This window comes from Streptococcus sp. HMSC056C01, from assembly GCF_001811305.1.
Taxonomy (GTDB): Bacteria; Bacillota; Bacilli; order Lactobacillales; family Streptococcaceae; genus Streptococcus.
This window is the reverse complement of the sequence record NZ_KV804182.1, coordinates 106,470-196,105: the sequence shown is the minus strand read 5'-3', so window position 1 is coordinate 196,105 and position 89,636 is coordinate 106,470. Positions and strand designations below refer to the sequence as shown.

The window sequence follows — 89,636 nt, the reverse complement described above, 5'->3', positions numbered from 1 at the left end:
CTTGGTATTATCTAAAAGACTCAGGTTCAATGGCAACAGGCTGGATTAAAGATAATGGTAAGTGGTACTATCTGGCTTCATCTGGTAATATGCTTAGCAATACACGCACGCCAGATGGCTATTATGTAGATGCCAGTGGCGCTTGGAAATAAATGTTAAACAGAGAAAGTCTACTGAGGAGGTAGATTTTCTTTTTTTCATTTTCACAATTATGAAAATCTGGAAAAAGGACATTATTTTTGGTAAGATAAGGGTATGGATTTTGAAAAAATTGAACAAGCATATACCTATTTACTAGAAAATGTCCAAATCATCCAAAATGATTTGACGACAAATTTTTACGATGCCTTGATTGAGCAAAATGGGATCTATCTGGATGGTCAGACAAATCTGGAAGATGTCAAGAAAAATAATCAAGCATTAAAACGATTGGCTCTTCGAAAAGAAGAGTGGTTACGAACCTACCAATTCTTGTTAATGAAGGCAGCGCAAACAGAACCTCTACAAGCAAATCACCAGTTTACACCAGACGCCATTGGTCACTTGATGATTTTTCTGATGGAGCAACTGTGGCCTGCTGAAAATCTAAGTTTATTAGAGTTGGGTTCTGGGATGGGAATTCTGGGTGCTAGCTTCTTAACGTCCATGAACAAAAAGGTAGATTACCTTGGGATTGAACTAGATGACCTCTTGATTGATCTAGCTGCAAGCATGGCTGAAGTTATGGATCTTCAAATGGGCTTTGTCCAAGGAGATGCAGTACGTCCACAAGTATTAAAAGAAAGTGCTATTATTGTGAGCGACCTCCCGATTGGCTACTACCCAGACGATCAGATCGCTTCACGTTACCAAGTGGCAGCAAAAGATGAACATACTTACGCTCATCATCTATTAATGGAGCAATCTCTCAAGTATCTGAAGACGGGAGGCTATGCTATTTTCCTTGCTCCAACAGATCTTTTGACGAGTCCTCAGAGTGAACTTTTGAAATCATGGCTCACTGACCAGGCTCAACTAGTGGCAATTATTGCTTTACCAGAGGATCTATTCGCTCAAGGAGCCCAGTCTAAGACCATTTTTGTTTTGCAAAAGAAGGTGGGAGAAGGGACAGAGCCATTCGTTTATCCACTTACTAGTCTTCGGGATCCTGAAATTTTGTTGGAATTTAAGGAAAATTTTCAAAATTGGTGTCAAGAACATGAAATCTAGTATAAATTTTGATATAATAGTTGAAAACGCTTAAAAAAGGGGAAACATTATGACAAAAACCATTGCAATTAACGCTGGAAGCTCTAGCTTGAAATGGCAACTTTACCAAATGCCAGAAGAAAAAGTGCTTGCAAAAGGGTTGATTGAGCGAATTGGATTGAAAGATTCTATTTCTACAGTTAAGTTCGATGGTCGCTCAGAACAACAAGTCCTTGACATTGACAACCATACTTTGGCAGTTAAGATTTTGCTTGATGACTTGATTCGTTTTGATATTATTAAATCTTATGATGAAATTACTGGTGTTGGACACCGTGTCGTTGCAGGTGGAGAGTACTTCAAAGAGTCTACAGTCGTGGAAGGTGATGTAATTGAAAAAGTTGAAGAGTTAGGTCTTCTTGCTCCATTGCACAATCCTGCGAATGCTGCGGGTATTCGTGCCTTCAAAGAATTGTTGCCAGATATTACGAGTGTCGTTGTTTTTGATACTTCCTTCCATACAACAATGCCAGAGAAAGCTTATCGCTATCCTCTACCAACAAAATATTACACAGAAAACAAGGTTCGTAAGTACGGAGCCCATGGAACTAGCCATCAGTATGTCGCTCAAGAAGCAGCCAAGGTTTTGGGGCGTCCACTTGAAGAGTTGAAGTTAATCACCTGTCACATCGGTAATGGTGCTTCTATTACAGCTGTTAAGGGTGGGAAATCTGTTGATACCTCAATGGGATTCACTCCACTTGGTGGTGTAATGATGGGGACTCGTACAGGGGATATTGACCCAGCCATCATTCCTTATTTAATGCAATATACAGAGGACTTTAACAAACCTGAGGACATCAGTCGTATCCTCAATCGTGAGTCAGGATTGATGGGGGTTTCTGGTAAATCTAGTGATATGCGTGACGTGATTGCTGCTATGGATGCAGGAGATCATGATGCTACTTTGGCTTATGAAATGTATGTTGACCGTATCCAAAAACATATTGGTCAATACCTTGCAGTCCTAAATGGAGCAGATGCTATTATTTTCACAGCAGGTATCGGTGAAAATTCTACTAATGTACGTGAAGATGTTATTTCAGGGATTTCTTGGTTCGGTTGCGATGTAGATCCAGAGAAAAATGTCTTTGGTGCAACCGGAGATATTTCGACAGATGCAGCAAGTGTACGTGTACTGGTAATTCCAACGGATGAAGAATTGGTCATTGCGCGTGACGTTGAACGTTTGAAAAAATAACAGATTAAAAAAATCGACCTTTCTTATTGAAGGTCGATTTTTTTGATCTAGGAAAACTACCATTTAGTCAGTGAAACTTCGCCACTATTGAGCCAAATCTTTTCACCCTTTGCTAATTCTATCTGCAGTTGTCCTTGGTCAGAGATGTCACAGGCTTTTCCTGTGAATATTTCTTGATCCTTCTTGAAGGAAATCTCTTTTCCTAAAACGATTGAGCGATTTTTATAGAGATAGAGGAGTTCATCGGCTTCTGTTTCGTAGAAACATTTCCAAATTTCAGCAATCAATTCATTGCGAGTAATGGGAGTATGTTGAGAAAATAAGCTTCCAGCTTTAGTTTGTAGATTCTTGGGAAATTCAGCGATAGAAAAGTTGATCCCGACCCCAATGATAACATCTGTAACGAGTCCAGTTTCGACAGAGGTAATGGCTTCTGTTAGAATACCAGCAATTTTTTTCTGGTTCAGATAAATGTCATTGACCCACTTGATATCCACGTCGATTAAACTAAGGTTTTTGATAGCCTTGTAGATAGCTCCAGCTGTTAGAAGTGTATAGGCTGGAAGATTCTGATAAGGGAGATTAGGCTGTAGGTGAAGGGACATGTAAATCCCCCCCTTATCTGGAGAATAATAGGGACGTTGAAAACGACCGCGTCCCATGGTTTGGCTAGTGGAAAGGTAGAGTTTATCCCCTTTGGCACCAGCTTCCATAGCCTCTTTAGCATCAGTTTGGGTAGATTTTGTTGAGGGTTTAAACTGGACAGTAATGGGACTATTCGCTTCGATTTCCTGAGGCAAGATAAGGTCTCCGTCCAGAAGTTTATACCCACGGTTTTTGACACTGTCAATCTCCAGTCCCTCTTGCTGGAGACGTTGGATAGCTTTCCATACGGAAGTTCGAGATAGATTTAATCTCTCAGCTATTTTTTCTCCGCTTAGATAATCAGTCTCAGTAATTAGTATTTTATAGACTTCTTGGTAGGATTTCATGCTAGACCCTTTCTGGAATAATTAGATTTATTGTACCATATTTTTAAAAAAGGGATAGCGATTTTCAAGTAATCTTAGCTAACTATAAAATTTTACCCAGTTTTAGTTAGGAGTATAGAGGTAAAGAGGTTTTCAAATCGCTTGAAAAATGGTAAAATGTTTTAATAGCTTATTTATCTGAATGTGATATTCAGAAGGAAAGGATCTGTTGTGAAATCAATAGGTGTCATTGAAAAGTTAAAAAGTTTATCGAAACAAGAAGGACTTCTTTTAGGAGTTATTCTGAGTATTTTTCTCCCTTTTTATCTTTTTGTTATTATTTTTATCTCTTACTTACTTTGGTTAGTATATACTGGGGAGATGAAGGGGATCTTGAAACGTTTGTCTCAACACCCTGTTTTGCTCTTTTTTATTGCCTATAGCACTGCAATTTCTCTTCTAGCACAAAATGTGATGGGAGTAGTTGCCTCAGTTGCAATGTTTCTGTTTGCAATCTTCTTTTACTATTACCAATCTCAATTGACTCCTAAATTTTTCAGGTTGACGATTGAAGGAGTTTTAGCCTCGAGTGTCTTGGCAGCAGTCTTTGCAGCCTTGGAACATTTCCAAATTGTAAAGAAATTTGATTATACTTTCCTCTCACCAAGAATGCAGGTTTGGCATCAAAATCGAGCGGAAGTTGCCTTCTTTAATCCCAATTACTATGGAATTATCTGTTGTTTCTGTATCATGATTGGTTTTTATCTGATTAGCACAACTAAGTTAAGGTGGTTACGAATCTTTTCTATGATTGCCATCTTTGCTAATTTATTCGGTTTAAACTTTACGCAGAATCGTACAGCTTTTCCAGCCATTATCTTTGGAGCGATTATTTATCTCTTCACAACCATTAAGAACTGGCGTGCTTTCTGGCTTAGTATAGGAGTTTTTGGGGTTGGTTTAGCCTTTCTATTTTCTAGTGATTTAGGTGTTCGAATGGGAACCTTAGATTCATCTATGGAAGAGCGTGTTTCTATCTGGAATGCTGGAATGGCCTTGTTTAAGCAAAATCCATTCTGGGGTGAAGGACCGCTAACCTACATGCACTCTTTCCCTCGTATTGGAGCACCTTATCATGAACATGCTCATAGTATTTATATAGATACGATTTTGAGTTATGGAGTTGTTGGTACCGTTCTCTTGGGGATTGCTTCTGCCACTCCGGTACGAATGTTGATTGATATGAGTCAAGTACCTAGTAAGCGTCCTATCCTTGGACTTTACCTCTCTTTCTTGACAGTAGTAGCTGTGCACGGAATTTTTGATTTGGCTCTCTTTTGGCTTCAATCATCCTTTATTTTCCTTTTAGTGATGTGTAGTTTACCACTAAAACATAGTATGATTGATGAATTAGTTGATTAAGAAAAAGATAGTAGAAACTAACATTTTCTACTATCTTTTTTTCATTCAATTATTGAATAGCTTGAACCAAGTCTTCAGCTTGTTGTTTTAGTGAAGTAGCAACACTGTCTTCAAGGACTAATTTGCCATCTACCCAAGCAGAATCATTGATACGAGCTGCAGTGAATTCACCTACAACTTGTGTACGGATGAATGGCAAGAGGTCTTTGTAGATTGCAAAGAGTTGTTCATGACCTGCATTGGCTACAGATGATACTGTTACAATCTTATCTTGAAGAGCAGATGCTCCGCGTGTATCAGACAAGTCAAGAGCGCGTGAAAGCCAGTCAAGCAAGTTTTTAACTGTTCCAGGAATTGAGAAGTTGTAGACTGGAGAGAAAATCCAGATAGCATCAGCAGCCAGAACAGCTTCACGAGCTGCTGCTACAGCTGGAAGAGTTGGAACTTCAAGTTCTTGGTTAAAAAGTGGGATTGCTGAGTAGTCAAGGTAGCTAACCTCAGCTTTACCTGCAAGAGCTTTTTCGGCTTCTAGCGCCATTTGGTGGTTGAAGGAACCTTCACGAAGTGAACCAACGATAAATAATACTTTTTTAGACATAGGGAGTCTCCTTTATATTTTAATCAGAGCTTTCTCTGTTGTTGCAAGCAATGTTACAACAAAAGGAAATTATTTGCAAGAAATTTGCCCAGAAAATAAAATCGATGATAGTCAAGATTATTTTTAGGAGTAGAGATTAGGAAAAGTCTGTGAAATCAATGATTCAAGCGTCATATATTCCTGTCATAAGAGAAGTTCCGAGACAAATCCCCCTCCTTTATTCACTTGTAATTCACTTGGATAGATGGTAAAATAGACGAGTGAAAATGAGACAGAAAAAAGAAAAAAATTTCTTATTATTTCAGTACGGTATTGGTATGACCCTGCTGGCTCTAGTTGTGACCTCTTCCTTTCTCTATTTGGTGTGGCTTAGCATGAAGCCTTATCAGACAGCGAAGGTAGAAGGGGAAAAACTTACCAAGCAGTATGCGAATCTAGAAACGGTCAGTCAGGTTGATTTCTTCAATGGTTTAGAGAGCTATTATAGTGTCCTTGGCCAAGACAAGAATCAAAAGCCAGTAGCTGTTTTAATTGAGAAAAATAGTCAAAAAATCTATGTGTATCAACTAGAAAGTGGCACTTCACAAGAAAAAGCAGAAGCAGTTGTCAGAGAAAAAGGAGCAACTGAGATTGACACGATTACCTTTGGACGGTATGCTGATAAACCCGTCTGGGAAATCAAGTCTGGTGGAGACTACTATCTAGTGGATTTTGAAACTGGTGCCCTAATCGAAAAGGAGAAGCTATGAAATTATCTAAACGTGTCTTAGAAATGGAAGAAAGCGTCACTCTGGCTAGTGATGCAAGAGCAAAGAAATTAAAGGCTGAAGGAAAAGATGTTCTTTTCTTAACTTTAGGTCAGCCCGATTTTCATACTCCTGAAAATATTCAAGATGCTGCTGTTGAGGCTATTCGAGATGGACGTGCTTCTTTCTATACGGTAGCTTCAGGTTTGCCTGAATTAAAAGCAGCGGTCAATACCTATTTTGAACGTTATTATGGTTATTCTGTAGCGGCTAATGAGGTCACATTTGCTACCGGTGCCAAGTTCTCCCTTTATACTTTCTTTATGGCTGTGATTAATCCTGGAGATGAGGTTATCATTCCAACACCTTACTGGGTTAGCTATGGGGATCAAGTGAAAATGGCTGAAGGTGTTCCAGTATTTGTCCAAGCTAAGGAAGACAATCACTTTAAAGTAACCGTGGAGCAATTAGAAGCAGCTCGCACAGATAAGACCAAGGTCTTGGTTCTGAACTCCCCATCTAATCCTACCGGTATGATCTATTCTCGTGAGGAACTCTTGGCTATCGGAAATTGGGCTGTTGAAAATGACATTCTCATCCTAGCAGATGATATTTATGGTCGTTTGGTCTATAACGGAAATGAATTTGTCCCAATCTCTAGTCTGTCAGAAGCCATTCGCAAGCAAACCATCGTCATCAATGGTGTATCTAAAGCTTATGCCATGACAGGTTGGCGGGTGGGTTATGCAGTAGGTGATCCAGAAATCATCGCTGCTATGAGCAAACTAACAGGTCAAACGACTTCTAACCTGACTGCTGTATCTCAATACGCAACAATTGAAGCGCTAACTGGTCCACAAGACTCTGTAGAAACCATGCGTCAGGCTTTCGAGGAACGTTTAAACACCATCTATCCACTCTTGTGTCAAGTCCCTGGCTTTGAAGTGGTCAAACCGCAAGGTGCTTTCTACCTCTTCCCAAATGTTAAAAAAGCCATGGAAATGAAGGGTTATACCGACGTAACAGCCTTTACAACGGCTATTCTTGAGGAAGTTGGTCTGGCCCTGATTACAGGAGCAGGATTTGGAGCACCAGAGAATGTCCGTCTCAGCTATGCGACAGACTTGGAAACTCTTAAAGAAGCTATTCGTCGTTTGCACCTATTTATGGAAAAATAAGAAGTTAAACCTCCGTCCTCTTTGCGGAGGTTTTTGTAGCTAAAAACTTATGAATTTCTATCAAACTAGCTAGCTATCAGGCATTATTTGTGGTACAATAGTGGGTAATAATGTCTTTAGACAAGTTAAACGAAAAAAGGAAGATAAATGATGACAAAACGTGTAACAATTATCGAAGTAAAAGATTACGTTGGTCAAGAAGTCACTATCGGTGCTTGGGTTGCCAACAAATCTGGAAAAGGGAAAATTGCCTTCTTGCAATTGCGTGACGGAACTGCCTTCTTCCAAGGCGTGGCTTTCAAACCCAACTTTATCGAAAAATTTGGAGAAGAAGTAGGTCTTGAAAAATTTGACACCATCAAACGCCTAAGCCAAGAAACATCTGTTTTTGTGACAGGGATTGTCAAAGAAGACGAACGTTCTAAATTTGGTTACGAGTTGGATATTACAGACATCGAAGTGATCGGTGAATCTCAAGATTACCCAATCACTCCAAAAGAACATGGAACAGACTTCTTGATGGACAACCGTCACTTGTGGCTTCGTTCTCGTAAGCAAGTTGCTGTCATGCAAATCCGTAATGCTATCATCTATGCAACTTATGAGTTCTTCGACAAGAACGGCTTTATGAAGTTTGATAGCCCAATTCTTTCAGGAAATGCAGCAGAAGATTCTACAGAACTTTTTGAAACTGACTACTTTGGAACACCAGCCTACTTGAGCCAATCTGGTCAGCTTTATCTTGAAGCTGGGGCTATGGCTCTTGGTCGTGTCTTTGACTTTGGTCCAGTATTCCGTGCTGAAAAATCTAAAACTCGTCGTCACTTGACTGAATTCTGGATGATGGATGCGGAGTACTCATACTTGACACACGATGAGTCACTTGACTTGCAAGAAGCTTATGTAAAAGCATTGCTTCAAGGTGTTCTTGATCGTGCTCCTCAAGCCTTGGAAACATTGGAACGTGACACTGAGCTTTTGAAACGCTACATTGCAGAGCCATTCAAACGCATCACTTACGATCAAGCCATTGACCTCTTGCAAGAGCATGAGAATGATGAAGACGCTGACTACGAACATCTTGAGCATGGTGATGACTTTGGTTCACCACATGAAACTTGGATTTCAAACCACTTTGGTGTGCCAACTTTTGTCATGAACTATCCAGCAGCCATTAAGGCCTTCTACATGAAACCAGTTCTTGGAAATCCAGAGCGCGTGCTTTGTGCAGACTTGCTTGCACCAGAAGGTTACGGAGAAATCATTGGTGGTTCAATGCGTGAGGAAGACTACGATGCCCTTGTCGCTAAGATGGAAGAACTTGGTATGGATCGTACAGAGTATGAATTCTATCTTGACCTTCGTAAATACGGTACAGTACCACACGGTGGATTTGGTATTGGTATCGAGCGTATGGTAACTTTTGCAGCTGGAACTAAACACATCCGTGAAGCCATTCCATTCCCACGTATGTTGCACCGTATCAAACCTTAATAGCCATAAAAACGCCGTCTGGCGTTTTTATACTCTTCGAAAATCAAATTCAAACTACGTCAGCTTCGCCTTGCCGTACTCAAGTACAACCTGCGGCTAGCTTCCTAGTTTGCTCTTTGATTTTCATTGAGTATTACTTTAAATGAAAGAGGTGGAGAAAATGTAGGCAAATCTAGGTAAGTCTTTTATAAAAACTCATATTATATATTGAAAGAGAGAAAACGATGTTTAAAAGAACTTACAAACGCAATATTCCACTCCTAGCAGGTCTGGAATTCACTTCTTATTTTGGAATCACCAGTTTTTGGATTTTATTTTTCATTCAAAATGGTCTTTCCTTACTTCAAATCGGTCTATTAGAAAGTATCTTTCACGGTACAAGTCTCTTGTGTGAAATCCCGTCTGGTATGTTGGCCGATCGATTTAGCTACAAGACCAATCTCTATTTGGCTCGCTTGGCCAGTATTGTGTCCTCTATCTTGATTTTGTTTGGTCAGGGGAATTTTTGGATTTATGCTTTTGCTATGATGGTCAACGCTTGGTCTTATAATTTTGACTCGGGAACCAGCACCGCTTTCTTATATGATTCAACAGTTGAAGCAGGTCAAAAGGACCGCTATCTTCAGATTTCTAGTTTTTTGTCTGGTGTGGCAGAAGTCACCCGAACCCTAGGTACAGTTGTGGCAGGCTTCTTTATTCACGGAGCATTGGCTTGGACCTATCTGATTGCTATTGGATTATCTTTTCTTTCTATAATCTTGATTTATTTGATGAAAGAACCAATGGCTAAGAGAGAAAAAAATGAAGCCTTAACCTTTAAAACGATTGTCCTGCAAGTTCGAAAAGAATGGCATGAAAAACCAGTACTCTTTTACTGGATGATGACTTATCAGCTAGTCGGAACACTCATGTGTATGTTTTACTTTTATTATCAGCAGAAAATAAGTGACTTAGCAGGATGGCAGGTTTCACTGGTCATGCTGATTGGTAGTGGCTTAAATCTTATAGCAGTTTATGTAGCTAGTCAAATTGGTAAAAAATGGAATAGCAATCGAGTTTTTCCGACTCTTGTTGCACTAACGGGCTTGGCCTTACTATTGGTGTTTTCTGGAACTCCCTTTGCTCTTCTTCTCGTATATCTTTTGACCGATACACTCTATGCAGTTTATCAGCCGATCTATTTCAATGACTTACAAGGCTATTTACCGTCCAGTGTTAGAGCAACTATGCTTAGTATCAATTCCATGCTCTTTAGTCTTTCCATGATTGTCATATTTCCACTGACAGGCTGGATGATTGATCGTTGTGGTCTTGTAGCGGTCTTTTTAGTTCTAGGTCTTATCTTGCTTTTCATTTATCCTATATTAATAATCAGTTTGACAAGGATGGGCAAGCTATTAGATAAGAACTTAAAAACTGAGTAAAGCACGAAAACCTATTTGCCCAAAGGGTCATCCTGTGGTACAATAGCAAGAGGAAAAGGAGAAGAGTATGATCGATGTAGAAGAAATTCTAAGTAAGATGAATCCCAATCAAAAGATCAACTATGACCGAGTCATGCAAAAGATGGTTCAAGTTTGGGAAAAAAATGAAGAAAGACCAACTATTCTCATGCACGTCTGTTGTGCTCCCTGTAGCACCTATACTTTAGAGTATTTGACCAAATATGCAGATGTAACTATTTATTTTGCTAATTCAAATATCCATCCTAAAGCTGAGTATCACAAGCGTGCCTATGTGACAAAAAAGTTTGTCAGTGATTTCAATGAACGAACTGGCAACAAGGTTCAATATCTAGAAGCACCCTATGAACCCAACGAATACCGTCAGCTGGTCAGAGGTTTGGAAGAAGAACCTGAAGGTGGCGATCGTTGCAAGGTTTGTTTTGACTATCGTCTGGATAAGACAGCTCAAGTAGCTATGGATTTGGGCTTTGATTACTTCGGCTCAGCCCTAACCATCAGTCCCCATAAAAATTCACAAACCATCAATAGTATCGGGATCGACGTGCAGAAAATCTACACAACTCATTATCTTCCGAGCGACTTTAAGAAAAATCAAGGCTATAAACGCTCTGTAGAAATGTGTGAAGAGTACGACATTTATCGTCAATGCTACTGTGGCTGTGTCTATGCCGCTCAAGCACAGAATATTGACTTGGTACAGGTCAAGAAGGATGCAACTGCCTTTATGGTAGATAAGGATATCGAAAAAGACTATTCGCATATCAAGTTCACTGTTACGAAGTTAGATATTTAGACGAAAACCTGCCCAATGTGGCAGGTTTTTTGCTAGGAAAAGGTGATGGAGAGAAGTCGATGGACCGATCTATGAATTCCTAGTCCATGACTCGAGAGACTTCAATAAATCAGTTGAGACTTAAAACTTGTGGATGAAAAATGAAGTTTTGCTTAAAGGAGCTTTTTGGGATTTAGAAGGCTGATAAACAGTTCAATTAGTCGCTACTCAAAGGCTTGTTGAAAATCAAAAAACGAGGTCAGGATTTTAATCCTGACCTCTGACAACTTTACCGATTCTTTAGTTCTACGTAGCGTTTGTACCAAATGTTGACATAGGCTTCTGAGAAAGGACCTCGCTCATTGTTAATCCAATCAACAAGAATCTTAACATGCTCTTTCAGAATATAGTCTAGATCAGAAGAATACTTCATTTTTCGCTTGTGTCGTTCATACTCCTCAACGTCCAAGAGGCGTTTTTCACCATCTGTAAAAACTTTAACATCCAAATCATAGTCAATGTATTTTAAAGCTTCTTCATCCAGATAGTAAGGACTTGCCATATTGCAGTAGTAGGAGATACCATTTTCACGAATCATAGCGATAATATTAAACCAATATTTCTTGTGAAAGTAAACAATAGCCGGTTCTCGAGTCACCCAACGACGACCGTCACTTTCGGTAACAAGTGTGTGGTCGTTGACGCCGATAATAGCGTTCTCTGTTGTTTTTAGTACCATGGTGTCTCGCCAAGTACGGTGGAGACTCCCATCATGCTTATAACTTTGAATTGTAATAAAGTCGCCTTCTTTTGGAAGTTTCATAACTAACCAACTTTCTACAATTTATAAGTTTATCGTTTACTATTGTATCACATTTTTGTTTAAAGTTCTTAGTTTTTTCATGAAAAAATTAAAGATATTCTCTGAGAGCGCTGGCTATATCCGAAAAATCATAACCTTTTCTAGCTAAAACTTGGGTCAAACGTTGTTTCAGTTCGTATCCTTCATACTTTCGTGAGTATTTTGGGTATTGCTTATCTAACTCTTTAAAAATAAGTTCCTGAACGGTTTCTTCTTCGACCTGGCTATCCAATTGGTCAAAGGCTGTTTTGGCTTCTGTGTAGGAAAATCCTTTATTGGTTAGGCTTTGGATAATCTTATCCTGTAGGGCGCGGGCAGGTAATTTCCCCTGGTATTTTTTCAGTAGTTTTTCAGCTGTCCGTTCTGCGACTTCCGTCATATCAAATTCTTGTAAGACTTCTTGGATAATGGATTTGGTAACGCCTTTTTGAGAAATCTTCTGCATCAGCATATAGCTTCCCTTATCTCCTGAAAGCTGATTGGAATTGATGATGGCATAAGCATATTGCCGGTCATTGATCCAATTATCATCTTTTAAAGACTGGATAACTTTGGGGATGATTTTCCCATCAATTTCATGCTTGGTTAGATAATCTCGAACTTCTTTTTCAGTGCGGGCCTTGAAGGATAAGTGGTAAAGAGCTAGATTTTTACTGTAGGAAAATTGCGCAAAGGATTTAATCTCAGTTAGTTCTTCAGCTGAGATCTCTTTCCCTTTTGTCAACATAAAGCGCACAATGGTATCCTCTGTAATGTAGCAGGTTTGGTCGCTATCAAGCTCAAGTAGAAAGAGTCTTTTTTTCTTTTCAAGTTTTGTGATTTTCATGGTTTACCTCTTATCCAAATGCTTCGAAGGCAGCAACGAGTCGAAGTTTGTTGCTATCAACCAGCTCTCTCCCGTAATAGTTGAGAAATAGTTCAGCATATTTGGGATCTTTTAAGTTGTAATTGAGGGACCAAACTGCCCAAAAGAGATCGATATGCCGGTCACTAAAATCAGCCAAACCAAGATCAATAAAACAAGAGAAGTGGTCAGCATCTTTTAGAATAAAGTTTGGTAGACAGGCATCACCGTGAATAAAGGCATCTGTTTCTAAAAGGTGCCCTTGTTCTTGGATGAGTTGGAAGGCCTCTTCGCGACTGTTAATCTGGAATTGGGGGAGGAGCGCCTTGGCATAGAACTCACCTTTTTCATAGTTTTTAAAGGCTCTTTCTTTATAGGCTTTTAAATGATTTTCTGATGGAAAATTTTGTGGGTTTAAGTTGTGAAGCTTTTTAAGAGCCTCTGCCATGGTTCGGCAGATTTTTTCTGGCTGGTCTAAAAAAGCGAGAGCATCATGACCAATAGCCTCTTTAGTCAGGAGGTAGTCTTTATCTGTAGATAGATAGTGGATGACTGGAGTTCCTATTCCTTCTTGTTCAAACCAACTTGCAATGCTAGCTTCTCGCTCTAATCTTCCCTTTTGATCAATTTTTAAATAGTAATCTGAATCAAGATAGAGAACTCTTGCGCCTGAATGAGAAGAGCTGTCAGATAGGTTGGCCCCCTCTATATAAGTTCGTAATTGCTCAGGAAAATCCAATGAGGAAAAAGATATCTTTGTATTCATGGTTTTATTGTAACATATTCTTAACCATTGAGAAACTACGTGGTATAATAGACTTATGAATCTAAAAGTCAAACAAAAAATTCCATTAAAAATCAAGCGCATGGGGATTAACGGGGAAGGAATTGGTTTTTTCCAGAAAACCCTCGTTTTTGTTCCAGGTGCCCTCAAGGGAGAAGATATCTATTGTCAGGTGACTTCGGTTAAGCGTAACTACGTTGAGGCTAAACTGCTTGAGGTCAATAAAAAATCTAAGTTTCGAGTGGTTCCAGACTGTACCATTTATAATGAGTGTGGAGGCTGTCAAATCATGCACCTGCACTATGACAAACAGCTGGAGTTCAAGACGGATCTCCTCCATCAAGCTCTGAAGAAATTTGCACCTGCTGGCTATGAAAACTATGAAATCAGACCAACCATTGGCATGCAGGAGCCTAAGTATTATCGGGCTAAACTGCAATTCCAAACTCGAAAGTTCAAAGGCCAAGTCAAGGCAGGTTTGTATGCTCAGAATTCTCACTACTTGGTTGAGCTAAAAGACTGTCTGGTTCAAGACAAGGAGACGCAGATTATTGCCAATCGCATTTCTGAACTCTTGACCTATCATCAAATTCCGATTACAGATGAACGGAAAATTCTTGGAGTTCGGACCATCATGGTTCGTCGAGCACGGAAAACTGGGCAAGTTCAGATTATCATTGTGACCAATCGCCAATTGAATTTGACTCAATTTGTGAAAGACCTAGTCAAGGATTATCCTGAAGTAGTGACTGTCGCAGTCAATACCAATACTGCCAAAACTTCTGAGATTTATGGGGACAAGACAGAGATTATTTGGGGTCAAGATAGTATACGCGAAGGTGTTCTAGATTATGAATTCTCTCTTTCACCTCGAGCTTTCTATCAGCTTAATCCTGAACAGACTGAAATTCTCTATAGTGAAGCGGTTAAGGCCTTGGATGTGACTGAGAATGACCATCTGATTGATGCCTATTGTGGTGTTGGGACCATTGGTTTTGCTTTTGCTAAAAAAGTCAAAAGTTTGAGAGGGATGGATATTATCCCAGAAGCTATTGAGGATGCCAAAGAAAATGCTAAGCGTATGGGTTATACCAATACTCACTATGAAGCAGGGACTGCAGAAGAAATTATTCCTCGTTGGTACAAGGAAGGCTATCGTGCAGATGCTTTGATAGTAGACCCGCCGCGTACAGGTTTAGATGATAAGCTCTTGGATACCATTGTCAAATACGCTCCTGAAAAGATGGTTTATGTATCCTGTAATGTGTCTACCTTGGCGCGTGATTTAGTCCGATTGCTAGAGGTTTATGACCTGCATTATATCCAGTCCGTTGACATGTTTCCACACACGGCTAGAACAGAAGCAGTGGTCAAATTAACGAGGCGCAAGCCAGCTTTCAAATAGAAATGGCGACTGGAAAGTTTTTGAAAAGAAGACTTCTAGTTACAGAGTAAGATTTGCAAGCTATCTATAAATATGATAAAATAAGTAGAAAATAAAATGAAAAAAGAGGTATGTGAAATGTCACGTAAACCATTTATTGCTGGTAACTGGAAAATGAACAAAAACCCAGAAGAAGCAAAAGCATTCGTTGAAGCTGTAGCATCAAAACTTCCTTCATCAGACCTTGTTGAAGCAGGTATCGCAGCTCCTGCAGTTGATTTGACTACTGTACTTGCTGCTGCTAAAGGTTCAAACCTTAAAGTTGCTGCTCAAAACTGCTACTTTGAAAATGCTGGTGCTTTCACTGGTGAAACTAGCCCACAAGTTTTGAAAGAAATCGGTACTGACTACGTTGTTATCGGTCACTCAGAACGTCGTGACTACTTCCACGAAACAGACGAAGACATCAACAAAAAAGCAAAAGCAATCTTTGCTAACGGCATGCTTCCAATCATCTGTTGTGGTGAGTCACTTGAAACTTACGAAGCTGGTAAAGCAGCAGAATTCGTAGGTGCTCAAGTTTCAGCTGCTCTTGCTGGATTGACTGCAGAACAAGTAGCTTCATCAGTTATCGCTTATGAGCCAATCTGGGCTATCGGTACTGGTAAATCAGCTTCACAAGACGACGCACAAAAAATGTGTAAAGTTGTTCGTGACGTTGTAGCTGCTGACTTCGGTCAAGAAGTAGCTGACAAAGTACGTGTTCAATACGGTGGTTCAGTTAAACCTGAAAACGTTGCTGAATACATGGCTTGTCCAGACGTTGACGGAGCTCTTGTTGGTGGTGCATCCCTTGATCCAGAAAGCTTCTTGGCATTGCTTGACTTTGTAAAATAGTCTTTAAATATCTGAGACAGACAGTTCCCTCTCTCGAGGTTTTGGCTGCCTGTCTTCTTTTTAGTAAAATGGCGTGCGAAAGCACGCTCTTTTCTGCATTTTAGAAGAAAAAGAAAGGAGAATTATGCTTTATATTTGGTCTTATCTCAAACGCTATCCCAAGTGGTTAGTGTTAGACTTTCTCGGGGCAATTTTCTTTGTCATTGTCAATCTAGGTTTACCAACAGTTTTAGCCCGCATGATTGACCAGGGAATCAACCAAGGTGATCAGGATAAACTCTATTTTTGGGCCGTAATCATGTTGGTTATTATCGTCTTGGGAACATTTGGACGGGTTGTTCTGGCTTATGCTGCTAGTAAACTGACCACGAATATGGTTAAGGACATGCGGGATGATGTCTATGCTAAGCTGCAAGAGTACTCTCATCATGAGTACGAGCAAATTGGTGTGTCTTCACTAGTCACTCGTATTACTAGTGATGCCTTTGTCCTCATGCAGTTTGCGGAACAAACGCTTAAGTTGGGTGTTATCACTCCTATGATGATGTTATCAAGTATTCTCATGATTTTCTTGACGAGTCCTTCACTGGCCTGGATTGTCGCTTTTTCCGTTCCTTTTCTAGCTGTAGTAGTCATTTATGTGGCGGTCAAAACCCGTCCTTTATCTGAAAAACAACAGAAAACACTGGATAAGATTAACCAGTATGTCCGTGAAAATTTGATGGGACTACGAGTGATTCGTGCCTTTGCTCGTGAAGACTTCCAAGAAAACCGTTTTGAAGAGAAAAATGCAATCTATGCAGACAATTCCAATCGCTTGTTCAAATTGACTGGTTTGACGGAACCACTTTTTGTGCAAATCATTATTGCCATGATTGTAGCTATCGTTTGGTTTGCTCTAGACCCTCTCAAACAAGGAAGTTTGCAGATTGGGGATTTGGTAGCCTTCATCGAGTATAGTTTCCACGCCCTCTTGTCCTTCCTCTTCTTGTCAAACCTTTTTACCATGTATCCTAGAACGGCCGTATCCAGTGAACGTTTGAAGGAAATCATGGACATGCCCATTTCCATTGATCCAAATGAGGACGGAATTCAAGAAACAGAAACACATGGTTACTTAGAATTTGATAATGTGACCTTTGCCTATCCTGGGGAAACAGAAAGCCCTGTCTTACATAACATTTCCTTTACTGCTAAACCGGGAGAAACCATTGCTTTTATCGGTTCGACTGGGTCAGGTAAGTCTACTCTGGTTCAATTGATTCCTCGATTCTACGATGTTACGCTAGGGAAAATTAAGGTTGATGGTGTTGATGTACGGGATTACCGTCTCAAATCACTCCGTCAGAAGATTGGATTTATTCCACAAAAGGCCTTGCTTTTTACTGGGACTATCGCAGACAATCTCCGTTACGGGAAAGAGGATGCCAGTCATGAGGACTTGCACCAAGCAGCTGATGTAGCCCAAGCCAAAGACTTTATCGAAAGTCGAGAAGAAGGTTTCGCAACGCATCTGGCCGAAGGGGGAAGCAATCTATCAGGTGGTCAGAAACAACGTTTGTCGATTGCACGAGCAGTTATCAAGGGTCCAGATATCTATATCTTTGACGATTCTTTCTCAGCCTTGGACTACCGTACAGATGCTATCTTACGCCGTCGTCTCAAGGAAGTGACTCAAGATGCAACGGTTTTGATTGTCGCTCAACGTGTTGGAACTATCATGGATGCTGACCAGATCATTGTCCTTGATAAGGGTGAAATCGTTGGTCGTGGCCGTCATGAAGAATTGATGGAGACCAATGACATCTATCGAGAAATTGCTGAGTCGCAGCTGAAAAATGCGTCTCTGACAGAAGAATAGGAGGTAAAGGATGAAACAACAATCTAGTCTAGCTCGTCTATGGAGCTATTTAAAAGCCTACCGTTTTTCTGTTTTCTTTGCAGTCTTTTTGAAGATAGTCAGCGTTATTATGAGTGTTATCGAGCCTTTCGTATTAGGGCTTGCCATCACAGAATTAACCAGTAATCTTCTTGATATGGCAAATGGTGTTGCAGGAGCGGGTATCAATACCAGCTATATCGCAGTAATTCTAGTAATCTATCTCTTGCGTGGGCTTCTTTACGAGTTGGGGTCTTACTACTCAAATTACTTTATGACCAATGCGGTGCAGTCCATGATACAGGATTTGCGAAATGAAATGAGCGAAAAAATCAACCGCATCCCTGTGTCCTACTTTGACAAGCACCAGTTTGGAGATTTGTTAGGTCGTTTTACCAGTGATGTTGAAACTGTTTCAAACGCTCTACAACAATCTTTCTTACAGATTATCAATGCAGTCTTTACCATTCTTTTTGTTATGGGAATGGTCCTCTATTTAAATATTCAGTTAGCTATCATTGTTATCTTGTCGATTCCGATAACTTATTTTGGGGCTAAAACAATTCTGAATCGTTCGCAGCCATACTTTAAACAGCAGGCAGCCATTCTAGGACGTATGAATGGATTTGTACAGGAAAACTTGACAGGTTTCAATGTCCTCAAACTTTTTGGTCGTGAAGAGAACTCTCAAGAGAGGTTTGAGAAGATTACGGATGAATTGCAACAGGTCGGATTTAAGGCTAGCTTTATTTCAGGATTGATGATGCCAGCCCTTCATATCGTGTCTGATTTAACATACTTAATTGTAGCTGTCTTAGGTGGATTGCAGGTTATTGCAGGGCGCTTGACGATTGGTAATATGCAAGCTTTCGTTCAGTATGTGTGGCAAGTTAGCCAGCCGATCCAAAATATCACTCAATTAACTGGACAAATGCAAAGTGCTAAGTCTTCGCTTGATCGTGTCTTCGAAGTTCTAGATGAAAAGGAAGAAGTCCAAACTGCTGAAGTGAAAGAACTTGCACCATTGACAGGTCAAGTTAGTTTCAAAAATGTCGATTTCCAATATGTAGAAAACAAACCATTGATTCGCAATTTTAACTTAGATGTTGAACCTGGAGAGATGGTAGCTATCGTTGGACCTACTGGAGCGGGGAAAACAACCTTGATTAACCTTCTCATGCGTTTTTACGATGTGACAGCTGGTGCCATTTTAGTGGATGGGCAAGATATTCGTGACCTGTCTCGTCAGGACTATCGTCGCCAGTTTGGTATGGTCTTACAGGATGCCTGGCTCTATGAAGGCAGTATCAAGGAAAATCTTCGCTTTGGAAATCTTGAGGCAACAGATGAAGAAATCGTTGAAGCTGCTAAGGCGGCCAATGTTGACCACTTTATCCGCACCCTTCCTGGTGGCTACAACATGGAAATGAACCAAGAGTCAAGTAATATTTCTCTTGGGCAAAAACAGTTGCTAACTATCGCGCGTGCACTCTTAGCGGATCCAAAAATTCTAATCCTTGATGAAGCAACCTCATCAGTCGATACACGCTTAGAGCTTTTGATTCAAAAAGCTATGAAGCGTTTGATGAAGGGAAGAACAAGCTTTGTCATTGCCCATCGACTTTCGACTATTCAGGAAGCTGACAAAATTTTGGTGCTGAAAGGTGGACAGATAATCGAACAGGGAAATCATGAGAGTCTTTTAGCTGCAAAAGGTTTCTATTATGACCTTTATCAAAGTCAATTTTCTGGTAAAGACGCAGAAAATCACTAAAAATTTAACTTTTTCCTATTCTTAAATTATCAGTCTATTACAACTTTTTTAATATGGGTTAATTTTCTTGCTTTTGTCTACTAGGTGTAGTATACTGAGATAGTAATCAATAAATATGGTTGCAAAAATAATATTATGAGGTGAGAAAAATGGTAGAATTGAAAAAAGATGCATTAAAAGACGTAGCAACATTATCTAAACCAGCGGCAGAAGCGCTAGTAAATACAAAGGAAGTTTTGAATCAAGCTGTGGCTGACTTGTATGTAGCCCATATTGCTCTACATCAAGTACACTGGTACATGCGTGGACGTGGTTTTATGGTATGGCATCCTAAGATGGATGAATACATGGATAGCCTTGATGGTTACCTTGATGAAATCAGCGAACGCTTGATCACTCTTGGTGGCAAACCTTACTCTACTTTGACAGAATTCCTTCAACACAGTGAAATCGAAGAAGAAGTTGGAGAGTTCCGTAACGTAGAAGAAAGCTTGGAACGTGTCCTTGAAATTTATCGTTACTTCATCACTCTTTTCCAAAAAGCTTTGGATGTAACAGATGAAGAAGGTGATGATGTTACTAATGATATCTTCGTTGGTGCTAAGGCTGACCTTGAAAAAACAGTCTGGATGCTTGCGGCAGAATTAGGACAAGCACCTGGTTTGTAAAAAGCATTAGGTAAATAAAAAATCCGTAGATCATTTGCTACGGATTTTTTCTCTCTCTGAAGGCATTCCAAAACAGTCTTTTTTAGAGATTTTTGATAAAATAGAACTATCAATAAAAAGGATGAAAGCATGACAAAGAAAATCGTAGCCATTTGGGCTCAAGATGAAAAGGGTGTGATCGGAAAAGAGGATCGCTTGCCATGGCATTTGCCAGCAGAGTTAAAACATTTCAAAGAAACAACCTTGAATCATGCCATTTTAATGGGACGTGTAACCTTTGATGGAATGGGACGACGTTTGTTACCAGGCCGTGAAACCCTAATTTTAACACGAAATACACAGGAGTCTATTGAGGGTGTTCTGGTTTTCCAAAATGTTGAGGATGTTTTAGACTGGTACCATAACCAGGATAAAAATCTCTATATCATTGGGGGTAAGCAGATTTTTCAGCTTTTTGAACCTTATCTCGATGAAATTATTGTGACACAAATCCATGCTCAAGTTGAAGGGGATACTTTTTTTCCGGAAGATTTTGACTTGACTGTTTTTGAGACTGTTGCAAGCAAATCTTATACTAGAGATGAGAAAAATGCCTATGATTTTACCATCGAATATAGAAAGAGAAAGGAAGTCTAATGGAGCGTAGTATTTTTGGATTTTTTACAGCTCTTTTGTGTGCTGTCTGTTTTGTAGCTGGAACACACGCTTTTCGTAAAAAGCGCTTTGGACTTGCTACTCTACTTTGGCTTAATGCCTTTACAAACTTGGTGAATAGCATTCATGCTTTTTATATGACCTTATTTTAGAGAGAATGAATAATTAGAACGGAAGGGAATCATGCCTACAAATAGGAAAAATGATATGATGGTTTATTGCTCATTTTGTGGCAAAAGCCAAGAAGAAGTTAAAAAAATAATCGCTGGGAACAACGCCTTTATCTGTAATGAGTGTGTGGAGTTAGCCCAGGAAATCATTCGTGAGGAGTTGGCAGAGGAAGTCCTAGCAGACTTGTCTGAAGTACCAAAACCAATCGAACTCCTAAACATCTTGAACCACTATGTGATTGGTCAAGATCGTGCTAAACGTGCCTTGGCAGTAGCTGTATATAACCACTACAAACGCATCAATTTCCATGACACTCGTGAAGAGTCAGAAGATGTGGATTTGCAAAAATCAAATATTTTGATGATTGGTCCAACAGGTTCAGGTAAGACTTTTCTTGCTCAAACACTTGCTAGAAGTTTGAATGTACCTTTTGCCATTGCAGATGCAACAGCTCTTACTGAGGCTGGTTATGTAGGTGAGGACGTGGAAAATATCCTCCTCAAACTTTTGCAAGCTGCTGACTTTAACATCGAACGTGCAGAACGTGGAATTATCTACGTAGACGAAATCGACAAGATTGCCAAGAAGAGCGAGAATGTTTCTATCACACGTGATGTATCTGGTGAAGGGGTGCAACAAGCCCTTCTCAAGATTATCGAAGGAACTGTAGCCAGCGTACCACCTCAAGGTGGACGCAAACATCCACAACAAGAAATGATTCAAGTGGACACTAAAAATATCCTCTTTATCGTGGGTGGTGCCTTCGATGGCATCGAAGAGATTGTCAAACAGCGTCTAGGTGAAAAAGTGATTGGTTTCGGACAAAACAACAAGGCCATTGATGAAAATAGTTCTTACATGCAAGAAATCATCGCAGAAGATATTCAAAAATTCGGTATTATTCCTGAGTTGATTGGACGCTTGCCTGTCTTTGCAGCCTTGGAGCAGTTGACTGTAGATGATTTGGTTCGCATCTTGAAGGAACCAAGAAATGCTTTGGTTAAACAATACCAGACCTTGCTTTCTTATGATGATGTGGAGCTTGAATTTGACGACGAAGCTCTCCAAGAAATTGCTAACAAAGCCATCGAACGTAAGACTGGTGCGCGTGGTCTTCGCTCAATCATCGAAGAAACTATGCTAGACGTAATGTTTGAAGTTCCAAGTCAAGAAAATGTGAAAACAGTTCGTATCACAAAAGAAGCAGTTGACGGAACGGCTAAGCCAATTCTAGAGACAGCCTAGAGGTGACTATGGAAATCAATACACACAATGCTGAGATTTTGCTGAGTGCAGCCAACAAGTCCCACTATCCGCAAGATGAACTTCCTGAGATTGCTCTTGCAGGGCGCTCAAATGTTGGTAAATCAAGTTTTATCAATACCATGCTCAATCGTAAAAATCTAGCTCGTACCTCTGGAAAACCAGGAAAAACACAACTACTCAATTTCTTTAATATTGATGACAAGATGCGTTTTGTGGATGTGCCTGGCTATGGTTATGCCCGTGTTTCCAAAAAGGAACGCGAAAAATGGGGACGTATGATTGAGGAGTACTTGACCACTCGAGAAAATCTTCGAGCGGTTGTTAGTCTCGTTGACCTTCGCCATGATCCGACGGCAGATGATGTGCAGATGTACGAATTTCTTAAATATTACGAAATTCCTGTCATCATTGTGGCGACTAAGGCAGACAAGATTCCGCGTGGTAAATGGAACAAGCACGAATCAGCTATTAAAAAGAAATTAAACTTTGATCCAAGTGATGATTTTATCCTCTTTTCGTCCGTAACAAAAGCAGGAATGGATCAAGCTTGGGATGCTATTTTAGAAAAATTGTGAGGAATACATATGGCAAAAACAATTCATACAGATAAAGCTCCAAAAGCAATCGGACCTTACGTTCAAGGAAAAATCGTTGGCAACCTTTTGTTCGCTAGCGGTCAAGTTCCACTATCTCCTGAAACTGGAGAAATCGTAGGTGAAACGATTCAAGAACAGACAGAACAAGTCTTGAAAAATATTGGAGCTATTTTAGCAGAGGCAGGAACAGACTTTGACCATGTTGTTAAAACAACTTGCTTCTTGAGTGATATGAACGACTTTGTACCTTTTAACGAGGTTTACCAAACAGCCTTTAACAAGGAATTTCCAGCTCGTTCAGCTGTGGAAGTAGCTCGTCTTCCTCGCGATGTAAAAGTCGAAATTGAAGTCATCGCAGAGATTGGATAAGCGAGTTGAAGTTTGGTTCTTCCAAACTTCTTTTGATATAAGGAGACAATGATGACAAAGAAACAACTTCACCTGGTGATTGTGACAGGGATGAGTGGTGCAGGAAAAACGGTAGCCATTCAATCCTTTGAGGATTTAGGATATTTTACCATTGATAATATGCCGCCTGCCCTCTTACCAAAATTTTTGCAGTTGGTTGAGACCAAGGATGACGACCACAAGTTAGCCCTAGTTATTGATATGCGTAGCCGTTCTTTCTTCTCAGAGATTCAGGCTGTCTTGGATGAATTGGAAAATCAAGATGATTTGGACTTTAAAATCCTCTTTTTGGATGCAGCAGATAAGGAATTGGTGGCACGCTATAAGGAAACTAGAAGAAGTCACCCTCTGGCAGCAGATGGTCGTATCTTGGACGGGATCAAGTTGGAACGCGAACTTTTGGCACCCTTGAAAAATATGAGTCAAAACGTAGTAGACACAACAGAGTTAACTCCCCGTGAACTTCGTAAGACGATTGCAGAGCAATTTTCAGATCAAGAACAGGCTCAGTCCTTCCGTATTGAGGTTATGTCTTTCGGGTTTAAATACGGCATTCCAATTGATGCGGATTTGGTCTTTGATGTCCGTTTCCTCCCAAATCCCTACTATCTACCAGAACTTCGCAATCAGACAGGTGAAGACCAGGCCGTTTATGACTATGTTATGAATCATGAGGAATCTGAAGATTTTTACCGCCATTTGTTGGCCTTGATCGAACCAATCCTACCTGGCTATAAAAAAGAGGGCAAATCAGTTTTAACCATTGCTGTAGGTTGTACAGGTGGACAACACCGAAGTGTTGCATTTGCCAAACGCTTAGCCAATGATTTGTCTAAGAATTGGTCTGTAAATGAAAGTCATCGTGATAAAGACCGAAGAAAGGAAACGGTAAACCGTTCATGAGAAAACCAAAAATTACGGTGATTGGTGGTGGAACCGGTATCCCTGTTATTTTAAAAAGTTTACGGGAAAGAGATGTTGACATTGCAGCCATTGTAACTGTTGCTGATGACGGAGGTTCTTCAGGTGAACTGCGTAAAAATATGCAGCAGTTGACACCACCTGGAGATTTACGCAATGTGCTTGTTGCCATGTCAGATATGCCAAAGTTCTATGAGAAGGTTTTTCAATACCGCTTTTCGGAGGATGCAGGTGCCTTTGCTGGACATCCGCTGGGGAATATTCTCATAGCAGGGCTTTCTGAAATGCAGGGTTCAACCTATAATGCTATGCAACTACTGAGTAAATTTTTCCATACGACAGGTAAGATTTATCCATCTAGTGATCATCCCTTGACCCTGCATGCAGTCTTTAAAGATGGTTCAGAAGTAGCTGGGGAAAGTCACATTGCAGACCATCCAGGCATGATTGACCATGTTTATGTTACCAATACCCTGAATGATGAAAAACCGCAGGCTAGCCGTCGAGTTGTCAATACAATTCTTGAGAGTGATATGATTGTCTTAGGGCCTGGCTCACTCTTTACCTCCATTTTGCCGAATATTGTCATTGAAGAGATTGGACAAGCCCTTCTTGAAACCAAAGCAGAGGTGGCTTATGTTTGCAATATCATGACCCAACGTGGTGAGACTGAGCATTTTACAGATAGTGATCATGTGGAAGTCTTGCATCGTCATCTTGGTCGTCCCTTTATTGATACAGTACTTGTTAATATTGAAAAGGTTCCAAGAGACTATATGGACACCAACCGTTTTGATGAGTATCTAGTTCAGGTTGAGCATGATTTCGATGGTTTGTATCAACAAGTTCCCCGTGTCATTTCATCCAACTTCCTACGTTTGGAAAATGGTGGTGCCTTCCATGATGGGGATTTAATCGTTGATGAATTAATGCGCATCATACAGGTGAGAAAATGAGTTTCACAGTAGCAGTAAAAGAAGAAATCCTAGGTCAACACCACCTGAGTCGCTATGAGTTATCAGCCATTATCAAGATGTCTGGAAGCGTAGGTTTGTCTAGTTCTGGCTTGACCTTATCCGTTGTTACAGAGAGTGCCAAGCTTGCCCGCCATCTCTATGAATCGTTCTTGCACTTTTATGGTATCAAGTCGGAGATTCGTCATCATCAGAGAAGCAATCTTCGTAAAAATCGGGTCTATACTGTGTTTACAGATGAACAAGTCCAAGAACTTTTAGCGGATTTGCGTTTGGCTGATTCTTTCTTTGGTCTGGAGACGGGAATTGATCCGGATATTTTAGAAGATGAAGAAGCAGGTCGTGCCTATCTTTGTGGTGCATTTTTAGCAAATGGGAGCATTCGAGATCCCGAGTCAGGCAAGTATCAGCTGGAAATTAGTTCAGTTTATCTGGACCATGCCCAAGGGATTGCTTCGCTCTTGCAGCAGTTCTTGTTAGATGCCAAGGTGATTGAACGAAAAAAAGGTGCAGTGACCTATCTCCAGCGAGCAGAAGATATTATGGATTTCCTGATTTTAGTAGGAGCTATGCAGGCGCGAGATACTTTTGAAGGTGTCAAGATTCTCCGAGAAACTCGAAATGATCTCAATCGTGCCAATAATGCAGAGACAGCAAATATTGCTCGTACGGTTTCAGCGAGTATGAAAACCATTAATAATATCAGTAAAATCAAAGATAGAATTGGATTGGATAATCTGCCAGCAGATTTGCAGGAAGTTGCCCGTCTGCGTATTCAGCATCCAGACTATTCTATTCAAAAGTTGGCAGATAGTCTGACAAATCCCCTAACCAAAAGTGGTGTCAATCATCGCCTGAGAAAGATCAACAAAATTGCGGATGAATTGTAAAACCACGAATCGTATGATTCGTGGTTCTTTTCTTATAGACTTGTAGAGTGTTTTGGTTGTACTTTTTGTTCGGGGTCGATATAGTTGATGGCATTATTAACAGCAGTTGGTGCTTCACCTAGACCAGTCGCAATCAAGTCAATCTTGCCTTCGTAGTAGCAGCAGTCACCGATAGCATAAATTCCAGCTTGGCTTGACTCTTGCTTGCTATTGACGATAATCTTGTGGCGGTTCAGTTCTAATCCCCATTTTTTAAGATTACCTACAGAAGATTTGAAGCCATAGTTGACGAAGAGGTGGTCGAGTTCAATGGTTTCAGTCTCATCGGATTTGACTTTTGTGATTTCAAGTTTTTCTAAAGTTTTTCCATCTCCATGAAGTTGACTCGGCACAAATGGTGTTTTGATAGTCACAGAAGACTCTTGCAAGGCTTGGACGCTATGCTCAAGTGCACGGAAGTTATCGCGACGGTGAACAAGTGTAGTTGGAGCAATCTTTTCAAAAGCTAAAGCCCAGTCAACGGCAGAGTCACCACCGCCCAGAATGGTTACCTTCTGACCAGCGTATTGTTGAATGTTAGAAACGTGGTAGTGGATATTGTCATAGCCTTCAACACCTTCTAATTCAAGTGGACGTGGTTTAAAAGCACCGCCTCCCATAGCAATAATAACGGTTTTAGAAGTATGATTTCCCTTATTAGTTGTAATCTTAAAAACATCATCCTCTTTTTCAATCTCAAGAACAGTTTCATTGAGGTGAACAGGTGTCTCAAACCCTTCAAGTTGTTCCAAAAGGCGGTTAGTCAATTCTTCCCCTGTGAGGTTTGGAAAACCTGGAACATCGAGAATTTGTTTTTCAGGATATAGGATGGCAGGTTGACCACCTAGTTGAGGAAGAGAATCGATGATTTGTACTTTGGCTTGACGAAGGTGAGCATAAAAGGCTGCGAAAAGACCGACAGGTCCACCTCCTACAATGGTAATATCATATAGTTCAGACATGGTTTCTCCTTAATTCATTTCTATCATTTTATTCTATCATATTTTCTACCAATTTAAAATGAAGTAGGGGGAAGAAAATTTTCATATAAAATGATATAATGAAGAGTAGCTTTTTTATGGAGAGGAGGCCTAGAATGAATTTTCAACAATTATCTAATCTTCAATACTGGTCTAGTTTATTTTCCAGTCCTTGGAGTATTCTGATAAATGTGATTGATATTCTTATTGTTGCCTATATCTTATACCAATTTACAAAATCAATTGCAGGAACCAAGATTATGATCCTGGTTCGAGGTGTTTTAGTGTTTATCTTAGCTCAGATAGCAGCAAATACCCTAGGCTTAACAACTATTTCCTGGTTGATCAATCAATTGATTACTTACGGTGTTATCGCAGCGGTTGTTATTTTCTCTCCAGAAATTCGGACAGGTTTAGAGCGATTAGGACGTGCGACTGATTTCTTTTCAAGTACACCAATGAGTTCAGAAGAACAGATGATTCAGGCCTTTGTTAAAGCGGTAGAATATATGAGCCCGCGAAAAATTGGAGCACTTGTATCAGTTCAGCGTGTCAGAACTTTGCAGGAATATATTTCCACGGGGATTCCTTTAGATGCTAAGATTTCTGCAGAACTCTTAATCAATATCTTCATTCCAAACACACCTTTACATGATGGTGCAGTCATTATAAAAGGTGAACGAATAGCTGTAACATCTGCTTATCTTCCACTTACTGAAGACACTGGTATTTCTAAGGAGTTTGGAACGCGGCACCGTGCAGCCATTGGTTTATCTGAGGTTTCTGATGCTCTCACTTTTGTGGTATCAGAGGAAACTGGAGGTATTTCCATTACCTATAATGGTGTCTTTAAGCATGATTTAACGATGGAAGAATTTGAGGAAGAGCTACGTCGTATACTGATTCCGGAAAATTCACAAGAGCCAAGCTTAACAGAGCGTATATTAGGAGGCTGGAAGAATGAAAAAAAATAGTTTATATATCATCTCCTCACTCCTCTTTGCTTGCGTTTTATTTATTTACGCTACCTCTATTAATTATCAAAATAATAATAATGCAAGACCGGCTCGAACAGAAACCTATACCAATACGGTCGTAAATGTACCAATTGATATTCAGTATGATAGTGAGCAGTATTTTATTAGTGGTTTTAGTTCAGAAGTAACGGTATTTTTAACTGGATCCAATCGAGTGACCTTGGCTAGTGAGATGCAAGAAAGCACTCGTAAATTTAAGGTTACTGCAGATTTAACACAGGCGACAGAAGGAACCGTTGAAGTTCCCTTGACCATTGAGAATCTACCAAGTGGTTTAACAGCCCTAGCAACACCGCAGAAAATCACCGTTAAAATTGGGAAGAAAGCAACACGGGATAATTTACCAGTCACTCCACAGATTGACTCTGGTAAGGTTGATGAACGAATTCTTATCGATAGTGTGACTGTTTCAGATGAACGCGTTTCGGTTACTAGTGATGTTGATACCTTGTCTAAGATTGATAAGATTGTGGCTGTTTTACCAACTAGTGAAAAAATTACAGGAAATTATACGGGTTCAGTTCCTCTACAAGCTATTGATAAGAATGGAACAGTTTTACCAACGGTGATTACACCGTATGAAACAAGCATGAAGATAACAACGAAACAAGCTAGATCAGCAAGTAGTTCTAGCTCATCAACGACAAGCTCATCTTCGGGCAGTTCGTCTTCAACTGGTTCTGAAACCAAGCCAGACTCTTCAAAAAAAGATTAATAAAACAATAGAAAAGGATAAAAAAATGGGTAAATATTTTGGAACGGACGGAGTCCGTGGAGAAGCAAACGTAGAACTTACGCCAGAATTAGCTTTTAAATTGGGACGTTTTGGAGGTTATGTTCTTAGTCAACATACGACTGAAGCTCCGAAAGTGTTTGTAGGACGTGACACTCGTATCTCAGGTCAAATGCTGGAAGCAGCTTTGATTGCTGGCCTCCTTTCAGTCGGAATTCACGTTTACAAACTAGGCGTTCTTGCAACACCAGCAGTAGCTTATCTTGTTAAAACAGAAGGTGCGAGCGCAGGTGTCATGATTTCAGCTAGTCACAACCCAGCCCTTGATAACGGAATTAAATTCTTTGGTGGTGACGGCTTTAAACTTGACGATGACAAGGAAGCAGAAATCGAAGCCTTGCTAGATGCCAGTGAAGATACTCTTCCACGTCCAAGTGCTGAAGGTTTAGGTACTGTTGTTGATTATCCAGAAGGCTTGCGTAAGTATGAAGGCTACCTTGTTTCAACTGGAACTCCTCTTGAAGGGATGAAGGTTGCCTTGGACACAGCAAATGGTGCAGCAGCAACAAGTGCTCGTCAAATTTTTGCTGATCTAGGTGCTCAATTAACAGTTATCGGTGAAACACCAGATGGCCTTAACATCAACTTGAACGTTGGTTCAACTCATCCAGAAGCCTTGCAAGAACTTGTAAAAGAAAGCGGGTCAGCTATCGGTTTGGCCTTTGATGGTGATAGCGACCGTTTGATTGCTGTTGATGAAAATGGAGAAATCGTTGATGGTGACAAGATTATGTACATCATTGGGAAATACCTCTCTGAAAAAGGTCAATTGGCTCAAAACACGATCGTAACAACCGTTATGTCTAACCTTGGTTTCCATAAAGCCTTGGACCGTGAAGGAATCAATAAAGCAGTCACTGCTGTTGGAGACCGCTATGTAGTTGAAGAAATGAGAAAGTCTGGCTATAACCTTGGAGGTGAGCAGTCTGGTCACGTTATCTTGATGGACTACAATACAACTGGTGATGGTCAGTTATCAGCTGTGCAATTGACGAAGATCATGCAAGAAACAGGTAAGAGCTTGTCTCAGTTGGCAGCAGAAGTGACTATTTACCCACAAAAATTAGTCAATATTCGAGTTGAGAATAGCATGAAAGAAAAGGCAATGGAAGTTCCTGCTATCAAAGCCATTATCGAGAAGATGGAAGAAGAAATGGCAGGGAATGGCCGCATCCTCGTTCGTCCAAGTGGAACGGAGCCACTCTTGCGTGTCATGGCTGAAGCCCCAACCACTGAGGAAGTTGACTACTATGTAGATACTATTGCCCAAGTTGTTAAAACTGAGATTGGTATTTAGTAAATCTAGCAGAAAATAAAAAAATATGGTACAATGGCAACTATATTGTAATTGTACAAATGGAGATGAAAATGAATTTAAAACGTGAACAAGAATTTGTCAGCCAGTATCACTTTGATGCGCGTAACTTTGAATGGGAAAATGAAAATGGAGCACCTGAAACTAAGGTTGATGTAAACTTCCAGTTGCTTCAGCATGATCAAGATAATCAAGTTACTTCTTTGGTAGTTGTTTTGAGCTTTATGATTGTCTTTGATAGATTTGTCATTAGTGGAACGATTTCTCAAGTCAATCATGTTGAAGGTCGTATTGTCGACCAACCAAGTGATTTCAACCAAGAAGAAGTTGAGACACTAGCTCGTCCATGTTTGGATATGCTTAATCGTTTGACTTATGAAGTAACAGAAATTGCCCTTGATTTACCGGGAATTAATTTGGAGTTTTAAGAAATGAAGTTAGCGGTCATAACAGACTCATCTGCTTTTCTACAAGCGGAAACCTTGCGGAAAGAAGATTTATTTGTGCTAGACATTCCTGTGAATATCGATGGACAGGAGTATGTTGAAGGTGTAAATCTAACCGCTCAAGAATTTTATGAAAAAATGGCTTCAGCAAGCGAATTGCCAAAAACGAGCCAACCAAGTATTGCCAAGTTGGATGAAATTTTATCATCATTAAAAGCTAAAGGCTATACACATGCCTTAGGTCTTTTCCTATCTTCTGGAATATCAGGATTTTACCAAAATATCCAGTATATGAAGGATGAATATGAAGGGTTAACCATTGCCTTTCCTGATACCCGTATTACAAGCGCTCCCCTAGGCTATATGGTTGAGAGTGTCTTAAAATGGGCAGAGCAAGGAGATAGCTTTGAGTCTATCTTAGATAAAGTAACTGAACAGATTGAAAATACCTCAGCCTTTATCATGGTGGATGATCTTGACCATCTAGTTAAGGGGGGACGACTCTCTAATGGCGCGGCTATTTTGGGGAATCTCCTAAGTATCAAGCCAATCCTATATTTCAATGGCCAGGGTGTGATAGAAGTATATGAAAAGGTTCGTACAGAGAAAAAGGCTACAAAACGCTTGGTTGAAATTGTTAAAGAAGCAACAGCTAATGGGAATTACCAGATTACTGTCATTCACGGGAATGCTCCTCAAAAAGCAGCAGATTTGCGCCAGCTTTTAATCGATGGTGGAGTGGCTACAGATGTTTCAATTGCAACCTTCGGTAGTGTTATTGGGACTCACCTGGGAGAAGGAAGTATTGCTCTGGGCTATACACCAATAATCTAGACTATTTTTCATGGACAGCTAAGGTCCTTTGTATCTTAAACAGGAGTAGAGATTGAGATGAGTATTCGAGTAATTATCGCAGGTTTTAAAGGGAGAATGGGCCAATCTGCTTGTCAGATGGTTTTGTCTGATCCTGAACTTGAACTGGTAGCGGTTTTAGATCCTTTTGAGTCTGCATCTGACTGGCAGGGAATTCCAGTATTCAATGATAAGAATGACTTGGCAGGTTTTGAGGCAGATGTTTGGGTGGACTTTACAACACCATCAGTTGCCTATGAGAATACCCGTTTTGCGCTTGAAAATGGTTTTGCTCCTGTCGTTGGAACAACAGGTTTCACTAGTCAAGAGATTGAAGAACTAAAAGAATTTTCTCGTTCTAAAAACTTGGGTGGCTTGATTGCTCCTAACTTTGCCTTGGGTGCTGTCTTACTCATGCAATTTGCGACACAAGCTGCAAAATACTTCCCAAATGTAGAGATTATTGAGCTTCACCATGACAAGAAAAAAGATGCCCCTAGTGGAACAGCTATCAAAACAGCTGAGTTGATGGCAGAGGTTCGTGAGTCTATCCAACAAGGTGCGAGTGATGAGGAAGAACTCATTGCAGGTGCACGTGGTGCTAACTTTGATGGTATGCGAATTCACTCAGTCCGTTTGCCAGGTTTGGTAGCTCATCAGGAAGTTATATTTGGAAATCAAGGAGAAGGATTGACCCTACGTCATGACTCCTATGATCGTAGCTCCTTCATGACAGGGGTGAATTTGGGAATCAAAGAAGTTGTCAAGCGTCATGAGCTTGTCTATGGATTAGAACACTTATTATGAGATTAACACAAATGCCTTCTGAATTTCAGAAGGCTTTACCAGTATTAGAAAAAATTAAAGAAGCAGGCTTTGAAGCCTATTTTGTTGGAGGCTCTGTTAGGGATGCCCTACTCAATCGTCCCATCCATGATGTGGATATTGCGACTTCATCTTATCCAGAAGAGACCAAGCAGATTTTCCCTCGTACAGCTGACATTGGCATTGAGCACGGAACAGTTTTGGTTTTAGACGGAGATGAAGAATACGAAGTAACTACTTTTCGAACAGAAGATGTCTATGTAGACTACCGTAGACCAAGTTCAGTTTCTTTTGTTCGTTCGCTAGAAGAGGACCTCAAACGACGTGATTTCACAGTTAATGCCTTTGCCTTAGATGAGACAGGGGAAATCATTGATTTGTTTGATGGTTTGAGAGATCTAGAAAATCAAGTTTTACGAGCAGTTGGTGTAGCTAGTGAGCGTTTCAACGAAGATGCCCTACGCATTATGCGCGGATTTCGTTTTCAAGCCAGTCTTGGTTTTGAACTCGAGCAAGAAACATTTGAAGCGATGAAAACCTTAACGCCACTCTTAGAGAAAATCTCTGTGGAGCGTACTTTTGTTGAATTTGATAAACTTCTTCTGGCTCCTCATTGGCGAGTAGGTCTGTCTTCTATGATTGCAAGTAAAGCTTATGATTATCTTCCAGATATGGCTGGTAGTCAGGACAAACTCCAATCTTTGTTTGACTTAGAGGCTGATTTTACCTTTGAATCTTCTGAGCAAGCCTGGGCAGCACTTTTATGGGTTTTAGAAGTGGAAGATGCTCAACAATTTTTGAAACATTGGAAAACTTCGCGTCAATTTGCCAAGCAAGTTCAAGATTTGCTAACAATCTTAGAACTTCGTGAAGAAGGAGAACTAAGCAAGCGCGATTGTTACCGCTTTGATCTAGATTTGCTTTTACAGGCTGAAAATCTTCGTCAGGCTCAAGGAAAAGAAGTCAATCCACAGGCCATTACAGAGACTTACCACAGCCTAACCATCCATGATAAGAAAGAAATTCAAATCAATGGTGGGATTTTGATCAAGGAATACGGTTATCAACCAGGACCAGAAATGGGAGAAATTTTAGCAGAGATTGAGTATGCTATTGTGGATGGAGATTTGGAAAATAACCTGGAAGCTATCCATGCTTACTTGAGGGAGAAAAAATGAGTGATTTTATTGTTGAAAAACTAAGTAAATCCGTTGGGGACAAGACCGTCTTTAAGGATATTTCCTTTATCATTCATGACTTGGACAGAATCGGTCTTATCGGCGTCAATGGAACTGGAAAAACGACTCTTTTAGATGTTCTTTCAGGAGTTTCAGGTTTTGATGGTGACGTAAGCCCTTTTTCGGCAAAAAATGATTACAAGATTGGCTACTTGACTCAGGACCCAGATTTTGATGATAGTAAGACTGTCTTGGATACTGTTCTATCGAGTGATTTGAAAGAAATCCAGTTGATCCGTGAGTATGAATTGCTCATGCTCAACTACAGTGAGGACAAGCAGGCACGTTTGGAAAGGGTTATGGCGGAGATGGATTCTCTCCAAGCTTGGGAAATTGAGAGTCAGGTCAAGACCGTTCTCAGTAAGTTGGGTATTCAGGATTTATCAACTCCCGTTGGAGCCCTGTCAGGTGGTTTGCGAAGACGGGTTCAGTTGGCCCAAGTCCTTCTGGGTAACCATGATCTTTTGCTTCTTGATGAGCCTACCAACCACTTGGATATTGCCACCATTGAGTGGCTGACCCTCTTCTTGAAAAATTCCAAGAAAACAGTGTTATTTATCACCCACGACCGTTACTTCCTAGATGCTCTTTCAACGAGAATTTTCGAGTTGGACAGAGCTGGTTTGACAGAATATCAAGGAAATTACCAAGACTATGTTCGTCTCAAGGCGGAACAGGATGAGCGCGACGCAGCTCTTCTTCACAAAAAGGAACAGCTTTACAAGCAAGAATTGGCCTGGATGAGACGACAACCACAGGCTCGTGCAACCAAGCAACAGGCACGCATCAATCGATTCCATGACTTGAAAAAGGAGGTTTCTGATACTAGTGTTGAAACAGACTTGAGCATGAATTTTGAAACTAGCCGTATCGGTAAAAAGGTCATCGAGTTTAAGGATGTTTCCTTTGCCTATGATGACAAACAGATTCTGCAACATTTTAACCTTTTGGTTCAAGCAAAAGACCGTATCGGAATCGTTGGGGACAATGGTGTTGGTAAGTCAACTCTTCTCAATCTCATTGCGGGAAGTCTTGAGCCAACGGAAGGAGAGGTTATCATCGGTGAGACGGTTCGCATCGCCTATTTCTCTCAACAAATCGAAGGCTTGGATGAAAGTAAGCGGGTTATCAATTACCTGCAAGAAGTGGCAGAAGAGGTTAAGACTAGTGGTGGCTCTACGACCTCTATCGCAGAGTTATTAGAACAATTTCTTTTCCCGCGTTCAACGCACGGTACCTTGATTGAGAAACTGTCTGGTGGAGAGAAGAAACGCCTTTACCTCCTTAAACTACTCCTCGAAAAACCCAATGTGCTCCTCTTGGATGAGCCAACTAATGACCTAGACATTGCAACCTTAACTGTTCTAGAAAATTTCTTACAAGGTTTTGCAGGTCCAGTCTTGACCGTTAGTCACGACCGTTATTTCCTTGATAAGGTAGCAACTAAGATTCTTGCTTTTGAGAATGGTAGCATTCGTCCTTTCTTTGGGCATTATACCGACTACCTAGATGAAAAAGCCTTCGAAGCAGAAGCAACAAGTCAAGTTCAAAAGGCTGACAAGGAAAAAGTTGTCAAAGTCCGTGAAGAAAAGAAACGCATGACCTACCAAGAAAAGCAGGAGTGGGCAAGTATTGAAAGTGATATCGAAGCCTTGGAAAATCGTATCACTGTTATTGAAGAGGAAATGCAGGCCAATGGCTCTGACTTTGGGAAGCTAGCTACTCTTCAAAAAGAGTTAGATGAGAAGAATGAAGCCTTGCTTGAAAAATATGAACGCTATGAATATTTAAGTGAGTTGGCTTAATGGAAGAGAAAATCATCAAATGGAGCAGTAAGAAAATCATCTGGACTATTCTTCTCTGCTTAGTTGAGTTAGCTTTTCTTCTGTGGATCCTATCCTTTATGATGACCTATCCCAAGGAGACGCCTGTGGGATTGGTGGCATTAAGACTCTTTCTCTTATTCTTAATCATCATTGTTGGATGGATTTTGTATGAACGTTTGCGACTTCTTTTTTCAGATAAAGAGTATTTGAAATGTACGTCTCAAGTTTTTTTCTATAAGCCACATCCTAAAAAAGATTGGCAGTTTTATTCCTGGGGGCAGGTAGAAAATTTTGCTCTCACGATAATTAAGGGTAGTAGAAATGCAAGGGATTTTTATATTATTGAAGTTCATTTTTATGACAAAGACCTTGTAAAAACGAAATCTCTATAGAATCGTCTACGAAGTAGATTTACGACTGCTAAATATTCTAACGTTTTAAAAATCCCAATCTATTTGCTAGATGTCGGTTTACCAAGCAGAGTATTTGAAACCATGTCCTACTTTGAGCGAGAGTGGCGCATCCAACAAAATCGTCAACGCAATCAAAACTCTAAAAACAAAAAGAAGGCAAGATTTCATTAAACGAGCAATAGTTACAGATCTGATTAAAAGCCTTGGACTCAGTTTCCAGGTTTTCTTTCTATTTCTCTTTTCTAAGATTTATGGTATAATAGGGAGTAAAAACTTAAAAAGAAAGAAATGCTATGAACTTAAAAGATTACATTGCAAGTATTGAAAATTATCCACAAGAAGGAATTACATTCCGTGATATCAGCCCTTTGATGGCTAACGGCAATGCCTACAGCTACGCTGTTCGTGAAATCGTCCAATACGCTACTGACAAAAAGATTGATATGATCGTAGGACCAGAAGCTCGTGGATTTATCGTTGGATGTCCAGTCGCTTTTGAGTTGGGAATTGGTTTTGCGCCTGTTCGTAAACCTGGCAAGTTGCCACGTGAAGTCATTTCAGCTGACTACGAAAAAGAATATGGCGTTGATACTTTAACTATGCACGCAGATGCTATCAAACCAGGACAACGTGTTCTTATCGTAGATGACCTCTTGGCAACAGGTGGTACTGTTAAAGCAACCATCGAAATGATTGAAAAATTAGGTGGTGTCGTAGCTGGTTGTGCCTTCTTGATTGAGCTTGACGAGCTAAAAGGTCGTGAGGCAATCGGAGATTACGATTATAAAGTTTTGATGCATTATTAATGAAAAACAGTCCCTAGGGCTGTTTTCTCTTCATCGGATATAAAAAAAGGCTATATCTAGTTAGAGAAAAACTATAATTGAAAACTGTATCTTCTTACAGTATAATAAAGGGAAGCAATGTCATCAGCTGGATTATTCCATTCGATGACAGTCAGGTTACTTGAGTCCAGTATGATACAGTAAGGAGATTTCTATGCCGATTCGAATTGATAAAAAATTACCAGCAGTTGAGATTTTACGAACGGAAAATATTTTCGTCATGGATGACCAGAGGGCGGCTCATCAGGATATTCGACCACTGAAAATTCTGATTTTAAACTTGATGCCACTGAAAATGGTTACAGAAACTCAGCTTTTACGCCATTTAGCCAATACTCCTTTGCAGTTAGATATTGAATTTTTATATATGGAAAGTCATCAGTCGAAAACAACTCGTTCTGAGCATATGAAGACTTTTTATAAGACCTTCTCAGAAGTCAAAGATGATTATTTCGATGGCTTGATTATCACAGGAGCTCCAGTTGAACATCTCCCTTTTGAAGAAGTGGACTATTGGGAGGAATTTACTAAGGTTATCGATTGGTCTAAGACTCATGTCTTTTCAACCCTGCATATTTGTTGGGGGGCACAGGCAGGTCTATACTATCGCTATGGCGTAGATAAATACCAGATGGAGCAGAAGCTTTCGGGGATTTATCCTCAGGATGTTTTAAAAGAAGGTCACCTTCTTTTGAGAGGTTTTGATGATTTATATGTATCCCCTCATTCTCGCCATACAGAAGTCCACAAAGAAGACATTCTGAATAAAACAAATCTAGAGATTTTAGCATCAGGAAAAGAGGTGGGAATCTCTATCCTTGCGAGTCGAGATTTGAGAGAAGTATATAGCTTTGGGCATTTAGAGTATGATCGTGATACGCTCGCGAAAGAATATTTTAGAGATCTAGATGCTGGTTTAGATCCCCATATACCAGAAAATTATTTCAAAAATGATGACATCCATGAGCTTCCTTGTATGCGTTGGAGTTCATCTGCAGCTCTCTTCTTTAGTAACTGGGTAAATTATGCAGTTTACCAAGAAACGCCGTTTGAGTGGAAGAGTACGGAGGAAGATGTGTCTCATTTTGGATATTTATAAGAGGAATTATGACATATTTAGATGCTTTTAAATCAGGGAACTTGGTGCTACCAAGTGCTCTGCTCTTAAACTACAATCAACTTTTCTCATCAAGCGATGATTTCTTAGTTTGGCAATTCTTTTACCTACAAAATACAACAGCCCTAGGGGAATTGTCCCCAAGCCAAATTGCTGAGAAAATTGGAAAGCAAGTCTTTGAAGTTAATCAAGCTATTTCGCGCTTGACAGAAAAAGGCTTACTTCAATACCGAACCATTGAACTCAATGGTGAGATAGAAGTGATTTTTGATGCGACTTTAGCTTTAGAGCGCTTAGACCAACTTTTTGAAAAGCAAGAACCAAATCAAGTGGTACCTGCTAAAAATGATTTGAAAGACTTGGTGGAAACCTTCCAACAAGAGCTAGGTCGTCTCTTAAGTCCTTTTGAAATCGAAGATTTAGAAAAGAGTTTGAAAGAAGACAGAACCAGTGCGGACCTGATCAAAGAAGCCCTACGTGAGGCTGTTTTGAATGGAAAACCAAATTGGAAGTACATCCAAGCTATCCTAAGAAACTGGCGTCATGAAGGTATTAAGAGTGTAGTCCAGGTAGAGGCTAAGCGTCAGGAGAGAGAAGCGACTAATCCTCAAAATGTTCAAGTTTCTGCAGATTTTCAAAATGCTATGGATCTTTGGAAAGACTAATTTTAAGTATTGATAATAGAAAAAAATGCCTACATGCTAGAAAGAAAATCTAGCTTGTGGGCATTTTTTGTGTGTTTTATACTCAATGAAAATCAAAGAGCAAACTAGGAAGCTAGCCGCAGGCTGCTCAAAACACTGTTTTGAGGTTGCAGATGGAAGCTGACGTGGTTTGAAGAGATTTTCGAAGAGTATTAATTGATTAGTTAGCCAGTCCCCATACACTAAGAGAGCGTTCTGTAACTGGGAAAACTCCATAACCTTCAGCATTAATCGTTACTTGGTCAGGATGGTTACCAAGCAAATCAACAAAGGTTTGGTCAGCCCATTCTTGACCGACGAACATGGTCTTGCAGTTTTCTTGGGCATTAGAAATCACGATGGCAAGTGGTGATTGATTTTCAGCTCCTGAACGGACCCAACCGATACAATTAGGGTCATCAAAGTAGTCCGTTTGCTCTCCATAAGCCAACTCTTTTCGAATAGCTAGCAAACGGTCAAGAACATCTTTGAAATCTTGCTGAGCATATTGACCAGAAATACCGTAGTAGTCTCCATAAAAGACACATGGGAGCCCCTGCTCTCGCAAAAGAATGAGGGCGTAGGCTGCTGGTTTAAACCATTCTTCAACAGTGGATTCAAGAGCCTGGCCACGTTGAGTATCATGATTATCGACAAAGGTTACAGCTCGGTCTGGATTGAATTGAACCAGACTATCATCAAAGATGGTTGTTAAATCATAGTCTTCTCCAGCCTTGCTTGCTTCAAAGAGATTTTGGTGAAGGCGAACATCGACAAGATCAAAGCGCTCTTCAATCTTTTCAAGGTAGTCCAGATTTGCTTCCTTGTCTGGATTCCAGAATTCTCCAAAGACATAGAAATCTTGGCCATATTTTTCTTTAATATCGCGAATGAAGTTGCGCATAAAGAAAGAGTCTATGTGTTTAACTGCATCCAAACGGAAACCAGCTACACCAGTCGTTTCCATAAACCAATCTGCCCAATCGTAGATATTTTGTATGACTTCTGGATGCTTGAAATCTAGGTCTGCATACATGAGATAGTCATAGTTACCATTTTCGTTATCAACTAATTCCTCGTTAGCCCAGCCTTTGTTGTCTCCCTGTATCAGATAGATCCCAGATTTATGGCGTTTGGCATCGTAGTCAGTTCCAGTGAAATGGTACCAGTGCCAGTGGAAGTCATTGTAGGTGTTTTGTCGTCCGTCAAAGGTAAAACCGGTCCAGCCATTGATGGTAAAAGGTTCTCCTAGTTCCACAGTTCGATCTTCTGGATCCACCTCGATAACTTGGAAAGATTCTAAATGGTCAGCGGCTGCCTTATGATTTAAGACGATATCAGCCATAGGTTGAATTCCATGAGATTTTAAAGTTTGGATGGCATGAAGATAGTCTTCTTTAAAGCCATACTTGGTACGTACAGTACCCTTCTGATTAAATTCTCCAAGGTCAAACAAGTCATAGACGCCATAACCAACATCCTTTTCATTTGTTGCTTTAAAAGCAGGGGGCATCCAAATGTGACTAATGCCTAAGTTGGCTAGATGTTCAGCGTCGTCAGCTAGGCGTGTCCAGTGATTTCCATCGTGGGGGAGATACCACTCAAAATATTGCATTAGGGTTTGATTTTTCATAGTTGATCCTCTTACTTACAGTGATGAGAATTATTGTAGCATAAAGCCAAAGAATATGCAAACGTTTGCGTTGTAATTAAACTCTTTAAATTTTATGTCTATTTTTCAACTAGAAGTGTTGAAATATATAAAATAAAAATAGTAGGATTAATGGGAGGAAACATTCTCTCAGATAGGGCAAGATGATGGATGAATCAATAGTTTCTATTTTGTGAATTGTCACAAAATTTGTTATAATAGTGTTTATGAATAAAGTATTCGTCAGTAGACGTGTTGAAAAAAAACTAAACCAAGGTCTAGTACTTTTGGAGGAAATTGATTTTCCAGAACTATCTGAAACTGATCAAGAAGTTGAGTTATTGAGTCAAAACAAGCAGTTTTTGGGCAAGGCTTATTTATCTCGTCAAAATAAGGGGATTGGTTGGTTTGTAACGAACCAGAAGCTTTCTTTTAACCAAAAATTCTTTGAAAGTTTGTTTGAAAAAGCCAAACAAAAACGTTTTGCTTACTATCAAGATGAGTTGACAACTGCCTTTCGTTTGTTTAATCAAGAAGGCGATGATTTTGGTGGAATGACTTTGGATCTCTATGGAGATTATGTTGTTTTTTCTTGGTATAACTCCTATATCTATGGACTTCGCCAACAGATTTTAGCGGCTTTTGCTCAGGTTTTCCCTGAAGTCTTAGGTGCCTATGAAAAGATTCGTTTTAAAGGTCTAGACTATGAGTCTGCCCATATCTATGGTCAAGAAGCACCAGAAAATTTTACAGTTCTTGAGAATGGAGTCTTGTACCAAGTCTTTATGAATGATGGTCTTATGACAGGGATTTTCTTGGATCAGCATGAAGTTCGTGGTAGCTTTGTTGATGGTTTAGCCATGGGCAAGTCCTTGCTAAATATGTTTTCCTATACAGCAGCCTTCTCAGTTGCTGCAGCCACGGGAGGAGCTAGTGAAACAACCTCTGTAGACCTAGCCAAACGTTCAAGAGAACTGTCAGAAGCTCATTTTCATGCCAATGGACTCAGTCTTGACAGTCATCGTTTCATCGTCATGGATGTCTTTGAATACTTTAAATACGCTAAACGTAAGGGCTTGTCTTATGATGTGATCGTTCTGGATCCACCTAGCTTTGCCCGTAATAAAAAGCAAACTTTCTCTGTAGCTAAGGACTATCACAAGTTGATTTCCCAGAGTTTAGAGATTTTAAATCCGGGAGGTATGATCATTGCTAGCACCAATGCTGCCAATGTTTCCCGTCAAAAATTTATAGAACAAATCGACAAAGGATTCGCAGGAAGAAAATATCAGGTTCTTCAAAAGTATGGACTTCCAGCAGACTTTGTCTACAATGAAAAAGATGAAAGTAGTAATTACCTCAAGGTGATTAGCATGAAGGTAACTAAATGAAATTAGTCGTTTCAGTAATGCCAAAGAGTTTAGAAGAGGCGCAAGGAATCGATGCCATGCGGTATATTGATGCTGATATCATTGAGTGGCGTGCCGATTTCCTACCAAAGGAAGCTATTTTACAGGTAGCTCCAGCTATTTTTGAAAAATTTGCAGGTCGCGAACTCCTCTTTACCCTACGAACTCGTGCTGAGGGAGGAGAGATAGATTTGGATTCGGCAGAGTATGTACAAATTATCAAAGATGTAGCTCAACTCTATCAACCAGAATATATTGATTTTGAGTATTTTTCTCACAAGGATGTTTTTGAAGAGATGCTTGATTTTCCAAATCTAGTCTTGAGTTATCATAACTTTCAAGAAACTCCAGAGAATATGATGGAAATCTTATCCGAGCTAACCAGTCTAACTCCGAAAGTGGTTAAAGTATCGGTTATGGCTCAAACAGAACAAGATGTATTGGACCTTATGAACTTTACACGTGGCTTTAAAACATTGAACCCAGAACAAGAATATGTGACGATTTCTATGGGGAAAGTGGGTAAGGTTTCTCGTATCACTTCAGATGTGACGGGTTCTAGCTGGTCTTTCGCAAGTCTGGACGAAGCCAGTGCTCCAGGACAGATTTCACTTTCTAGCATGAAAAAAATTCGGGAGATACTAAATGAAGATTGATGGCTACACACGTTTAGCAGCTGTAGTCGCCAATCCTATCAAACATTCCATTTCTCCCTTCATTCACAATCAAGCTTTTGAAGCAACTCATACCAATGGTGTCTATGTAGCTTGGGAAGTAGAAGCGACTGACTTGGCAGAAACAGTTACCAACATTCGTCGTTACCAGATGTTTGGGATCAATCTTTCCATGCCTTACAAGGAGCAGGTGATTTCTTATCTGGACCAGTTGAGCGAAGAAGCTCGGTTGATTGGTGCTGTCAATACAGTGGTGAATCGAGAGGGAACTTTAATCGGATATAACACAGATGGCAAGGGATTCTTTAAGAGCTTGCCTTCTTTTAAAATATCTGGGAAAAGAATGGTATTGTTAGGAGCAGGCGGTGCAGCCAAGGCAATTTTGGCGCAGGCAATCTTGGATGGAGTCAGTCAAGTTTCTGTCTTTGTACGTTCGGCTTCAATAGAAAAAACAAGACCTTACTTAGAAAAACTACAAAATGAAACAGGATTTAAGGTAGATTTATTTGCTTTAGAAGATGTTTCTGAACTGCAAGCAAGGATAATTGATTCGGATTTACTGGTAAATGCGACTAGTGTTGGCATGGATGGAGTATCTCTGCCAATCCCAGCAAGTGTCGTTTTACCAGAGAAGCTTTTGGTAGCTGATGTGATTTATCAACCCTTTGAGACACCATTTTTAAAATGGGCAAGAAATCAGGGCAATCATGCTGTTAATGGCCTGGGCATGTTGCTTTACCAAGCAGCTGAAGCTTTTCAGCTATGGACCGGAAAGGAAATGCCAACCAATCAAATCTGGGAATTACTAAAACAAAAGTATCAAAAATGAAAAAAGGAGAACTGCTATGAAAATCAAAATAGACCTTCCCCACCATCCTTATGATATTCAGATTGAAAAAGGATGCCTGTCTCAAGCAGGAAAATGGTTGAGGGAACTTTGGCAACCGCAAAAAGTCGTTATCATTACCGATAACCATGTGGCTTCTCTCTATGCAGAAAAAGTAAAATTGAGCTTAGAGGATGCTGGTTTTCAAGTGGCAGTTTTTGACTTTCTAGAGGGGGAAGAGCGAAAAAATCTAACCACGGTTCAAAAGGCTTATGAATTTCTAGTTAAGCAAGACTTGACTCGCAGTGACGGAATTGTAGCTTTAGGTGGTGGTGTAGTTGGTGATTTGGCTGGCTTTGTAGCCTCAACCTATATGCGAGGTATTCACTTTGTTCAAATTCCGACTAGCTTGACAGCTCAAGTTGACTCTTCAATCGGGGGTAAGACAGGAGTGAATACTCCTTTTGCCAAGAATATGGTGGGAACTTTTGCCCAGCCAGATGGTGTTTTGATTGACCCAAACGTTCTTGAAACCTTAGGGAAGAGAGAATTGATTGAAGGAATGGGTGAAGTCATCAAGTATGGCTTAATTGAAGATCCAGAACTCTGGGACTTATTATCTGAAATGGATGGTTCTGTAGAGAGTATTTTGGAGCATTCAGAAAGTTTGATTGAGCATTCTTGCCAGGTCAAGCGCAAGATGGTAGTTGAGGATGAATTGGACAATGGCATTCGTCTGTATCTCAACTTTGGTCATACAATCGGTCATGCTATTGAAGCAACTGCTGGTTATGGACGTGTCATGCATGGTGAGGCAGTAGCGATGGGAATGGTTCAGGTTTCTAAGGTAGCAGAACAAAAAGGCCTTATGCCAGCTGGAATCACTCAGTCTATCCGAGAAATATGTCAGAAATTTGGCCTTCCTGTGAATTATGAAAACTGGGACCTTGATAAGCTTTATCAGGCTTTGACTCACGATAAAAAAGCGCGTGGCAACACTATGAAATTAGTCTTGGTACCAGAACTTGGTTCAGCAAGGATTCACCCAGTTTCTCTCGAAGAAATGAAAGATTACTTAGTGAAATAAGGAGAATGTATGAGATATTTAACAGCAGGAGAATCACATGGTCCTCGTCTGACAGCAATTATTGAAGGAATCCCAGCAGGTCTTCCTTTAACTGCAGAAGATATCAATGAGGATCTCAAACGTCGCCAGGGTGGATACGGACGTGGTGGTCGTATGAAGATTGAAAGTGACCAAGTTGTCTTTACTTCTGGTGTTCGCCACGGGAAGACGACAGGGGCTCCCATTACCATGGATGTCATTAACAAAGACCATCAAAAATGGCTAGATATCATGTCTGCTGAGGATATTGAGGATAAACTTAAAAGTAAACGAAAAATCACACATCCTCGCCCAGGTCACGCTGACTTGGTAGGAGGTATCAAATACCGCTTTGATGATTTGCGAAATTCTCTGGAACGTTCATCTGCCCGTGAAACGACCATGAGAGTGGCAGTTGGAGCTGTTGCCAAGCGTCTTTTAGCTGAGCTTGATATCGAAATTGCTAATCATGTTGTTGTTTTTGGTGGCAAGGAAATTGATGTTCCAGAAAACTTGACAGTCGCGGAGATTAAGAAACTGGCTGCTCAGTCAGAAGTTTCTATCGTTAACCAAGAACGTGAGCAGGAGATCAAGGACTATATTGATCAGATTAAACGTGATGGAGATACCATTGGTGGTGTTGTCGAAACAGTTGTCGGTGGTGTTCCGGTTGGTCTGGGTTCCTATGTCCAATGGGATAGAAAGCTAGATGCAATATTAGCTCAAGCAGTTGTTTCAATCAACGCCTTTAAGGGTGTGGAGTTTGGACTTGGTTTTAAAGCAGGTTATCTCAAGGGCAGCCAAGTCATGGATGAAATTCTCTGGTCACAAGCAGATGGCTATACTCGTCGTACTAATAATCTCGGAGGTTTCGAAGGTGGTATGACCAATGGCCAACCGATTCTTGTCCGTGGGGTTATGAAACCAATTCCGACTCTCTATAAGCCATTAATGAGTGTCGATATTGAAACCCATGAGCCTTATAAGGCAACGGTGGAGAGAAGTGATCCAACCGCTCTTCCAGCAGCAGGTGTTGTTATGGAAGCAGTCGTAGCAACAGTCTTGGCTCAAGAAATCTTAGAGAAATTTTCATCTGATAATCTAGAAGAATTAAAAGAAGCTGTTGCTAAACATCGGGAGTATACAAAGAATTATTAAGGAGTTCTTATGGCAAAAACCATCTATATCGCAGGCCTTGGTTTGATTGGTGCTTCCATGGCACTCGGAATCAAGCGGGATCATCCTGATTATGAAATTTTAGGATACAATCGTAGTCAAGCGTCTAGAGATATTGCTTTGGAGCGAGGAATGATTGATCGTGCGACAGATGATTTTGCTAGTTTTGCTCCACTTGCAGATGTTATTATCCTCAGCTTACCAATCAAGCAAACCATTGCCTTTATTAAGGAATTGGCCAACTTGGACTTGAAAGAAGGTGTCATTATTTCCGATGCTGGATCGACCAAGTCAGCTATCGTGGCTACAGCTGAGAAGTGTTTTGCTGATAAGTCTGTTCGCTTTGTTGGAGCTCATCCCATGGCAGGGAGTCATAAGACAGGAGCGGCTTCTGCCGATGTTAATCTTTTTGAAAATGCCTACTATATCTTCACGCCATCTAGTCTGACAACTTCGGATACGCTCGAAGAAATGAGAGACTTGCTGTCAGGTCTTCATGCTCGTTTCATTGAAATCGATGCTGAAGAGCATGACCGAGTGACTTCTCAGATTAGCCATTTTCCGCATATCTTAGCATCAGGCCTGATGGAACAAACTGCAAGTTATGCTGAAGAGCATGAAATGGCGCGACGCTTTGCGGCAGGTGGTTTTCGTGATATGACTCGGATTGCTGAAAGCGAGCCAGGTATGTGGACTTCTATCCTCTTATCCAATCGGGATACCATTATTGAACGCATCGAGGACTTCAAGGGCCGTTTGGACGAGATTGGACAAGCTATCAGTAAGGGTGATGAAAACCAAATCTGGAACTTTTTCAATCAAGCGCGTGAACAACGTCAAGCTATGGAAATTCATAAACGTGGCGGAGTAGATAGCTCATTTGACCTCTATGTAGATGTTCCCGATGAAGAAGATGTTATCTTGCGCATCTTGGAATTGCTAAGAGGAACTTCCTTGGTCAATATCCATATCAATGAGGAAAACCGTGAAGATATTCACGGGATTCTGCAAATTTCCTTTAAGAATGCTCAGGATTTAAAACGTGCTGAGCAAGTCATTACAGAAAATACGAATTACACAGTCGTTATTAAATAAGGAGGACAATTATGTCAAATATTTATGATAGTGCAAACGAACTTAGTCGTGGACTACGTGAGTTGCCTGAATACAAGGCGGTTAAAGAAGCTAGAGATGCTATTCAAGCCGATGCAGAAGCTAGCAAGATTTTTGCGGATTATGTTGCTTTTCAGCATGAAATCCAAGTGATGGCCCAAACTGGTCAAATGCCAGACGCTTCTTTCCAAGAAAAAATGGAAAGCTTTGGCAAGTTGATTCAGGGCAACGCTCTCTTGTCAGCCTTCTTTGCCAAACAGCAACAACTTTCTATTTATCTATCTGATATTGAAAAAATTGTTTTTGAACCAATTTCAGAACTTTTAAAATAAGAATTTACCTCATAAAGTCAGGAATTTTTAAGAAATTTCTGACTTTTTATGATAAAATAAGAAAAAGTATTGTCAGTATGAGGTCTAGTATGAAGTTAAAAACAAACATTAACCATTTGAATGGTAGTATTCGAGTACCAGGTGATAAGTCCATCAGTCATCGCTCGATCATTTTTGGGAGCTTGGCTGAGGGTGAGACTAAGGTTTATGATATCTTACGTGGTGAAGATGTTTTGTCAACCATGCAAGTTTTTCGTGACCTTGGTGTTGAGATTGAGGACAAAGACGGTGTCGTTACCATTCAAGGTGTTGGTATGGATGGATTGAAAGCCCCTCAGAATGCTCTCGATATGGGGAATTCTGGTACCTCTATTCGTTTGATTTCAGGCGTCCTTGCTGGTGCAGATTTTGAAGTGGAGATGTTTGGAGATGACAGTCTTTCTAAACGTCCGATGGACCGTGTGACCCTTCCATTGAAAAAAATGGGAGTTAGTATTTCAGGTCAAACAGAGCGAGACTTGCCACCCTTGCACTTAAAAGGTACAAAAAACTTAAAACCTATTCATTATGAATTGCCGATTGCCTCTGCTCAAGTTAAATCAGCCTTGATTTTTGCGGCTTTGCAGGCTCAAGGTCAGTCTGTCATCATTGAGAAGGAGTGCACTCGTAATCATACAGAAGATATGTTGCGTCAATTTGGTGGAGACTTAAGTGTCGATGGTAAGAAAATCACTGTTCAGGGACCACAAAAACTAAGTGGGCAAACGGTTGTCGTACCTGGAGACATTTCCAGTGCAGCCTTTTGGTTGGTGGCAGGTTTGATTGTTCCTAATTCTCGTGTGGTACTTAAGAATGTCGGTATTAATGAAACTCGTACAGGGATTATTGATGTTATCCGTGCTATGGGTGGCAAATTAGAGATTACTGATATTGATCCAATTGCTAAGTCTGCAACCTTGACTGTTGAAACTTCAGATTTGAAGGGAACAGAAATTGGTGGAGCTTTGATTCCACGTTTAATTGATGAATTACCAATTATTGCTCTCCTAGCTACCCAAGCTCAAGGGCAAACGGTCATCAAAGATGCAGAAGAACTCAAGGTTAAAGAAACTGACCGTATTCAAGTTGTCGCAGATGCTTTAAATAGCATGGGAGCAGCTATTACTCCTACAGCAGACGGCATGATTATCGAAGGAAAATCTACCCTCCATGGTGCCAGAATCAATACCTTTGGTGACCACCGTATCGGCATGATGACAGCCATTGCAGCTCTTTTAGTTGCAGATGGAGAGGTCGAATTGGATCGTGCAGAAGCCATTAATACTAGCTACCCAAGCTTCTTTGATGATTTGGAGACTTTGATTCATGGCTAAGGTTTTACTAGGTTTTATGGGTGCAGGAAAATCAACTATTGCTAGAGGATTAGATCCTGACTTTGTAGACATGGATGCCTTGCTTGAAGACCGACTGGGGATGCCAATTGCTCGTTTCTTTGAAGAAAAAGGAGAAGCAGCCTTCCGTCAGATAGAAGAAGAAGTTTTGGCTGACCTACTAAAAACGGACCAAGTCGTGTCTACTGGTGGTGGAGTGGTCATTTCTCAGAAAAATCGTGACTTACTCAAGCAAAATCCAGACAACATCTATCTTAAAGCAGATTTTGAGACCCTTTACCAGCGAATTGCAGATGATAAGGACAATCAACGCCCGCTATTTCTAAAAAATAGTAAGGAAGATTTGGCAGGAATTTTTAATGAAAGACAGGCTTGGTATGAGGAAGTGGCTAGTAAAGTTATCGATGTGTCCAAGCTAAGCCCAGAGGAAATTATAGAGGAACTAAGATGAAAATTGCCTATCTAGGTCCCAAAGGATCTTTTTCGCACCATGTGGTGCAGACGGCTTTTCCTCATGAGGAACTGGAGCCATTTTCAAATATTACAGACGTTATCAAGGCATATGAACAGGGATTGGTAGACTATTCAGTAGTGCCGGTTGAAAATTCCATTGAAGGTAGTGTCCATGAGACTCTGGACTATCTTTTCCACCAGGCTCGCATTCAAGCTGTGGCAGAGATTGTTCAGCCAATCCATCAACAGCTGATGGCAGTATCAGGACAGTCTAAAATAGAGAAAATCTTTTCTCATCCGCAGGCATTAGCCCAAGGGAAGAAATTTATCGATGAACATTTTCCAGACGCTCAATTAGAGGTAACGGCAAGTACAGCTTATGCTGCTCGGTACGTTTCCGAACATCCAGATCAACCATTTGCAGCTATTGCTCCAAAAAGCTCTGCTGAGGAATATGGATTAGAACTGGTCGCTCAAGATATTCAAGAAATGGAAGCCAACTTTACTCGCTTTTGGGTTTTGGGGCCTAACTTACCACAAATCCCTTTGGAAGCAAGTTCTGAAAAGATGAGCCTGGCCTTGACCTTGCCGGATAATCTACCAGGTGCATTATACAAAGCACTTTCTACCTTTGCATGGCGTGGGATTGACTTGACTAAAATTGAGAGTCGTCCCCTAAAAACAGCCTTGGGAGAATACTTTTTTATCATTGATGTCGCTTATACTGATAAAGAACTGGTCCACTTTGCTCAAAAAGAACTGGAAACGATTGGAATCCAGTATAAAGTACTAGGTGCTTATCCTATCTATACCATACAGGATAAAGGAAAGGAGAAGGAATGACTAGAGAGAATCCTTTGACACACCATGAAAAACTGAGATATGACTATCTTTTGAAAAATATTCATTATTTAAATGAAAAAGAAAAGAGAGAATTTGACTTTTTACATGCTAAGTTAGAAGGTCAAAAAGGTTCAGCGGAAGTTTTCAATCCAGAAGCCAAGGAACAACTTCTTTCAGATTCTGGTATCGACCTGCCAACCTATGCTAATCGTAGTCGCTCTAGCCGCCGTAGTGGTGGAGCTCAACTGGAAACGAAGGTTCCAAAAACTAAGAAGCTGAAGAAAAAAAGAGGTTTTCGTTTTAAACGCTTATTTGCTTGGTTAGGGATGTTATTCCTTTGTGTAGCAGTTGGAATGATCGTCATGTTCTTAAAGGGCTTCCAATCGGCGAATCCTAATAGCTCAAATGGGACCAAAGATGCCAAAGCTGCTCAGGTTGAAGTCTTCAATGGACAAGATACGCGTGATGGGGTTAATATTCTTATTTTAGGAACAGACGGCCGTATTGGACAGAATAGTGCAGAAACACGGACAGATTCCATTATGGTTCTGAATGTAAGTGGCAAAGATAAAAAATTGAAGCTCGTTAGCTTTATGCGTGATAACTTGGTCTATATTGATGGATATAGCCAAGTCATCAATGGTCAAAAACAGACCGACCATAAATTAAACTTAGCCTACGAATTAGGGGAACAAGAAGGTAAACAAGGAGCTGAAATGGTCCGCAAGGTCCTCAAGGATAATTTTGATCTAGACATCAAATATTATGCCCTTGTCGATTTCCAAGCCTTTGCGACAGCCATTGATACGCTTTTCCCTGATGGTGTGACCATTGATGCTCAGTTTTCAACTCTAAACGGGGTTCCAGTTACAGAAGCGACTGTAGGAGATGACTTGCACGCAACGGAAACTGAGTCACCGACTCAAACCATTCGAGCTGGGAAACAACAGATGAATGGTTCGACTCTTCTCAACTATGCACGTTTCCGTGATGATGATGAAGGGGACTATGGGCGTACTCGTAGACAGCAACAAGTCATGACTGCTGTTTTACAACAAATTAAAGATCCGACAAAACTTTTCACTGGTTCGGAAGCACTAGGAAAAGTATTCGCCATGACCTCTACAAACCTTCCATATACTTTCTTATTGACCAATGGCTTATCAGTCCTTGAAGGTGCGCAGAATGGTATTGAAAGATTGACAGTTCCAGAACTTGGAGACTGGGTAGATGACTTTGACGTATACGGCGGTCAATCCCTTCGAGTGGACCAAAAAGCTTACCAAAATAAATTGGCCCAAATGGGATTTAGATAAAATGTAAAATGAATCAGAGCTTGAGGTACATATGAAAAAATGTATCTTAGGCTTTGATTTTTCACATGGTCAGATGGATTTATAAACTATTTTTATGGTATAATAGAATGATGTATTCTATAGAAGAGGAAGAGAATAAGATGAGTGATTTAAAGGCAATTCAAGCTCGTAGCCTAGAGATGGCTGAATATTTTGTCGCCTTTTGTAAAGAACACGATTTACTCTGTTATTTGTGTGGTGGAGGAGCTATTGGAGCTCTACGAAATAAAGGTTTTATTCCTTGGGATGATGATTTAGACTTCTTTATGCCCCGCAAGGATTATGAAAAATTAGCAGAGTTATGGCCTCGTTATGCGGATGAGCGTTACTTCTTATCAAAAAGTGATAGAGACTTTGTTGATCGCAACCTCTTTATCACTATTCGAGACAAGGCAACAACTTGCATCAAGCCTTACCAACAGGACTTGGATCTTCCACATGGCTTAGCCTTGGATGTTCTTCCCTTGGATTACTATCCTAAAAACCCAGCAGAACGTAAGAAACAGGTACGTTGGGCTTTGATTTATTCTCTCTTTTGTGCCCAAACCATTCCAGAAAATCATGGAGCTCTCATGAAATGGGGGAGCACGATTTTATTAGGATTAACTCCTAAAGCCCTTCGTTATCGTATCTGGAAAAAGGCTGAGAAAGAAATGACTAAGTATGGTCCAGTTGAAAGTGATGGCATCACAGAGTTATGTTCAGGTCCGGGCTACATGAAGAAGAAGTATCCAATTCATGCCTTTGAAGATAGCATTTTCTTACCATTCGAAGGAACAGAAATGCCTATTCCAGTTGGTTACGATGCCTATCTAAGCACAGCTTTTGGTGATTACATGACACCACCACCAGCTGACAAGCAAGTGCCTCACCACGATGCCCTTATAGCAGATATGGATAAGAGTTACACTGAATATAAGGGAGAATATGGGGCATGATGAAAGAAAAAATTAGCGTTATTGTTCCAGTTTATAATGTAGAAGCTTATTTGGAACGATGTGTAGAGTCGATTTTAAAACAGACTTATACCAATTTTGAATTGCTTCTTATTAATGATGGTTCGACAGACCAGAGTGGTGACTTGTGTGATCAGTTGGCATCTAAAAATGAAAATATCAAAGTTTTTCATATTAAGAATGCTGGAGTTTCAAATGCTAGAAATGTAGGTATTCAACATTCAAGAGGAGAATGGATTACTTTTATTGATAGTGATGATTTTATTACACCAGATTATTTGGAAACTTTAATAAGTGTAGTTGATAGTGACGATTCTATCGGCTTTAGTATAGCGCGTCTCCACCATATAAAAAATGGTCAAATTACAGAATTACCAGTTTTTTCAGGAAAGAAAGAAAAGTGGTCGACAGAGGAGACAATGAGAGAATTATTGATAACAACCCGGACTTCTTTTTTCCCTGTTGCAAAATTGTTTAAAAGGGAGATTATTTCAGGTTTTATATTCAATACAGACTATCATTTGGCTGAGGATGCATTGTTTTTAACAGAAGTTTTACTAAAAACCAAATGTACAAGCGTATTTATTGATAAACCAATCTACTATTATGATCATCGTCAGGGAAGTGCGACAACTTCTGTCAACAATCATGTATTTGATACCATAGAGGTCTATAAGATTATTATTTCTGAAGTTTTTCAAAGATTTCCAAAACTCAGAACTGAATTAGTGAATAGAGAATGTTGGTCCTATATCACAGTGTATGATAAAATAATTTTTACAGATTCAAGCCAATATCGAACAGAAAAAGTTAAGTTGAGAAAGTGGATTATTAATCATTTATCTGAGATATTAAAAGACCCTTATTTTACTCATTTTCGAAAAATAGCCGTTTTGTCGCTCCTTGTTTCTCCATGGATCTATAGACAAATTGTCGGCTTGAATTAATAATGTCATTTAAAGGAGTTGAAGATGAATTTTTCAAAAACGAATGAATGCTTTGAAAAATCAAAATTTTGGATTTCATATCTGTTTGTTTTTATTTCGATTTTAAGCATGAGTTCACTAGTCTATAAAGTAACAAATCCTGTTTACAAGGGATTATCAGCAGTTGTTGTTCTTTGTATTTGTTTAACCTTATTGTTAAATTGGAAACGAATAGAAATCGATAAGAAATTCCTAGGTTTATTTGGGCTTTTGACGGGGAGTCATCTAGTAGCAACACTGGTTAATCGTTCAGGCCACTTACTTGGAAATATGGTTGAAATCTTCTTTATGATAACTTACATTTTACTATTTACCATGGTGAATTTAGAGTATCTAAAGAAGTTAATTCGCTTGATTGCAGGAACGGTTCAAATTGTTTCTTTTTTCTCAGCCATATTTGCTTTTGTTCTTTTAATATTTAGAGTCTTAATATTATTTAAAATTGGAGAACAATCCTATTATTATGGTGTTATGAATGGACGCTTGTGGGGAATTGTTAATCCAAATGCAAGTGCTATTTTTTCTTATATCAGCATTGTTTTTGCTTTGTACCTTATTCATAAAGGAAGTAAATACTCAGTTTATCTAAAGATAAATAATCTGATTCAGTTAATCTATTTTGCAACCATGCAGAGTAGAGGAGCACTCTTATCAGTCATTTTGATGCTTGGAATTTATTGTCTTTTTATTTCTAGAGGAAAATTACTCAAAAAATGGCTTACTTTTCTAGTAGCTAGTATCTTACTCACAGGTAGTAATATTGGTATTAGTTATGTAACTTCTATATACATTTCAGCAGCCAAGGCAACTGTAATTGACTTAAATAAAGGCAAATCATATTCAGAGACAGATTCGGACGTAGCCAAGAAAAACGGGGAACTTCACCTAATCGAGACGACACCAAGTGGTCGTACTTATATCTGGAAAAATGCTATTAAAATGGGAAGTGCAAAACCGTTATTTGGCTATGGTGTTCGAAATGTTACCGATTACTATAAAGAGTACTTTAGTAAATTTGAAATTCAGAATTCGCTGATTGGTGGGAACTTCCACAATATATTTGTAACAATTTTTGTAAGTTCAGGATTATTAGGTTTACTTTCTTTCATCATTTTAATAAGTTATATCGCTGGAAGATTTGTTACTTATTTAATTGTGTCTAAGAAGAATAGCGAAAAATTTATTATGATTCTATTTTTTGGTATTTTATTTGGACAATTGTTTGAAAGTCAGATCATGTATTCTACAAACTTTATCAATATTATTTTCTGGTTAGTGATTGGTTATGGTTTAACAGTCTGTTCGAAAGAAAAAAATATCCGTTATGAGGAAGTGACAGATATTTCTGAAATCCAACAGATGGAATTAGGAATCATGGAGTATATTCATGAAGTTTGTCAGAAAATTGGTGTTAAGTATTTCTTAGCTTATGGTAGCTTAATTGGCGCAGTTCGTCATCAAGGTTTTATTCCATGGGATGATGATATGGATATTTGTATGCTTCGAGATGATTATGAAAAATTACAAGATTATTTGATTGCCCATCCAGATGAACGATACGAAGTCATGTCTTATAAAAATAATATCAATTATGTTTATCCTTTCATGAAGGTTCAAGATAATCGAACCTACCTACTTGAGGAAGATGTGCGAATTGATTCAAATATGGGTATCTATGTAGATATTTTCCCTGTAGATGGTTATGAAGATGATCAGGCGTTTAAGGATAAAATGACTAAAATCATCAAGAAACGCCAGTTAAGTTGTTATACTTTCAAAGGAATTACGAATACTAAAAGTGTAGTAAATTCAATTATCCGCTATATTTCTGTTATTATCTTTTATTTCACAAACACAAATAAGTACGTTTCTCAAATCGATGAATTGGCAAAATCTAGAAAAGTAGAAGATTATGAACAAGTAGACTATCTTATCTATAAAGATATGAATAAACCTGTTTGGAAACGAGAATGGTTAGAAGATGTTGAAATTGGTAATTTTGAAGGGAAAGAATTTTTGATACCAAAACACTACCATGAAATTCTTACTTCCGATTATGGAAACTATATGCAGTTGCCACCAGTGGAGCAACAGGTTTCCCATCATGACTTCAAACTGTGGAAAATTGTAGAGAATGGATAATATTTTTTCATCTTAGGAAAGAGTAAAAAATAGGAGTGACAAAGATGTCTGAGAAAATTTTAAGTCTAGAAGAGATCAAGCAAGTAGAACTTGATATTCTAGAGTATTTACATAAAATCTGTGAAAAACATGATATTAAATATTTTATCGATTTTGGAACCTTGCTTGGGGCTGTACGTCATAAAGGCTTTATTCCTTGGGATGATGATACAGACATTTCTTTAGCTAGAGATGAATTTGAAAAGTTATACGCAGTTCTAAAAAACGATAACCACCCATACTATAAGCTGATTTCTTTTAGAGAAACGAAGGGTTATCCATATAGTTATATGCGTGTTTACGATATTCGAACACGGAGAGATTCGAATCTTTTAGATCCAAGTGTTGTGCTTGGAACTTGCGTAGATGTCTTCCCGTACGATGGTCTTGTTACGGACGAACAAGATCGTAAGAAAATGAAACTATATAAACAACTAATTCGTCTATCGTCTTTGAACTTTAAAGGAATTAAATACGAAAACGGAGGGATTAAAAATCTTCCTCGTTATATCGCGTCAGCAATATTCAGATTTACATCTCCTCAATTCTGGAATCAAAAGCTAGAACAACTTGCCTTAAAATACAGTGTTGAAAATTCTACAGACTTGGTTTGTTCAACTTATGATTCATACTATCCAGCTGGCATTAAAGCAGAATGGCTGTATGATACAATTGATATGCCATATGAAAATCTAATCCTAAAAGTACCAAGAAGATATCATGAGATTCTTGTCTATGAATTTGGGGAAGATTATATGACTCCGCCTCCTGCTGACAAACAGATACCAGGAAATGAGAAGAATTATTGGATTGATTAGCGAAAGAGTATATAAAAAATAGAAAGTTGAATGCCTTATGAAAACTATTAAAAAATCAATATTACTTAGTGCCTTGATCTTATCGGCATCAATAATTCAAGCACAAACAGTAAATGCAGATACAATCTCAGCAGGTTCAGGGAATCGTATCCACTTTATCAATACAAAAGCTAACTCTGGAAGTGATGCTATTTTACTAGAAAGTAATGGTCATTATGCTTTGATTGATATGGGAGAGGATTATGACTTTCCGGATGGAACGGATACACGTTATCCAAATCGATGGGGAATTTCTATTAACAATTATCAAGTTTTGGAAGATCGGTTGATTCGCCATCTTGATCAATTAGGTGTCAAGAAATTAGATTTTATATTAGGAACTCATGTTCATAGCGACCATATTGGTGGAGCAGATGAAATTCTTAATCGCTATCAAGTCGATAAATTCTATTTGAAAAAATATTCGGATCAACGAATTACAAGCACTTGGGGATTGTGGGATAACCTTTTCAATTATGATAATGCTCTTCGTGCTGCACAGAATAAGGGAGTTACACTTATTCAAGACATAAAAGATGAAGATAGCAAGTTCAAATTTGGGGATATGGATATTCAACTTTATAATTATAAAAATGAATATGATGCTGATGGAAACCTAAAAAGAGTTCTTGATGATAATTCCAATTCAATTGTTGCAGTAGTGACTGTAGCAGGAAAAAGAATTTATCTTGGTGGCGATTTGGATAATGCTGAGGGAGCTGAAGATAAATTAGGGCCTGTTATTGGAAAAGTGGATATGATGAAATGGAATCACCATTACGATGCCAAGGTTTCTAATACAATTGGTTTCATTGAACACCTTTCTCCTAGTATGATTATCCAAACAACTGGAGGAGATATTAACCTCGCTTCAACGAGAGACTATCTAAAAAATAAAAATATTCAAGTGATTCATGCATCAAGTAAAACTCAGGATGCAACTGTATTTGATATTAGTGATAAAGGCTTTACAAATGTCTCAGGAGATTTTCCGAATATTCCTACTGTTGAAGAGAAATGGTATAAAGAAGATGGTTACTGGAAGTATCGTTTAAAAGATGGTCAGATGGCTATTGGTTGGCATGATATTGCTGGTGCTACATATTTCTTTAACGGAAAAGGTCAAATGCAGAGTGGTCGTTGGCTCCGTATCACTGACGAATGGAATGGAGAACCAAAATTTAATGATTACTACCTAAACAATGATGGTAAAATGCAGACGGGTGGTTGGTTCTATCATGATAATACTTGGTACTATATCCAGTCAAACGGTGCAAGACGTTACAATGAACTAGCTGAAATTGGTGGTCAAAAATACCTCTTTGATAAGGATGGTAAAATGCTAACTGGCTTACAAGTCTTCAATGGTAAGAAGATGCTCTTTGCAAGTAGTGGTGCTCTTCAAACAGAAGGAACTGCATCTAGTTGGCAAAAAATAGATGGAAACTGGTACTACTTTGATGAAGAGGGAACTCGAATCGTTGGAAAAAAAGAAATCAATGGAGCTACCTATTATTTCAATCAAGAAGGGATGATGCAAACCGGTTGGATCTTTACTGAAGGTCATTGGAACTATTTTGCAAGTTCTGGAGCTATGAAAACAGGTTGGGTTAAGGATAAGGGTACATGGTATTATCTGGATAAAGACGGTGTCATGCTAACGGGTCTTCAAGAGATTGATGGCACTCGTTATTACCTCAATGCAAGTGGAGCTATGCAGACCGGTTGGAAATGGTTAGACAATCATTATTACTACTTCACAACTAGTGGATCTATGAAGACAGGTTGGCTTAAAGATAAAGAACTCTGGTACTATCTAGATAAAGACGGCATCATGTTAACAGGTCTTCAAGAGATTGATGGAACCCGATATTACCTTAATACAAGTGGAGCCATGCAAATTGGTTGGAAATGGTTAGACAATCATTATTACTACTTCGCAACTAGCGGAGCTATGAAGACAGGTTGGTTCAAAGATAAAGGGCTTTGGTACTATCTCAAACCTGAGGACGGTGTCATGGCAACAGGTCTTCTAAATGTTGATGGCACTCGTTATTATCTCAATGCAAGTGGAGCTATGGAGACAGGATGGCAATTGCTAGATAACCAGTATTACTACTTTACAGAAAGTGGAGCCATGAAGACAGGTTGGTTCAAAGACAAAGGACTTTGGTACTATCTCAAACCTGAGGATGGTGTCATGGCAACAGGTCTTCTAGATGTCGATGGCACTCGTTATTATCTCAATGCAAGCGGAGCTATGCAGACTGGCTGGAAACAACTGAATGGCAACTGGTACTATTTCCAAGCAGATGGTTCCTTATTGAGAAATGGAACAACACCTGATGGTTACAAGGTCAATCAAGATGGCATTTGGAGCTTGAATCCTGATAAAGTAGAAGTTCAGGAAAGTCAAGAAAAGCCTAAGAAGGATTCTGATAAGCTAGTAGAGAAGGAAGAAAAATCGGCAGAAGTCAATGAAAAAGATGAAGCTGCTGAAACAAAACCGACTTTGAAGGCAGATAAAGAATGATCTTAGTTGCTTTGCTAGAAAGCTGATTAGGTGCTACGTTCAGACCTGTCAGATACTTTTCTTTTAAAATAGTATTTATATACATCTCAGAGAATCAATCAATGTTTTTAGAATGAGAATATTGGTCAGCTTTGGGGTGTTTTTTGATTCTTTAAACCCTAACTTGTTGAAAGAACCCCTTCGTCTTCAAATAGAAATATTTTGATAAGAAATTTTAAAAAACACCGATTAGATAAATAAGAAAAATTATGGTATAATAAAACGATACAAAAAAGGAGTATATATGGACATTTCAGAAATTCGTCAAAAAATTGACGCCAATCGTGAAAAATTAGCTTCTTTTAGGGGGTCTCTTTGACCTCGAAGGGTTAGAAGAAGAAATTGCCATTTTGGAAAACAAAATGACAGAACCTGATTTTTGGAACGATAATATTGCGGCCCAAAAAACGTCGCAAGAATTAAATGAATTAAAAAATACCTACAATACCTTCCATACCATGGAAGAGTTGCAGGATGAGGTTGCAATCTTGCTAGACTTTTTAGCAGAGGATGAGTCTGTTAAGGATGAGTTGGTGGAGAAGCTAGCTGAGCTAGATCAGATGATGACTAGCTACGAGATGACCTTGCTCTTATCAGAGCCTTATGATCATAATAATGCTATTTTAGAGATTCACCCAGGATCTGGTGGAACAGAAGCTCAAGACTGGGGCGATATGCTCCTTCGTATGTACACTCGTTATGGTAACGCTAAAGGCTTTAAGGTTGAAGTCTTGGACTATCAAGCTGGTGATGAAGCAGGAATTAAGTCGGTGACCTTGTCTTTTGAAGGGCCAAATGCTTATGGACTTCTCAAGTCAGAAATGGGAGTTCACCGTTTGGTACGTATCTCACCATTTGACTCAGCTAAGCGTCGTCACACCTCGTTTACTTCTGTAGAAGTTATGCCAGAGTTGGATGATACTATTGAAGTTGACATCCGAGAAGATGATATCAAGATGGATACTTTCCGCTCGGGTGGAGCAGGTGGACAAAACGTCAACAAGGTTTCAACAGGTGTCCGTTTGACCCACATTCCGACAGGGATTGTCGTTGCATCAACCGTTGACCGTACTCAGTACGGAAACCGTGACCGTGCGATGAAGATGCTCCAGGCAAAACTCTATCAAATGGAGCAGGAAAAGAAAGCTGCTGAGGTAGATGCCCTTAAGGGGGATAAGAAAGAAATCACATGGGGAAGTCAGATTCGCTCCTATGTATTCACCCCTTATACCATGGTGAAGGATCACCGTACCAGTTTTGAAGTTGCGCAGGTAGATAAGGTCATGGATGGAGACTTAGATGGTTTCATCGATGCCTATCTAAAATGGCGTATTAGTTAAAAGAAAGGAAGTCACATGTCGATCATTGAAATGAGAGATGTTGTCAAAAAGTATGACAACGGGACAACAGCCCTACGTGGCGTCTCTGTGAACATTGAACCAGGAGAGTTTGCCTATATCGTAGGTCCTTCAGGTGCAGGTAAGTCAACCTTTATCCGTGCCTTGTATCGTGAGGTTAAAGTTGAAAAAGGAAGTTTGCAGGTTGCAGGTTTTAACCTCGTGAAGATTAAAAAGAAAGATATTCCGCTCCTTCGTCGTAATGTTGGAGTTGTCTTTCAGGATTACAAACTTTTGCCAAAGAAAACCGTTTATGAGAACATTGCTTACGCAATGGAGGTTGTCGGTGAAAGCCGTCGCAATATCAAAAAACGTGTTATGGAAGTTTTGGATCTTGTTGGTTTAAAACACAAGGTTCGTTCATTCCCTAATGAATTGTCAGGTGGTGAGCAGCAACGTATCGCCATTGCTCGCGCTATCGTAAACAATCCTAAAGTTTTGATTGCAGATGAACCAACAGGTAACTTGGACCCAGATAATTCATGGGAAATCATGAACCTTTTGGAGCGCATCAATCTTCAAGGGACAACTGTTTTGATGGCCACTCACAACAGCCAAATCGTAAATACCTTGCGCCACCGTGTCATTGCCATCGAGAATGGTCGTGTGGTTCGTGACGAAGCGAAAGGAGAGTACGGATACGATGATTAGTAGATTTTTCCGCCACCTATTCGAAGCTTTAAAGAGTTTAAAGCGTAATGGGTGGATGACCATTGCTGCTGTCAGTTCAGTAATGATTACCTTGACCTTGGTTGCTATTTTTGCCTCAGTTATCTTTAATACTGCAAAATTGGCAACGGATATCGAAAACAACGTTCGCGTCATGGTTTATGTCCGTAAAGACGTTGAAGACAATAGTGAAACCATTGTCAAAGAGGGCCAAACAGTTACAAACAATGATTACCACAAGGTTTATGATGCCCTCAAGGCTATGCCAGCTGTTAAAAATGTAACTTTCTCAAGTAAAGAAGAGCAGTACCAAAAGCTGACTGAAACCATGGGTGACGAGTGGAAGGTTTTTGAAGGAGATGCCAATCCTCTTCATGATGCCTACATCGTAGATACCAATTCACCAAGTGATGTGAAACCAGTCGCTGAAGAAGCTAAGAAAATCGAAGGAGTTTCGGAAGTTCAAGACGGTGGTGCCAATACGGAACGCCTCTTCAAGTTGGCTTCCTTCATCCGTGTTTGGGGATTGTTCATTGCAGGACTCTTGATTTTCATCGCGGTCTTCTTGATCTCAAATACCATTCGTATCACTATCATTTCACGTAGTCGTGAAATCCAAATCATGCGTTTGGTTGGTGCTAAAAACAGCTACATCCGTGGCCCATTCTTGCTAGAAGGAGCCTTTATTGGTTTGTTGGGAGCAGCTCTTCCATCAGTTCTGGTTTACTTTATCTATAACCGAGTATTCCAATCTGTCAACCCATCCTTGGTTGGACAAAACCTATCCTTGATTACCCCAGATACCTTTATTCCATTGATGATTGGTCTTTTGTTCCTCATCGGAATCTGTATCGGTTCACTTGGTTCAGGAATCTCAATGCGTCGATTCTTGAAAATCTAAGTAAGATAGTTTACTAAAATCTATAAAAGTAGGATTCAACAGGCTTCACCGAGTCTGATGGTCCTACTTTTTATGTTGAACTTATAAAGCAGTTGCTTGCCAATTTTTGGGAAACAGTGTATGATAGGAAAGGACCTTTTTGCTAAAAGAGTGATAGGGACTAGAAGAAAGGAATCTTTTTTCTCTAGAGTAATATCTAGCTCTTTTGACTTAACATAAATAATGAATGAGGATAAGATGAAACAATTTTTGGAAAAAGTGAGTATACTTTCCCTGTCGTTAGTATTGATCACATCATTTTCTATATCAAGTGCCCTACCAGCCATGTTTGACTATTATCAGGGCTATTCGACTGGTCAGGTCGAGCTCTTGGTCAGCCTTCCATCCTTTGGGATTATGGCCATGCTCCTCTTAAATGGAGTTTTAGAACGGATTTTTCCTGAACGTCTCCAGCTGACCTTGGGACTTTTGATTTTGTCAATCAGCGGAACAGCTCCCTTCTGGTATCAGGGGTACTACTTTGTCTTTGCTACTCGTCTCCTTTTTGGAATTGGTGTGGGGATGCTAAACGCCAAGGCCATCTCGATCATCAGTGAACGGTACCATGGCAAAACTCGTATCCAGATGCTTGGTTTTCGTGGCTCAGCTGAGGTGGTGGGAGCCTCTATCTTGACCTTGGCAGTCGGTCAACTTTTGGCCTTTGGGTGGACCGCAACCTTCCTAGCCTATGCAGCAGGTCTAGTAGTTCTTGTACTCTTCCTTCTCTTTGTCCCTTATAACAAAGAAGAAGTTCATGAGTCCAAGCAAAAGACAGAAGAAGTAGTAAGATTGACTCGCTCTATGAAACAGTTGATTTTCTTTCTAGCCATCGGGGCTGCAGTCATTGTATGTACCAATACAGCCATTACCTTCCGTATTCCTAGTCTCATGATTGAGGCAGGCTTTGGAGATGCTCAATTGTCAAGCCTGGTACTCAGTGCCATGCAGTTGATTGGAATTCTGGCGGGAATTAGCTTTTCTTTCCTCATCTCTGCCTTTAAGGAAAAATTGTTATTGGTTGCGGGTGTAACCTTTGGTATCGGGCAAATCATCATTGCTCTCTCACCTTCTCTCTGGGTAGTCGTTGCAGGTTCGGTCTTAGGAGGATTTGCTTACAGTATCGCTCTTACGACAGTCTTTCAATTGATATCTGAAAGAATCCCAGCAAAACTTCTCAACAAAGCAACTTCCTATGCTGTTTTGGGATGTAGTTTTGGTGCCTCGTTAACACCTTTTGTTCTTTCAGGAATTGGCTTAGTAACAACGAATGGTCGAATGACCTTTATCATTCTAGGAGTATGGATGATTGCGACATCAGTCCTTGTTTCTCTCCTACTGAAAAAAGAAGCTTAACAAAAAGAGGCTGGGCAAAAAGTTTTTATAATCAGAAAACGCATACTATCAGGTGTTGAAAAGCCTTGATATTATGCGTTTTATTTTTTTCATTTTCTGATAATACTCTTCGAAAATCTCTTCAAACCACGTCAGCTTCACCTTGGATTACATATGTGACTGACTTCGTCAGTCTTATCTACAACCTCAAAGCAGTGCTTTGAGCAACCTGCGGCTAGCTTTCTAGTTTGCTCTTTGATTTTCATTGAGTATAAAATTGAGTTTTTGATCAACCTTTTTTTAGTGGTCAGGCGAACATTTGCCAAAAGTAATCAATGATGTAGGTCAATCCATAAGTGTAAACAACCAGGGTAAAGGGCTTGGTCAAGATGATGATGGTCATGTAGCGCTTGAAGCTCATCTTGGTCAGAGCAGCCAGCATACAGAGAAAGTCCGCTGGACTAACTGGCCAAATCATCATAAAAATAAAGAAACGGTCAAAACGATTGCCCTTATCCAACCAGCCAATGTACTTATCATAGGTGCGCTTACTGACGACAGACTGAACAAAGGGGGCTCCGTAGAGACGCACCAAGTAAAAGATAATGGCGCAACCAATAACAATACCAATATAGTTGTAAATCGTCCCCACGATATGCCCGTAGATAAAGACACCGGCAACGGATGTCAGAGCACCAGGAATGATAGGAACAACCGTCTGCAAAATCTGTAAAAAGATAAAGAGTGGTGGCCCCCAGATACCGGCCTGTTGGATAAAGGCAGATAGGGTTTCCTTAGAATGCAAGACTCCAGCCTGATAGGCCCAGATACAGAAAATCAAAGTACCAACTCCACCGATGATGGAAGAAATATTAATTGCTTGCTGTAGAAGGGGAGAAACAGCTTTCATTTCTTTATCGTGTGACATGTAAACTCCTCTTGTGTAGTATGATTCTACTATACCATATTTTAAGGAGAAAGACTATATGGGAAACTTCGTGTGACTTAGTCTCAAGTATGGTAAAATGGGAATAAGAAAATGACAGCTTAGAATGAGGAAAATCATGTTAGGATTGAAGTTTAATGGTACTTGGCGCAACTATCAAAAGCAGGTTTTGGATAAGTTCCAAGAATACCAGGCAGATGGCCATGTCCACCTTGTGGCAGCACCAGGTTCAGGGAAAACAACCATAGGAATCGAGTTGATTGCCCGCTTTGATAAGCCTGCCCTCGTTTTGGTACCGACGGTGACCATCCGGGAACAATGGGTGGATAGGATTCGCCAGGCCTTTTTAGAGGATGAGGACCAAGTCACAAATCTCGTGTCCCAAAATCTCAAGGACATGAAGCGAATTACCATCGCCACCTACCAAGCTTTTCACAGCGCTATGCAACAGGTACAATCTCAAGAGGATAATGGCGAGATTGAGGACTATGTCGGATTTGACCTAATTGCCAGCCTCAAGGAAAGGGGCGTTGAAACCCTCTGTCTGGACGAATGCCATCATTTGAGAAATGAATGGTGGAAAAGCTTAGAAGACTTCCGTAAAAGCTACCAGCAACTGAAAGTCATCTCTCTCACTGCGACACCGCCTTATGACAGTGAACCAGAACTCTGGGAACGCTATCTCCAGATGTGTGGCGAGATTGACCAAGAAATCACAGTGCCAGAACTAGTCAAGGAAGATACTCTTTGCCCTCATCAGGACTTTGTCTATATCTGTTTTCCGACTAAGGAAGAGGACAAGCGCTTAGAAGAGTTTGAAGACACCAAGTGGCAGTATGTCAGACAACTAGTCCTTGATCCTGACTTCCAAGAGCTGATTCGGAGTTCCAAGGTCCTCAAAGGGGAAATCTCTGCGGATATGCTCCTTGAAGATCCCAAGTATCTCTCAGCGCTCCTCATTTATCTACAAGCTCAAAAACAGGAAATTCCCAAGCATCTACAAGATTTACTAGGAGCTGAAGGCTTGCCTGCCCTCAATTATTATTGGCTAGAAGTTCTCTTGCAAGGCCTTCTCTATCAGACTCCTGACTGGTATGAGGATCCGCAGGAGACAAAGAAAAAGATAGAAGCAGAACTGAAATCAAGAGGATTGATTGAAAAACGTCAGGTTTTCTTGGTCAAATCCAAGGCCAATGACCAAATCCTCAACCAATCATTGGGGAAATTATCTGGAATTGCTGATATCTTTGCGACCGAGTATGCTAGCCTCGGAAAAGACTTGAGACAACTAGTCCTAGCAGACTATATTCGTAAGGACTTTGCTAACTATCTAGGGGATGATCAGGCACCCATCACTCAATTAGGTGTCCTACCTTACTTTGAAATAATTCGCAGAAGTGCACAAAAGCAAAGTTTTTCTGTCCCTATAGCAGTCCTTTCTGGTAGTGTCGTTATCATACCTGCCAGTGTCAAGGCTGAACTCGAAGCACTCATCCCAAACACTAGCTTGACCTTCTCTGCTATCGGAAAACTTGACCAAGGGACCTATCTCCGAGTAGGTTTTCCATCCATCTTTAAGGGGATGGTCGCAGCAGTGACCGAGCTCTTCCAACGTGGTTCTATCCAGGTCTTGGTCGGAACCAAGTCTCTCTTGGGAGAAGGATGGGATGCACCTTGCGTCAACTCTCTCATCCTCGGAAGTTTTGTCGGAAGCTTTATGCTCAGCAATCAGATGCGAGGGCGTGCCATTCGTGTCTGGTCAGGCCATCCAGAAAAGACCAGCAATATCTGGCACCTAGTAGCCATCAAACCTTACAAAAATCCAGTCTTTTCTAAGGAGGATCAAGAAGAACAAGACCTCAATCCATATCAGGACCTACAAACCCTTGCCCGTCGTATGGACCATTTCCTCGGTTTGTCCTATAAGGAAGATACCATCGAAACAGGTCTGGATCGCTTGAACTTTCCTGAGTTTCCATTTAAAAAAAAGAAACTCAAAGACTATAACGAGAAGATCATGGAACTATCCAAAGATCGTGCCTCGCTTCGTAAAAAATGGCAGGAATCTCTCATTGTTGTTGATAAGATTGAGATTGTCAACGAAGTGGCGACCGACAGCAAACGAATCCCTCTGCTTGCCTTGGCGGATGCTGAAAAGTGGCTTCGCTATGCTCTGATGGTATTTGCCATTAGTCTCCTGGCTTATGTCGTTCGACTAACCTTATTTGCCTTGCCATGGTTGACAGCTCTTTGTGGCCTCTTCCTAGCCATCACAGCATTTCGCTACTACAGTTACAAGAGTCCTTATAAACGCTTGCGCCAGATCGGTGAAGCTATTCGTAAGGTCATGGTGACTGCAGGGCATTTGTCTGATGACCAGTCGCGCGTGCAGGTCGATGAGGACAAGGATAGCTTTAACGTCTTTGCCTATCTAAAAGGTGGCAGTATGCGAGACAAGGAACTTTTTTCCAAGGCCTTGGGAGAATTCTTTGCACCAGTGGACAATCAACGCTACCTCTTAGTCGCTCAAAAAGCACCAGCAGGTCAGTCCAAGTATTTCGTAGTGCCTAGCCTCTTTGAAAAACGCAAGGAAGATGCCCAGCTCTTCCTAGATGCCGTCGCACCACAGCTAGGTGAGTACCATCTAGTTTACACCCGTAATGAAGCGGGCAGAAAAGTCTTACTCGAAGCCCGACTCAAATCCCTAGCCAACAAAAATGACCGTATCATCACCAAGAAGAAGGTCAAAAGTGCTTTGAAGTAGGGGGGGAAGAAGTTATTTCCACTTGGAATATGATATAATAATAGGGAGAATGCAGTCCCTGAAGGAGAAATATAGATGCAGGTAAAACCAGAACTGGAAATAGAAAAACAACTGATAAACCAGCTGGTAACTGGTGAAAGCCAATGGACTTATAGAGAAGACCTAAAAACAGAAGAACAACTATGGGACAATTTCTTTGAGAAACTAGCCCAAAACAACGTTGCTCTGCTAGCAGACCATCCCTTGACTGAGCAGGAAAAACGCCAGATTCAGAACCAACTCAACTTTGTCAGCTACTATGATGCTGCCAAGTGGTTGGTCGGAGAAAATGGCATTGCCAAAGTTGAGATTCAAAGAGAAGATGCAAGTCTAGGCACCATCCGTTTGTCAGTCATTTGGCGTGACAATATCGCAGCAGGAAAGTCTAGCTACGAAGTTGTCAATCAAGTTCAGAGAGAAAAAGTAAATCCTCTGGACCAAGACCGTAGATTGGATGTTACTCTCCTCATCAACGGTTTACCCATGATTCAAATCGAGCTCAAGAGTTCCCAAGCAGCATTTATCGATGCCTTTCATCAGATTAAAAAATATGACCGTGAAGGCAAGTTCCGTGGCATCTACTCTAGCTTGCAGATGTTTGTCGTGACCAACAAGGTCGATACTCGCTATATCGCTGCAGCTCGTGAAAATAAACTCAACAAGCAATTTCTAACCAAGTGGGTGGATAAGGACAATCATCCTGTGACAAATCTGACCAGCTTTGCGCATGAGGTCCTTTCTATCCCTCGTGCCCATCAGATGGTTATGCAGTATTCTGTCATTGATGATAGCAAGAAATCACTCATCCTTTTGCGCCCCTATCAGATCCATGCCATCGAAGCGGTGCAGGAAGCCTCTCGCCAGCAAGCATCAGGCTATGTTTGGCATACAACAGGTTCAGGGAAGACCTTGACCTCTTATAAGGTAGCTCGCAATCTCCTTCAAATTCCATCTATCCAAAAGACGATTTTTGTCGTTGACCGCAGGGATTTGGACCAACAAACCACATCATCCTTCCTCTCATATGCGACCAATGATGTCATCGATATCGATGAGACGGATAATACACATGATCTGGTCAAGCGCTTAGGAAGTAATGATAAGCGTGTCGTGGTGACAACCATCCAGAAAATCACCACCATGATGCGCAAGTTTGACCAAGGTCTTTACCAACGAGATGCGGACAAAATCAAGGGTCTCCGAGTAGCCTTTGTCGTGGATGAATGCCACCGTGCCGTGACACCACAAACACAAAAAGACATTAAAGCCTTTTTCCCTCAGTCCCTCTGGTATGGTTTTACAGGAACGCCCATCTTTAAGGAAAATAAACGCCAGCAGGTCGGTGACCTAGCTCAAACCACCCAGCAACAGTATGGAGACCGTCTCCATGAGTATACAGTCAAGGAAGCCATCCATGACGGTGCTGTCTTAGGCTTTAAGGTAGACTATCGCAATACCCTCATCACAGACCAGTCTGAAAATGACATACCTGATAGCGTCTATGAGAATGAAGAGCACATGCTGGAAGTCTTGGATGCTATTATCAATAAATCGCGCCAACAACTGGGCTTCCAAAAAGGAGTGGGCAATACCTACAATGCCATCCTAACCGTCAAGTCCATCCCTCAAGCCCAAGCCTACTATGACCTTCTCAAAAAAGTCAAGGCTGGACAGACACGAGTCAAGGTATCTGAGAGAGTCAAGATGGTCCTTCCGGATTTTCCAAAGGCGACCATTACCTACTCCGTTACGGAGAATGAAGAAGACTCAAGAACCAACCAAGACCACATGAAGCAGGTCCTAGAGGACTATAACCAAGAGTTTGATACTCACTTTACCATGGCGGATCTTCGTGGCTTTAATACCGATGTCAATAACCGTCTAGCCCGAAAACAGGATAAGTATCTCTATCGCAATGAACAGTTGGACTTGGTTATCGTAGTCAATCGTCTCCTAACTGGATTTGATGCCCCTTGTCTATCGACTCTTTTTATCGACAGAAAGCCCATGAAACCGCAGGATCTGATTCAGGCCTTTAGTCGAACCAATCGTATCTTTGATTCTAGTAAGAACTATGGCCATATCATCACCTTCCAAAAGCCTCTAGCCTTCAAGGAAGCAGTTGATAATGCCCTCAAGCTCTACTCAAATGGTGGTGAAAATGATGTCTTAGCTCCTAGCTGGGAAGAGGAAAAGAGAAACTTTTTGAGAAGTTGTAGAGATTTCCAAAATCTTATTGCTAATGAATCACTAGAAGGCTTCCCGCTGGAACAAATGTTGATTCCTCAGTTGAGAAAAATCGCCAAGGCCTACCAAGTCTTTGATAAGTATCTAGCTTCTATTCGAGTTTACAAGGAGTATGATGAAGCTGAGATTTACCAAGAGGCTGGCTTAGATGATGAATTGCTCGAAGCCTATCTCGGTCTCTATAAAAATATCCTTGCTGAACTAAAAGGTCGTGACGAAGAAGGGACTGGTGGAGAAGGGACTGGAGGTGACGATGATGGACCTTTTGATATCCACTATGAACTAGAGTCTATCCAAGTAGATGAGATTAACTACGCCTATATTCTGACCTTGATTCAAAGCCTGCTCGAGCAAGAGCAGAGTCCGGAAAAGAGTCTCAGTGCGCAAGACAGAGAAGCAGTGGATACCTATATCCAAAGTCTGGAGAAGTCCAATCCAAATCTTGCCCAGATCATCTCAGAGCTTTGGCAAGAAGTACAGGCAAATCCTGACCGTTACAGAGGTCAATCCATCGCCAATATCCTTGACCAGATGATTGAAGCAGTCATCCAGCAACATATCCAAGACTTTAGTAAGACTTGGTATGTGGGTGAAGATGAACTCCGCTACTATGTCAATCACTACCGTAAGGGAGCGAAAAAACAACTAGGAGAAAGTCAACTGACCAAGAGTCAGCGCTACAAGGACTATAAAGTTGAGGTGTCAGATGCCCTCAACCCACTCTTATATAAAAAACAAATCAAAGAAGCCTATACCCAAGGTGATTGAGCCGTTGAGGGTGGGGAGGTAGAGGAGATAATTATGAGTAAATTTCCAAAAGAAGAACTATTCTCTGATTTTTTTACAGATGATATGCTAAAAGAGTTAGGTGTGGAGTCAAAAAAAGAGTTGAAATATTGCATGGGTTCATTTGTTATGGATAACTCAATTAATAAGGAATATTTTTCTAACATAGACTTTGGACATCCGAAAAATTTTGATACTAATGACAATCTGCCAACTGGGGGAAATGGTATTATATCTTTAAAAACGATAAGAGAAGTTAGAGGAAGAGGTCCAAAAGGGACGTCGCCATTCAAAAAAACAGGATTTGACGCTGGCCATATTTTAGGTAGACAGCTTTTTAAGGGTACTCGTTTTAATACTAGTAAGAAGAATAAAAAAAATATATATAAGCAAACTAAATGGTCAAATCAGGGTAATCATAATACGGCCAAATGGGGCCATAATCAAACCTACATCGAGAACTATATTGTATATCAAATTAAAAATAAAACCCCAGATGCAGTGGTAAAATACAGAGCTAACTTAATATACTGTAATTCTGAGGAGAAAATACCAAGAGGTATCCATATAAGAAGTAGTTGTGAGCAAAATGAAGAGTTAAATTTCAATGTCTTTATTCCAAATGTTGAGATAGAAGGACGCATAGATTATAAAGATGATAATTTAGTGATTGTAAAATAATTGGAGATTAATGTAAATGAAAGTTCAATATTTTAATGTTTTTTTGAGTAGAAATGGTGAGAAGACAGATTATGATTTGTCTAAATTAATTGATATAATTCGAGTATCTTCTCCTATAGAAAGAACTGTAAAATTAGGAAGTCAGCATACGATGTTTATGAATAATAGTAGAATTCCATTACATCAGGTAACAACTGGATCATCATTAGAAGGGTACGAATACCTTCCTAGAAATAGAACAGTTTGGATTGGTAAATATCGTAGTGAAAAACCATATGAGGGAAAAATAGGTGAAGAAGAAATTAAACAAATTGATGGAGACCTTTTCGAACCTAGTGTTTGTTTAGTTATTCCCACCTCACATCTCTTTTTGATGGAAAGAAAATTTTTGGGTCCTTCAATCAATCAAATTGGAGAGTACTTATCAAGTTTTATAAAGAGTAAAGTTCCTAATGTTAAATATTCGGTGAAATTCGAGCCTTTGAAAACAGATAGTTTAAAACCTTTGATAGAAGCTTCTGAGAGTATCAAATCAATCGTGATTCAAATTAAAAATGAAGGTTTTCAATTGTCAAATTTGTTTCCAAATATCAACGATAGCAATAAAACGCTATTAGAAAAATTATTTGGTAATATGATTGAAGTTTCTGAAGAATTAGATATAAATACTACTACAGTAGCATTTAAAAAAAGTTGGTATAAGAGAGAAATGGACATAGAACGTATTTATAGAATATTGAATTTATTAAACCCAGAAGATGATAACTTAATATCAGCTAAAGTTGAATTTTTAAATCCAGAAACACATGAACCTGCTGAAATAGATTTTAAAAAAGAAGGGTTTTATATTCAGGAAAAGACATCTTCAAAGACTGATGATTTTGAAAAATTAGCTAATTTAATGACATCGCATTATTATGACGATCAGAATCGTATTAAGGATGTTCATTATCTTTCATTTGGTTCTTTGTTGTCTGTTGATGAGAGTGAATTTGATATCGTAACTGAAAATAGCATATAAAAATCCAAAACTAGAAAGGAGATGTTGTCATGCTTAAATTTATTGATAAATATTTTTGGTGGAGTTTATCGACTATAATTGTGTTAATTGTTGCAGTGTCTCTTTTTTTAGGAAATTATTTAGAGTTATATGATTGGTTTTACAAAAATGCCTATACAAATAATGCGAATTTAGTGACCATCTCAACAGTTTTTATTGGTATTTATTTTTCTTTATACGGTTTTTTATTAAGTTCAAATACAAATTCCCTTATATCAAAACTTAAGTTAAAAGAGTATAAGAGACTAGTCTCAATAGTTAATAGAGGATTTATATCTAGTTTTATTATCGTTATATTTTCTTTTTTTAATGAAAATATCTATAATTGGGTGGGTGAAATTTATATATTATTCCTGTTTTTTATTTTTCTCTTGCTTATTGGATCTGCAATTCAAATAGCTATTTATTTTACATTACTTTTTAGATATGACTTAAATAAAAAATATAATAGTTTTGAGGAAGATATACAAAATGAAATTTTAGATGACGAATTGCGTAAAAAGCTAAAACAATTTTTAGATAGAGAGTTATAAGAGTTGAGGAAAAGAATGATACCTAAAATTATTTTTAATAGAGAAAAGAAAGATTGGGTTAAAAGACCTTTATTATCTAATATAGAAAAAATCATAGATTACAGGGGTAGAACACCTAAAAAATTAGGTTTAAGTTGGAGTGATACAGGTTATCTAGCTTTATCGGCACTAAATGTAAAGAATGGCTATATTGATTTCAATGTTGATGCCAATTATGGAAATCAAGAATTGTATGACCGATGGATGGGCGATAAACATCTTCATAAAGGCCAGGTTGTTTTTACTACTGAAGCACCAATGGGAAATGTTGCACAGATTCCTAATGATGATTTGTATATTCTAAGTCAACGTACGATTGCCTTTGAAGTTAAGCATGATTTAATTAGAGAAGATTTTTTAGCTACTTTATTGCGTAGCCCAAAAATATTTAACGAATTAACTTCTTTGTCAAGTGGAGGAACTGCTAAAGGAGTTAGTCAAAAATCCTTATCAAATCTCAAGGTTTGTGTACCCGCATCATTAGAAGAACAATCCGCCATCGGCTCTCTTTTCCGCACCCTCGACGACCTTCTGGCTAGCTACAAGGACAATCTTGCCAACTACCAATCGCTCAAGGTGACCATGCTTTCCAAGATGTTTCCCAAAGCTGGACAGTCTGTTCCTGAGATTCGTTTGGAGGGATTTGAAGGTGAGTGGAAAATAAAACGTGCAGATGAGATTTTTAAATCAGTATCGGAGAAAAATAGAGCATTATTACCTGTGCTGTCTGCTTCTCAAATTGATGGTATGGTTTTGAGAGATGAAATAGGTATTGATATTAAGTATGATGAAGCTACTCTCAATAATTATAAGGTTGTCAAACCAGGTCAGTTTGTAATTCATTTACGTTCTTTTCAAGGAGGTTTTGCTTTATCTAAATTAGAAGGAATAACTTCACCTGCATATACAATTATAGATTTTATTGATAAAGAAAATCACTTATCAGGTTTTTGGAACTCGATTTTAACTTCGAAAGAGTTTATAAAACGGTTAGAGACAGTTACCTATGGAATTCGAGATGGGAAAAGTATTAGTTTTAAAGACTTTTCTAGCTTGAAATTTGTATTTCCAAATCTTGAAGAACAACAAGCTATCGGCTCTTATTTCTCTAATCTCGATAACCTCATCGCTGCTCACCAAGAAAAAATTTCTCAGCTAGAAACACTGAAAAAGAAACTCTTGCAGGAAATGTTTATATAGGAGATTAATTTTGGGTAATGAAGATTTATTAAATACAGTAAATTCACTAACTAATACATATTATGCCGCCTTAGGTTTTGTTGCAACTGTAATATTAGGAATTCTGGCATTTGTATTTTGGGATAGAGTAAATTTTAAAAAATCTCTTGAAAAAGAATTTAAAACTATTTTAAAAGAAGAACTTAAGAATCAAAAGTTTGAAATAGATTATTACTATTTGAAGTATTTGCCATTCATTAAAAAATTAGAAACACGCTATAAGGGTATGGGGATTAAAAAAGGTGGAATGATACGACCTTTTCTGAAATATTGTGATGAACCATTGAATGAGATGATAGCCTTGTATAATCGTTGTGTAAATACGTCTTTTCAACCATTTTTCGAAAGTTATTCAAGAGATTATTACGATATCTGTTACAAGATAATAGAAGACACAAGAGAATTTGCAACTTATAGATTAGATACGTTAACAGAAATGGAGCTAAACGCTATAGTAAAAGTGAATAGGTATATTCCACAATTGAATTATATATTTACAAAATATGATTATTTAGAGTTTAAAGCAATTGTATTGGATAAAGCTAATTAAACTATTTTTATGTATTGTTGAAATGATTAAGGATAGAAAGAAACATTATGGAAACAACACAAACGTCCCAGTCGCTCTACCAAGCCCTGTGGAACTCAGCGGATGTTCTCCGCTCTAAGATGGATGCTAATGACTACAAGTCCTATCTCTTGGGCATGGTCTTTTATAAGTATCTGTCAGACAAGATGCTCTTTTTCGTGGCTGAGACCATGGAAGAAGGGACAGATAGTCTTGAGGATGCCCTCGAGGTCTATCGCAACTACTACGAGGATGCGGAGACCCACGAGGATCTGGTCTCTGTCATGAATGACGAACTCAACTATATCATTAAGCCAGACCTGACCTTTACGGCTCTGGTATCGCGTGTCAATGAAGGAACTTTCCAGCTGGAAGACTTGGCTCAAGGTTTTCGTGATATCGAGCAGAGTGACGACCTCTATGAAAATCTCTTTGAAGATATCGACCTCTACTCTAAAAAGCTAGGGGCAACTCCGCAAAAGCAAAACCAAACAGTAGCAGCAGTTATGAAAGAGTTGGCTGTGCTAGATGTAGCTGGTCATGCTGGCGATATGCTGGGGGATGCCTATGAGTATCTGATCGGTCAGTTTGCGACTGACTCGGGCAAGAAAGCTGGTGAGTTCTATACGCCTCAGCCTGTTGCCAAGCTCATGACTCAGATTGCCTTTTTGGGTCGTGAAGACCAGCTAGGTTTTACCATCTATGATGCGACTATGGGGTCTGGCTCTCTCTTGCTCAATGCCAAGAAATACTCTCATAAACCGCAGACAGTCGTCTACTTTGGTCAGGAGCTCAATACCTCGACCTATAACCTAGCTCGGATGAACATGATTCTACACGGGGTTCCGGTTGAGAATCAATTTCTACACAATGCCGATACACTGGATGAAGACTGGCCGACTCAAGAACCGACCAACTTTGACGGTGTTCTCATGAACCCACCATACTCTGCCAAGTGGTCTGCAAGCTCTGGATTCCTGAATGACCCTCGTTTCTCTCCTTTTGGGAAACTGGCGCCTCAGTCCAAGGCTGACTTTGCCTTTCTCTTGCATGGATATTACCACCTCAAGCAGGATAATGGGGTTATGGCTATCGTCCTTCCTCACGGTGTTCTCTTCCGTGGCAATGCGGAGGGAACCATTCGTAAGGCCTTGTTAGAAGAAGGGGCTATTGATACGGTTATCGGTCTACCAGCCAATATCTTCTTTAATACCAGCATTCCGACCACGGTTATCATTCTCAAAAAGAACCGTACCAATCGTGATGTCTACTTTATCGATGCTTCTAAGGAGTTTGATAAAGGCAAAAACCAAAATATCATGACGGATGCCCATATCGAGAAGATTCTGGAAGCTTACAAGTCACGTGAGGAGATTGATAAGTTTGCCTACCTAGCAAGCTATGAAGAAATCGTCGAAAATGACTATAACCTCAACATCCCTCGTTACGTAGATACCTTTGAGGAAGAAGAAGTAGAGCCATTGACAGACATCGTCAGCAAGATTAACGAGACAAATCAAGCAATAGAAAGCCAAACAGCTTCTCTACTTGAAATGCTCAACCAACTCCACGGAACCACACCAGAAGCTGATGCTGAACTCAAAGAGTTTTTGAAAAACTTTAAAGGGTGATAGGCTTAATTGATTCGCTCATTATTAATTTACAACTTTGTTTCCGTATTTCCTGGAAACTAGTAAAAAGTTAGGAGAAATATGGAAAACAACAACCAACGTGCCCTTTGTCAGCAACTCTGGGCGGAAAATAAATACCTTGTTTTGAGCCATTCCAGCAATATTTACAAGGACATTCGCCAGTATCTCAAGCAAGAAGTGGTGGAGCTGAGTCAGGTTCAAGAGATGATTGATCGTGCCTGCCAGATTCCAGAACATAGAGGTCAGGTTTGCAATGCCTTTCAGCATATTTGGGGCTATTTCAAGAAGAAAGCAACGGAGACTGAACGCAAGGATTATATGTTTTTACTGGAGCGTTATCGTTTTGGTCAAGCTTCTAAGGAAGATTTGATTGCTAGGACTCGAGACTTGCTTGAGCGTTACCCAAATGCTTATCTGCAAGATTCTACCCTGCTGAAAGGAGACTCCCATGAGACTTTGGCATGAGGATTTGATACCACAACTTCCCCGACCTCAGCTCTTGGGACAACATCGAGAGTGCTGCGCCCTTCGTGGCAATGGCTGGGGCAAAAAGCATGCGACGGTTGACTATGTCTTTACCCACTCGCCCTATCGTCTCTATGCCTATCATCGTTTGATCATGGAGGAGATGGCTGACCGTGGCTACAATGTCAGTCCAGAGTGGCTGGACAAGAACTACCGAGGTAAGACCTGTCCTTCCTATGAAAACTTAGCAGAGGAAAAGCTGAATAGTCCTATCTATAGCGAGCATGACGCTGCCTACTATGAGGAGTGTCTGGCTAATCTCCGTGACAAGGGGGTAGAGCTGGAGTAATAGCAAGGATTTGCTCCAATTCAAAACTCTTTTCGTAATTTTTTCGAATAATAAAGATGAGACCTTTAGAATGATTCTAAGGTCTTCTTTTATAAGTATTTGGATTTACTTTTAATAACTTTTAAGTTATAATTAAATTGAAAAGAGGTTGTTTGGTGCATACGATTTACTTCTATAAGGACAAAAATGGAAACGAGCCAGTCTTAGATTATATGAGAGAATTGGTCAGTCGTAAAAGTAAAGATAGTCGTATTAAACTGAATAAACTAAACGACTATATTGAGTTGCTTAGTCAGCATGGGACTAAAGCTGGTGAACCCTATATGAAACATTTAGAAGATGAGATATGGGAATTAAGACCTCTTAGGGATAGGATTTTATTTGTAGCTTGGGTTGATGGGAGTTTTGTTCTTTTACATCATTTTGTCAAAAAGACTCAGAAAACTCCTAGGAGAGAAATTGAAAAAGCCAAGCGTGAACTGAAGGACTTAAAAGAAAGAGGGTTAAGTGATGAAAAATAGTGCCATTGGAAGTAACTGGAAGGATGTCCGGTCTCAACTCTTCACCAAGGAGGAAATCCTTGAAAGTGATATGCGGGTGGCAATCATGAGTGAATTGATTGAGGCTAGACGTGAGCAAGGAATTAGTCAGAAAAAGCTAGAAGAACTCAGTGGAGTAAGTCAGCCTGTCATAGCTAGAATGGAAACAGGTAAGACTAGCCCTCAGTTAGATACCGTCTTAAAAGTTTTAGCCAGTTTAGGAAAGACACTAGCAGTCGTCCCACTTGAACAGGAAAAAGGTTGATAGGGATGAAATGACTTGGTTTGCTAAAATCATTCACTGGATAATTTTACCTCCCGTCCGCACTTTTCAGGGAAATATCAGAATTACAAAAGAAAAATCAACCTATAGTCTTTTCTAATAGCAAGCCATAGTCAGTTCTCGGTTCACTAATATTTTGTTCTAAACGTAGATATTTAAAAACTCTATTAATCATTGTCTATCAAAGGATTTGGGGAATCTTCTCCAAATCTTTTTTTGTGTTTTAAATTGTGGTATAGTTTGAAACTATATCAAAGCCTAATTTTTTACAATTATACAGACAGTTTCTTTTCTGTTAAGATAGTTTCAACAACAATTTTTGGAGGACAAAACATGTCAACTACAATTATCGGATTCCCTCGTTTGGGTGAATTCCGCGAATTAAAATTTACAACTGAAAAATACTTTAGAAAAGAAATCTCAGAAGAAGAACTTTTGGCTGCTGCTAAAGAATTGCGTGCAAAACACTGGAACATCGTCAAAGAAAAAGGCATCACTGAAATCCCATCAAATGACTTTTCTCACTATGACAACTTCCTTGATGCTGCCTTCCTTTTCAACGTAGTTCCTGCATCAGTACAAAACTTAGAATTATCTGATCTTGAACGCTACTTTGCTTTGGGACGTGGTTACCAAGGAGAAAAAGGGGATGTTCGTGCCCTTCCGATGAAAAAATGGTTCAATACTAACTACCACTATATCGTTCCAAAATTTGAAAAAGACACTCAAGTAAAATTGGCTGGACACAAGATCTTTGATGAGTTCCAAGAAGCTAAAGAACTTGGTCTCAACACTCGTCCTGTCCTTGTAGGTCCATTCACTTTCCTTCAATTGTCAGACTTTGAAGAAGGCGTAAAAGCAGAAGACTTCGTAGATAGTTTAGTGTCTGCATACCAAGAAGTTTTTGCAAAATTGGCTGAACTTGGTGCGACTCGTATCCAATTGGACGAAGCTGCTCTTGTAAAAGACTTGACTGCTGAAGAAAAAGCCCTCTTCTTGAACCTCTACAACAAGCTTTTGGCTGACAAGAAAGGTCTTGAAGTTTTGCTTCAAACATACTTCGGTGACGTTCGTGACGTATACGCTGACCTTGTCAAATTGCCAGTAGATGCTATCGGTCTTGACTTCGTTGAAGGTAAGAAAACTCTTGAACTCGTTAAAGGTGGCTTCCCAGCTGACAAGACTCTTTATGCAGGTATTGTCAATGGTAAGAACATCTGGCGCAACAACTACGAAAAGAGCTTGGCTGTTCTTGAGCAAATCCCTGCTGAAAACATTGTTTTGACAAGCTCATGTTCACTTCTTCATGTGCCATTTACAACTGCTAACGAAGAATTTGAACCAGCTATCTTGAACCACTTTGCATTTGCAGTTGAAAAATTGGATGAAATCCGTGACTTGGATGCTATCCGCAACGGTCAAGGAGCAGAAGCTCTTGCAGCAAACAAAGAACTCTTTGCGACTGAACGTGTTGGTGAAAATGCTGAACTTCGTGCGCGTATCGCTGGATTGACTGACGCAGACTACACTCGTTTGCCAGCCTTCACAGAACGTGAAGCTATCCAAGAAGAAGCATTCAAACTTCCAGCTCTTCCAACAACAACAATCGGTTCATTCCCTCAAACTAAGGAAGTTCGTGCGAAACGTTTGGCCTTCCGTAAGGGTGAATTGTCACAAGAAGAATACGATGCCTTCCTTGCTGAAACGATCGATGAATGGATCAAATGGCAAGAAGAAGTTGGATTTGACGTGCTTGTACACGGTGAATTCGAGCGTAATGACATGGTTGAGTACTTCGGTCAAAACTTGTCAGGTTACCTCTTCTCTAAGAACGGTTGGGTACAATCATACGGTATGCGTGGGGTTAAACCACCAATCATCTGGGGTGATGTGACTCGTCTCAACCCTATCACTGTGAAATGGTCTAGCTATGCACAAAGCCGTACTGACAAACCTGTTAAAGGTATGTTGACTGGACCTGTTACTATCCTTAACTGGTCATTCCCACGTGAAGACATCTCTATCAAGGATTCTACTCTTCAAATCGCTCTTGCTATCAAGGATGAAGTTCTTGACCTTGAAGCCGCAGGCGTGAAAATCATCCAAATCGACGAGGCTGCTCTTCGCGAAAAATTGCCACTCCGTCGTAGCGACTGGTACGAAGACTACCTTGACTGGGCTATTCCAGCCTTCCGTTTGGTACACTCAACAGTAGCGCCAGACACACAAATCCACACTCACATGTGTTACTCAGAATTTACAGATATCATCCCAGCTATCGACAACTTGGATGCAGACGTTATCTCATTTGAAGCTAGCCGTTCAAACCTTGAAATCTTGGACGAACTCAAAGCGAAAAACTTCCAAACAGAAGTTGGACCTGGGGTTTACGATATCCACTCACCTCGTGTGCCTAACGAAGGCGAAATCGACCACACAATCGAAGCAATCCTTGCGAAAGTACCAAGCAGAAAAGTTTGGATCAACCCTGACTGTGGTTTGAAAACACGTGGTATTCCAGAAACGAAAGAAAGCTTGATCCGCCTTGTAGAAGCTGCGAAAGCTGCGCGTGAGAAATTGTAAGAAAAGACAGTTCTCCATACATGGTTGATCAGTAAGAAATCAACTAGAAAAGGTTCATACATATGTCACGTCAAACACCGTCCCTCTCATTTGAAGTTTTCCCTCCAAACCCAGCAGTAGGCAATGACAAAATTATTGCGGCCCTGAAAGATATGCAGGACTTGGCGCCACACTTTATCAGTGTGACTGCCAGCAATAATAAATTTAATATCAAAGAGACGACGGTTCGTTTGGCAGACTATATCCAAAATGACTTGGAGATTCCGACCATTGCTCACTTGCCAGCTATCTATCTAACTAAGGATAAGGTGGCTGAGACTATTGCAGATTTGGATAAGGTTGGGGTTCAGAAAATCTTGGCTCTTCGTGGAGATATCATTCCTGATGTGGAGCCACAAAAAGATTTCCATTACGCGACAGATTTGATCGAATTTATCAAGGAACAGTCGCCACATTTTGAAATTATTGGAGCTTGTTACCCAGAAGGACATCCTGATTCGCCAAACCAAATCTCAGATATTCAAAATCTCAAGAAAAAAGTAGATGCAGGCTGTTCAAGTCTTGTCACTCAGCTTTTCTTTGACAATGAGCGTTTCTACGATTTCCAAGACAAGTGTACCTTGGCTGGGATTGATGTGCCCATTCATGCAGGGATCATGCCAATCCTCAACCGTAACCAAGCGCTTCGTCTCTTGAAGACTTGTGAGAATATTCATCTTCCACGTAAGTTTAAGGCTATCTTGGACAAGTATGAGAATGACCCTGAGTCACTCAGAGCAGCAGGACTTGCCTATGCCGTAGACCAAATCGTGGACTTGGTAACGCAAGACGTAGCAGGTGTGCATCTTTACACTATGAACAATGCAGAAACTGCCCAATATATCCACCAAGCAACCCATGCCTTGTTCAATCACCAGTCTTTAGGATAATAAAAAGCAAACCATTCTTCTTTTCATGGAGGAATGGTTCCTTTTTAATAGAAAAGGCCGCACTTTTTAAGAAAAATATGATAAAATAGACTCTGTACGTACTTGATACAAAGATGAGGGTATTAAATAATACAATGAATTCAAACTGCAAGGTTTAGCGACACGAGCGAATCAAATAGATGATATTTGACGAGAGAGTTAGTAAAGCATTTAGCTAATCGCATGATAGCGATTAGCGTTAAAGGCTTAGATGCTATAGCATCAATCCTTTCTAATGATTTGTATCTTGATCTTTGTAGGCAAGGCGTATAATATTATCAATCCAAAGGGGATTAAAATGACAAAACAAGTGTTTCAAACGACTTTTGCGGGTCGTGAGTTGATCGTAGAGACTGGTCAGGTTGCTAAGCAAGCAAATGGCTCTGTTGTCGTGCGTTATGGTGAGTCAACTGTCTTGACTGCTGCTGTTATGTCTAAGAAGATGGCAACTGGGGATTTCTTCCCGCTTCAAGTCAACTACGAAGAAAAAATGTATGCAGCTGGGAAGTTTCCTGGTGGCTTCATGAAACGTGAAGGACGTCCTTCAACAGATGCGACTTTGACAGCGCGTTTGATTGACCGTCCAATTCGTCCGATGTTTGCGGAAGGTTTCCGTAATGAAGTGCAAGTGATCAATACGGTTCTTTCTTACGATGAAAATGCATCTGCACCAATGGCAGCTATGTTTGGTTCATCATTGGCCTTGTCTATCTCAGATATTCCGTTTGACGGGCCAATCGCTGGAGTACAAGTAGGTTATGTTGATGGCCAAATCATCATCAACCCAAGTCAAGAACAAGCAGAGCAATCGCTTCTTGAATTGACAGTAGCAGGTACGAAGCACGCTATCAACATGGTAGAGTCTGGTGCCAAAGAATTGTCAGAAGAAATCATGTTGGAAGCTCTTCTGAAAGGGCACGAAGCTGTCAAAGAATTGATTGCCTTCCAGGAAGAAATCGTTGCGGCAGTCGGTAAGGAAAAAGCAGAAGTAGAATTGCTTCATGTAGATGCTGACTTGCAAGCTGAAATCATCGCAGCCTACAACAGTGACCTTCAAAAAGCGGTCCAAGTTGAAGAAAAATTGGCGCGTGAAGCTGCAACTCAAGCAGTAAAAGACCAAGTAACAGCAGTTTACGAAGAAAAATATGCAGCCCACGAAGAATTTGACCGTATCATGCGTGATGTAGCTGAAATCTTGGAACAAATGGAACACGCAGAAGTGCGCCGTTTGATCACAGAAGACAAGGTCCGTCCTGATGGTCGTAAGGTCGACGAAATCCGTCCTTTGGATGCGGTTGTTGATTTCCTTCCTCGCGTACACGGTTCAGGTCTCTTCACTCGTGGACAAACGCAAGCTCTTTCTATCTTGACTTTGGCGCCAATGGGTGAAACGCAAATCATCGATGGTTTGGATCCAGAGTACAAGAAACGCTTTATGCACCACTATAACTTCCCACAATACTCTGTAGGGGAAACTGGACGTTACGGTGCTCCAGGTCGCCGTGAAATTGGTCACGGTGCTCTTGGTGAGCGTGCCCTTGCTCAAGTATTGCCAAGTTTGGAAGAATTCCCATATGCGATTCGTCTAGTAGCAGAAGTCTTGGAATCAAACGGTTCTTCTTCTCAAGCCTCTATCTGTGCGGGAACACTTGCCCTTATGGCTGGTGGTGTGCCAATCAAGGCGCCAGTAGCTGGTATTGCAATGGGTCTTATCTCAGATGGAAACAACTACACAGTTTTGACAGATATCCAAGGTTTGGAAGACCACTTTGGAGACATGGACTTCAAGGTTGCAGGAACTCGTGACGGGATTACAGCCCTTCAAATGGATATCAAGATCCAAGGGATTACTGCGGAAATCTTGACGGAAGCTCTTGCCCAAGCCAAGAAAGCTCGTTTTGAAATCCTTGACGTGATTGAAGCAACGATTCCAGAAGTTCGTCCAGAATTGGCTCCAACTGCTCCGAAAATTGATACCATCAAGATTGATGTGGACAAGATTAAGATTGTCATCGGTAAGGGTGGAGAAACCATCGATAAGATCATCGCTGAAACAGGCGTTAAGATTGATATTGACGAAGAAGGGAACGTATCGATCTACTCGAGCGACCAAGCAGCTATTAACCGCGCTAAAGAAATCATTGCTGGTTTGGTTCGTGAAGCGAAAGTGGATGAAGTTTACCATGCCAAAGTTGTGCGTATTGAGAAATTCGGTGCCTTTGTCAACCTCTTTGACAAGACAGATGCCCTCGTTCATATATCTGAAATGGCTTGGACTCGTACTAATCGTGTCGAAGACTTGGTAGCCATTGGTGATGAAGTGGATGTTAAGATTATCAAGATTGACGAAAAAGGTCGTGTAGATGCTTCAATGAAAGCACTCTTGCCACGTCCACCGAAACCTGAACATTCAGAAGAAAAAGGTGAAAAGGGTCATCGTCATGGCGATCGTCCTCGTCACCACCACAAGGACAACAAACCTAAGAAAGAAACTACAGAAACACCAAAAGACTCAGAATAAGAAAAGGAGAATTGTATGGGATGGTGGCGTGAAACCATTGATATCGTAAAAGAAAATGATCCAGCGGCTCGCACCACTTTGGAGGTTCTTTTGACTTATCCTGGTGTGAAAGCCTTGGCTGCCCACCGTCTCTCTCATTTTCTATGGAACCATGGTTTTAAGCTCTTAGCTCGTATGCACAGCCAGTTTTGGCGTTTTTGGACGCAGATTGAGATTCACCCAGGAGCTCAGATCGAATCAGGTGTCTTTATCGACCACGGTTCTGGCCTTGTGATTGGGGAGACGGCTATCGTTGAAAAAGGCGTTCTTCTCTACCATGGGGTAACCCTTGGTGGGACAGGGAAGGATATTGGCAAACGACATCCGACCGTGCGTAAGGGAGCTCTCATATCTGCACATGCCCAAGTTATCGGGCCTGTAGAAATCGGTGAAAATGCCAAGGTCGGTGCTGCAGCGGTCGTTGTAGCAGACGTTCCTAGCGACGTGACGGTTGTGGGTATTCCTGCCAAGATTGTCCGAGTGCATGGTCAAAAGGATGAACCAACCATTCATGAAGTTGAAGGAAAACGGGAATACTACGTCAATAAACTCGAGCAAGCGAGAGATGCCAGTCATAGATCGTCCGAGCTGTAGAGGATATCTATATGATTCAAGCAAGAAATAAGTTAAGCCAAGAGGAGTTATCTGAGGCGAAAAAACTAATTAACTGTTGCCAAGCCTATGATGGAACTTATCGTGATCCTTATCTTTCTAACATGCTTAATTTTGATCTAAGCATGCCCGCATTTTTCCTTTTTTACGAAAAAGGCGAACTTGTTGGTTTGTTAACTGTCTATGCTGATGACCAAGATGTGGAAGTGACGATACTGGTTCATCCCAATCATCGCCGTCAGGGAATTGCGCGTGCTTTGTTTACGAGTTTTGAGAAAGAAACGGCTGCTTTTTCTATTCGTTCAGTTACTTTTCAGACAGAACGTATTTTTCTAGAGCGTCATCCTGATTTTGTCAGTAACTGGGGATTGGTCGAGGATGAAGAGACAGAAACCTGGTTAGGACGTGATCGAACTGCTTATGCATTAGATTCCCGTTCGGATGTCGATGTGCTCTTGGCAGAACCTTCTTATCTTGAAGCCATTGCCCAGCTCCACCACCAAACCTTTTCAGATGAAGTGGAAGCATCGGAAGTGAGCCACAGATACATTTCGGAGGCCTTGAAGGATCCTGATAGTCTGCTTTACATATTACTCAAAGAAGGTCAAGTGATTGGCGTTTGTACGATCGATGTGTCTGGAAAATGCAATTACCTTTATGGACTTGCGATTGCTGAAGTCAATCGTGGAAAAGGTTATGGAAGCTACTTAGCAAAATCCCTTGTCAACCAACTCATTGAGCAAAATGATAAGGAATTTCAGATTGCAGTAGAGGGCAGCAACGTAGGTGCCAAACGCTTATATGAAAAGATTGGCTTTGTCAAACAAACCCAAGTGGTTTATCTGAATGCGAAAGAGTAATAAATGCTATTAGAAGAATTTGAAAATGTACCTGCTGTTATCGAGCCAACTGATCGAAGCCTCCGTAGTGGTGGAGAAATCTGTGATACCATTATCTTGTCTTTTAATGGAGAAATCCTTGAACGAGTTAAGCAGATAGATGGTGTCTACGAAGGTGGCTATCTTACCAATCTAAATGGCAAACTGCCATGGTATATCTATGAAAAAGATGGGAGTAAGGTAGCAGTTGCTATGGCTACGATTGGAGCTCCAATGGTTGTTGGACTCTTAGAAGAACTCAAAGCAAGAGGATTTAAGAACTTTATCGTTTTGGGATCTTGCGGAGTTTTAGACCAGTCTATTCAAGCAGATAAGATTATCCTACCAAGCTCGGCTTTACGTGATGAAGGTACTAGTTATCACTATGCTCCAGCAAGTGATGAGATAGCTTATGACCAATCTCTACTCTTAACTATGGAAAAAGCCTTGGATAAAGCTGGCATTGAGCATATTCGAACAAAGTCTTGGACCACAGATGCCTTCTATCGTGAGACAGCCGCTAAGGTCAAACGAAGACTAGCAGCAGGAGCTAGAGTTGTAGATATGGAAGCTTCAGCTATCATGGCCTGGGCCCAATATCGACAAGCCAATGTCTATCAATTTTTCTACACAGCTGACTATGTCGACCATCACAATCATGAATGGGATGCTAGACGCGAGGATAGAAAAGCGGATGCTATGACTTTCTTTGAGATTGCCCTAGTCATTGCTCGAGAGTTAGTTTAGACTAGTCTTTACGATAAATTCGAAACAAGAAAGGAAGGGAGCCTAACGGAAAACATAGCAATAAAACTTCCGTAGTGACTCCCTTCATCTTTTTACTTCATTCTTCTTTTATGTTTAGAAAGGAGCAAGGAAATCCGATTTGTGACAGGCAATCGGACTAAAATTTAGTTGAACAGTTTAGTTATGAAAATATCTGTTTATGAATTTTAGCTTTCCTGACTATTATTTTATGATTAAAATCTATGACACCATGTCTCGTGATTTGCGAGAATTTGTCCCAATCGAGGACGGCAAGGTTAAGATGTATGTCTGTGGGCCGACAGTTTATAACTATATCCACGTGGGGAATGCTCGCTCAACAGTAGCCTTCGATACCATTCGTCGCTATTTTGAATATCGTGGCTATGAAGTAGCCTACATTTCCAACTTCACTGATGTGGATGATAAGATTATCAACCGTGCCAAGGAAGAAGGCATCACACCTCAGGAAGTAGCGGACAAGTACATTGCTGCCTTTCGTGAGGATGTGACGGCTTTGGGGGTGAAACCTGCAACTCGTCATCCTCGTGTAGTCGAGTTTATGGATGATATTATTCGTTTTGTAGAAGACTTGATTGAAAAGGGCTATGCCTATGAGAGCCAAGGAGATGTCTATTTTCGTGTAGAAAAATCTCATAACTATGCTAAGTTGGCCAATAAAACCTTGGAAGACTTGGAGCTCGGTGCTTCAGGTCGTACAGATGAAGAAACTGCTCGTAAGGAAAATCCTGTGGACTTTGCCCTCTGGAAAGCTGCTAAACCAGGTGAGATTTCTTGGGATAGTCCATGGGGACCAGGTCGCCCAGGCTGGCACATCGAGTGTTCAGTCATGTCAACTGAGATTTTAGGAGATACCATCGATATTCATGGTGGTGGAGCTGACCTTGAGTTTCCGCACCACACCAACGAAATTGCCCAGTCAGAAGCTAAAACAGGCAAGACCTTCGCCAACTACTGGATGCACAATGGCTTTGTCAATATCGACAATGTCAAGATGTCTAAGTCTTTGGGAAACTTCATTACGGTACACGATGCTCTCAAAACTATCGACGGTCAAGTATTGCGATTTTTCTTTGCGACTCAGCATTACCGTAAACCAATCAACTTTACAGAAAAAGCAGTGCGTGATGCAGAGACAAATCTCAAGTATTTGAAGAATACCTATGAACAACCATTTACTGGAACTGTAGATGCTCAGGAGTTACAGGCATTTAAAGATAAGTTTGTAGCTGCTATGGATGAGGATTTCAATACAGCTAATGGAATCACAGTTGTCTTTGAAATGGCTAAATGGATCAACTCAGGAAACTATGATACGGTTGTTAAGGAAGCTCTTGCAGCTATGTTAGAGGTCTTTGGTATTGTCTTTGTCGAGGAAGTTTTGGATGAAGAGATTGAAGCCTTGATCCAAAAACGCCAAGAAGCGCGTGCCAATCGTGACTTTGCGACAGCTGACCAAATCCGTGATCAACTAGCTGCACAAGGGATTAAGCTACTTGACACCAAGGATGGAGTGAGGTGGACACGTGATTGATGTCAATCTCATTAACGGGATTGCTCTAGCTTTTGAAGGAGATGCAGTATATTCTATGTATATTCGTCGCCATCTCATTCTCAAAGGTATGACCAAGCCCAATAAACTCCACCAAGAGGCAACCAAGTATGTATCAGCTAAGGCTCAGGCACATTTGATTTCCCTTATGCTGGAAGAAGAAATCCTAACGGAAAAAGAGGAAGAAATCTATAAACGGGGTCGCAATACCAACAGTCATACCAAGGCTAAGAATGCGGATGTGGTGACCTATCGTATGTCTACTGGTTTTGAAGCGGTCATGGGCTATCTTCATATGACTGAAAATGTGGAACGCCTAGAAACCTTGATTTCTTGGTGCATCCAAAAAGTGGAGGGCTAGAAATGATTGCAAAAGAACTACTGGATTGGTTTCCTGATGGTAAAATCTTAGATCAGCCAGTTGATAAAGAGGGTTATCTAAGTCTACCTCTGTCAAATTATCAGTGGCTTTTGCTTGAGGAAGCTAGTCTTAGCGAGCGTGAAAAACAACTGGTGGCTCTCTTAACCAAACAGGAGCAAACCATTTCCCTCAATCCCTGGTATAGTTATCTCATTGAAGGCAAAGGACAGGCACCGCAAAACTTTAAAAAATTGCAGCTTGTCTATTGTCACCTATCCTATTTTCAACAGGAGAATTTAACGTCTTGGTTAGAGATGATGGGAACTCTCTTTCCAAATTGTCAAACAGTGCTTCAGGTGGGAGCGCAGGATTACATTTTTGTTCTCCAACAGGATAAGTACACATCAGTTCGCTCTATCTTGATGGATACCTTGGAAGCCGTAGAATATGACTTTGGAGTACGTTTATCCATCATGTTAGGTCAGGTCTGGTCACAGACAGGATATCAGGCTCTGTCAGATCTCATCAAAGCAGAACGTGATTTGTTCAAAAACTGGTGGCGACAAGGGCATCAAGGTTTCCATACTTTTTCTCAACTCTATCTGTGGAGTATGGGTGAAAGAATTGTGGATCTTCGAGTGATCAAGGAATATCTGCATCGGATGATTGTGGACCAGGATCAGATTCAGGAAATCATCCTTTCACTGTGGGAAAACAGTGCAGTCCTGACAAAAACAGCTCAACAACTGTATCTGCATCGCAATTCTCTCCAGTACAAGATTGATAAATGGGAAGAATTGACCGGTCTTCAGTTGAAAGAATTGACTGACCTCACCTTGTGTTATCAGTTGATTTTACCAGATATAATCTAAAGTTTTGTGCAAGTTGCACAGAACTTTTTTATTTTTTTGGTCACCTTGCCATAGAAAAGTAAAACGTTTTCATCTATAATAAAACTATCAAATGACAAAAGGAGTTCTCCACAATGGTAGAATTAAATCTTAAAAATATTTACAAAAAATATCCAAACAGCGAACACTATTCAGTTGAAGATTTCAACTTGAACATCAAAGACAAAGAATTTATCGTTTTTGTAGGACCTTCAGGATGTGGTAAATCAACTACTCTTCGTATGATTGCAGGTCTTGAAGACATCACAGAAGGTACTGCATCTATCGATGGCGTGGTTGTCAACGACGTGGCTCCAAAAGACCGTGACATTGCCATGGTATTCCAAAACTACGCTCTTTACCCACACATGACTGTATACGATAACATGGCTTTTGGTTTGAAATTGCGTAAATACAGCAAAGAAGACATCGACAAACGTGTACAAGAAGCAGCAGAAATTCTTGGTTTGAAAGAATTCTTGGATCGTAAACCAGCTGACCTTTCAGGTGGTCAACGTCAACGTGTTGCCATGGGTCGTGCAATCGTCCGTGATGCCAAAGTATTCTTGATGGATGAACCTTTGTCAAACTTGGATGCTAAACTTCGTGTATCAATGCGTGCTGAAATCGCTAAAATCCACCGTCGTATCGGAGCTACAACTATCTACGTAACTCACGACCAAACAGAAGCGATGACACTTGCAGACCGTATCGTTATCATGTCAGCAACTAAAAACCCTGCTGGTACTGGTACTATCGGACGTGTTGAACAAATCGGTACTCCTCAAGAAGTTTACAAAAACCCAGTGAACAAATTCGTAGCAGGATTTATCGGAAGCCCAGCTATGAACTTCATCAATGTTAAATTGAACGGTGACCGCATTGTTGCTGACGGATTTACTTTGAAAGTTCCAGAAGGTGCTTTGAAAGTTCTTCGTGAAAAAGGCTACGAAGGTAAAGAATTGATCTTCGGTATCCGTCCAGAAGATGTGAATGCAGAACCTGCTTTCCTTGAAACATTCCCAGAATCAGTTGTGAAAGCAACAATCTCTGTATCAGAATTGCTCGGTTCAGAATCTCACCTATACTGCCAAGTTGGTAAAGATGAATTCGTTGCAAAAGTTGACGCTCGTGACTACTTGCAAGCTGGTGCAACTGTGGAACTTGGATTTGACTTGAACAAAGCTCACTTCTTCGATGTAGAAACTGAAAGAACAGTTTACTAAGATAGATTTGAATCAATGAGCACTACTAGAGTTTTTCTGGTAGTGTTTTTTTATTAAGTTTAGCAAACTCTTACAGAAGAGGCTTTTCTAGTTTTCATATCCTCAAAAAAGTGTTAAAATGGTAGGAAGAACTGGAGAGTATGCATGCCGAAAGAAGTAATTTATTCAGGCGATGAAGTCGTCGCTTTAACGCAAAAATATTTATCGAAAGAAGATGTGGCTTTTGTACACAAGGCCTTGGTTTACGCTGTAGAATGCCATAGTGGCCAGTATCGTAAATCAGGTGAGCCTTACATTATCCACCCTATTCAGGTAGCAGGAATCTTGGCTAAACT

Annotated in this window: 83 protein-coding genes and 2 pseudogenes (1 of these 85 only partly in view); 77 read left to right on the top strand and 8 right to left on the bottom strand. The window is 40.2% G+C overall.

Annotation, left to right across the window (positions count from 1 at the left end; all coding sequences use genetic code 11):
• The 3 genes and pseudogenes from HMPREF2795_RS02000 to HMPREF2795_RS01990 all read left to right on the top strand — a co-directional run.
• A pseudogene (locus HMPREF2795_RS02000) lies at window positions 1–152 on the top strand (N-acetylmuramoyl-L-alanine amidase family protein); the annotation flags it as partial.
• A 103-nt stretch (window positions 153–255) separates the two neighbouring features.
• Window positions 256–1,209, top strand: a complete 954-nt coding sequence (locus HMPREF2795_RS01995; RefSeq protein ID WP_000345090.1) for a class I SAM-dependent methyltransferase — start codon at window positions 256–258, stop codon at window positions 1,207–1,209.
• Window positions 1,210–1,258: 49 nt separating this feature from the next.
• Window positions 1,259–2,449, top strand: coding sequence for an acetate kinase (locus HMPREF2795_RS01990; RefSeq protein WP_000167796.1), 1,191 nt, complete (start codon window positions 1,259–1,261; stop codon window positions 2,447–2,449).
• A 56-nt stretch (window positions 2,450–2,505) separates the two neighbouring features.
• Here HMPREF2795_RS01990 and birA read toward each other — a convergent pair whose 3' ends face one another.
• Window positions 2,506–3,441 carry a bifunctional biotin--[acetyl-CoA-carboxylase] ligase/biotin operon repressor BirA gene (gene birA / locus HMPREF2795_RS01985; protein ID WP_000844524.1) on the bottom strand — a complete coding sequence of 312 codons (936 nt, stop codon included), beginning with the start codon at window positions 3,439–3,441 and terminating at the stop codon, window positions 2,506–2,508.
• A gap of 210 nt (window positions 3,442–3,651) precedes the next feature.
• Here birA and HMPREF2795_RS01980 point away from each other — a divergent pair, with 210 nt between their 5' ends.
• Window positions 3,652–4,842 (top strand): O-antigen ligase family protein, encoded by a 1,191-nt coding sequence (locus HMPREF2795_RS01980; protein WP_000835674.1) that lies wholly within the window; start codon window positions 3,652–3,654, stop codon window positions 4,840–4,842.
• A gap of 49 nt (window positions 4,843–4,891) precedes the next feature.
• Here HMPREF2795_RS01980 and HMPREF2795_RS01975 read toward each other — a convergent pair whose 3' ends face one another.
• Window positions 4,892–5,440 (bottom strand): NAD(P)H-dependent oxidoreductase, encoded by a 549-nt coding sequence (locus HMPREF2795_RS01975; protein WP_075228094.1) that lies wholly within the window; start codon window positions 5,438–5,440, stop codon window positions 4,892–4,894.
• Window positions 5,441–5,700: 260 nt separating this feature from the next.
• Here HMPREF2795_RS01975 and HMPREF2795_RS01970 point away from each other — a divergent pair, with 260 nt between their 5' ends.
• From HMPREF2795_RS01970 to HMPREF2795_RS01950, 5 genes are all read left to right on the top strand, one after another.
• Window positions 5,701–6,189, top strand: a complete 489-nt coding sequence (locus HMPREF2795_RS01970; protein ID WP_049510266.1) for a cell wall elongation regulator TseB-like domain-containing protein — start codon at window positions 5,701–5,703, stop codon at window positions 6,187–6,189.
• On the top strand, window positions 6,186–7,364 hold the full coding sequence (locus HMPREF2795_RS01965) for a pyridoxal phosphate-dependent aminotransferase (RefSeq protein ID WP_075228093.1): 1,179 nt from the start codon (window positions 6,186–6,188) through the stop codon (window positions 7,362–7,364). The genes HMPREF2795_RS01970 and HMPREF2795_RS01965 overlap by 4 nt, the downstream gene beginning before the upstream one ends.
• A gap of 150 nt (window positions 7,365–7,514) precedes the next feature.
• Window positions 7,515–8,858 carry an asparagine--tRNA ligase gene (asnS, locus tag HMPREF2795_RS01960; RefSeq protein ID WP_148131251.1) on the top strand — a complete coding sequence of 448 codons (1,344 nt, stop codon included), beginning with the start codon at window positions 7,515–7,517 and terminating at the stop codon, window positions 8,856–8,858.
• Between the two features lie 224 nt (window positions 8,859–9,082).
• Window positions 9,083–10,282 (top strand): MFS transporter, encoded by a 1,200-nt coding sequence (locus HMPREF2795_RS01955; RefSeq protein ID WP_075228091.1) that lies wholly within the window; start codon window positions 9,083–9,085, stop codon window positions 10,280–10,282.
• A 67-nt stretch (window positions 10,283–10,349) separates the two neighbouring features.
• Window positions 10,350–11,117, top strand: coding sequence for an epoxyqueuosine reductase QueH (locus HMPREF2795_RS01950; protein ID WP_000567559.1), 768 nt, complete (start codon window positions 10,350–10,352; stop codon window positions 11,115–11,117).
• Window positions 11,118–11,385: 268 nt separating this feature from the next.
• Here HMPREF2795_RS01950 and HMPREF2795_RS01945 read toward each other — a convergent pair whose 3' ends face one another.
• The 3 genes from HMPREF2795_RS01945 to HMPREF2795_RS01935 form a co-directional block, all read right to left on the bottom strand.
• Entirely contained in the window at window positions 11,386–11,919 is a 534-nt protein-coding gene (locus HMPREF2795_RS01945; protein ID WP_000775325.1) for a nucleoside tri-diphosphate phosphatase, read from the bottom strand.
• 88 nt (window positions 11,920–12,007) lie between these two features.
• Window positions 12,008–12,784 carry a recombination regulator RecX gene (gene recX, locus HMPREF2795_RS01940; protein WP_000705056.1) on the bottom strand — a complete coding sequence of 259 codons (777 nt, stop codon included), beginning with the start codon at window positions 12,782–12,784 and terminating at the stop codon, window positions 12,008–12,010.
• 10 nt (window positions 12,785–12,794) lie between these two features.
• Entirely contained in the window at window positions 12,795–13,568 is a 774-nt protein-coding gene (locus HMPREF2795_RS01935; protein WP_001092976.1) for an aminoglycoside 3'-phosphotransferase, read from the bottom strand.
• 55 nt (window positions 13,569–13,623) lie between these two features.
• Here HMPREF2795_RS01935 and rlmD point away from each other — a divergent pair, with 55 nt between their 5' ends.
• From rlmD to whiA, 13 genes are all read left to right on the top strand, one after another.
• Window positions 13,624–14,991, top strand: coding sequence for a 23S rRNA (uracil(1939)-C(5))-methyltransferase RlmD (rlmD, locus tag HMPREF2795_RS01930; protein ID WP_075228090.1), 1,368 nt, complete (start codon window positions 13,624–13,626; stop codon window positions 14,989–14,991).
• A gap of 117 nt (window positions 14,992–15,108) precedes the next feature.
• Entirely contained in the window at window positions 15,109–15,867 is a 759-nt protein-coding gene (tpiA, locus tag HMPREF2795_RS01925; RefSeq protein ID WP_000087902.1) for a triose-phosphate isomerase, read from the top strand.
• A gap of 124 nt (window positions 15,868–15,991) precedes the next feature.
• A complete protein-coding gene (locus tag HMPREF2795_RS01920; protein ID WP_075228089.1) occupies window positions 15,992–17,728 on the top strand; it encodes an ABC transporter ATP-binding protein in 1,737 nt (578 codons plus the stop codon).
• Window positions 17,729–17,738: 10 nt separating this feature from the next.
• Window positions 17,739–19,520, top strand: a complete 1,782-nt coding sequence (locus HMPREF2795_RS01915) for an ABC transporter ATP-binding protein (protein WP_075228088.1) — start codon at window positions 17,739–17,741, stop codon at window positions 19,518–19,520.
• Window positions 19,521–19,669: 149 nt separating this feature from the next.
• Window positions 19,670–20,188, top strand: coding sequence for a Dps family protein (locus tag HMPREF2795_RS01910; RefSeq protein WP_075228087.1), 519 nt, complete (start codon window positions 19,670–19,672; stop codon window positions 20,186–20,188).
• Between the two features lie 129 nt (window positions 20,189–20,317).
• Entirely contained in the window at window positions 20,318–20,824 is a 507-nt protein-coding gene (locus tag HMPREF2795_RS01905) for a dihydrofolate reductase (RefSeq protein ID WP_075227530.1), read from the top strand.
• A complete protein-coding gene (locus HMPREF2795_RS10550) occupies window positions 20,824–20,994 on the top strand; it encodes a hypothetical protein (RefSeq protein ID WP_000442253.1) in 171 nt (56 codons plus the stop codon). The genes HMPREF2795_RS01905 and HMPREF2795_RS10550 overlap by 1 nt, the downstream gene beginning before the upstream one ends.
• Before the next feature lie 31 nt (window positions 20,995–21,025).
• Window positions 21,026–22,258, top strand: a complete 1,233-nt coding sequence (clpX, locus tag HMPREF2795_RS01900; protein WP_006145154.1) for an ATP-dependent Clp protease ATP-binding subunit ClpX — start codon at window positions 21,026–21,028, stop codon at window positions 22,256–22,258.
• Between the two features lie 8 nt (window positions 22,259–22,266).
• Window positions 22,267–22,854 carry a ribosome biogenesis GTP-binding protein YihA/YsxC gene (gene yihA / locus HMPREF2795_RS01895; protein WP_006148034.1) on the top strand — a complete coding sequence of 196 codons (588 nt, stop codon included), beginning with the start codon at window positions 22,267–22,269 and terminating at the stop codon, window positions 22,852–22,854.
• Between the two features lie 9 nt (window positions 22,855–22,863).
• Complete coding sequence (locus HMPREF2795_RS01890) at window positions 22,864–23,244, top strand: RidA family protein (RefSeq protein ID WP_001140424.1); 381 nt, start codon at window positions 22,864–22,866, stop codon at window positions 23,242–23,244.
• Between the two features lie 51 nt (window positions 23,245–23,295).
• On the top strand, window positions 23,296–24,186 hold the full coding sequence (gene rapZ / locus HMPREF2795_RS01885) for an RNase adapter RapZ (RefSeq protein WP_075228086.1): 891 nt from the start codon (window positions 23,296–23,298) through the stop codon (window positions 24,184–24,186).
• Window positions 24,183–25,160 carry a YvcK family protein gene (locus tag HMPREF2795_RS01880; RefSeq protein WP_001231099.1) on the top strand — a complete coding sequence of 326 codons (978 nt, stop codon included), beginning with the start codon at window positions 24,183–24,185 and terminating at the stop codon, window positions 25,158–25,160. Before rapZ ends, HMPREF2795_RS01880 begins: the two co-directional genes overlap by 4 nt.
• Window positions 25,157–26,068 (top strand): DNA-binding protein WhiA, encoded by a 912-nt coding sequence (gene whiA, locus HMPREF2795_RS01875; protein ID WP_075228085.1) that lies wholly within the window; start codon window positions 25,157–25,159, stop codon window positions 26,066–26,068. The genes HMPREF2795_RS01880 and whiA overlap by 4 nt, the downstream gene beginning before the upstream one ends.
• Window positions 26,069–26,100: 32 nt before the next feature.
• On the opposite strand, the gene HMPREF2795_RS01870 is transcribed toward whiA, so the two are convergent.
• Complete coding sequence (locus HMPREF2795_RS01870; protein WP_075228084.1) at window positions 26,101–27,069, bottom strand: NAD(P)/FAD-dependent oxidoreductase; 969 nt, start codon at window positions 27,067–27,069, stop codon at window positions 26,101–26,103.
• Between the two features lie 134 nt (window positions 27,070–27,203).
• Here HMPREF2795_RS01870 and cdaA point away from each other — a divergent pair, with 134 nt between their 5' ends.
• The 12 genes from cdaA to HMPREF2795_RS01810 all read left to right on the top strand — a co-directional run bounded on the left by cdaA (window position 27,204) and on the right by HMPREF2795_RS01810 (window position 38,459).
• A complete protein-coding gene (gene cdaA / locus HMPREF2795_RS01865) occupies window positions 27,204–28,061 on the top strand; it encodes a diadenylate cyclase CdaA (protein WP_001011056.1) in 858 nt (285 codons plus the stop codon).
• The gene (locus tag HMPREF2795_RS01860; protein WP_000742292.1) at window positions 28,048–28,839 is read left to right on the top strand and encodes a CdaR family protein; all 792 of its coding nucleotides are present in this window, start codon (window positions 28,048–28,050) and stop codon (window positions 28,837–28,839) included. The genes cdaA and HMPREF2795_RS01860 overlap by 14 nt, the downstream gene beginning before the upstream one ends.
• A 25-nt stretch (window positions 28,840–28,864) precedes the next feature.
• Window positions 28,865–30,214, top strand: a complete 1,350-nt coding sequence (gene glmM, locus HMPREF2795_RS01855; protein WP_000521467.1) for a phosphoglucosamine mutase — start codon at window positions 28,865–28,867, stop codon at window positions 30,212–30,214.
• A gap of 71 nt (window positions 30,215–30,285) precedes the next feature.
• A complete protein-coding gene (locus HMPREF2795_RS01850; protein WP_001050083.1) occupies window positions 30,286–30,660 on the top strand; it encodes a DUF1149 family protein in 375 nt (124 codons plus the stop codon).
• Between the two features lie 3 nt (window positions 30,661–30,663).
• The gene (locus tag HMPREF2795_RS01845) at window positions 30,664–31,512 is read left to right on the top strand and encodes a DegV family protein (RefSeq protein WP_075228083.1); all 849 of its coding nucleotides are present in this window, start codon (window positions 30,664–30,666) and stop codon (window positions 31,510–31,512) included.
• A gap of 57 nt (window positions 31,513–31,569) precedes the next feature.
• Complete coding sequence (dapB, locus tag HMPREF2795_RS01840; protein ID WP_075228082.1) at window positions 31,570–32,337, top strand: 4-hydroxy-tetrahydrodipicolinate reductase; 768 nt, start codon at window positions 31,570–31,572, stop codon at window positions 32,335–32,337.
• Window positions 32,334–33,533 carry a CCA tRNA nucleotidyltransferase gene (locus HMPREF2795_RS01835; protein ID WP_075228081.1) on the top strand — a complete coding sequence of 400 codons (1,200 nt, stop codon included), beginning with the start codon at window positions 32,334–32,336 and terminating at the stop codon, window positions 33,531–33,533. The genes dapB and HMPREF2795_RS01835 overlap by 4 nt, the downstream gene beginning before the upstream one ends.
• On the top strand, window positions 33,530–35,398 hold the full coding sequence (locus tag HMPREF2795_RS01830) for an ABC-F family ATP-binding cassette domain-containing protein (protein WP_075228080.1): 1,869 nt from the start codon (window positions 33,530–33,532) through the stop codon (window positions 35,396–35,398). The genes HMPREF2795_RS01835 and HMPREF2795_RS01830 overlap by 4 nt, the downstream gene beginning before the upstream one ends.
• Entirely contained in the window at window positions 35,398–35,811 is a 414-nt protein-coding gene (locus HMPREF2795_RS01825; RefSeq protein WP_261675601.1) for a hypothetical protein, read from the top strand. The genes HMPREF2795_RS01830 and HMPREF2795_RS01825 overlap by 1 nt, the downstream gene beginning before the upstream one ends.
• A gap of 314 nt (window positions 35,812–36,125) precedes the next feature.
• Entirely contained in the window at window positions 36,126–36,638 is a 513-nt protein-coding gene (locus HMPREF2795_RS01820) for an adenine phosphoribosyltransferase (RefSeq protein WP_001049312.1), read from the top strand.
• A gap of 193 nt (window positions 36,639–36,831) precedes the next feature.
• Complete coding sequence (gene metA / locus HMPREF2795_RS01815) at window positions 36,832–37,776, top strand: homoserine O-acetyltransferase MetA (RefSeq protein ID WP_075228079.1); 945 nt, start codon at window positions 36,832–36,834, stop codon at window positions 37,774–37,776.
• 8 nt (window positions 37,777–37,784) lie between these two features.
• A complete protein-coding gene (locus tag HMPREF2795_RS01810) occupies window positions 37,785–38,459 on the top strand; it encodes a DnaD domain-containing protein (protein ID WP_075228078.1) in 675 nt (224 codons plus the stop codon).
• 199 nt (window positions 38,460–38,658) lie between these two features.
• Here the strand turns inward: HMPREF2795_RS01810 and HMPREF2795_RS01805 are convergent, their stop codons facing one another.
• On the bottom strand, window positions 38,659–40,110 hold the full coding sequence (locus tag HMPREF2795_RS01805) for an alpha-amylase (RefSeq protein ID WP_075228077.1): 1,452 nt from the start codon (window positions 40,108–40,110) through the stop codon (window positions 38,659–38,661).
• A gap of 245 nt (window positions 40,111–40,355) precedes the next feature.
• Here HMPREF2795_RS01805 and HMPREF2795_RS01800 point away from each other — a divergent pair, with 245 nt between their 5' ends.
• The 20 genes from HMPREF2795_RS01800 to HMPREF2795_RS01705 all read left to right on the top strand — a co-directional run bounded on the left by HMPREF2795_RS01800 (window position 40,356) and on the right by HMPREF2795_RS01705 (window position 62,716).
• Entirely contained in the window at window positions 40,356–41,519 is a 1,164-nt protein-coding gene (locus HMPREF2795_RS01800) for a class I SAM-dependent rRNA methyltransferase (RefSeq protein WP_075228076.1), read from the top strand.
• Window positions 41,516–42,193: a type I 3-dehydroquinate dehydratase gene (aroD, locus tag HMPREF2795_RS01795; RefSeq protein ID WP_070459889.1), complete on the top strand. Its 678-nt coding sequence runs from the start codon at window positions 41,516–41,518 to the stop codon at window positions 42,191–42,193. Before HMPREF2795_RS01800 ends, aroD begins: the two co-directional genes overlap by 4 nt.
• On the top strand, window positions 42,183–43,040 hold the full coding sequence (locus HMPREF2795_RS01790) for a shikimate dehydrogenase (RefSeq protein WP_075228075.1): 858 nt from the start codon (window positions 42,183–42,185) through the stop codon (window positions 43,038–43,040). The genes aroD and HMPREF2795_RS01790 overlap by 11 nt, the downstream gene beginning before the upstream one ends.
• A gap of 16 nt (window positions 43,041–43,056) precedes the next feature.
• Window positions 43,057–44,124, top strand: a complete 1,068-nt coding sequence (gene aroB / locus HMPREF2795_RS01785; protein WP_075228074.1) for a 3-dehydroquinate synthase — start codon at window positions 43,057–43,059, stop codon at window positions 44,122–44,124.
• Between the two features lie 9 nt (window positions 44,125–44,133).
• Window positions 44,134–45,300, top strand: a complete 1,167-nt coding sequence (gene aroC / locus HMPREF2795_RS01780; RefSeq protein ID WP_075228073.1) for a chorismate synthase — start codon at window positions 44,134–44,136, stop codon at window positions 45,298–45,300.
• 9 nt (window positions 45,301–45,309) lie between these two features.
• Window positions 45,310–46,413 (top strand): prephenate dehydrogenase, encoded by a 1,104-nt coding sequence (locus HMPREF2795_RS01775; protein ID WP_075228072.1) that lies wholly within the window; start codon window positions 45,310–45,312, stop codon window positions 46,411–46,413.
• A gap of 11 nt (window positions 46,414–46,424) precedes the next feature.
• Window positions 46,425–46,763 carry a YlbF/YmcA family competence regulator gene (locus HMPREF2795_RS01770; RefSeq protein ID WP_000065982.1) on the top strand — a complete coding sequence of 113 codons (339 nt, stop codon included), beginning with the start codon at window positions 46,425–46,427 and terminating at the stop codon, window positions 46,761–46,763.
• 89 nt (window positions 46,764–46,852) lie between these two features.
• A complete protein-coding gene (gene aroA / locus HMPREF2795_RS01765; RefSeq protein WP_000769883.1) occupies window positions 46,853–48,136 on the top strand; it encodes a 3-phosphoshikimate 1-carboxyvinyltransferase in 1,284 nt (427 codons plus the stop codon).
• Window positions 48,129–48,605 (top strand): shikimate kinase, encoded by a 477-nt coding sequence (locus tag HMPREF2795_RS01760; protein ID WP_001151350.1) that lies wholly within the window; start codon window positions 48,129–48,131, stop codon window positions 48,603–48,605. The genes aroA and HMPREF2795_RS01760 overlap by 8 nt, the downstream gene beginning before the upstream one ends.
• A complete protein-coding gene (gene pheA, locus HMPREF2795_RS01755; protein WP_000686394.1) occupies window positions 48,602–49,450 on the top strand; it encodes a prephenate dehydratase in 849 nt (282 codons plus the stop codon). The genes HMPREF2795_RS01760 and pheA overlap by 4 nt, the downstream gene beginning before the upstream one ends.
• Complete coding sequence (locus HMPREF2795_RS01750; RefSeq protein WP_000196420.1) at window positions 49,447–50,766, top strand: LCP family protein; 1,320 nt, start codon at window positions 49,447–49,449, stop codon at window positions 50,764–50,766. The genes pheA and HMPREF2795_RS01750 overlap by 4 nt, the downstream gene beginning before the upstream one ends.
• 140 nt (window positions 50,767–50,906) lie before the next feature.
• Window positions 50,907–51,743 (top strand): LicD family protein, encoded by an 837-nt coding sequence (locus tag HMPREF2795_RS01745; protein WP_001281439.1) that lies wholly within the window; start codon window positions 50,907–50,909, stop codon window positions 51,741–51,743.
• Complete coding sequence (locus tag HMPREF2795_RS01740; protein ID WP_000975116.1) at window positions 51,740–52,708, top strand: glycosyltransferase family 2 protein; 969 nt, start codon at window positions 51,740–51,742, stop codon at window positions 52,706–52,708. The genes HMPREF2795_RS01745 and HMPREF2795_RS01740 overlap by 4 nt, the downstream gene beginning before the upstream one ends.
• Window positions 52,709–52,732: 24 nt before the next feature.
• Window positions 52,733–54,889, top strand: a complete 2,157-nt coding sequence (locus HMPREF2795_RS01735; RefSeq protein ID WP_001011705.1) for a LicD family protein — start codon at window positions 52,733–52,735, stop codon at window positions 54,887–54,889.
• Between the two features lie 44 nt (window positions 54,890–54,933).
• Window positions 54,934–55,746: a LicD family protein gene (locus tag HMPREF2795_RS01730; protein ID WP_001290851.1), complete on the top strand. Its 813-nt coding sequence runs from the start codon at window positions 54,934–54,936 to the stop codon at window positions 55,744–55,746.
• Window positions 55,747–55,783: 37 nt separating this feature from the next.
• Window positions 55,784–58,318 (top strand): MBL fold metallo-hydrolase, encoded by a 2,535-nt coding sequence (locus HMPREF2795_RS01725; RefSeq protein ID WP_000848951.1) that lies wholly within the window; start codon window positions 55,784–55,786, stop codon window positions 58,316–58,318.
• A gap of 283 nt (window positions 58,319–58,601) precedes the next feature.
• A protein-coding gene (gene prfB / locus HMPREF2795_RS01720) for a peptide chain release factor 2 (protein ID WP_148130293.1) occupies window positions 58,602–59,697 on the top strand; the annotation gives its coding sequence in 2 pieces (ribosomal slippage) (window positions 58,602–58,673 and window positions 58,675–59,697; 1,095 coding nt in all).
• 15 nt (window positions 59,698–59,712) lie between these two features.
• On the top strand, window positions 59,713–60,405 hold the full coding sequence (gene ftsE / locus HMPREF2795_RS01715) for a cell division ATP-binding protein FtsE (protein ID WP_049508675.1): 693 nt from the start codon (window positions 59,713–59,715) through the stop codon (window positions 60,403–60,405).
• On the top strand, window positions 60,398–61,324 hold the full coding sequence (gene ftsX, locus HMPREF2795_RS01710) for a permease-like cell division protein FtsX (RefSeq protein WP_000625530.1): 927 nt from the start codon (window positions 60,398–60,400) through the stop codon (window positions 61,322–61,324). The genes ftsE and ftsX overlap by 8 nt, the downstream gene beginning before the upstream one ends.
• A 237-nt stretch (window positions 61,325–61,561) precedes the next feature.
• Window positions 61,562–62,716 carry an MFS transporter gene (locus HMPREF2795_RS01705; RefSeq protein ID WP_075228071.1) on the top strand — a complete coding sequence of 385 codons (1,155 nt, stop codon included), beginning with the start codon at window positions 61,562–61,564 and terminating at the stop codon, window positions 62,714–62,716.
• A 286-nt stretch (window positions 62,717–63,002) separates the two neighbouring features.
• On the opposite strand, the gene HMPREF2795_RS01700 is transcribed toward HMPREF2795_RS01705, so the two are convergent.
• Window positions 63,003–63,623 (bottom strand): TVP38/TMEM64 family protein, encoded by a 621-nt coding sequence (locus HMPREF2795_RS01700; protein WP_045763499.1) that lies wholly within the window; start codon window positions 63,621–63,623, stop codon window positions 63,003–63,005.
• Window positions 63,624–63,759: 136 nt separating this feature from the next.
• On the opposite strand from HMPREF2795_RS01700, the gene HMPREF2795_RS01695 reads away from it, so the two are divergent.
• From HMPREF2795_RS01695 to HMPREF2795_RS01585, 23 genes and pseudogenes are all read left to right on the top strand, one after another.
• Window positions 63,760–66,405 (top strand): DEAD/DEAH box helicase family protein, encoded by a 2,646-nt coding sequence (locus HMPREF2795_RS01695; RefSeq protein WP_075228070.1) that lies wholly within the window; start codon window positions 63,760–63,762, stop codon window positions 66,403–66,405.
• 75 nt (window positions 66,406–66,480) lie between these two features.
• A pseudogene (locus HMPREF2795_RS01690) lies at window positions 66,481–69,481 on the top strand (HsdR family type I site-specific deoxyribonuclease).
• Window positions 69,482–69,492: 11 nt separating this feature from the next.
• The gene (locus HMPREF2795_RS01685) at window positions 69,493–70,158 is read left to right on the top strand and encodes a DNA/RNA non-specific endonuclease (protein WP_075228069.1); all 666 of its coding nucleotides are present in this window, start codon (window positions 69,493–69,495) and stop codon (window positions 70,156–70,158) included.
• Window positions 70,159–70,174: 16 nt separating this feature from the next.
• Entirely contained in the window at window positions 70,175–71,179 is a 1,005-nt protein-coding gene (locus HMPREF2795_RS01680) for a hypothetical protein (RefSeq protein WP_075228068.1), read from the top strand.
• A 29-nt stretch (window positions 71,180–71,208) separates the two neighbouring features.
• Entirely contained in the window at window positions 71,209–71,751 is a 543-nt protein-coding gene (locus HMPREF2795_RS01675) for a hypothetical protein (protein ID WP_075228067.1), read from the top strand.
• 15 nt (window positions 71,752–71,766) lie between these two features.
• Window positions 71,767–72,990, top strand: a complete 1,224-nt coding sequence (locus HMPREF2795_RS01670; RefSeq protein WP_075228066.1) for a restriction endonuclease subunit S — start codon at window positions 71,767–71,769, stop codon at window positions 72,988–72,990.
• Between the two features lie 10 nt (window positions 72,991–73,000).
• The gene (locus tag HMPREF2795_RS01665) at window positions 73,001–73,579 is read left to right on the top strand and encodes a hypothetical protein (protein WP_075228065.1); all 579 of its coding nucleotides are present in this window, start codon (window positions 73,001–73,003) and stop codon (window positions 73,577–73,579) included.
• A gap of 47 nt (window positions 73,580–73,626) precedes the next feature.
• On the top strand, window positions 73,627–75,228 hold the full coding sequence (locus tag HMPREF2795_RS01660) for a type I restriction-modification system subunit M (RefSeq protein WP_075228064.1): 1,602 nt from the start codon (window positions 73,627–73,629) through the stop codon (window positions 75,226–75,228).
• An 81-nt stretch (window positions 75,229–75,309) separates the two neighbouring features.
• Window positions 75,310–75,714 (top strand): YbgA family protein, encoded by a 405-nt coding sequence (locus HMPREF2795_RS01655; protein ID WP_075228063.1) that lies wholly within the window; start codon window positions 75,310–75,312, stop codon window positions 75,712–75,714.
• Entirely contained in the window at window positions 75,698–76,063 is a 366-nt protein-coding gene (locus tag HMPREF2795_RS01650; RefSeq protein ID WP_075228062.1) for a TIGR02328 family protein, read from the top strand. Before HMPREF2795_RS01655 ends, HMPREF2795_RS01650 begins: the two co-directional genes overlap by 17 nt.
• A 155-nt stretch (window positions 76,064–76,218) precedes the next feature.
• Window positions 76,219–76,584 carry a type II toxin-antitoxin system RelE/ParE family toxin gene (locus tag HMPREF2795_RS01645; protein ID WP_075228061.1) on the top strand — a complete coding sequence of 122 codons (366 nt, stop codon included), beginning with the start codon at window positions 76,219–76,221 and terminating at the stop codon, window positions 76,582–76,584.
• The gene (locus tag HMPREF2795_RS01640) at window positions 76,574–76,867 is read left to right on the top strand and encodes a helix-turn-helix domain-containing protein (RefSeq protein WP_049504013.1); all 294 of its coding nucleotides are present in this window, start codon (window positions 76,574–76,576) and stop codon (window positions 76,865–76,867) included. The genes HMPREF2795_RS01645 and HMPREF2795_RS01640 overlap by 11 nt, the downstream gene beginning before the upstream one ends.
• Before the next feature lie 351 nt (window positions 76,868–77,218).
• Complete coding sequence (metE, locus tag HMPREF2795_RS01635) at window positions 77,219–79,468, top strand: 5-methyltetrahydropteroyltriglutamate--homocysteine S-methyltransferase (protein WP_075228060.1); 2,250 nt, start codon at window positions 77,219–77,221, stop codon at window positions 79,466–79,468.
• A gap of 62 nt (window positions 79,469–79,530) precedes the next feature.
• On the top strand, window positions 79,531–80,397 hold the full coding sequence (gene metF / locus HMPREF2795_RS01630; RefSeq protein ID WP_075228059.1) for a methylenetetrahydrofolate reductase [NAD(P)H]: 867 nt from the start codon (window positions 79,531–79,533) through the stop codon (window positions 80,395–80,397).
• Window positions 80,398–80,734: 337 nt separating this feature from the next.
• Window positions 80,735–82,957: a polyribonucleotide nucleotidyltransferase gene (gene pnp / locus HMPREF2795_RS01625; RefSeq protein ID WP_075228058.1), complete on the top strand. Its 2,223-nt coding sequence runs from the start codon at window positions 80,735–80,737 to the stop codon at window positions 82,955–82,957.
• A gap of 15 nt (window positions 82,958–82,972) precedes the next feature.
• Window positions 82,973–83,590 carry a serine O-acetyltransferase gene (gene cysE, locus HMPREF2795_RS01620; RefSeq protein ID WP_075228057.1) on the top strand — a complete coding sequence of 206 codons (618 nt, stop codon included), beginning with the start codon at window positions 82,973–82,975 and terminating at the stop codon, window positions 83,588–83,590.
• A gap of 11 nt (window positions 83,591–83,601) precedes the next feature.
• Window positions 83,602–84,468, top strand: a complete 867-nt coding sequence (locus tag HMPREF2795_RS01615) for a GNAT family N-acetyltransferase (RefSeq protein WP_075228056.1) — start codon at window positions 83,602–83,604, stop codon at window positions 84,466–84,468.
• A gap of 3 nt (window positions 84,469–84,471) precedes the next feature.
• Window positions 84,472–85,233 carry a nucleoside phosphorylase gene (locus tag HMPREF2795_RS01610; RefSeq protein ID WP_075228055.1) on the top strand — a complete coding sequence of 254 codons (762 nt, stop codon included), beginning with the start codon at window positions 84,472–84,474 and terminating at the stop codon, window positions 85,231–85,233.
• Window positions 85,234–85,462: 229 nt separating this feature from the next.
• Entirely contained in the window at window positions 85,463–86,806 is a 1,344-nt protein-coding gene (gene cysS, locus HMPREF2795_RS01605; protein WP_075228100.1) for a cysteine--tRNA ligase, read from the top strand.
• Complete coding sequence (locus HMPREF2795_RS01600; protein ID WP_061863535.1) at window positions 86,799–87,185, top strand: Mini-ribonuclease 3; 387 nt, start codon at window positions 86,799–86,801, stop codon at window positions 87,183–87,185. The genes cysS and HMPREF2795_RS01600 overlap by 8 nt, the downstream gene beginning before the upstream one ends.
• Before the next feature lie 2 nt (window positions 87,186–87,187).
• On the top strand, window positions 87,188–88,057 hold the full coding sequence (locus tag HMPREF2795_RS01595) for a helix-turn-helix domain-containing protein (RefSeq protein ID WP_075228054.1): 870 nt from the start codon (window positions 87,188–87,190) through the stop codon (window positions 88,055–88,057).
• Window positions 88,058–88,170: 113 nt separating this feature from the next.
• Window positions 88,171–89,301: an ABC transporter ATP-binding protein gene (locus tag HMPREF2795_RS01590; protein ID WP_049504000.1), complete on the top strand. Its 1,131-nt coding sequence runs from the start codon at window positions 88,171–88,173 to the stop codon at window positions 89,299–89,301.
• 144 nt (window positions 89,302–89,445) lie between these two features.
• Window positions 89,446–89,636: the 5' portion of a RelA/SpoT family protein gene (locus HMPREF2795_RS01585; RefSeq protein ID WP_001123766.1), read on the top strand. 2,026 nt of this gene lie beyond the right edge of the window; the window shows 191 of its 2,217 coding nt (coding positions 1–191); it begins with the start codon at window positions 89,446–89,448; its stop codon lies beyond the right edge, outside the window.

Bases quoted from the DNA above. Each gene is read 5' to 3' on its own strand.
- HMPREF2795_RS01655 (WP_075228063.1), top strand. From the start codon at position 75,310: ATGGAAAACAACAACCAACGTGCCCTTTGTCAGCAACTCTGGGCGGAA.
- HMPREF2795_RS01680 (WP_075228068.1), top strand. From the start codon at position 70,175: ATGAAAGTTCAATATTTTAATGTTTTTTTGAGTAGAAATGGTGAGAAG.
- HMPREF2795_RS01685 (WP_075228069.1), top strand. From the start codon at position 69,493: ATGAGTAAATTTCCAAAAGAAGAACTATTCTCTGATTTTTTTACAGAT.
- HMPREF2795_RS01890 (WP_001140424.1), top strand. From the start codon at position 22,864: ATGGCAAAAACAATTCATACAGATAAAGCTCCAAAAGCAATCGGACCT.
- HMPREF2795_RS01945 (WP_000775325.1), bottom strand. From the start codon at position 11,919: ATGAAACTTCCAAAAGAAGGCGACTTTATTACAATTCAAAGTTATAAG.
- aroC (WP_075228073.1), top strand. From the start codon at position 44,134: ATGAGATATTTAACAGCAGGAGAATCACATGGTCCTCGTCTGACAGCA.
- HMPREF2795_RS01760 (WP_001151350.1), top strand. From the start codon at position 48,129: ATGGCTAAGGTTTTACTAGGTTTTATGGGTGCAGGAAAATCAACTATT.
- HMPREF2795_RS01745 (WP_001281439.1), top strand. From the start codon at position 50,907: ATGAGTGATTTAAAGGCAATTCAAGCTCGTAGCCTAGAGATGGCTGAA.
- HMPREF2795_RS01700 (WP_045763499.1), bottom strand. From the start codon at position 63,623: ATGTCACACGATAAAGAAATGAAAGCTGTTTCTCCCCTTCTACAGCAA.
- tpiA (WP_000087902.1), top strand. From the start codon at position 15,109: ATGTCACGTAAACCATTTATTGCTGGTAACTGGAAAATGAACAAAAAC.
- birA (WP_000844524.1), bottom strand. From the start codon at position 3,441: ATGAAATCCTACCAAGAAGTCTATAAAATACTAATTACTGAGACTGAT.
- cysE (WP_075228057.1), top strand. From the start codon at position 82,973: ATGGGATGGTGGCGTGAAACCATTGATATCGTAAAAGAAAATGATCCA.
- ftsE (WP_049508675.1), top strand. From the start codon at position 59,713: ATGTCGATCATTGAAATGAGAGATGTTGTCAAAAAGTATGACAACGGG.
- cdaA (WP_001011056.1), top strand. From the start codon at position 27,204: ATGAATTTTCAACAATTATCTAATCTTCAATACTGGTCTAGTTTATTT.
- HMPREF2795_RS01610 (WP_075228055.1), top strand. From the start codon at position 84,472: ATGCTATTAGAAGAATTTGAAAATGTACCTGCTGTTATCGAGCCAACT.
- HMPREF2795_RS01990 (WP_000167796.1), top strand. From the start codon at position 1,259: ATGACAAAAACCATTGCAATTAACGCTGGAAGCTCTAGCTTGAAATGG.
- HMPREF2795_RS01695 (WP_075228070.1), top strand. From the start codon at position 63,760: ATGTTAGGATTGAAGTTTAATGGTACTTGGCGCAACTATCAAAAGCAG.
- pnp (WP_075228058.1), top strand. From the start codon at position 80,735: ATGACAAAACAAGTGTTTCAAACGACTTTTGCGGGTCGTGAGTTGATC.
- HMPREF2795_RS01830 (WP_075228080.1), top strand. From the start codon at position 33,530: ATGAGTGATTTTATTGTTGAAAAACTAAGTAAATCCGTTGGGGACAAG.
- HMPREF2795_RS01995 (WP_000345090.1), top strand. From the start codon at position 256: ATGGATTTTGAAAAAATTGAACAAGCATATACCTATTTACTAGAAAAT.
- HMPREF2795_RS01595 (WP_075228054.1), top strand. From the start codon at position 87,188: ATGATTGCAAAAGAACTACTGGATTGGTTTCCTGATGGTAAAATCTTA.
- metA (WP_075228079.1), top strand. From the start codon at position 36,832: ATGCCGATTCGAATTGATAAAAAATTACCAGCAGTTGAGATTTTACGA.
- HMPREF2795_RS01965 (WP_075228093.1), top strand. From the start codon at position 6,186: ATGAAATTATCTAAACGTGTCTTAGAAATGGAAGAAAGCGTCACTCTG.
- HMPREF2795_RS01705 (WP_075228071.1), top strand. From the start codon at position 61,562: ATGAAACAATTTTTGGAAAAAGTGAGTATACTTTCCCTGTCGTTAGTA.
- HMPREF2795_RS10550 (WP_000442253.1), top strand. From the start codon at position 20,824: ATGGAGCGTAGTATTTTTGGATTTTTTACAGCTCTTTTGTGTGCTGTC.
- metE (WP_075228060.1), top strand. From the start codon at position 77,219: ATGTCAACTACAATTATCGGATTCCCTCGTTTGGGTGAATTCCGCGAA.
- yihA (WP_006148034.1), top strand. From the start codon at position 22,267: ATGGAAATCAATACACACAATGCTGAGATTTTGCTGAGTGCAGCCAAC.
- rlmD (WP_075228090.1), top strand. From the start codon at position 13,624: ATGAATCTAAAAGTCAAACAAAAAATTCCATTAAAAATCAAGCGCATG.
- HMPREF2795_RS01725 (WP_000848951.1), top strand. From the start codon at position 55,784: ATGAAAACTATTAAAAAATCAATATTACTTAGTGCCTTGATCTTATCG.
- HMPREF2795_RS01935 (WP_001092976.1), bottom strand. From the start codon at position 13,568: ATGAATACAAAGATATCTTTTTCCTCATTGGATTTTCCTGAGCAATTA.
- HMPREF2795_RS01640 (WP_049504013.1), top strand. From the start codon at position 76,574: ATGAAAAATAGTGCCATTGGAAGTAACTGGAAGGATGTCCGGTCTCAA.
- HMPREF2795_RS01955 (WP_075228091.1), top strand. From the start codon at position 9,083: ATGTTTAAAAGAACTTACAAACGCAATATTCCACTCCTAGCAGGTCTG.
- asnS (WP_148131251.1), top strand. From the start codon at position 7,515: ATGACAAAACGTGTAACAATTATCGAAGTAAAAGATTACGTTGGTCAA.
- HMPREF2795_RS01975 (WP_075228094.1), bottom strand. From the start codon at position 5,440: ATGTCTAAAAAAGTATTATTTATCGTTGGTTCACTTCGTGAAGGTTCC.
- clpX (WP_006145154.1), top strand. From the start codon at position 21,026: ATGCCTACAAATAGGAAAAATGATATGATGGTTTATTGCTCATTTTGT.
- dapB (WP_075228082.1), top strand. From the start codon at position 31,570: ATGAGTATTCGAGTAATTATCGCAGGTTTTAAAGGGAGAATGGGCCAA.
- HMPREF2795_RS01910 (WP_075228087.1), top strand. From the start codon at position 19,670: ATGGTAGAATTGAAAAAAGATGCATTAAAAGACGTAGCAACATTATCT.
- HMPREF2795_RS01805 (WP_075228077.1), bottom strand. From the start codon at position 40,110: ATGAAAAATCAAACCCTAATGCAATATTTTGAGTGGTATCTCCCCCAC.
- HMPREF2795_RS01915 (WP_075228088.1), top strand. From the start codon at position 17,739: ATGAAACAACAATCTAGTCTAGCTCGTCTATGGAGCTATTTAAAAGCC.
- HMPREF2795_RS01920 (WP_075228089.1), top strand. From the start codon at position 15,992: ATGCTTTATATTTGGTCTTATCTCAAACGCTATCCCAAGTGGTTAGTG.
- HMPREF2795_RS01800 (WP_075228076.1), top strand. From the start codon at position 40,356: ATGAATAAAGTATTCGTCAGTAGACGTGTTGAAAAAAAACTAAACCAA.
- HMPREF2795_RS01775 (WP_075228072.1), top strand. From the start codon at position 45,310: ATGGCAAAAACCATCTATATCGCAGGCCTTGGTTTGATTGGTGCTTCC.
- HMPREF2795_RS01845 (WP_075228083.1), top strand. From the start codon at position 30,664: ATGAAGTTAGCGGTCATAACAGACTCATCTGCTTTTCTACAAGCGGAA.
- HMPREF2795_RS01660 (WP_075228064.1), top strand. From the start codon at position 73,627: ATGGAAACAACACAAACGTCCCAGTCGCTCTACCAAGCCCTGTGGAAC.
- HMPREF2795_RS01675 (WP_075228067.1), top strand. From the start codon at position 71,209: ATGCTTAAATTTATTGATAAATATTTTTGGTGGAGTTTATCGACTATA.
- HMPREF2795_RS01835 (WP_075228081.1), top strand. From the start codon at position 32,334: ATGAGATTAACACAAATGCCTTCTGAATTTCAGAAGGCTTTACCAGTA.
- aroD (WP_070459889.1), top strand. From the start codon at position 41,516: ATGAAATTAGTCGTTTCAGTAATGCCAAAGAGTTTAGAAGAGGCGCAA.
- HMPREF2795_RS01770 (WP_000065982.1), top strand. From the start codon at position 46,425: ATGTCAAATATTTATGATAGTGCAAACGAACTTAGTCGTGGACTACGT.
- HMPREF2795_RS01590 (WP_049504000.1), top strand. From the start codon at position 88,171: ATGGTAGAATTAAATCTTAAAAATATTTACAAAAAATATCCAAACAGC.
- HMPREF2795_RS01870 (WP_075228084.1), bottom strand. From the start codon at position 27,069: ATGTCTGAACTATATGATATTACCATTGTAGGAGGTGGACCTGTCGGT.
- rapZ (WP_075228086.1), top strand. From the start codon at position 23,296: ATGACAAAGAAACAACTTCACCTGGTGATTGTGACAGGGATGAGTGGT.
- HMPREF2795_RS01740 (WP_000975116.1), top strand. From the start codon at position 51,740: ATGATGAAAGAAAAAATTAGCGTTATTGTTCCAGTTTATAATGTAGAA.
- cysS (WP_075228100.1), top strand. From the start codon at position 85,463: ATGATTAAAATCTATGACACCATGTCTCGTGATTTGCGAGAATTTGTC.
- pheA (WP_000686394.1), top strand. From the start codon at position 48,602: ATGAAAATTGCCTATCTAGGTCCCAAAGGATCTTTTTCGCACCATGTG.
- recX (WP_000705056.1), bottom strand. From the start codon at position 12,784: ATGAAAATCACAAAACTTGAAAAGAAAAAAAGACTCTTTCTACTTGAG.
- HMPREF2795_RS01735 (WP_001011705.1), top strand. From the start codon at position 52,733: ATGAATTTTTCAAAAACGAATGAATGCTTTGAAAAATCAAAATTTTGG.
- HMPREF2795_RS01880 (WP_001231099.1), top strand. From the start codon at position 24,183: ATGAGAAAACCAAAAATTACGGTGATTGGTGGTGGAACCGGTATCCCT.
- HMPREF2795_RS01820 (WP_001049312.1), top strand. From the start codon at position 36,126: ATGAACTTAAAAGATTACATTGCAAGTATTGAAAATTATCCACAAGAA.
- aroB (WP_075228074.1), top strand. From the start codon at position 43,057: ATGAAAATCAAAATAGACCTTCCCCACCATCCTTATGATATTCAGATT.
- HMPREF2795_RS01905 (WP_075227530.1), top strand. From the start codon at position 20,318: ATGACAAAGAAAATCGTAGCCATTTGGGCTCAAGATGAAAAGGGTGTG.
- HMPREF2795_RS01825 (WP_261675601.1), top strand. From the start codon at position 35,398: ATGGAAGAGAAAATCATCAAATGGAGCAGTAAGAAAATCATCTGGACT.
- HMPREF2795_RS01850 (WP_001050083.1), top strand. From the start codon at position 30,286: ATGAATTTAAAACGTGAACAAGAATTTGTCAGCCAGTATCACTTTGAT.
- aroA (WP_000769883.1), top strand. From the start codon at position 46,853: ATGAAGTTAAAAACAAACATTAACCATTTGAATGGTAGTATTCGAGTA.
- HMPREF2795_RS01860 (WP_000742292.1), top strand. From the start codon at position 28,048: ATGAAAAAAAATAGTTTATATATCATCTCCTCACTCCTCTTTGCTTGC.
- HMPREF2795_RS01750 (WP_000196420.1), top strand. From the start codon at position 49,447: ATGACTAGAGAGAATCCTTTGACACACCATGAAAAACTGAGATATGAC.
- HMPREF2795_RS01615 (WP_075228056.1), top strand. From the start codon at position 83,602: ATGATTCAAGCAAGAAATAAGTTAAGCCAAGAGGAGTTATCTGAGGCG.
- HMPREF2795_RS01950 (WP_000567559.1), top strand. From the start codon at position 10,350: ATGATCGATGTAGAAGAAATTCTAAGTAAGATGAATCCCAATCAAAAG.
- whiA (WP_075228085.1), top strand. From the start codon at position 25,157: ATGAGTTTCACAGTAGCAGTAAAAGAAGAAATCCTAGGTCAACACCAC.
- ftsX (WP_000625530.1), top strand. From the start codon at position 60,398: ATGATTAGTAGATTTTTCCGCCACCTATTCGAAGCTTTAAAGAGTTTA.
- HMPREF2795_RS01810 (WP_075228078.1), top strand. From the start codon at position 37,785: ATGACATATTTAGATGCTTTTAAATCAGGGAACTTGGTGCTACCAAGT.
- glmM (WP_000521467.1), top strand. From the start codon at position 28,865: ATGGGTAAATATTTTGGAACGGACGGAGTCCGTGGAGAAGCAAACGTA.
- HMPREF2795_RS01730 (WP_001290851.1), top strand. From the start codon at position 54,934: ATGTCTGAGAAAATTTTAAGTCTAGAAGAGATCAAGCAAGTAGAACTT.
- metF (WP_075228059.1), top strand. From the start codon at position 79,531: ATGTCACGTCAAACACCGTCCCTCTCATTTGAAGTTTTCCCTCCAAAC.
- HMPREF2795_RS01670 (WP_075228066.1), top strand. From the start codon at position 71,767: ATGATACCTAAAATTATTTTTAATAGAGAAAAGAAAGATTGGGTTAAA.
- HMPREF2795_RS01650 (WP_075228062.1), top strand. From the start codon at position 75,698: ATGAGACTTTGGCATGAGGATTTGATACCACAACTTCCCCGACCTCAG.
- HMPREF2795_RS01790 (WP_075228075.1), top strand. From the start codon at position 42,183: ATGAAGATTGATGGCTACACACGTTTAGCAGCTGTAGTCGCCAATCCT.